Source organism: Variovorax soli (assembly GCF_031454625.1).
GTDB lineage: Bacteria > Pseudomonadota > Gammaproteobacteria > Burkholderiales > Burkholderiaceae_C > Variovorax > Variovorax soli_A.
In genome coordinates, this window is record NZ_JAVDRF010000011.1 from 1 (window position 1) to 111,712 (window position 111,712).

Genomic DNA, 111,712 nt, shown 5'->3' on the forward strand with positions numbered 1-111,712 from the left:
CGGCACGCCGGTATCGAGAACGGTGACCTTGCGGCGGGCACGGCCGAGCTGCAGGGCGGCGGCGAGGCCGGCAAAGCTGCCGCCGATGATGATGACGTCATTCATGGTGATGGGCTCCGTGTTGTGGATGGAGGGGGGTGGGCTAGGCCGGGCGCGCAATATCGTCCAGCGTTACGCGCTCGAGACGGGCAGCGAGCAGGGCTTCGGCATCGGCGAGACAGTCGCCCATGACTTTATTGACCGATCGGACGATGCCGCATTCATCGAATGCATCAAGGCCTTCGGGCCAGTATGGCGACGCTTGTGTCCGATGCTCATGCTAAATCCTCCTTTTGCGGGGAAGCGGCTTGCCGACGGTCGGTTTGATGTGGTTGTAATGTGGGATCACTCTCAGCGCCCGGTGATGCTTGAGCCGGCTTTCGAGCGAGAACTTCGATCGGGATGATTCGCGCCTCGGAAAGGCCGCGTGACACGTTCGCCGTTGCCTGGCTCGCGATCTCCCGATCCATTAGCATCGCCGCGCGGCTCGGCGGCTTCTCCCCGCGCTCGACAATCGCGCGAGCGCGCGCGCCAAACGCGAGCGCTTCCTCGCGAGTGCTGTGCAATCGAATGACGTCGAAACCCGCCTCCAGTAGGTTGCGCCGCGTCTCCTCCGGTGTCGACAGGAAGCTGGTGCTCGCGCTCCTCGCCCAAGGCGCTGGATAGTCGAGTTCCCCGCCTTCGCCCTTGGCAATCTCCGAGAGCGCCAGCCAGCCGCCCGGCTTGAGCACCCGGTGAATCTCGCGATAGAACGCGCTCTTGTCAGCGATGTTCATCGAAACATTCATCGAGTAAGCGCCGTCGAAGCTGCCGTCGGCGAACGGCATCGCGAGGGCATCGCCGATCTCGAACGTGATCCTGTCCTCGAAATCGAGCAACTGCGTGAGGTGGCGGGCAACGGCACAGAATTCCGGCGTCAGATCGATCCCGGTGACCAGGCGACCGAAGCGGTTTGCGAAGTAGCGCGCGGGCCCGCCGATTCCGCTGCCTATGTCCAGAATGTGGTCAGAAGCGGTGGCACGGACCAGGTTGGCAACTTCCGTTGTCGCCTCCAGTCCGCGACCATGAAATTGGTCGTATGGCGCAAGCGCCTCCATGCTTGGGTGATCGGGGTCGATCCCGTCCTCCGCCAACGCCGCATTGAGACGCGAGAGAAGATTGCCTCCGCCGTAGTGCCTGGAAACTTCGCGATCAGTGTTCATCGAAATCGTCCTTTAGCAGGTGCCGTGGGTGGATGTCGGTGCAGCGGCCAGCCGCCTTGGGTCGGCCCTGTCGTTGACTGCCATCAAGCGCTTGAAAAATGCTGTCATCGTTGCCAGCAATGAGCGCGTAGCCTCCATCCTTGCAGAGATAGGCATCGCTCGCAGCGATCCCAGGCAGGGCGCTAGCGGCCGCGGCGCGGCGAACCCCTTCAATGAACATGACAAGCCCGGCCTCGATGCGCTCAAGCATGGGAACCTTCGTCCGCAAGTCGTGCGCCGAGCGCTGGCGTTGCTTCTGCAGGCGGCTGTGCGGGGCTGTCGCGCCGGATGCGGAACCAGGCGGCGTACAGCGCCGGCACGAAGACGAGCGTCAGCGCCGTGGCCACCACCAGGCCGCCCATGATCGCGATGGCCATCGGTCCCCAGAACACGCTGTGCGTGAGCGGGATCATCGCCAGCACCGCCGCTGCGGCCGTCAGGACCACCGGACGCGAGCGCCGCACCGTGGCGTCGACGATGGCGGCCCAGGGCGCGATGCCGCGCGCGATGTCCTGGTCGATCTGGTCGACCAGGATGATCGAGTTGCGCATGATCATGCCGCTGAGCGCGATCACTCCGAGCAGCGCGACGAAGCCGAACGGGGCGTTGAACAGCAGGAGCGCCGGCACCACGCCCACCAGCGCCAGTGGTGCCGTCATGAACACCATGAACAGGCGCGAGAAGCTCTGCAGCTGGATCATCAGCAGGGTCAGCATCACCGCGAACATCGCCGGGAACACCGCGAACAACGCCACGTTGGCCTTGTCGCTCTCCTCGATCGCGCCGCCTTCCTCGATGCGGTAGCCCGCCGGCAGGCTGTCGATGATCGGCTTGAGCGACGGCCGGATCTTCGCCGTGGCGTCCGGACCCTGGACGCCATCGACCACGTCGCTGCGCACGGTGAGTGCCATGTCGCGGTTGCGCCGCCACAGCACCGGCTCTTCGAAGCTCGGCTCGACGCGGGCCACCTGCGACAGCGGCACGGCAACGCCGTTGCGGGAGAACACCTGCAGGTCGCCGAGCTGGCCGATGCTCCTGCGCTCCTCGGGCGAGGCCCGCACGACCACGTCGATCAGTTCCTCGCCGCGACGGATCTGCGTCACCGGCGCACCGTCCAGCGCGGTCTGCACCAGGCCCTGGATGTCGGCGCTCGACAGGCCGAGCAGGCGGGCCTTGTCCTGGTCGACGTGGACCTGCACCGAACGCACCTGCTCGTTCCAGTCCAGCTGCGTGTCTCGCACCAGTGGGCTCTTGCGCACCGTGTCGCGCACGCGGTAGGCGATCTCGCGCACCTGCGCCTTGTCCGGCCCAATGATGCGGAACTGGACCGGGAAACCTACCGGCGGGCCGAACTCCAGACGTGTGACGCGCGCATTGACGTCCGGGAAAGCCTCGTCCTTGGCGAACAGCTCCATCAGTCGATCGCGCACGCGTTCGCGCTCTTCGATGCTGGCTGTCTTGACGACGAACTGGGCGAAACCCGGATTCGGCAGTTCCGGTTCGATCGACAGGTAGAAGCGCGGCGTGCCGCCACCGGTGTAGGCGGTGAAGAACTCGATGTCCGGGTCCTTCGCGAGCCGGGCCTCGAGCAGCTTCACCTGGGCCGACGTGGCGGCGAACGACGCCCCTTCGCGCAAGCGCAGGTCCACCAACAGTTCGGGCCGCGAGGCGGTGGGGAAGAACTGCTGCTGCACCGCCAGCATGCCGGCACCGGACATGGCGAAGACCAGCACCGTGATGGCGAGCACCCAGGCCCGGCGATGCACCGCCCAGTCGACGATGCCGCGCAGCCGGCGGTAGACGGGCCGGTCGTAGGGGTCGTGGTGTTTGCCGTGTTCGTGCTGGCTCGCCAGGTTCTTCGGCAACAGAAGCACACCCAGGTACGGCGTGAAGATGACGGCCACCAGCCACGACAGGATCAAAGCCGTTCCGACGACCCAGAAGATGCCCCCCGCGTACTGGCCCGCGATCGACTTCGCGAAGCCCACCGGCATGAATCCGGCGGCCGTGACCAGCGTGCCGGTCAGCATCGGAAACGCCGTGGACGTGTAGGCGAAGGTGGCCGCGCGCAGCCGGTCCCAGCCTTCCTCCAGCTTCACCACCATCATCTCGACGGCGATGATGGCGTCGTCGACCAGCAGGCCCAGCGCGATGATCAGGGCTCCGAGCGAAATGCGGTCGAGGTTCCAGCCGGCGGCATACATCACGCCTGCCACCAGCGCGAGCACCAGCGGCACCGACGCGGCGACCACGATGCCGGTGCGCCAGCCGAGGAAGACGAAGGACACCGCCAGCACGATCGCGAGCGCCTCCAGGAACGAGCGCTCGAACTCCCAGACCGACTCGGCCACCACGCGCGGCTGGTCGGCGTATTGCTGGATCTCGACCCCGGCCGGGATCTCCTGCCGGATCTGGGCCAGCCGCTGCTCCAGCGCCTTGCCGAAATCCAGCACATTGCCGTTTCGCTGCATGGTCACGCCGATGGCCAGGACCGGCACGCCGTTGTGACGGATGCTGAAGCTGGGCGGGTCCTCATAGCCGGTGCGCACGGTGGCGATGTCGGCCAGTCGCAGCAACTGACCCCCGACTTCCAGCGTCACGTTGGCGACGTCCGCGGCGCTCTTGAGCCCGCCGTCCACGCGCACCTGCACACGGTCGTGCGTGGCGTCGGCCGAACCGGCGGGCGTCACCAGGTTCTGGCGCGCCAGCGCGTCGAACACCGTGGTCGGCGGGATGCCGAGCGACGCCAGGCGCCGGGTCGACAACTCCACATACATCCGCTCGGCCTGCTTGCCCAGCACGTCCACCTTGGCGGCACCGGGCACGCTCTGGAGGCGGCGCTTCACGTCCTCGGTGAGCGTCAGCAGTTCGGCCATCGACAGATCAGGTGCGCTCAAGGCATACAGCACGCTGTAGCGGTCGTTGTACTCGTCGTTGAAGAACGGCCCGCGCACGCCCTCGGGAAACTCCTGGCGCACGTCGCCGATCTTCTTGCGCGCCTGGTACCAGGCGTTCTCCAGCTCCTGCTTGCTGCTGCCGCCCTTCATCCACAACGTGATGCCGCCGTAGCCCTGGCGCGAGAAGCTGCGCACGTACTCGAATTGATCGAGCTCCTGCAGGCGGCGCTCGATGCGGTTGAGCACTTGGTCCTGCACGTCCTGCGCGGTGGCGCCGGGCCACACGACGATGGCCGTCATCTGCGGCACGTCGAAGTTGGGGTCCTCGAGGCGCCCGAGGCGACTGAAGGATAGGACGCCGACGATGAGCGTCGCAATGATCAGGAACAGCACCATCGGCCGATGCGTGACAGCCCATTCCGAAAGATTGAAGCGCTTCATGAACTGCTCTTGGCAACAGCGGCCGTGGCGGAGACGGGGGTGCGCTCGATGGGACGCACGGCAGTGCCCGCATCGAGCTTCTGAGCGCCCACGCTGACGACCTTGCTGCCCGCGGTCAGTCCCGTGACCTGAACCGTGGCGTCGTCGATGGCCAGTACCTGGACCGGTGTGAACACCAGGCCCGAACCCTTGGCGTTCACAGTCCACACGCCGGCGGGGCCGCTGCCCTTGACCAAGGCACTCACGGGCAGCACCGCGGTCGCGGGGCCCGCCTGCGGTGCCGACAGCATCAACTGCATCGTGCTGCCCAGCGGCAGCGCAGCCACGGTTTCGCGCGCTTCGGGCGCGGCCGAATAGCGCGCGCGGTAGGTCCGGCCTTGCACGCTGGCCTGCGGCGAGAGCTCACGCAGCACGAGACGGACCTGCGATTTCGGATCGTTCCATGAGGCCGCCGTGGCGACCAGGCTTCGCGCCCGGCCGACCCAATCCTCGGGCAGCTCGGCGACGATTTCGCGTTCGCCGTCACGGGCCAGCGACAGCACGGGCTGGCCTTCCGCGACCACCTGGCCGCTCTCGAAGCGCAGCGTCGTGACGACGCCTGCGTAGGGAGCCACCAGCGTGGCGTAGGCCTCGCGATTGCGCGCGAGCTCGAGCTGGCGATTCGCTTGGTCCAGGCGCGCTGCAGCGGCGTCGGCACGCGCCTTCTGCCGCTCGTGGTCGGCGGCGCCGACCGATCCGTCTGCGAGCAGCCGGCGGAAGCGCGCCTCGTCGGAAGCGGCCTGCTGCGCATCCACGGACGCGGCCCTCACCTGGTCCGCTGCCGCCTTCACGGCCAGCTGGTAATCGGCCGGATCCAGACGGGCCAGGACCTGGCCTGCCTTGACGCTGCCACCGACTTCCACGAGCCGCTCGACCACCTTGCCTGCGGTCCGAAAGCCGAGCTCCGTCTCCACGCGCGCACGGACCACCGACGTGAAGCTGCGGGTCTGCGCGGAGTTGGCCGGTGTCACGGTCGTCACGAAGACGGGCTTCACGGCGGCGGCCGGTGCGGGCGGTTCGCTGCAGGCCGTCAGCAGCAGGCTGGCGACCGCGATGCTCGAGAGCGAGAGGGCTGGGAAGATGCTGTTCAAAGGGTCGTTCATCGCGGCGTCCTTGCGGCAAGTGAAGTCATGTCGGTGCTGGGCTGCGTCATGGGAAACCCACCGCCCAGGGCTTTGTAGAGCTGCACGTCGGCCAGCGCCTGCTGCAGGCGGCTCTCCGACAAGGCCAGTTCGCTGGCCAGCACCGAGCGCTGCACGTCCAGCAGAACCAGCAGGTCGATCTGGCCTTCGCGCTGCAGCGACTCGGCGCGCTGCAGCGAACGGCGGCGGTGCTCGACGGTGAGGGCGAGGGCCGCGTTTCGCTCGGCTTCCTGCGAGCGCACGAGCAGGCTGTCCTCGACTTCCTGGACCGCCACCAGCACCGCCTTCTGCCAGGCGAGCAGCGCCTCGTCAGCGCGCGCGGACTGCACGCGAACGCCGGCGTCGATGCGGCCGGCGTTGAAGATCGGCATCGCAAAGGCCAGGGCGACGTTGGAGAAGTGAACCGGCGCGAGATCGAGCGCGTTCAGCCGCAAGTCTTCCCGACCCACCAATGCGTTCAGGAACAGTTTGGGCCACCACTGGGCCCGGGCTTCGGCAGTGCGCAGCGCCTCGGCACCGACGCTCGCCTCGGCGGCGACCAAGTCGGGGCGACGCCTCAGCAGCTCGCTGGGCTGGCCCGCCGCGATGGCGCGCTCCGCCGGCCACGCGAAACCGTTGTCGGCGTCGACAACGCGCGCCGACGGGTTGCGGCCGAGCAGCACGGCCAGCTTCGTCTGCGTGGTGCCGAGCAGCATCCGCAGCGCCGGCACCTGGGCATCCAGCGCGTCGGCTTCGGCGCGCGCGCGGTCGTGGTCGAACGCACTGGCCTGGCCTTCGCGCAGCCGGCTTTCCACGCGGCTGGCGGTGTCACGTTGCGCCTTCGCCAGAGCCTGCACGATGCGCAGCCTCTCATGGGCGCTGCGCAGCACGAAGTACTGGCGCGCTACCTCGCTGGCGACCAGCAGGCGGGCGCCTTGCACTCCTGCCGCCGCTGCCGTGGTGTCGGCCTGCGCCGCGTCGCGCGCAGCCCGCACGCCCCCCGCCAGGTCGATCTCCCAGGCTACGTCGATTCCGGCACGCAGCGCGCGCGTGTCGGGCATCCCTTGCTTCACGGACGCAGGCAAACCGCTGCTGCTGCGCGATGCGGAAGCCTGCACGCCCACCGCCGGCCACAGCCGGGAGGCCTGGGCATCAGCGCCCGCGCGGGCCTGGGCGACGCGCTGGAGCGCGATGGCGATGTCCTGGTTGGCGCCAAGCGCCTCCTCAACCAGCGCGGTGAGAGTGGAATCTCCCCAGGCGGCCCACCACGCATCGCCCGTGGCTTCCCCTTCCGCCTGTGCCGCATGGCTGTGGGCAAAGGCGGCCGCGAGGGGCACCGAGGGCGCGGGAGCCTGCACGGGGGGTGTCGAGCACGCCGACAGCACGACCCATGCCGCGAGCGACAGGAGGCGGGTTGCCCGGGGGGCCGGCCCGCGGCTGCGCCAGGAGAAGGAAGTCATGGGTCGATTGATTATTGGACTACAAGTCCAGTAATGTGCAGATAATATAGTGAACTGTCAAGGTCACTTAATATCCACGACGTCCGCCATGATTGATGGCCCGCTGCTTCCGCTCGCGCCGCTCGCCTTGCGTATCGGCGGTCCAGTCGTTCGTCTGTTGTGTCGTGGGGGCTCCTCGGGTCGCCGTCAGTTACTGGACTACAAGTCCAATAAGGCGCTTGAGCTATAGTGAACTGTCTAATCCACTAAATCTGCCCATGGCCCGCCCCCCAGCTCCAGCTCCCAAGCCCCAACGAGGGCGGCCACGCGATCCCGAGCGCGGCAGGCGCATCCTGGAAGCGGCGCAAAGGCACTTCGACGAGCATGGCCTGGAGCGTGCCAGCGTGGATGCCATCGCAGCGGACGCCGGTGTGTCCAAGACGACCGTGTACAACAACTTCGGCTCCAAGGAGAGGCTGTTCCAGGCGGTCGTGCGCGACAGGACGGCGACGGTGGTGGCTGGCGTCGCGGGCGCCGGGGCGCTGGATCCGGACCAGCCGGAGAAGGCGCTGCTGGCGATCGGCGCCCGGTTTCTCGCACTGGCGCGCGGCGACGCCCTGGGCGCGTTGCGCGCTGTCTACGGCGTCGCGGGGGCGCAGCCGGAAGTCTGCCGTGCGTTATACAAGGAAGGCCCGGAGCATGTGAACGGAGAGCTGGCTGAATACCTGCGCCGTGCCGACGCGGCGGGCACGCTGAAGGTGCGGAACCCGCTTCAGGCGGCGGACCTGTTCCTGTCGATGTTCCTGGGCTCCGGGCACATCCGCGGACTGCTCAAGCTCGAGATGCCGGATTCCCGGGAAAACAGGGCTCTTCTGCGCGAGGCCGTACGGGTCTTCATGGCGGCCTACGGCGCGTAGGCTCCACGAGCGGCCCGAGCTCGCGCTGGCGCTGAGCGCGGCAGTCCCCGTGCTCGGGCGGAAGCGACGGGTGGCCGCATCGGCCGCAAGCACATCCGCGCCATCCAGCCGTTCAGCGAAGAGACGGGTTGGCACTGGCACGACATGAACACGCACTTCGTTTACGCCTTGAGGGGTTTGATCAGGTTCCGGCTCGACGGCGCAGACGAAGCGGTCACCGTCGTCGCCGGCTCCTGTCTCAGCCACCCCGGCGGCGTGGCGCACAACGTGATCGGGCAATCCCACGATCTCGAGATCATCGAGCGCTAGGGTCGTGGCCGCGTTCGGGACACGAAACCACCGAAACCCTGATTCGCAGCGCGCTGCCTTCGTTCGTGCTCCCGGCAAAATCCCGCGGAGCTCACCCAAGCCAGCGTCGTCCACGTTGACGAAGAGCGCTTGCGCAATGACTTCTCACTGGCGCAGCTCGGGCGCATCGCGGGCACGCTCGGCCTCTCCCCTGGGGGCCTTAAGCGCCTAAACCAAAGTCGTAGAGCGCGTGACGCACGTCCAATGGTCTTGGACGTGCAATCGGCCTAGTCTTGCGTCAACGCTCAAGACCCGCAAGGAAATCCAAGTGCGCAACAACCCGACCGTGGCGATCGTGGACGACGATGAATCGGTTCGAGACACCACGAAGGACCTGCTCGAATCCGCCGGCTTGTCCTGCGCCACTTTCGACTCCGCCGAGAGCTTCCTCCATTCGAAGGACACCTGCGCCATCCGATGCCTCGTGGCCGACATGCGCATGCCGGGGATGACCGGTCTCGAGCTGTACGGCCACCTGGCCGCCGCCGGCACCCCGATTCCCACGGTCCTGATCACCGCCTACCCCGACGAACGGACGAGCGCGCGCGCCTTGAAGGCGGGCGTGACCTGCTTTCTCGCAAAGCCCTTCAGTCCGGAAGACCTCCTTGCCTGCATCGAGGCCGCCGTGCGCGAACGCCATCCTGCATGAGGCGCACGACCACGCTTCCCGGAACTGCTTCATCCAAATGAACCACGAGGACACCGCCATGCATGCCGCCCACCACTCATCTGCCGCACCGTCCGCCTTCGAGCTGCGCTTTCCCTCGCTCAGCGGCACGGGCTGCGCCCTGTCATTTCCCTGTGATGCCAATGGGTCGGTGCACATGGACAGCCTAAGCGAGCGCGCCCGAAACAACTACCTTCTTGCGCGCGCACTGATGGGCCGCGACTACGGGTGGCCCAGCGTGCTGGCCTCGCAGACCTGAAGCGAGGAGAAAAGCCATGTGCGATGGATCGGCCGAAATCCCGGAAGGTGGGGTGCCACTTGCATTCGCTGCAGAACCTCCTCTATAAAAAAAGGGCGGGGATCGCCTACGTCACGATCAACCGCCCGCAGGCGATGAACGCGCTGAGCCACACGGCGCTCGAGGAGCTGAGATCGGTGATGGAGGACGCGCGCGCGGACCCTGTCGTCCAAGGCGTGATCGTGACCGGCGCGGGCGACAAGGCCTTCGGCACCGGGTCCGATCTCAGCGAGAGCACGTCGATCTCCGCCGTCGATGCGCAAGCGTTCACGCGCAGCGGCCGGCGTGCGTTCGATCTGATCGAGCACCTCGGCAAGCCGGTGATCGCCGCCATGAATGGCTTCGCATCGGGCGAAGGGTGCGAACTGGCGATGGCGTGTACCTTGCGTCTTGCAACGGCGCATGTGAGATTCGGCGGGCCGGAAGCGAAGGCCTTCGTTCGCGGCTTCGGCGGAACGCAGCGCCTGCTGCGTCTTGTCGGCAAGGGCCGTGCGCTGCAGCTCATACTCACGGCGGACACGATCGACGCGACGGAAGCACACCGGAACGGACTGGTCAACGAGATCGTCGACGCAGACCAGCTCATCCCCCGTGCGGAAACGATCCTCGGCCGAATGGCCCTGGACACGCCAAGCTCCGAGTCGAAGCGCGCCATCACATGAAGGCCCCGGTTGCTCACGGCATCGAATGTCCCCTTTGCAGGGACAGACAGCCTGCGTCTTTGAAGTGACCATTCCGGGCTTAGGAGGTACGTTGATGGAATGGCTGCTCCCGTGCAAGCTGGAATGTGACGAAGCCCAGATGGGTGGACATCAGAAGGCGTGTCCCCAGACCAGTGAATCTGAGCCTCAAGGGTATGCGCTGCATTCGACAGAACAAGGCGGCGCCCCATGGGCGCGCGTTGACGCAGCAACGGCCCGCTTCTGGAGGAGCTCGCAATGCAGCGGGTGGTGATCATCGGCGCCGGTCACGCTGGCTTCCAATGCGCCGCGTCCCTGCGGCAGGAAGGCTTCGGCGGCAGCATCGTGCTGCTCGGCGACGAGGCTTGCCTGCCCTACCAGCGCCCTCCGCTCTCCAAGGCCTACCTGCTTGCGAAGGCGAAGGCCTCGGACCTGCTTTTTCGCCCTGGGCGTTTCTTTGACGAGCATCGGGTTCAGCTGGTGCAGGGGCGGGCGGAGTACATCGACCGCCGGGCGCAGCGCGTCGCGCTGCAATCCGGCGATAGCATCTCCTACGACCACCTGGTGATCGCCACCGGCTCCAGCCCGCGCAAGATCGCGCTCGAGGGCGCGGCCCTTGACGGAGTAGTGAGCCTGCAGACATTGAGCGATGCTGACGGACTGCGGGAGCGCCTGGCGGCCAGCCGTCGTGCGGTGGTGGTGGGTGCGGGCTTCATCGGCCTCGAGTTCGCTGCCGTGGCACGCACGCTCGGACTGGACGTCACAGTGGTTGATGTCGCCGACCGAGCACTGGCCCGCGCAGCGTCGGCCGAATGCGCCCAGATCGTTGTTGAATCGCATGTGCGGAGCGGAAGCCGCCTGCTGTTTCGATGCGGCATCTCGGCTCTCGAAGGAAGGAACGGGAAGATCGCCGCTGTGCGCACCGCGGACGGCCAGGAACTGCCCGCCGACATCGTGGTGGTCGGCATCGGCGCGGAGCCGCGGACGCAGCTCGCGGTGCGAGCCGGGCTGGCCGTCGAGAACGGCATCAGCGTGGACGAGCAATTGGTCACCTCCGATCCGGCGATCTCCGCCATTGGCGACGTAGCCGGCTTCCCCGATCAGGTGTCGGGCCGGCGGATCCGACTCGAGTCGGTGCAGAACGCGTCCGACCAAGCACGCAGCGTGGCCACGCGGCTGACGGGCAAGGCGGTGTCGCACAACCCGGTCCCCTGGTTCTGGAGCGACCAGGGCGAGCTGAAACTGCAGATCGCGGGACTGCGCGCCGCGGACGACGAACACGTGGTCTTGGCGGAGCCGCAATCCCGCGCATGCACGGTGCTCTGCATCCGTAACGGGCGACTGGCCGCGGTGGAGACCATCAACCGCGCCGGCGACCACATGCTGGCGCGGCGTCTTCTGGCCAAGGGGGTCCACATGACCGGCGCGCAGGCGCGAACGCCCGGCTTCCAACTCAAGGATCTCAACTGATCCCCCCTTTTTGGCGGCCTCCGGCCCCGAAGCGAGAGCAGATTGCGCGCCACCTCCAGGCCCATGGCGCCCAGGCCGATGAGCCCGACGCGGGGCGCTCGGGTCACGCCCCGATCTCGCCGCGCTCGAACAGCTGCTGCCGGATGTCCTTCTTCGCGATCTTCCCGTAGCCGGACTTCGGCAGCACGTCCCAGAAGAACAAGTGATGCGGCCAGCGGTAGCGCGCGCAGCGGCCCTCCAGGTGCGCCATCAACGCGTCGCGATCCACCTGCGCACCTTCGCGCTTGACCACCACGGCCACACCGACCTCGCCCCACTTGCGGTCCGGCACTCCCAGCACCGCCACCTCGGCGACGCCGGGATGCGTCAGCAGCACCTCTTCCACTTCGCGCGGGTAGACGTTGGAGCCGCCCGAGATGTACATGTCCGATTCGCGGCCCGTGATGAAGAGCAGGCCGCGCTCGTCCATCCTGCCGAGGTCGCCCGTGTGGAACCAGCCGCCGCGCAACGCCTTTTCGGTCGCTTCCGCATTGCCGTGATAGCCGGCGAACACCGCCGGGCCGCGACAGCAGATCTCGCCGACTTCGCCCGCGGGCAACGGCCTCAGTTCGGCGTCGAGGATTGCCACCTCCATGCCGGTGCGCGGGCGGCCGCAGCAGCCGATGTTGGCATTCGGGTCTGCGTCGTCAGCCGAGTGCATATCCGGCGGCAGCACGGTGATGTTGCCGGTCACCTCGCCAAGGCCGAAGTACTGCACCAGCACCTTGCCCAGCTTCTGCAGCGCCAGCTTCTGGTCAGCGCGGTACATGGGCGCGCCGGCGTAGATCATGTAGCGCAGCGAGCTGTGGTCGTAGCGGTCCACCGCGGGGTCCTCTACCAGGATCTTGACGATAGTGGGAACGGTGAAGAGATTGGTAACGCGGTACTTTTCCACCGCTTGCCAGAAAGCCTCGCCCTCCAGCTTCTCGCTGGCCAGCAACACCGTGGGCGCTCCGCGCGCGACGTTCAGCAGCGCATGGATGCCCGCGCCATGCGACAGCGGTGCGACCGCGATCGAGCAGTCGCGCTCGGTCGTGCCGGGGATCAGATCGGCCAGGTGGTTGGTGACCACAAAGGACATCTGCCCGTGCGTCAGCACGCCGGCCTTCGGGCGCCCCGTGGTGCCGGAGGTGTAGAAGAACCAGAGCGGGTCGTCGCACCCTACCGTCTCGTGCTCCCCGGGCAGGTCGAGGTGATCACGCACCAGGTCTTCATAGGAATGCTCGCCGGCGCGTGGCGTGCCAATGGCGATCACGTGCTTCAGCGCCGACGAAGCTTCGCGAACCGCATCGGCATGGCCCGCGAAAACGTCCTCCACGATCATGGTGCTGGCGCCGCTGGAGGTGCCCAGGTACGCCACCTCCGACGGCGTCAACCGGAAGTTGGTCGGCACCCAGACGCAGCCCAGTCGAAACGCGATCCAGCAGCTTTCGAACATCTGCACGTTGTTGCGCGACTGCACGAGGATGCGGTCGCCCTTGCGCAGGCCCAGCTTGCGCAGCGCCGCGGTCATCGCTGCGACGCGCCGTTCCATCTCGCGCCAGGTCCAGGTCCGACCGCCGTCCTGGATCAGCGCCGGCCGGTCCGGAAAGAGGCGTGCCGTGTGCGTCAGCAGCCGCCCGAGATTCATCACCTGCGCTGCGTTCATCACGCGCTCTCCAGGATGCTCAGGTAGCTGGCGACCGCGGAGCCGCCCATGTTGAACACGGCGCCGACGCGGGCGTCGCCCACCTGCATGCCGCCGGCGGTGCCCGACAGCTGCATCGCCGCCATCACGTGCTGCGACACGCCGGTGGCGCCGATGGGATGCCCCTTGGACTTCAGTCCGCCGGACGGATTGACGGGCAGCTTGCCGTCCTTGCGCGTCACTCCGTCGAGGATCACGCGCGCGCCCTGTCCGTGCGGCGCCAGCCCCATCGCTTCGTACTCCAGCAGCTCGGCGATGGTGAAGCAGTCGTGGGTCTCGACGAACGACAGGTCGCCCAGCTTCGCTCCGGCCGCCTCCAATCCCTGCTGCCAGGCCATCGCCGCACCCAGGAACTGCGTCGGATCACGGCGGGACATCGGCAGGAAGTCGTTGACGTGCGTGCGGGAGCGCCAGCGCACCGGCGACACCTTCGCACCGGCCAGCGGCTCGGTCGACAGCACCAGCGCGGCAGCGCCATCGGACACCAGCGAACAGTCGGAGCGCTTGAGCGGCCCTGAGACAAAGGGGTTCTTCTCCGAAGGCGTGCGGCAGAACTCGAAGCCGAAGTCACGCCGCATGTGAGCGTAGGGGTTGTGCATGCCGTTGGCGTGGTTCTTGGCCGCGATCGCCGCGAGCGCATCGGACTGGTCGCCGAAGCGCTCGAAGTACTTGGTCGCGATGCCGCCGAAGATGCCGGCGAAGCCGGCGGGGTCGCTGCCTTCTTCCTTGACGTAGGAGCACTTGATCAGCGTGGCCGCTACCTCCGGCGTGCGCAAGCCGTTCATGCGCTCCATGCCGATCACCAGCGTGCGCTTCATGCGGCCGGCCGCCATCGCATCCAGCGCGGCCCAGATCGCCGCCGAGCCGGTCGCGCAGGCGTTCTCGGTGCGCACCGCCGGCGTGTGGCGGAACTCGGGCATCGCCACCGCCGGCAGCGAGGCGGTGAAGTCCTGGCCGACGAAGCCGGCGTTGAAGTGGCCGACGAAGATGCCGTCGATGTCCTTGGGCCCCAGGCCTGCGCTGTCCAACGCCGGTTGCACGGCGTCGCGGATGAGTTGCTCCAGTTCGACGTTGTCCAGCTTGCCGAAGGGCGTGTGGCCCCAGCCGGCGATGTATGCGTGGGTCATGATGATTCCTCGTGGATGAAGGGGTGGACGATTCAGGGGGTGACGGGTTGAATGACCTCGGGGCGGCCATGGCGCTGCACCAGCGTCAGGGCAATCAGGCCGGTGGCTGCGACCAGCAGGCCTGTGGTGAACGACAGCACGGCGGCACTGCCGCTGCGGTACATCACCCCCATCCAGGTGCCGCACAGGAACGCGGCGGCGGCGAAGATGAAGCCGCCGAGGGCCGAGGCGGCACCGGCCTCCAACGGGAACGGCGTGGCCATGCCGACATGGCCGCAGGGTTGATGGATGCCGTAGGCGAGCAGCATCAGCCACAGGCCGGCGGCCAGCGTGACAGGTGTGTGCGCATTCGTGAGTTGCGGCGCGATCAGGAGGACGGCGGCTGCCAATGACAAGAAGCCCGCGCGGCGCACGGAGACCACGATGCCATGCGCCGCGATCCAGCGCCGGCAGAGGAAGGTGCCGATCAGGTAGGCGACGGATGCCCCGCCTATCACCAACCCGAAGGCCACGCGCGAGACATCGAAAGTCTCGATGAAGAGGTAAGCGGAACTGGAGAAGAAGCCGAAGTTGGCCGCGAAACCGCACGAGTTGAGGAGGGTCCAGGACCGGAAGGCCGGGTTGCGGGCGATGCGTGCATAGCCGGCGAACAGCGGCCCCCACTGCAAGGCGCCGGGATTGAGCGCACGCGCCGTCTCCGGCACCCGCAGCAGCACCAGCGCGACGCCGGCCAAGCCGCACAAGGCCATGGACCACAACGTGGAGCGCCAACCCAGCGCCTGCGTCAGCAGCGCACCCGTCACCGGGATCAGCATGGTCATGCAGGCCAGCACGGACATCGCGACGGTCATGACATGGGTGCCGTGCTGTTGCTCGAACAGGTCGCGAACCATGGCGCGGCCGCACACCATGGTGGCGGCGATGCCGACGCCTTGCATCGCGCGGGCGGCGATGAGCACTTGGACGCTCGGCGCCAGCGCGCCCAGGCCCGCACCAGCGGCGTACAGCAGGAAGCCGGCCACCAGCACCGGCCTGCGGCCGAAGCGGTCCGCGGCGGGACCCCACACCAGCTGGCTGAGACCGAAGCTGAACACCAGTATGGCCAGTGTCAGTTGCACCACGCCCACGGACGCGGCGTACTCGTGACGGATCGCGGGCAACGCTGCCAGGTAAAGGTCAGTGCCGAGCGGCTGCACCGCCGTGGCCAGGGTCACGACGAGGACGACCAGCGCCGGCCCCATGGCCGCCTTGGCGTTCAAGGGGTCAGGGCTCCAACAGGCCGCGCTGCTGCAGCCAGCCGCGGATCAGCGCCGTGGCTTCCTTCAGCAGCTCGGGCTGGCCCGCGTAATAGTGGGTGGCGCCCTTGATGATGCGGAAGGTCTTGTCGGGCGACGCGGCCGCCTCGTACAGCATCCTGGGGTGCGTCTGCGGCGCAGCGTCGTCTGCGCTGTTCTCGATCACCAGCAGCGGGGCCTTGATCCGCTTGGCGCCCTCCAGGCCGTTGCCGCAAGAGTCGTCCAGCGACCATTGCGACAGCCAGGAGCGCAATGTGGTGAAGCGGGCCAGCCCCACGGGGCCGGTATTCACCGTCTCCGGGTTGCCCATGTAGCACCAGCGCGGCTTGCGGTCGTTCGGGTCCAGCGTCGGATCCAGGAAGCGCGGATCAGCCAGTGTGCGGTGGACGATGAAGGGGCGTTCCATCTCGCCGGTGTCGCGCGTCTTCAGCTTTGTCAGCGTCTGCTTCACCCACGCCGTGATGCGCCGCATGCGGGCCAGCTGGGCGGCGCGGTAGCGCTGGATGTACTCGGGCGAGTACGGTGGCTGGTTGGGGTTGCGCGGATCGTAGATGTCGAGTTCGACATCGCGCTTGTCCGGATCGAGTTCATCGTTCACGGAAGGATCGATGGCCTCCGCCAGCAGATGGGCTCGCGACAGGTGTGCCGCCTGGAAGATCACCGCATCCGCCGGGATCAAGCCCGCGCCCTTGAGGTCGACGGGGTCGCCGGCCGGCGTGTGCGTGATGCTGGGGTTTTCGGCCTCGGCCTGGTAGCTCACCGCCAGCGCGCCGCCGCCGGACCAGCCGACCAGCACCACATGCTTGTAGCCCCAGACCTCCTTGGCGTGGCGAATGTACGCGCCCAGGTCGAGCAATACCTTCTCCATGATCAGCGCGGTGTCGTTGCGCTGGTAGCGGCTGCCCGCGCAGAGCACGTGCGCGCCGGTCTCGGCCATCGCACGCGGGACCGGCAACAGCTGCAGGGTGGAGGCCGGGTGCATGAAGACCATCAGCGTGTCCGACGCCTTGTCCGCGGGCCGGAAGCGGATGCCTTCGAGGTTCACCGCGCCCTGGTTGCCGGCGAAGCCGTAGGTTTCGGTGAAGGCGGCACGCTCCTCGTACTGGAGGTGCACCCATTCGGTCTGGACGGCGAGGGCTTGGGTCATGGGACGACTGTAGGTGGGTGCCGCCGCCACCACAGTCCCCCGGCGGCGGTACAGCCTGCGGGATCGGGAGGACCGAGCCCACCCTGCGCGACCGTCCCCTCCGAGGGGACTGACAGTCAGGCCCAGGCGGCTGACAGTGACGCCATGACCAAGGCCACCTTCATCTGCGCCGACGGCGCACGCCGCGACGTCGACGTCGCCATCGGCACCAACCTCATGCGCGCTGCTTGCGACCACGGCATCGACGAAATCATCGGAGACTGCGGCGGCGCGCTCAGCTGCGCCACCTGTCACGTGTTCGTCGAGGACGGCTATGCCGATCACCTGTCCTCCATGGCGCCCAGCGAGGACCAGATGCTGGACTACACCGCCGCCGCTCGCCAGGCCAACAGCCGCCTGGCCTGCCAGATCGTCATGAGCGCCGCCACCGAAGGCATCGTGGTGCGCATCGCCAATCCGCAGGTCTGACGGCATGGCTGAATCCTGGCTTCAGCTCGAGGGCAAGGTTTGCGTCGTCACGGGCGCGGCCGGTGGCATCGGCATCGGGATCGCGCGTGAACTCGCGCAGGTCGGCGCCAGGGTGGCCCTGCTGGATCGCGACGAGCCAGGCGCGGCGAAGGCCGCGGCTGACATCGCAAGGACGGGCGCGCGCGCCATCGCGGTCGCCTGCGACATCACCGACAAGGCCGACGTGGAACGCGCCGCCGCGACCGTGGAACGCGAGCTGGGCCGCTGCGACGTGCTGGTGAACAACGCCGCCACCATTTACGCGGCGGCGCTGATGGACATCGAGCTGGAGCGCTGGAACCAGCTGATGGCCGTCAACCTCAACGGCTTCCTGCTCTGCGCGCAGGCCTTCGGCCGCCAGATGATCGCCGCGGGCGGCGGCAGCATGGTGCATGTCGCCTCGATTTCGGGCCGCGTGCCGCAGCCGTACAGCGGCCCCTACAGCGTCAGCAAGGCGGGGGTGAAGATGCTGTCGCAGTTGCTGGCCGTGGAACTGGGCGAACACCGGATCCGCAGCAACGTCGTGAGCCCGGCGATGGTGCGCACGCCGTTGACCGAAGGCATCTACCAGGATCCCTCCGTGCTGAAGAAGCGCGAGTCCATCGTGCCGGCGGGGCGCATCAGCGGCCCGAAGGATATCGCCGAAGTGGTGGCCTTCCTCGCGAGCCCGCGGTCCGGCTACGTGAACGGCCAGGACGTGCTGGTCGATGGCGGCCTCAGCACCACCTGGCTGTCGCTGATCCCGCGCCCCGGCTTCGAGAAGCAGGACGCGGGAAAGGCATGACCGGCCTGCGGCGAAGCGGCCTGGCCGCGCTCGCCACGGTGCACTTCTGCAGCAGCGCGATGATGCGCGTCTGCGATCCGATGTTGCCCGCACTGGCGCAAGCCTTCGGCGTCACCACCGGCCGCGCCGCGCTGACCGTTTCGGTGTATGCGGTGGCCTACGGCCTGCTGCAATTGCTGTTCGGCCCGCTTGGCGACCGCTACGGCAAGCGGCGCGTGATCGGCTGCGCCGCGCTGGGCTGCGTGGTGGGCAACGTGCTCGCTCTGTTTGCGATGAGCCTGGAAATGCTGGTGGTGGCGCGCTTCCTTGCCGGCGCCACCGCCGCCGGCATCATCGCGCTGGTTCTGGCCTGGGTCGGCGACACCGTGCCGTATGCCGACCGGCAGCCGGTGCTTGCACGCTTCCTCATGCTGTCACTGGGCGGGATGATCGCCGGCCAGTGGGTGTCGGGCGTGCTCACCGAATGGCTGGGCTGGCGCGCAGTGTTCGCGCTGCTGGCCGTGGTGTTCTGCTCAGGCGGGCTGGCGATCCGCTTGAATCGCGACGTCCGTGCGGAACCCGTGCAACCACCCTCACCCAACGGCCACTTGCGCGACATCCTCAACGTGCTCTCGGTGCCGTGGGCGCGCTGGATGTTGCTGATCGTGATGGTCGAAGGCGCCTTCGCTTTCTGTGGCCTGGCATTCCTGCCGGCCTTCCTGGTGCGCGAGTTCGGGCTCGGCCTGTCGGCGGCGGCCGCCGTGGTGGCGCTGTACGGCGTCGGCGGCTTCTTCTATGCCTTCACGGCCCGGCGACTGCTGGCGGTGCTGGGCGAAAGCGGCATGGTGCTCGTCGGTGGGCTCGCGCTGGGCATCGGCTGGCTTGCACTGGCCGCCGGCCATCACTGGGCGTTGTCGCTGCCGGCCTGCCTCCTGGCCGGGGTCGGCTTCTACATGCTGCACGGCACGCTGCAGACACACGCCACCCAGATGGTGCCCGCGCTGCGCGGCACTGCCGTCAGCCTGTTCGCCTCCACCATGTTCCTTGGCATCGCCGCCGGTGTGGCCGCGGCCTCGGCGGTGGTGGATCGCGCCGGGACGCGCCCTGTGTTCATGGCCTGCGCAGTCGCGCTGGCGGCGCTTGGTGCCGTGTTCGCCTTCAGTCTCCGGCAACGCACGGCGGCAAGTCCGCACCCGGCTTCCTAGCATCAATCCGCGCTGCGCCCCAGCCCCGCGCGGATCGTCATGCCCGGCGCCGGGTCGAGCAGGTTCACTTCGGCGCGCTGGAAGAATGTCGTCCCGTGCTGCTTGCGCTGCTCGGCGAAAGCCGCGCGAAGCGTCTCGTTGCAGTCCAGCGCCTGGCGGCCCGCGTGCCACTTCGCAGCATCCTGCCAGGCGTACAACAGCACGATCTTCTGCATGCCGGCGCCGGAGGCCATGTCCCATACGGCCAGCACGCGAGCGCCGGCCTCGCGCACCAGCGGCAGCCAGGTTTGCTGCAGGAACACGCTGGCATTGGCGTTCTGCCCCGGCGCGATCTGCTGCTGCACCAGCTCGTGCAGGCCGCGCACCGCCGTCGCCCGATCGTCTTCGATGCTCCACGCCACGTTGGGCTTCATGAAGAACAGGTCGTGCCGCTCCACCATCTCGTGTCCGGCATTGGTCTCGGCGCGGATGCGCCACCACTCGGCGTCCGCGTAGAAGCTGGCCCACACCGCCTCCCGGTGCGCGTAGTCGCGGTACGCCATCAGGTAGACGAAGCGCGGCGCGTCCGGGCCGGCCACCGCATTCCAGCGCGCGACGCAATCGACGCCATGCCTGGCGAACAGCGCCGGGAAGTGCTCGTTGAAGCGGGTGTGCACGTCGGCCATGCGGCCGGGGGCGACGGAATAGAGGCGCAGCTCGTAGATCATGAAGTCCAGCTTAGCTGCGCGGCCACTGCTGTCTGTCCCGTCGAAGGGGGGCATACCGCACCGCGGGCGCTGCCTATGCTGGCTGGATGAAAGCCATTGTCTCCACGGCCGAAGGCGCGCGGCTTGCCGACGTGCCGGCGCCGCAGCCCCAGCCCAATGAAATCCTCGTGCGCGTGAAGGCGGCCAGCCTGAACCGTGCCGACCTCGCCGGACTCGCGGCCAGGGACGGCAAGGTGATCGGCATGGAGTGGGCGGGCGAGGTGGTGGAGGCGGGGCCTCAGTCCGGCGGCTGGAAGCCGGGCGACCGCGTCATGTGCACCGGCGCCGGCGCCTATGCCGAATACGCCGTCACCGACGGCGGCCGCGCCTGCAGGATCCCGGACAGCACCCTGCCCTACGAGGAAGCCAGCATCCTCGTGCTGGCGCTGCAGGCCATGCACGATGCCCTCGTCACCCACGGGGAACTGAAGCGCGGCCAGGACGTCCTGATCCACGGCGCCGCCTCCGGCGTCGGCCTGATGGGGCTGCAGATCGCGCGACTGCTCGGCGCCCGCAAGGTGATCGGCACCTCCACCAACGCCGCGCGCCGCGCGCGGCTGGCCGAGTTCGGCGCCGACCTGGCGCTCGACCCCGGCCAGCCCGACTGGCACCAGCGTGTTCTCGAGGCCACGGGCGACAAAGGGGTGGAAGTCGTCGTCGACCAGGTCACCGGCAAGCAGTTCGCGCAGACCATGCAGACGGCCGCGGTCGGCGGGCACATCGTCAACCTCGGGCGCCTCGGTGGCGCCGGCGGCGAGTTCGACTTCCAGTTGCACGCACTGCGCCGCATCAGCTACATCGGCGTCACCTTCCGTACCCGGTCGGTCGACGAGATCCGGACGCTCAACGCGAAGATGCTGGCCGACCTCGGCAGCGCCATCGGCGAGCGCCGGCTCAGGCTGCCGATCGACAGCCGCTATCCCTTGGCCGAAGCCGCCGCCGCGCTGGAGCGCATGAGCGCCAACCTGCACTTCGGGAAGATCGTCCTCACCCTCTAGACAAGAAGAAGCCATGGCCAATGTCACCATCGTCTACTACAGCAGCACCGGCCATACCTGGCAGATCGCCCGCGCCGTCGAGGAAGGGGCGCGCGCCGCAGGTGCGAAGACGCGCCTACGCAAGGTGCGCGAACTGGCCGGCGTCGAAGCCATCGCCGCCAAGCCCGCATGGAAGGAACACCTGGAGGCCACGCGCGACGTGCCGGAAGCCACGCTGGACGACCTGGACTGGGCCGATGGCTTCGTCTTCGGGACGCCCACCCGCTTCGGCCTGCCGACGGCGCAGTTGAAGCAGTTCATCGACACCCTGGGCCCGCTGTGGTCGCAGGGCAAGCTGCAGGACAAGGCGGCCGCCGCCTTCACCGGCGCCGGCAACGTGCATGGCGGCCAGGAGGCCACGCTGCTGGCGCTGCACAACGTCTTCTACCACTGGGGTTCGATCATCGTGCCCGTGGGCTACACCGACAAGCTGCTGTACGCAGCGGGCGGCAACCCGTACGGCGTGAGCTTCACCGACGGCCGCGGCAAAGGGTTGCCGGAGGAAAAGTTGGCGGCCGCGCGATTCCAGGGCCAGCGCATTTCGCGTTTTGCTTCCATCCTGGCCGCGGCCCGCACCTGAGTCAGGTCGGCATGGAAGCCCATGCTAGGCTGATGCGGATGAACCCGTCCACGCCCACGACCGACGAAGACCTGCCTGGCAACGGCGCTGCCGTGAGCGACGAGGATGCTGGCGGCGTGCAGGCGGTCGACACCGCAGTGCGCGTGCTGTCGGCGCTGATCGACACCGGCGCGCCGCTGATGCTGAAGACGGTGGCGGAGCGCGCCGAGATGCAGCCACCCAAGGCCCATCGCTACCTGGTGAGCTTCTGCCGCAGCGGCCTGGCCGAGCGCGACGCCGCGAGCGGTGGCTACCGGCTGGGTCCGCTGGCTGTGCGCATCGGGCTGACGGCATTGCGACGATTGAGTGTCGTGCAGGTGGCATCGCCCACGCTGGGCGACCTGCGCGACGAGCTCGGCTTCACCGTCGGCCTGGCGGTCTGGGGCGCGGCCGGGCCGACCTTCGTGCGCTTCGAGGAAACGAACGATGCGCTGATCATCAGCGGCCGGCCTGGCTCCGTCATGCCGATCCTCACTTCGTCCACCGGGCGGGTGTTCGGCGCCTACCTTCCCCCGTCGGTGACCGCGCCGCTGATCGAACGGGAAATGGCTGGCTCGCAGCATCCGGGCGCCACCCCGACCCGGATTGCAAGCAGGATGAGCAAGCCCGACGTGGAGGCACTGTTCGAGGAGGTGCGCCGCCACAAGCTCGCGCGCGTTCAGGGCGACGTCAACCCGGGGCTGCATGGCATCTCGGCACCGATCTTCGATCACGCCGGCGCGGTGGTCGGCGTGATCACCGTGATGGGGTCGGCGGGCCTGATCGACACGCGGCTGGACGGCCCCGTCGCATCGACCCTGGCCGCGCGCGCGGAAGAGGTTTCGCGCCGGATGGGGTGGGCCTGAATGGTTGATTCATCACGACAGCGAGGGTATCCACTGACACGATTGGATTTCGATTAGCGTAATCTGATTACGGAATCTGAAACCCGCCACGGATCGCAGAAATCCGGGCAGCGCTCGCCTCGGAGCGTGCCAGCCATACAAGGAGACAACCATGATGACAGTGATGGTTCAGGATCGGCCTGCTGCCGGCCACAGCGCGGAGAGCGCCCTGGCCCGCCTGATCGACGGCATGGGCAACGACCGCTTCGGCCCGGCGCTGGCGAGCTACCTGCATTCACTGTGCGGCGCCGACCACTTCGCGGCCTTCCGCCTCGGGCGGGACGAGCTGCGCGAAGTGGCAGCCTGCTGCGTGCAACCGGAGCGCACGGCGCGCGACCGCGTCGAGAGCTACGTGAAGCAGGGCCTGTGGAAGCACGACCCGGCGATGACCGAGGCGCAACGCTGCGTCGAGGGCGGCGCGGCCACGATCATCCACGTCGACTTCAGCGACCACGGCTACGACGACCTGCGTCCACGGGTGTACCCGCACGTGCGCGACCGCATCCTGCTGTGCGGCCACAGCGTCAATGGCACCTTCGGCCTGAGCGTGCTGCGCGCCGACTCGCATGCGCCCTTTGCCCACGAGGCCATCGAAAAGCTGGGCCAGGCGGCCGAGTTGCTGGTGGCCATGCTGGCCAAGCACGCCGACGTCTGCCAGAGCCGTCCGAACGTGGCACAGGCCCTGACCTCGCTGCCCGAGATCGAGAACTGCATCGTCGCGACCAGCCCTCTGCCGCGGCGCGAAGCCGAGGTGTGCGCCCGTATCCTTTACGGCCTGTCCTCGGTCGGCATCGCGCTGGACCTGACGGTGAGCGAGGAAACCGTCAAGACCTACCGCAAGCGTGCCTACCAGCGCCTGGCCATCGGCAGCGAGCGCGAGCTGCTGACGTGGTACCTGGCCCGTTGGAGCCGCTGGAGCGCCGAGCGATTCGAGGCCGCGGCCTCCACCGCGCTGCACTGAGCGCGTCTCGGCGTCCCCCGTCGCGGGGACTGACCCCGACGCGCGGCCGTGCGTCAATGCGAGCATGCCGACGCACCGCAGATGAACCTCATGCAGCCGCCTGCCATCCAGTTGATCGTCGAGGACCACGAGGCCCTCGCAGCGGTGCTGCGGGCGCTGCGCGACGCGGTGGAGCGCGCCGGCAGGCCGGGCAGCGCGCCGGACTTCGACGCGCTGCGCGCCATGCTGTTCTACCTGGACGAGATGCCCGCGCGCGTGCACCACGCCAGCGAGAGCGAGCTGCTGTTCCCGCGCATCCGCGAGCGCTGCCCGGCGCTGCGCCCGGTGCTGGACCGGCTGGAGGCCGAACACGAGCGCGGTGAATCCGCCGTGCGAGAGCTGGAGCACGCCCTGACCGCCTGGCAGGTGATGGGCGATGTCCATCATGAGTCGTTCGAGCTGCTGGTGCGAACGCATGTCAACGGATACCTCGGCCACATGGAGGTGGAAGAGAGCTATGTGCTGCCGGTAGCGTTGGACTTCCTGTCGCCAGCCGACTGGCGCGAGCTCGCCGAGGCGCTCACCCGTCAGCGCAGCGAACTCGGCGCATCGATGGCGCAAAGCCACCGCTCACTGTTCGCGCGCATCACGCTCACCCATCCCCTTCAGAAATGCCCATGCAAGACATCGAAGTTCCCGTCCTGATCGTCGGCGGCGGCGGCTGCGGCCTCGCCTCCTCGCTGTTCCTGTCGCGGCAGGGCATCCGCAGCTTGCTGATCGAGCGCCATCCTGCGCCCGGCCGCTTGCCCAAGGCGCGCTACGTCAGCCAGCGCACGATGGAGCTGCTGCGCCAGTTCGACGTGGCCGACCGCGTCTACGAGCGCTCGATGCCGCTCAAGCACATCTCGCACATCCGCTGGTGCACCACGCTCGCCGGCGACGGCGAGCTCGACCGACGCACCTTCTACCGCATCGAATCCTTCGGTGGTGGTTCGCTGGCGCAGCACTACGCCAAGGACAGCCCCTGCGAGTCGACGCTGTTCCCGCAGGTGCGCATGGAGCCGCTGCTGCGCGAGATCGCCTCGGCGGAGGACAACGCGCAAGTGCTCTACAACCACCAGCTGCAGTCCTTCGAGCAGGACGAAGGCGGCGTGACCGCGATCGTGCGTGATCGCGCCACCGAGAAGGACACCCGCGTGCGCGCCAAGTACCTGATCGGCGCCGACGGCGGCAAGACCGTCGGGCCGGCGGTGGGTGCCGCCATGACCGGCGCCACCGACCTGGCGCACATGGTCACGGTGTACTTCCGCGCCGACCTGTCGCAGTACTGGGACGACGACTACGCGATGACGACCTGGTTCGTGAACCCCGAAGGCGGGTCGTGGGCCAGCGGCGTGCTGGGGCAACTGGGCCCGACCCGGTTCGGCCGGCACTCGGAGGAGTGGATGTTCCATTTCAGCTTCCGCCCCGACGATCCATCGCGCTTCGAGGAGGCGTCGCTCCTGCCGCGGATGCGCGAACTGCTGAAGATCCCGGACCTGAACCCGGACATCATCGGGATCGGCCACTGGACGGTCGAAGGCGTGCTGGTCGATCGCTACCGCTGGGGCCGCGTGCTGCTGGCCGGCGATGCCGCGCACCGCCATCCGCCCACCACCGGCCTGGGCCTGAACTCCGCGATCCAGGATGCGCACAACCTGGCATGGAAGATCGCCGCGGTACTGAAGGGCCAGGCCCATGACAGCCTGCTCGACAGCTACGAGGCCGAACGCCGACCGGTGGCGGCGGCCAACATCCAGTGGGCGCTCATGACTTTCCAGAACCACCAGCTGACCGATGCCGGCATCGGGCTGGTGCGCGGAAACGCCGAGCTGAGCCAGGCCAACTTCCGCCGCTACTTCGCCGACGACCAGGAAGGACGTACGCGGCGCGCGCGTCTGGCACAGATCATGGATGTGCAACGCATGGAATGGCAGGCGCACGACATCGAGCTCGGCTACCACTACGACATCGGCGCGGTGATGCCGGATGGCACGCCGACGCCGGAGCGCGATCCGCTGGGACAAGTCTATGTGCCGACCACGCGGCCGGGGCATCGCCTGCCGCATGCATGGCTCGAGCGCGATGGCCAGAAGCTTTCCACGCTCGACCTGGTCCAGCCGGGCCGCTTCGTGCTGCTCACCGGACGCGAGGATTCAGGCTGGGCCGAGGCCGCGGCGGCCGTGGCGCGCATCAGCGGCGTCCCCATCGAGGTGGTCGAGATCTCGGACGCGTCCGCGGTGCGCGATGCAGACCGCCGCTGGCGCCACCTGCGCGGCGTATCCGCCGATGGCGCGGTCCTGGTGCGGCCGGACCAGCACGTGGGCTGGCGCTCGATCGGGCGCAGCAAGGAGGCGCAGGCTACGCTGGCGGCAGCGCTGGCCCGAATTCTTCAACGCGACATCAAGGCCTGACCTGCACGCCCGCGGCGAAGCGGGCCGGCAGAAAACAAGGAGACATTCACCATGCATCGACGCACCCTCCTCTCCCTGGTCGCCGCCGCCGCCCTGGCGCCCGCGGCCTTCGCCCAGTCGACCTGGCCCAGCCAGCCGATCCGGCTGATCGTCCCCTACCCGGCCGGCGGCGGCACCGACTTCTTCGCGCGCCTGGTCGCGCCCGGCATGGGTGAGGCGCTGGGACAGCCGGTCATCGTCGAGAACCGTCCCGGCGCCTCCGGCATCATCGGCGCCACCGCGGTGGCCAAGCAGCTGCCGGCCGACGGCCACACCTTCCTGCTGGGCGACATGACGACCTACGCCGTCAATCCCAGCATGTTCGAGAAGCTCTCCTACGACCCGCTGAAGGACCTGGTGCCCGTGACCATGACCGCCAAGTTCGACTTCGTGCTGGTGGTCAACCCCACCGTGCTGCCGGTCGGCAACGTGCAGGAGCTGATAGCGCTGGCGGCGCGCACGCCGGCGGGACTGAGCTATGCCTCGCCCAGCGTGGGCACCACCCATCACCTCGCGACCGAATTGCTCGCCCGCGAGACCGGCATGAAGCTGGTGGCCATCACGTACAAGGGCGGCGGACCGGCCGTGCAGGACCTGCTGGGCGGCCAGGTGGGCATGATGTTCCTGGACCGCGCCTCGGCGCGGCCGCACATCGAGTCCGGCAAGCTGCGCCCGATCGCCGCCGCAGGCTCGAAGCGCATCGCGGCCTACCCCGAGGTGCCGACGCTGGCCGAGCAGGGCGTCAAAGGTTTCGAGGTGGAAGGCTGGCAGGGCTTCAGCGTTCGCGCAGGCACCCCCGAGCCGGTGATCCGCGCGCTCAACGCCGCCTACCTGAAGGCGATCGCGCCGGCCGAAGTGAAGCGCAAGCTCAACGAGGCCGGGATCGATCCGGTCGGTGGCACGCCCGAGCAGTTCACCGCCTACATCCAGGCCGAGACGGTGAAGTGGCGCAGCGTGGTGCGAGAGCGAAACATCAAGGCCGAGTAAGCGCCGTCCGGCCTGGATGCCGAGTCAGTAAAAAAGCGGCCGATGGCCGCTTTGCCTCTGGAGCCCCGGCTCCCGCCTGTGACGGCCGACGCCTACGGTGCCGACACGAAAGCGCCGTTCTTCACCTGCAGGATCGCGGCGCCATAGCTCGGCTGACGTCCTGCGTCCAGCGTCCACAGGCCGTCACCGATCACGACCGGCACCTTGTTCGACTTGGCCAGCTCGGCGCGGACCTTCGCACGGTCAGGGTTCGGGCCGGCGTTGCGGATCGCCTGGATGCCGATCAGCGCGGTGCTGTAGCCCATGGCCGCCCAGTTGTCCGGCGCCGTGCCGTAGCGCGCCTTGTAGGCTTCGGTGAAAGCGGCATTCACCGGGTTGGCGCTGGTGGCGGCGTAGTCGGCGACCACGTAGGCGTTCTCGACGGCCTTGCCACCGGACTTGATGAAGCCTTGCGAGGCCAAGGAGGCCGGTCCCATGAAGCGTGTCTTCGGGCTCACGCCCGCCTGCAGCAACTGGATGAAGAAGTTGGCCGACAGTTCCGCCGGTGCGGCGATGAAGACGGCATCGACGTCCTGCGCCGCAATCTTCGTGGCCAACGGCAGGAAGTTCGAGTCGGAGGCCTGGATGCCCTCGTCGGCCAGGATCTGCGCGCCGCTGGATTTGAGCGCATCGCGCATGGCGTTCTTCTGCGCGATGTAGCCCTCGTTGCCTTGGTCGAAAACCATCAGTGCCCGCTTCACGCCGAGCTTCTCGACCGCATAGCGGCCCAGGCGCCCGGTGGTCTGCGTGGCCTGCGCGCCAACCTTGAACGACCAGGGGCCCGCATCGAGGATCTCGGCCGACGAGGAGGTGCTGATCATCGGGATCTGCAAGGCGTTCGAGACCGGCGCGCCGGACACCGCTTCGACGCTCGTGGTCGGCCCAAGCAGCAGGATCGCGTTGTCACGGCGCGCGAACTGGTTGATCAGGGTGATCGTTTGCGCCTTGTCGCCGGCGGTGTCGCCCTCGACGATCTTGATCCTGGCGCCGCCGGGCAGGCCTTGCTTGTTGGCCTGCTCGATCGCCAGGCGCATGGCGTTTTGGATCGGCACGCCGCCAAAGGCGTAGACGCCGGTGGTGGCGTTGAACACGCCCACGGTCAGCTCCGCGCCCTGCGCGCCGGCGGTGCCGGCCGTCGCGGCGGCGGCCGCGGCCATGGTGGCCAGCAGCCAGTGCCTGCGTGTCTCATTCATGCCGTTTGTCTCCTGATTGAAGAATTCATTACGCAACCATGCCCGCACGGCCGAAATAGTGATCGGCGATCACCGGGTCGTTCGCCAGGTCCGAGGCCAACCCCTGGTGCACGATGCGGCCCTGCTCCAGCACCGCGGCGCGATGGGCCGTCTGCAGCGCGAGGCGAGCGTTCTGCTCCACCAGCAGGATGGTCATGCCCTCGCGATTGAGTTGCACCAGTGCGCGGAACACGTCCTTGATGATCACGGGCGCGAGACCGAGGCTGGGCTCGTCCAGCATCAGCACCTTGGGACGACCCATCAGCGCGCGGCCGATCGCCAGCATCTGCTGCTGGCCACCGGACAGCGACCCCGACAACTGTTCGCGCCGGTCCTTCAGCACCGGGAACAGCGCGTGCACGCGATCGAGGTCGGCCGCATCGCTGCCGCGCACGCCCGCCGCCTGCCGGCCCAGCTCGAGGTTCTCCGCCACCGAAAGCGGTGCGATCACGCGCCGCCCCTCGGGCACCTGGATGATCCCGGCGCGCGAGCGCAGATGGGCAGGGCGGCGGCCGAGCGGCTCGCCCTCGAACAGGATCTCGCCGCCGGAGGGCACGATGCCCGACAGCGCGTTGACCAGGCTCGACTTGCCCGCGCCGTTGGGCCCGATCAGGGCGAAGATCTCGCCCTTCTTCACCGTCAGGTCCACGCCACGCAGCGCCTGGATGCCGCGGTAGTGCACGTCGAGATTGCGGATGTCCAGCATGCCTCAGGCTCCCAGGTAGGCTTCGACGACCTTGGGATCGCGGCCCACCGCCTCCGGCAGGCCCTCGGCGATGAGCCGGCCCGAGGCCAGCACGTAGAGGTGCGCGCACAAGGACATGACGAAACGCATGTTGTGCTCGATCAGCAGCACGGCGACGCCGCTCGCGGCCACACTGCGGAAGATGCCGGCCAGGCTTTCGGCCTCGGCGTCGTTCATGCCGGCCACCGGCTCGTCGAGCAGCAGCAATCTCGGTTCGGTTGCCAGCGCCCGCATCATTTCGATGCGGCGCTGATGGCCGTAGGACAGGCCGCCGGCGCGGTGCTCGGCCAGCGCTGTCATGCCGAAGCGCTCCAGCAGCGCCATCGCCCGCTCGTTCAGCCGCTTCGCCTCGGCGCGCGCGGATGGCAGGCCCAGCAGGTTGGCCCAGAGGCCGGCCTTCTCGTGCCGGTGGAAGCCGGCCACCACGTTCTCGAGCACGCTGGCGTCGGGCACCAGTCGGATGTTCTGGAAGGTGCGGGCCACGCCGGCGCGCGCCAGCTCGGGCGCCTCATCGCGCGAGACGTCCCTGCCGTCCAGCAGCACCTTGCCCGAGCTGAGGTGCAGCAGTCCGGTGATGAGGTTGACCACCGTCGTCTTGCCGGCGCCATTGGGCCCGATCAGGCCGGTGATCTGCCCGGCGGGAACCTGCAGGCTCAACTTGTCGACGGCCGGCACGCCGCCGAAATGGCGGGCCACATCCTGGAGGACCAGCGTAGCGGTCATGCGTGCACTCCTGCGTCGATCGACGCGTTGACGGGCGGCGCGCCCGTGCTGGCGGGGCCGCCGACCACGGGAGCGGCCGACAGGGGGGCAGCCCTGCGTCGCAGCCGGCGGTCGCGCAGCATCGCGATCACGGTGTCGGCCACGCCGCGCGGCAGGTACACGATGACCAGCATCAGCAGGATGCCCTGCACCACGTTGCGGTAGTCGGCGAACACGCGGAACAGTTCGGGCAGCGTGGTCAGGATGGCGGCACCGACCAGCGCGCCCCACACCGAGGTGCGGCCACCGAGCACGACCATCGCCAGCGTCGCCACCAGCATGCCGAAGCCGAACTCGCCGGGCGTGATGGCGTAGCTGCTGGTGGCCTGCAGCGCGCCGCCCAGGCCGGCCAGCAGCCCGGACAGGATGAACGCGATGCGGTGGTAGTAAGGCACCGAGATGCCCAGCGAGACCGCCACGGTCTCGTCCTCGCGGATCACGTCCATGGCACGTCCCACGCTGTAGCGGCCCATGGCCACCAGCAGCAGCACCACGATCACGACCACCGACAGCAGCACGCCGGTGCCGGCCACCTTGGGGATGCCGTTGACGCCCAATGCACCATTGGTGACGCTGACCCAGTTCTGCGTGGCCGACAGCACGATCTGCACCAGCGCCAACGTAGCGACCGCCTGGAACACACCGCGAAGCCGCGACAACGGGAACGCCAGCAAGGCACTGGCCAGGGCGCCAAGCATGGTGCCGGCAACGATGGCTGCGAACGGCGGCCAGCCGGCCTTGGTGATCAGCAGCGCGCAGCCGTAGGCACCCAGCGCGGCGAAGCCCGCGGTGCCTAGCGAGAACACGCCGGCGCGCAGCACCACGTACTGGCTCATCGCCAGCAGGGCGTAGACCAGGATGTGGTCGAACAGCGACTGGTAGGTGTAGAAGAAATTCATCATGCGCGTTGGATCCGCATTGCGGCGGTCGACTGACCGAACAAGCCGGTGGGCCTGACCAGGATGACGACGAACAGGGCGACGAAGACGACGGCCTCGGCGACGCCGGAGGAGACGTAAGCCACCGCCAGGGTCTGCACGATGCCGATGGCTAGCCCCGCGATCAGCGCGCCTGGGATGCTGCCGAGTCCGCCCAGGATGATGATCACGAAGGCGCGCAACAGCAGCGGCTCGCCCATCGCGAAGTGCACCGAGTTGAAGACCAGGCCGATCAGCACGCCCGCCATGCCGGCCAACGCACCCGAGATCATGAACACCTGCATGTTCACCGGCCCCGGATTGATGCCCAGCAGGCGCGAGGTCTGCTCCGAGTACGCCACGCAGCGGATGCGCTGGCCGAAGGTGGTGCGGTACAGGTACCAGACCAGGCCGAACACCATGACCACCACGAGACCGATGATCACCAGTTGCAGCAGTTGGAAGCGCAGCCCGAACACGGTGTAGACCACCACCGGAAAGGCATCGAACGGGAAGCGCATGACCGCGGTGTTGGAAACCTTCTGCGCGATGGCCAGCAGCACCAGGTCGGCCCCTATCGAGGCAACGATGGCGGAGAACTCCGGCGCGTTGCGGCGGCGCAGCGGCCGAAAGGCGAATATGTCCAGCGCCGCCGACACCAGCCCGCCCGCCAGCATGCCAATCAGCAGTGCCACATAGATCGGCGCATCCAGCATGGTGACGGCGTACAACCCGGCGAAGGCGCCCCACATGAACACCGAGCCGTGGGCCATGTTCATGATGTGGTTCACCCCGAAGAGCAGCGTGAACCCGAGCGCGAACAGGGCGTAGACACTGCCGACGACCACGCCGTTGAGAAGTTGTTGCATCAGCATGCCGGAAGAATAGGAATGCAGGCGCTGGATGTATGTCCCCTTGCGGTGGTACGGACTTGCATGAGGTCCCGCGCGCCGGGATGGCCGGTCCCCTGCGACGGGGACAGACGGCCCCGCGGCTCGTCATGACACTGCCGGGCATAGCAGGAGTGGTAACCCGCCACTCCCTGGAGAACCCAAGATGCGCTTCCCCCACCTGCCCGTCGAAGACGAGCTCGAGATCCGTTCGGTCTTCGCCCGCTACGGTCACCTGGCCGACGCCGGCGACCCCAACTTCGTCCAGCTGTTCACCGAGGACGCGAGCTGGACGCGCGCCAATTCGCCGCCGGCCGCACAGGGCGGCAGCGGACTGCCCCCTGAAACCATCCGCGGCCGCGACAAGCTGCAGGTGCTGATGGAAGAAGTGATGAAGAAGAAGTTCAAGCAGCGCATGCACCACCAGATGACCGACTTCTACGTGGTACCGGGCGCCAACGCCGACGACGCCATGGGTCACGCCCGAGCGCTGATCACCGACTGGCGCGAGGGCCCCGGCAAGATCGCCATGTTCGGCAAGTACGACGTGCGCTTCCGCCGCACCGATGTGGGCTGGCGCATCAGCGACATGACGGTTCGCGTGCTGCCGAGCGGGGATTGAAGCCATGAGCGCCATCCTTGCACCCGACGCGCCGGTCCTCGACGAGGACCCGTTCTCCGACGAAAACATCGCGAACCCCTACCCCTTCTTCGAGCGCATGCGCGAGCTCGCGCCCGCGGTCTTCATCGCGCCGCATGGCTACTACGCCGTGGGCAGGCACCAGGAGGCCGGGATCGTCGCCAGCGACTACGCCCGCTTCACCACCGAGGGTGGCGTGGGCATGAGCGACATCCGCAAGCCGGGCGCCTGGCGCACGCGCAGTCCGATCGCCGAGCTCGACCCCCCGGAGCACACGCGGGTGCGAGCCGCGTTGCAGAAGATCCTGTCTCCGCTGGTCATCAAGACCTGGAAGGAGAAGTTCGCCCATCGTGCCGAGGATGTAGCCGAACGGGTGGTGGCCAAGGGAAACATCGACGGGGTGGCCGACATCGCCGAAGCCTTCGTGCTCGATGTCTTTCCCTCGGTGCTGGGCATCAACGTGCCGCCTGAACGCATCAAGCTGACGGGAGAGCTCAATTTCAACCAGATCGGGCCGAACAACGAGCGCGTGGCGCGCACGCTGGAACGCGCCGGGCCGATCATGGACTGGTACCAGCAGGTGCTGCAGCGCGAGTACATGCTGCCGGGCGGCTTCGGCGAGAAGATCTATCTGGCCGAAGACGCCGGCGACTTCGACAAGGGCACCGCACCCCTCCATGTCCGGACCTTCTTCCGTGCCGGTGTGGACACGACGATTGCCGGCATCGGCTCGACGCTGAAGCTGCTGTCGGAGCACCCGGACCAGTTGGCCAAGGTGCAGGCGAACCCGGCGCTCATCAAAGGCGCGTTCGAAGAGGCGCTGCGGATGGAATCGCCGGCGCAGGTGATGTTCCGCACCACCACCGGCGAGGTGGAGCTGGGCGGGGTGCGGCTGCGCGCCGATACCAAGGTCGGCTACCACATGGGTGCCGCCAACCGCGATCCGCGCCAATGGAAAGACCCGGACCGCTTCGACGTGACGCGCCAGACCACCGGCGTGCACCGCGCCTTCGGCGTGGGTGCGCACGTCTGCATCGGGCAGATGATCGCCCGGCTTGAGGCCGAATGCATCCTCGGCGCAGTGCTGCGTCGCGTCCGGCGCATCGAGCCCGCAGGCCCGGCGCAATGGCGGCCTGTGAACACGCTGCGCACGCTGGACGTGCTTCCCCTGACGCTGGTCGGCGCGTAGGGACGAGCCGTCCCCTGACACGGGGACAGACGCACCCGGTGCGGCCATCCACACTGCCGATGAGTTCTCGAGTACCAATGGAGACAACCATGCACATGCAACGCAGAGCGGCCGTGACCGGCGCGCTTCTTCTCGCCACCGGCGGCCTGGCCTTCGGGCAGGGCAAGGACATCCCCGTCGGCGTGTTCAACGCCATGACCGGCACCTACGCCTTCGGCGGCGTGCCGATCCAGAACGGAATGAAGCAGGCGCTGGAAGAAGCCAATGCACAGGGCCTGCCCGGCGGCAACAAGTTCAAGGTGTTCGAAGGCGACACGGCCGGCGACAAGGGCCAGACCATCAACCTGGTCAACCAGTTCGTCAAGCGCGACAACGTGATGCTGATCCTGGGCCCCACCATCAGCGGTGAAGCGCTGGCCGGCGCGCCCGTCGCCAACGATCTGAAGGTTCCCATCCTGGCCATCGGCAGTTCGCCCGGAATCCTCGCCACCGGGCCGTGGGCCTTCAAGATCCAGGCCACGCCGGTGGACATCATGGGTTTCCTGGGCAAGCTGGCCGTGGAGAAGCTGGGTGTCAGTCGCATCATCCTGCTGCACGATCAGAGCAACGATGGCTACGTCGGTCAGAAGACCGCCCTGGCCGACTACCTGACCAAGGCGGGTGTGAAGATCGTTGCCGACGAGAAGTTCGTTTCTTCCGAATCCAACTTCCTGGCGCTGGCCACCAAGATGGCCACCACGCCGGCCGACGCCATCTTCATCGCCGCACCGGCCGAGGTGACGGCGAACCTGATCTTGCAGATCCGCCAGGCCGGCCTGGACTCCAAGGTCAAGTTCATCGGTCCCTCCACGCTGGGCTCCCTCGGCTTCATCAAGGCCGGCGGCAAGGCGGTGGAAGGGACCTACGTCGTCTCCGACTACTCGCCCAACAGTCCGGCGCCGATGAACCAGGCTTTCGTCAAGGCTTACCAGGCCAAGTACAAGGCCGTGCCCGACAACTGGGCGGGCATGGGCTATGCACTCGGCCAAGTGGCGGTGCAAGCGGTGAAGAACGCGGGCCCCGCGCCGGACCGGACGAAGATCCGTGACGAGTTGGCGAAGCTGAACCAGGTGCCGATGGTGCTGGGCAATGGCATGTGGAGCGTGGATGCCGGGCGCAACCCGAGCTATGGTGGCGTCCTGCTGCAGGTGAAGGACGGCAATTTCATCGCCGTCCAATGAGGCCTTCGAGCGTCAGGCGGTCAGGCCGCCATCGACGTTGTAGACCCCACCCGTGATGAAACTCGCCTGCGGCCCCAACAACCAGAACACCAGGTTCGCCACCTCCTGCGCCGTTGCGGCCCGTCGCAGCGGCTGGTTCAGGAAGTGCTGTTTCAGCGCCACTTCCACCTGCTCTTCGGTTCGCCCATCCACGCGAAAGGTGCTGCGCAGCAGAGGCGTGTCGATCGGCCCCGGGGCAGATCACGTTGATGCGGATATCGTGCGGCGCGAATTCGAGTGCCGCCTGCTGCGTCATGCGGATCACGGCCGCCTTCGACGCGCCGTAGACCCCCAGCCCGGCCTCGGCCCGGCTGCTGCGCTGGCCCGACACCGATGAGGTGTTGACGATCGAGCCGCCGCCCTGCGCCCGCATCACCTTGCCCACCGCTTGCATCCCCAGCAGCATGCCGCGCACGTTGACCGCAAAGATCCGATCGAAGTCGGCCATGCGGAAGTCCAGCAGCGAGGACTGCGGGCCGACGATGGCGGCGTTGTTGTGGAAGAGGTCGATGCGGCCCCACTTCTCCACTGTGGCATCGGCACAGCGCTGCACGTCAGCCTCCAGCGCCACGTCGGCCTGCAGCGCCAGCACGCGACTGCGGTCCAGCCCGTCCAGCGCCCGGTCCAGCGACGGGGCATCGCGGTCCACAACCGCCACCTTGGCACCTGCATCCAGCAGTTGTCGCGTCAAGGCCAGGCCGACGCCGCTGGCACCTCCGGTAACCACTGCCACCTTGCTGTCGAACACGCCCGCGCTCATTGCAGCGTCACCCGCAGCGCATCCGGCGCGCGGAACACGAAGGTGTGCAGGTGTTGCGCCGTGTCCGGCTGCACCAGCCGCATCTTCGGGAAGCGCTTGGCGAACTCCTCGAAGACGATCTTCATCTCCAGCCGCGCCAACGGTGCGCCCAGGCAAAAGTGCACGCCGTTGCCGAAGGTCAGCTGCTTGCGCGCATTGGCACGCCGGATGTCGAAGCTGTGCGGTTCCGGGAACACTTCCTCGTCGCGATTGGCCGAAGCGAAGGACAGCATGATCGGCGCGCCCTTCGGAATCTTGACGCCGCGGAACTCCACCTCTTCCAGCGCAACGCGGCGCCAGCCGATCACCGCCCCGGCATAGCGCATGCCTTCCTCGACCGTGTTGGCTGCCAATGTCGGATCGGCGCACAGCGCCTCCCACTGGCTGCGGTTCTCCAGCAAGGAGCGGAAGGTGTTGGTCAGCTGGTTGGTCGTGGTCTCGTGGCCGGCGAAGGCAACGCCGAAGGTGTGGGTGATGATCTCGGGAATGCTGATGACGCTGTCGTCACCATTGCGGATGGCCAGCATTTGGCTCGTGAAGTCATCGCCGGGGTTCTTCTGCCGGTCCGCCACCAGCGCGGCGCAGTACTGCCAGAACGCCGCCATGTTGCGCGCGCCCTCCAACTGCTGCTCGTGGGTCGCGGGGCTGAAGTCGATCACGCTGCGCGCGCCGGCCCACTTCTTGACGTTGGGGACGTCCGCGTCCGGGATGCCCATGAGCTTGAACACCACATGGGCCGGCAGCTCGTAGTTGACCTCGGCCAGCAGGTCGACCTCGTCCTTGCCTTCGATGCGCTCGATCGCTTCGGCCACCAGGCGGCGAATGTGCGACTCCAGCTTGACGAATTCGCGCAGGTTCAGCTTCTGGCTGGTGACGGCACGGGTGCGCTTGTGCACGTCGCCGTACAGGGTCGAGTGGCTGGCGGTCGAGGCATAGCCCTCTTCCTTCAGGATCGCCATCGCCTCCGGACACATGGGCGTGACCGGCCGCGTGGTGTTCTCCGACGAGAAGCGCACGCCGTCGTGCAGCACCGTGTAGACGTCGCTGTGCTTGGTCAGCACCCAGTAGCCGATCTCCTCGCACCAGAACACCGGCTCCGTGCGCCGCTGCACTTCGAAGGCAGCGTGCAGCTCCGGGCTGTAGTACGGCTTGAAATCCTTGGTGGCGGACTGGAAGGGACAGACTGCAGTCGTATTCATTTGTGGTGCTCCTGTCAGCGCATCAGCATGCCGCCGTTGACATCGAGGGTGGCGCCGGTCACGAAGGCGGCGCCGGGCGACACCAGGTAGGACACCGCGGCAGCGATCTCCTCCGGCAGCCCGATGCGCCCGAGCGGCACCGCGGCCGTACCCAGGTATTTCCCGTCGCCGCTGCCGGGGGGCACCGTCTGGTGCAGCATCGGCGTGTCGATCGGTCCGGGCGCGACCGTGTTGACCGTGATGCCCATGGCCGCGGCTTCGCGCGCCGCGACCTTCGACAAGGCCAGTACCGCGCCCTTGGATGCGCTGTACGCCGAGCCGCTCTGCATGCCGCCCATCTGCCCGGCCAGCGAGGCGACGGTGACGATGCGGCCGTGTTCGATGGTTCTCCCGGCCGAGCGGCGCAGCATCTCGCGCACGCACAGGAAGGTGCCGCCGGCGTTGACGCGCATCACCGCGTTCCACTCCTCCAGCGTGATGTCCACGGTGGGCAAGCGGCCTGGCACCGGATGGGCGCTGAGGATGCCGGCAAAGCACGCCAGCACACCGATGCGGCCCAGCTTCTGTTCCACCGCATCGAAGGCTGCGCGAACGCTCCCTTCGTCGGCCACGTTGCAGGCCACGCCGATGTGGCCCTTGCCAGGCAGCGTCGCGGCGGCCCGTTCGGCGGCTTCCGCGTGCAGATCTGCCACGGCAAGGGTCAGGCCGTCTTCGGCGAGCCTGCGGGCGCTGGACAGCCCCAGCCCGCCCGCGGCGCCGGTGACGAGTGCGATGCGCATGAAAGTCTCCTGGAGTTCAGTGGTCAGGATGCGCGTCCACCCAGCACTGCACCAGCGCGTCGCTGATGTAGGCGCTGGAGGTCTGGCCGCCATCCACGGCCAGCACCTGGCCGGTGACGAAGCCGGCGTCGTCGCTGCACAGGAACGCGGCAGCGCCGGCGATCTCTTCGGGCCTGCCGGGCCGGCCCATCGGCGTGGTGCCGACGATCGTGGCGTGGAAGCGCGCCGTGTTCAGTCGGCCCGCGGTCTGCGGCGTCGCGATGATGCCGGGCGCGATGGCATTGACGCGGATGCCCTGGTCGGCGTAGTCGGCGGCCAGGTTGCGGGTCAGGCCGATCACGCCGGCCTTGGCCATCGAATACACGGCCTGCCGTCGGTACCCGACCAGCCCAAGCGTGGAGGCGATGTTCAACACCACCCCTCTGGATTCGATCAGCGCCTGCAGGGCGGCGCGGGTGATCAGGAAGGTCGCCTTCTGGTTGATGTCGGCGAACTTCTGGTAGTCGGCGTCGGTGGTCTCGTGGAAGGGCGGGCAGTTGCCCAGCCCGGCGTTGTTGACCAGCACGCGGATGGCGCCGAAGTGGCGCAGGCACTCGTCGACGATCGCTTGCGGCGCCCCCTCGGCGGTCACGTCGGCGACGAAGGTGCGCAGCGTTTCCGAACGCGGCAGCGCGGCCAGGCCCTCGTCGTTGATGTCGACCGCCAGCACCTGCGCGCCCTCCTCGTGCAGCCGCAGCGCGATGGCGCGGCCGATGCCCGAGGCCGCGGCGGTGACGATGGCCGGACGGCCGGCAAAGCGCTTCATGCCACTTCCCAGATGTCGTACACGGGCCCGTTGGGCTCGCGCGTGCCGGTGCCGATGGCGATCTTGTCGTTCAGCCACCGCAGCCCTGGCGCGGCCGCTTCGAACTGCACCGCGACGCGGAAGTAATCGGCGCCGCGCGCAATGGGCTCGCGGTTGACGATCTTCTTCATGATCTCCGGCGTCGGCCCATTGCGGCGGCCGCTGTAGGTCATGTAGATCAATTCGCCGGCACTGGTTTCGAGCACCAGGCGCACGTCCAGATGCAGGCCGCCATCGGGCCGCTCCAGCACCACATCGGCCCCGCCCGGCAGCACCCGGCCGCGCAGGCGATCGCCCTCGAAGTGGCCGCCGCTGACGCACATCACGCGGCGCGTGTAGCCGTGCGGCACGGCACCCACCAGCTGAGCGGGCGCGTCGACCTCGGCCTTGATCGTGAACAGCGGGCGCAGTTCGATCGGGGTCACTGGATCGCCTCCGTGCTACGCACTGCGGTATTCGCCTTGGGAGCGGCCCGGTGTCTCATGCCGGCTCTTTTTTCGCGTAGCGCTTGCGCACGTCCTTGATGAGCTCGAGCAGCGCCTGCGGCACGTCGCGCCCTTCGGCCTTGGCCTTCTCCTTGCAGTCTTCCCACAGTTTCAGATCGGCGTAGCCTTTCTCGGTGTGGCGGTTCCACTGCTTGTCCAGCGGGGTGGTGATCTCCAGCCGGATGCCGGCAGGGTCGTGGAAGTAGATCGACAGGATCAGCCCCTTGTGGTCGGTTGGCCCGATCACGTCGATGCCTTGCGACTTGAGCCACTCGTGCCACTTCAGCACCTCGGCGCGGTCCTTCGCCTCCAGCGCGATGTGGTTGAAGATGTCGTAGGCAGGATGGCTCGCCTTGGAGGGCGGCGGCACGCCGGGGGCCTCGAAGAAGGCCAGCGTGGAGCCGTCGCCCATGCGGAAGAAGATGTGAAAGTAGGGAATCGCGTCGCCAGTGGAGGGCACGCTGTCGTCCAGCACCGTGCTGGCCAGCTCCATCCCCATGATGCGTGTATAGAAATCCGTGGTGGCTGCGGCGTCCGGCGTCACCCAGGCCGCGTGGTTCAGCATCATCGGCGTGAGGCCGGGGTTGGGGGTCAGTGCAACCTTGGGCTTGGCGCCGGGATGGGGGGCAGTGGTTTGCATGAGAGCAATCTCCGGTTAGGTTCGGTTCTTACAGTTGTGGATCGGCGATGCGCACGGCGATGCCGTCGAGCGCGTCGGTCATGACGATCTGGCAGGACAGCCGGCTGCCCGCTTCGCGCGGTGCGGCGGTGTAGTCCAGCATCTGGTGCTCGGTATCGACCGGCGGCGGCAACAGCGCGGCGAATGCGTCGTCCACGATCACGTGGCAGGTGGCGCAGCTCATCACGCCGCCGCAATCGCCGACGATGCCGTTCAAGTCATTGGCCGTGGCGGCCAGCATCAGGCTCTGGCCGTTGGCGACCTCGACTTCGTCGCGCTCGCCGTTGGGATGGATGTAGATGACGCGGGGCATGGTGGTGACTTTCGTTGAGGCGGGGGCCGCCGTCAGTCCCCTCGCCGGGGACGTTGGCCACGTTGGCCACGGGTGCGCAGGCGGCGCAGGCCGGCGCGCAACAGGCCGACGAAGCCCTGCGGCATCAGGAACATGCAAAGGATCAGGAAGGCGGCAAAGATGGCCGAGGGCGCAGACTTGGAGATCTGGTCGGCGACGTTGGGAATGAACTGGATGAAGGCGGCTCCCACCAGCGCGCCCGAGATCGTGCCGAGACCGCCGACCACGGCACCGACCAGGAAGAAGATCGAGACGAACATGCCGAAGCTGTCCGGCGCGACGAAGGCGGTCGCGATCGCGCCCAGCGAGCCGGCCACGCCGGTGTAGAGCGCACTGATGCCGAAGGTCATGGCCTTGATGTAGGGCACGTTGATGCCCATCGCGGAGGCGGCGATCGGCTGCTCGCGGATGGCGATGGTGGCCCGGCCCAGCCGGCCGCGCAGCATGTTCCGGGCGCACAGGAACAGCAAGGCCGCCATCGTCAGTACCACCAGGTAGAGCCACTGGTCGGCCGACAGCCCGAGCCCGAAGGGTGCCTCCGGCTTCAGCAGGGTGATGCCCTGCACGCCGCCGGTCCATGGCTCCAGCGCCTTGTGCTTGAGCAACTGCGGCGTGGCCAGCGCGAGCGCGAAGGTGGCAAGCGCCAGGTAGTGGCCCTTGAGCCGCAGCGCCGGCCAGCCGAACAGGAAGCCGAAGGCGAAGCAGACGACGGCCGACACCGGCAGCGTCGCCCACCAGGCGAAGCCGCCGTGCTCCATCAGCACTGCCGTCACATAGGCGCCCAGCGCGTAGAGCGCGCCGTGGCCCAGCGACAGCTGTCCGTTGTAGCCCACCAGCATGTTCAGCCCCAGCACCGCGATCGCCGAGATCAGCGTCATGGTCGCGAGGAAGATTCGGTAGTCGGACAGCACGAACGGCACGGCCAGCGCGGCAAGCACCAGGGCGCCGACGGCGACCGGACGCCACGACCATCCCTCGGCAACGGCGGGCGGCGCGGCCGAGCGGGAGGGCTGGCTGGAGGAAACGGGCAGTGTCGACATGCTCAGACCCTCGCCACCAGCTTGCGGCCGAAGATGCCGGAGGGCCGGATCAGCAGCACGCCGACGATCAATACCAAGGCCAGCGAGAGCTTGAGCTCGGTGCCGACCACGTAGGTGCCCGCGAGGTTCTCGATCACGCCGACGATCAGGCCGCCCGCCACGGCGCCCCAGGGGTTGTCGATGCCGCCCAGCAGGGCCGCCGCGAAGGCGTAGATCAGCACGCCCCCCATCATGTTGGGCTCGAGGAAGACCACCGGCGCCACCATCAGCCCCGCGACTGCGCCGATGAGGGCCGACAGCCCCCAGCCGAGCGAGAGCATCAGCGACACCGGGATGCCTGCCAGGCGCGAGGACACCGGGTTCTCGGCCGAGGCGCGCATCGCAAGGCCCACCTTGGTGAAGCGAAGGAAGGCGTAGAGGATTCCCATGACCAGGAGGACCACGACGACGGTCCCCAGCTCGTGGCCGGAGATCAGCGTCGTGCCGCCCGGCACCTTGTCCGGGAACGGACTGGGGAAGGGTTCCAGCTGGTGACCGAAGATCCAGCCGGCCAGCGAATTGATGCCGACGAACAGGCCGATGAAGACCACGATCACCGACAGCTCCGGCACGTCGCCCAGCGGCCGCAGCACCAGGCGTTCGATGGCGAAGCCGGCCACGAAGCCGAAGGCCATCGTAGCGAGCGCGGCAGCCCAGTAAGGCAGGCCCCACTTGAGCAGCAGGAAGGCGATGAAGGTGGAGAACATCGCCATTTCGCCCTGCGCGAAATTGATGTGGTGGGTGGACTGGTAGATCATCACCAGCGCCAGCCCCAGGCAGGCATAGATGCCGCCCATGGCGATGCCCGAGGCGAGCTGTTGCAGCAGGCTGTACATGCGTGCGTCCTTGCGAGTCAGAAACCGAGGTAGGAGCGGCGGATCTGCTGGTTGTCGCGCAGCTCCCCGGCTGTGCCGGAGATCACGGTGCTCCCGGTCTCCAGCAGCCACGCGTGGTCGGCCAGATCGAGCGCGCGGGCGACGTTCTGCTCCACCAGCAGGATGCTCACGCCCTCCTGCTTGTTGATGACGCGCATGATGTCGAAGATCTCGCGGATGACCAGCGGCGCCAGGCCGAACGAGGGCTCGTCCATCAGCAACAGTCTGGGGCGCTGCATCAGGGCCCGGCTGATCGCCAGCATCTGCTGCTCGCCGCCGGAGAGCGTGCCGGCTTGCTGCTGGCGGCGCTCGCGCAGGCGCGGGAAGTAGCTGAACATATGTTCCATGCCCTCTTCGACCTCCCGCTTGCTGCGACGCAGGTACGCGCCGACGCGCAGGTTCTCCTCCACCGTCATGTTGACCAGCGTGCCGCGGCCGTCGGGCACATGGGCGATGCCGAGCGCGGCGGTCTTCTCAGTGGTGTAGCCATCGATGCGCTGGCCCGCGAAGCGGATCTCGCCGGTGCGCCGCACCAGGCCGCTGAGTGCGCGCAGCGTGCTGGTCTTGCCCGCGCCGTTCGCGCCGAGGATGGTGGTGACGCCGCCTTCGGCCACCTCGAAGCTGATGCCCTTGAGCACGCGGGTGGGGCCGTAGAAGGCCTCGACGTTCTTCGCTTCCAGCAGGGCGGCCATCAGGCGGTCTCCGTTCCGAGATAGGCACGCACCACCTCCGGGTCCGCCTGCACTTGCGCGGGCGGGCCGTCGGCGATCTTGCGGCCGAAGTTCATCGCCACCACCTGGTCGGACACGCGCATCACCAGATTGAGGTGATGCTCCACGAGCAGCACCGTGACCTGGAAAAGATCGCGCACGTCCACGATCAGTTGGCGCAAGGCATCCACCTCTTCATGGTTCAGGCCCGCGGCCGGCTCGTCCAGCAGCAGCAGCTTCGGTTCGGCCACCAGCGCCCGCGCCATCTCGACACGCTTGCGGGTACCGAAGGACAGGTACTTGACCGGCGTCTCGGCCATGTCGTCGAGGTTCAGCAGGGTCAGCAGGCGGTCGGTGCACTGGCGCACCTCGGCCTCCTCGCGCCGCACCGCAGACAGGCGGAACGCGTTGGCCAGGTAGCCGGTGCCGGTGCGGCAATGGCGACCGACCATCACGTTCTCGCGCACCGTCATGGCCGGGAACAGCGCCACGTTCTGGAAGGTCCGGCCGATGCCGGCGGCGGCGATCGCATGCTGCGGTTTCGCCAACAGGTCGGCGCCGTCGAAGGTGATGGTGCCGGCCGCGGGCGTGTACAGACGGCTCAGGCAGTTGAAGAGGGTCGTCTTGCCGGCGCCGTTGGGTCCGATCACGCCGCAGATCTCGCCGCGGCGCACGTCGAACGAAATGCCGTCGAGCGCGACGATGCCGCCGAAGCGCACTGAAAGGTCGCTCACGCGCAGCAGGGCATGGGAGGTGGAAGACATGGGAGGAGTATTCGTGCCGGGAAGGAAGGCGTCTGTCCCCTGCCGGTGGTACTGCGCTGCGTTGTCCCTTGCCATGGGGACAGACGCCCCGGGAAGCCGCTGTCACATTCGGCGCAGCACTCACCCGAAAAGGCATTCCCATGATCGAAACCGACGTCGTGGTCATCGGCAGCGGCGCCGCCGGCCTCACGGCCGCCATCACCGCACGCCAGCTTGGACTCGAAGTGCTGGTGGTGGAAAAGACCGGGCTGTTCGGCGGCACCACGGCCTATTCCGGCGGTGCCCCCTGGATCCCCTGCAATCACGTGATGAAGCAGATCGGCCTGGACGACAGCCGCGCCGCGGCCGAAACCTACCTGCGCGCCGTGCTGGGGGAGGCCTTCGACGAAGACCTGGTCAGCAGCTATCTGGACAACGCCGCTGCCATGCTCGCGTTCATGGAGCGCCATTCGGATGTGCGCTTCAAGCCCTTCCCCCTGCCCGATTACGAAAGCGATCTGCCCGGCGCCGCGCGCTGCCGCTCCCTGCTGACGCCGGAGTTCGACGGCCGCCTGCTCGGGGAACGCCTGGCCGACCTGCGCATGCCGCTGCCGCAGCTGATGCTGTTCGGCAGCATGCAGGTCGAAGGCGCCGACATCCACCCGATGCGCCATGCGCTGAAGAGCTGGGCCGGCTTCAGGCACACCGCCAAGGTGATGCGCCGCTTCGTTGTCGACAAGGTGCGGCACGGCCGCGGGACCCGGCTGGTGAACGGCAATGCGCTGGCGGCGCGCTTGTTCTACTCGGCGATCCGCGCCGGCGTCACACTGTGGAAGAACACGCCCGCACTGGAGTTGATCGTCGAGGAAGGCGCCGTGCGCGGCGTGCTGGTGCAGCGCGATTTCCACCGCATCGCCATCCAGGCGCGCCGCGGCGTCCTGCTGGCAACCGGCGGCTATGGCGCCAACGACAAGATGCGCGCCAGGTACATCCCTTTCGCCGAGCACCATCACTCGCTGCAGCCGGAAGGCAACGTCGGCGACGGCATCCACCTGGGCCTTACAGCCGGTGCGGTGCACGACCTCGCGCACGCGGGCGACTGCATCTGGACGCCGGTGTCGCTGCTGCGCAAACCGGACGGCAGCGTCGTCAAGTACCCGCACATCTTCATCGACCGCGCGATGCCGGGCTGTATCGCGGTGGACCCGCAAGGCCGTCGCTTCGTCAACGAGGGCACGTCCTACCAGACCTTCGTGCGCACCATGCACGAGCGCGGCTTCACCAAGGTGCATCTGATCGCCAACCGCGATTTCGTCCGCCGCTACGGCCTGGGCCTGGCGCGGCCGCACCCCTTCAACCCGCAGCCCTTCGTCGATGCCGGCTACCTGGTGGAGGCGGCGACGCTGGCGGAGCTGGCGCAGAAAATCGCCGTCGACGCGCTCCAGCTGGAAACGACGGTGCAGCGCTTCAACGAAGCGGCACGACGCGGCGAAGACCCGGAATTCGGCAAGGGCGTGGACGCGCACTCGAAATTCCGTGGCGACCAGACGCATCAGCCGAATCCCGGCGTCGCCCCGGTGGGCGTCGGTCCCTACTACGCCGTCGCGCTCTATCCGGGCGACCTGAGCACGGTGGGCGGGCTTGATACCAACGGACGCGCCCAGGTGCTGAACGCGCAGAGGCAGCCGATCCCCGGTCTTTACGCCGCCGGACTGGACATGAACTCGATGATGCGCGGCCGCTACCCCGGCGGCGGCAGCAGCATCGGACCCGCCATGACCTTCGGCTACATCGCGGCGCGCCACATCGCCCAGGGCCGCGCCCGGGTCGAACAGAAGCGACTGGCAGAGGTGGCGTGATGGATTACGAATTGCAGGGCCGCGTGATCTTCATCACGGGGGGCGGCAGCGGCATCGGCCGCGCGATCGGTCTCGAAGCTGCGCGCGGCGGCGCGAAGGTGGCAGTCGTCGACGCAGTCGCGGAACGGGCCGAACAGGTTGCCATCGAGCTGCGTGACCTCGGAGCCAAGGCGGTGGCCGAGACGCTGGACGTGCGCGATCCCGCCGCGTGCGAGGCGAGCGTCGCCCGTGTCGAACAGGCGCTCGGCGCCATCGACGGCATGGTGGCCTGCGCCGGCATCTCGCCGCCCTCGGCCGCCCACGTGATGCCCGACGAGATCTGGACCCGCTGCCTGGACGTCAACCTCACCGGCATGTTCCGCTCGGTGCAGGCGGTGGGCAAGCGCATGGTGGAACGCAAGCGCGGCGCGATCGTGACCATCACCTCGATCGACGGCCTGGGCGGCCATGCGGGACGCGCGCACTACAGCGCGTCCAAGCACGGCGTGATCGGCCTGACCCGCGCACTGGCCATCGAATGGGGCCGCTTCGGCGTGCGCGTGAACGCGGTGGCGCCCGGCGTGGTCGACACGCCGCTGTTGAAGGCCAACATCCCGCCGGACCATCTGCAGTACGCGATGGTGGACCGCAACCCGCTCGGCCGACTCTGCCGGCCGCAGGAGCAGGCGGGCCCCGCCCTCTTCCTGCTGTCGGACGCTGCCAGCTACGTCACCGGCTCGGTCATGACCGTGGACGGCGGCAGCTCTGCCGGCTTCTTCACGCGCTGGAATGGCGCCGACCTGGGATCGCGCGCGCTGATGGAAGCCGGCGCCTACAGCCAACCCGAATAACTCTCTCGAAGGAATCACCATGAAAAACCTGTTCGACCTGCGCGGCGAGCGCATCCTGATCACCGGTGCCGGCGGCGCCATCGGTGGCGCCACGGCGCGCGTCTGCGCCGCCCTGGGCGCCGAGCTGTTCATCGCCGACCTGAAGGCGCCGACCGAATTGGCCGGCGAGCTGAAAGCCCGCGCCGCCGCACTGGACAACACGAAGCGCAAGGACGTCAACGCGCTGGTCGAGGATATCGGCCCGATCGATGCGCTGATCGACACCAGCGGCTATTACGTCAAGGGCGACTGGCTGGACGGCGGCGACGAGTGGGAACAGCTTTTCGAGCGCACGATGGCCATCAACGTCAAGGGCCCGATCAACCTGGTGCGCGCTGTGCTGCCCGCGATGATGAAGCGCGGCAGCGGCCGCATCGTGCTTACCAGCTCGATGGCCGCGCGCAATGCCGGCTCGACCCTCGCGGTGGAGCCCGCCTACGCGGCATCGAAGGGCGGCCTGTCGGCCCTGGTGCGCTACTTCGCGCGCCAGGCCGCGGCCTCCGGCGTGGTCGTCAACGGCGTCGCCCCGGGACCGATCCTCACGCCGCTGCTGGTCTCCGCCAACCAGCCCTTCACCGTGGACCAGTACCCGATGAAACGCCTGGGCCAGCCGGACGAGATCGGCTGGCCGGCCGCCTTCCTCGCTTCGCGCGGCGCCAGCTTCACCACGGGCGCCGTCCTGGACGTCAACGGCGGCATGTGCTTCTCGTGACGCGGGCGTGAAGATGCAGCAGCTCGACGTTCTCTGGAACGCGATCGACATTGGCCACCTGCAGGCGCGCAACCGGATCTACCTGCCCGCGCACCAGGTGAGCCTGCCGCCGGCAGAGTACGGCGCCTACCTGGCCGAGCGCGCACGCGGCGGCGTGGGCTTGATCGTCACGCACGGCTTTCACGTGCACCCGGCCAGCGCCCGCGCCGGCGTCTCGCCGTGGGAGCCGGCCTGGACCGATGCGGTCCACAAGTTCGTGACGCCGAGCAGGCAGCTGGGCGTGCCGGTGTTCGTGCAGGTCACGCACATGGGCGCAAGCGGCACGCGGCGCACCGACGACATCGGCTTGTGGGGCGCGGTCATGGCGCCTTCGCAAATTCCTTCGCCGGTGCATCGGGCCAGCCCCAAGCCGATGGAGGAAGATGACATCCGCGAGGTGATCGAAGGCTTCGCGGCCACCTGCGCCAACGTGAAGGCGGGTGGCGGCGATGGCGTGGAGATCCACGGCTCGCACGGCTACCTGCTGAGCAACTTCCTGTCGCCCTACTGGAATCGGCGCAACGACGCCTGGGGCGGCGACACCGAGCGGCGCACGCGGCTTGCGCTGGAGATCGGAAAGGCGGTGCGAAAGCGCTGCGGCAGCGACTTCGTCATCGGCATCAAGCTCAGCCTGGACGAGTACCTGGGCGAAGCCGGCACCACACCTCATGAAACTATTCGCGTGCTCCAGTTGCTGGAGCAGGCGCGGCTGTTCGACTACGTGTGCCTGTCGCACACCGACTACCACCACAACCACAAGCTGGTGCCGCCGCAGTCCAGCGGCGAGACGGCGCCGCTCGCGGCCCATGCGGCGCGCGTGCGCGAAGCGCTCGGCGGCCGCATCCCGCTGTTGATCCAGGGTTCGGTGCGCGATCTCGAGAAGGCGGCCGAGATCGTGCAATGCGGACAGTCGGACTTGGTCGGCCTCGTGCGTGCGCACATCGCCGATCCCGAGATGGTGAAGAAGGCACGGGAAGGCCGCCTCGATGAAACGCGCCGCTGCGTCGGTGCCAACCAGGGCTGCTGGCGCAGGCTCGGGCAGAACGTGAGCTGCACGGTGAATCCGGCGGCCGGGCGGGAGCTGCGGTTCGGCGTGGCGATGGCCAGCCCCGCCGCCTCGGCGAAGAAGGTGCTGGTGATCGGCGGCGGTCCCGGCGGGCTCAAGTTCGCCGACACCGCGGCCGAGCGCGGACACAAGGTCACGCTGTGGGAACGCAGCGGCCAGCTCGGCGGCCAGATCCGCAAGGCCGGCCTGCTTCCGGACTATGCCTCGTGGAACTTCCTGGTCGACGACCTGGAGGCCTCGGTGCGCCGGCGCGGCGTCGACGTCGTCCTGAACAAGGAAGCCACGGCTGACGCGGTGGCAGCGTTGGCGGCCGACGAAGTGATCGTGGCGACGGGAGCGCGCTGGCAGACCAGCGGCTTCTCCATGTTCCGCACCGACCGCGATGCCATCCCGGGGGCGGAGCTGCCGCACGTGGTCGACGCGCTTCGCGCACTCGACAACCCGTCGGGCTGCGGCCAACGCGTCCTGATCGTCGACGACAACGGCGACTACCTGCCGCTGGGACTGGCACGGCTCCTGGCAGCCGCGGGCCGCGAGGTGACCGTCGTCACTGCCGATGGCCTGCTCGGCCGCAAGCTCGAAGCCACGCTGGACTGGCCATGGCTCATGCCGCGGGTGGTGCAAGCGGGCGTCGTGCTGCGCGCCTCCACATCGGTCGAGCGCATCGAGGCGGGCAACGCGATCCTGCGCAGCACGCTGGGTGGGCCCGCAGAGACGCTGGCTGCCGACACCGTCGTGCTGTCCATGCTGCGCACCAGCGATGACTCGCTCTATCACCAGCTGAAGGCGCGCGGCCTGCCGGTGCGCCGCATCGGCGACTGCGTGGCGCCGCGCGAAGTCGACGACGCGGTGCTGGAGGGCTTTCGCGAAGCGCAGGCTATTGCTTGAACTTCGAGGCCCGCCCGTTGTGAACGACAAAGAGGCCGCTGACGCGGCCTCTTCACTGGGGCATCGATCAGCGATCGATCGTGATCAGTTCCGTCATCGGCTTCCAAGACTTGCCGTCGAACTTGGCGAGGCGCGCCTGGCGGATCGGGTAATAGTCGTCCTGGCGGAAGTTGATCTTCATGCCGGGCAGCAGCATCCCCAGCTCGACGTCCTTCAGGCCCTGGATCTGCTTCAGCAGGTTCTCGCGCGTCAGGTTGTCTCCGCAGCGCTCCAGCGCCAGCGCCGTCAATTGCGCCCCCATGTAGGTGTAGACCGAAGTGGTGTCACCCGGATCGTCGTTGGGCAGGTACTTCTTGAAGAAGGCCAGGTAGTCCTGCATGGCCTTGTCATCGGACCAGGTCGGATCCGACGGCGTCTTGAACCAATAGCTGGAGACCAGGCCCACCGAGTTGTCCAGACCGGCCGGCGTCAGCACGCCAGTGATCGAGCTGGACACGTAGGGCACGATATAGAAAGGCTTCCAGCCGATGGCTGCCACCTTCTTGATTGCCTGCGCCTGTGCCTTGTTGGAGGTGAACACCACCAGCGTGTCCGCGCCCGAGGCCTGCAGCTGCAGGATCTGCGAGTCGACGGTCGGGTCGCTCATCTCCTGGCTGACCTCCTTCACGATGTTGCTTTGCTTGGCGCCCAGCGCCTTGCGGAAGCCGCGGATGTAGGACTTGCCCACGTCGTCGTTCTGGTACAGCACGCCGATCTTCGCGTCGGGCCTGGCCTCGACCATGTACTTGCCGTAGATGGATCCCTCGATGTCGTAGGCAAAGGAGAACGGCACCGTCCACGGCGTGGCCTTGGAATCATGAAGGCCGGGACTGGACGCGTAGAAGAGCAGCTGCGGCACCTTCTTGGCGTTCAGGTACTTCTGCACGGAGGTCTGTGCCGCGGTGCCCATGGAGTTCACCATGGCCAGCACCTGGTCGGACTCGACCAGCTTGCGCGTCACTTCCACCGTCTTCGGCGGGCTGTAGGCGTCGTCCACCGACAGCAGGTTGATCTTGCGCCCGTTGATGCCGCCCTTCGTCTCGTTCAGCATCTTGAAGTAGGCCACCGACATGCGGCCCACCATCGAATAGGCGGAGCCGGGGCCGCTGTAGGCGACCGTCTGGCCCAGCTTGATCTCGGTGTCGCTGGCGCCGGGACCGTAGTTCTTCTGGGCCTGCGCCGGCACGGCGGCCGCGAGGGCGGTGCCGGCCAGCAGGGCAAGGAGGGAAGCGCGCATGTTGTCTCCTGGAGTCGTGGGTTGGATTCGGTGGCACAAGTAAATCAAGGGGCAGGGAAGACGTCTGTCCCCGTGCCGAGTGACAGGCTGGCCGCATTCGCTGGGATATCGACAAGGTCGTCCCCGGGAAAGGGGACAGACGCTCGCACGGCCAAACCCTAAATTCCTCGCATCCCCAAGCAAGGAGCCTGTGCATGACTACCGCCGCCGAAGCCAACGCACTTCGTGATGCGCCCGTGCTGGACATCGATCCTTATTCGATCGAGGTGCTGCGCGATCCCTATCCGTTCCATGAGGCGCTGCGCGAGGCCGGGCCAGTTGCATTCATCAAGGCACACGGCGTCTATGCCGTGGGCCGCCATGCCGAAGCCAAGACGGTGCTGTCCGACCACGCGCGCTTCACCAATGCCGGGGGCATTGGCATTCAGGACATCCGCAAACCGGGTGACTTCCGCATTCCCAGCCGGCTGCTGGAGGCCGACCCGCCGGACCACACCAAGATCCGCACAGTCGTGACGCGGCTGCTCTCGCCACTGGTGATCCGCAAATGGAAGGAAGGCTTCGATCGCAAGGCCGAGGCACTCGTGGACCATCTGCTGGAGCAGCGCGAGTTCGACGGGGTGCAAGATTGCGCCGAGCGCTTCATCCTCGAGGCCTTCCCTGCGGCCGTCGGCGTGCGCCTGCCACGCACCGAAACGCTGGCCATCGGCGAGATGCGCTTCAACCAGAGCGGCCCCCGAAACGCGCTGTATGAGCGCGCGATCGAGGCCGCCCAACCCTACCTGGCCTGGTTCGAGGAAAGCGTGTCGCGCCAAGGCGTGATGCCCGACTCGATCGCCGAACTGCTGTTCCGCGCCGAGGATGCCGGCGAACTCGACGAGGGCATCGCCTCGAACGTGGTGCGCAGCTTCGTGGGCGGCGGCACCGATTCGACCATCGCCGGCATCGGCTTCACGCTGCACCAGCTGGCGAAAAACCCGGCGCAGTGGCAGCGCGTGCGCAGCGAGCCGGCCAAGGTGAAGGCCGCCTTCGAGGAAGGCATCCGCCACGAGACCCCGTTCCAGGTGACCTACCGCACCACGCGCGGCGCAACCGAGTTGTCGGGCGTGCGGCTGGATGCAGACACCAAGATCGGCGTCTTCATGGGCGCCGCCAACCGCGACCCGCGCCACTTCGCCGATGCAGACCGCTTCGACGTGGACCGCCCTGCCCTCGCCGGCAATCACCTGGCACTTGGCAGCGGCATCCACGCCTGCATCGGCCAGATGCTGGCTCGGCAGGAGTCGGAGGCGCTGATCGGCGCCCTCGCCCGCCGCGTCGTCGGCATGGAGCTGACGGCGCCCGCGACCTACCGCCCGATCAACCAGATGCGCACCCTCGACAAGCTGCCGATGCGCATCGTTCCGGCATGAGTCTCACGCAGCCGCAGCAGACGATTGCCCAAGGCAACCATCTGCCATTCGAGAAAACCGACGGACAGGCAGGCTCACCAGCCTCTCAGGATGCCGTGCATGTATAGCTCGAGGCGTTGCTCTCCGTCCCCGCCGCGCCCGTGAAGCGGGGCCACAGGGGCCAGCGGCACATGGGACGCGAGCGCGCGGCAGCAGGGTCTGCCGCGTTGTTGTCGACCGAGGCAATCGTGTCGGGCGCTTGCCCGTTCTCGACCCAATTGCTCAGAACGGCGAGCCCGTCATAGCCCAGGTTGTAGCGGCCCGAGCCATGATCGAACCCGGGAATCATGAAGAAGCGGATGAAACTGTCGACCGCCGGCTGACCGAACTGCGTGACCTGCAGGTTGTAGTAGTCCTCCGTGTTGTGCGGGCTGATCAGGCCATCGGTCGTGCCGTGCGTGAGGATCAGCTTGCCACCCTTGGCGCGAAACGCTTCGAGGCTCTGCTGCGTCACTTCCGTGATGCCACCCAGTTCCTGCAGCCGCGCCTTGTAGTTCGCCGGATCGTAGGTCAGCGGGTTCAGCAATGGGTCCTTTGCCACGAAATACCTCGCATGCGCAGCGCCGATCGTGTAGAGCAGCGCGTCCGCCGGCGGGGTCGCGGCGCTGGTTGGTACGGGTGCGAATCCCAGTGCGCTGCCTGCGCCGAAGAACGAGAAGTCTCCGCCCTCGAGCAGCGGCCAGCGCGCAAACACCTGCTGGCCCGCAATTGGGAAGCCTAGGTCATACGGCGAGCTGATCTTGTCGATGGCGTTGATCTGCGCATCGGAGAGACAGCTGTCACCGGCGTCTGCCCCGCCGGGGCACCGCAGGGTTGCTTTGACGGTGTTGATATTGAAGGCTGCGTTGCAGGCCTGAATGTTGCCAATGATTCCATCGCTGAGGCCGTCCAGCGAATCGCAGGCGGCATACACGGCGTTCACCAGCAGCTTGCGCTTGTTGTCATTGATCCAGCCTGCCCCGCCGTTGTCGTACAGCGCCCTGCCTACGTAAAGCGATGCCTGCTGAAGCAAAGAAAGGTTGTAGGCGGGGTAGTTCGCAATGACGCCGTCGTAGTCGGCTGCGTAACGTGCTGCCGCGTCGAGCCCTTCATGACCGCCTTGCGACCCGCCGATGAAATAGAAGCGGCGAGGCTTGGCACCATACCGCTTCTGGATGATCGCCATGGCGACATCGTGCACCTTCTTGACGGACAGTTGCCCGTAGTTGAGGAGCGCCTCGTCATTGAGCGCGAACGTGCCGTCGAACACGGCGCCCTTGTGTCCGCCATCGCCGCCCAAGGTCACGTAGCCCTGCTTCAGCGCGTTGGGAGTGCCATTCGGCTGGGAAACGTAGGGGCCGAGGCCGGTGACGAGCGTCCCGTCGTAGCCCCCGCCTCCCATATGCAGCGCACGCTCATTCCATTGAGTCGGCAAGTTGACCTGGAACTCCATGGTGGGTGCGCCTGCCGTGGCAGGCACGATGATGCCGGTCACCGCGCAGTACTCGCCATTGGTATTGTCTTTCGCATCCGCGGCGACGAAGGTGGCGGACTGAACGATAGCGCCGGAGGTCGGCTTGCCGATCATCGAAGCCGGGATGCTCATGCCCGAGATGCCAGCACAAGCGTCCTGGGCAGTGGGTGCTGCTGGCGTCGTGCCGGCCGTCGTCGCCGTCGTGACCGGGCCGATGAAGCCCGTACCGCCGCCTCCGCCGCCGCAAGAGGCCAATCCTTGCATGGCAAGAAGAAGCGCGACACATCCTGCTGTGCGCCGAGCCTTAAGGGAAATCCGTCTCATCAGTCTCCTCCGGTGTATACGTGTCATTGGATTGCCGCTGAAGGCAACGTATGGGACGGTATGCGAAAGGATGCCGGTTCGTATTTCAAACCCTTGCTCGGATTTCATATCCTTGCGCAGGGAATCCCCTTAGACTTCGGACCCACTGTCGCAGCCACCAGGACGAGAAGATGAGCGGCCAGGATCTATCGCAGCCAATCTTGCCCACCTCCTTGAGGGCGATGTCATTCACCACAGATCCGGCGGTGCCTCGAGAGCCGTCGTTGTTGCGCGAGCCGCAGTTGGCAGCCTGGGCCGGATTCCGGGTTGGCATGTCCCAAGCGATTTCCGTAGAGATGGGGAAGCACCACGGAGAACATGCGGCCTTGGCCATGATCCTGAAGGGGCGCACGCGCGGCCAAATCAGGAGTCGTGGCGAAGAGTGCGACTTCAGTCCAGGGCCGAACTCCGTTGGATTGTTTGCCCCCAAGTTTGATGTCAGCTGGACGCGCTGGCAGTGCGAGCCCGGGGCCGAACGCTTCGTCGTCGAACTCGACTTTGCAGATCTCCATCAAGCGGGCGATCTGGAGCAGATGCTGACATCCCGTCGCACGCTGCGACAGAACCTGACACTGAGCGACCATCAACTCGCATCGCTGATGCGGCTGATCGCCAACGAGGTCCGCGAGGGTAGCCCGCACGGCGCTCTCTATGCGACGTCGCTCAGCATCAGCTTGGCCGCCTACCTATGTGCCCAGCATGCTTCGGGAGGGCGTACACCGACACGTGAGCGTGGCGTCCTTACAGCGATACAAAAGCGGCAGGTGCTCGAGTTGGTGCAGCGGCGACTCCACGAGAACTTGAGCCTCGACGAACTCGCGGCAGCGGCCGGTGCCAGCCGATTCCACTTTCTTCGACTGTTCAAGAACAGCCTCGGCATGACGCCTTACCAGTTCGTGATGGATCAACGGATCGCCGCGGCCCGGCAACTGCTTGAAAAGACAAGTCGGCCACTGGTCGATATTGCGGCCGCCACCGGTTTTTCGAGTCAAAGCCACATGTCCACGGCGATGAAGCGCCACACTGGCCTGTCACCTGGACATTGGCGGCGCTCGAGGCCCAAGTGACCTTTTGCCTCATTCGGTGGATCTTCATGGCGGGGTGCGCCGCGTCGTGACTTCCAGAGTTCTTCACAGAATCGGCCAGGCGCAGTCGCCGATGCATCTTCAGCAGCAGTCCACGGACTTGACGTCATCAGGTGCGATGTAGGACAACCCTTCAGGACTGACGCTCACGGGCGCGGCAAGGCGGTGTTCGTTGTGCTCCGTCGCTCCCAGGATGTGGATCACCTGCCAGCCGCAGAACACCATCACATCGGCAATCAGCCTGCGGTGGCAGCGCCACCAGAGAAGCTCCGAGCACATGATGGCGGTGCGCGATGCTTTGGCCACGTGTAGCAACGAAGCCAGTCCTTGGGCGAACTCCTCCGACTTCAGATGCTGGGCGTAGGCCCGGAACGAGGGATGCCGCCATGCGGAGCCTTCGACCTCCAGAAGATCCGGGCGCCTTCGGCCACCCAGCTCGGAGAACCAGTGGTAGTCGATGCGGTGGGCGGCCAGGGATGTGCCGAGGGGTTCAGCCCCGAACTGTGGGTTGCGCCGGGAACCCGGGAAACGCCTGACGTCGGCCACGGTCTCGATCGCGTGCGCCTGCAGGATGTCGAGGAACTCGGCAAAGGAGTGCGTCGAATGGCCCACCGTCCAAACCGTACCTTCGGCCCCGAGCTTGTTCAGCACGACTGGATGGGCCAATTGCACTGGTGGGATCGAGTCCGGCATGTGGCCATGGTACGTGCGACGGGATTCAGCAGTCGAATCGATTCGCGCGAGGCTCGTTAGCGCGGCCGCCGCAACCCGGCGGCTGCCGCCGCGCCGGCGCCACCGTTTTCGCTGACGCGCAGTTCCTCCGCCAGCCAGTCCACCAGCCGCGTCGCGTCCGGGCGCCGGGCGAGGTGGGGGGCGAGCCACACGGAGAGCTTGTTGGGCCCGGGCACGAAGCCCAGGGGCGCGACGAGAGTGCCGTTGTTGAGGTCATCCAGCACCAGCATGCGCGGCACGTTGGCCAACCCGAGACCGCATTTCGCAGCCTGGATCAGCAGGTAGAAGTGCGCAAACGATTCGTCGATGCGCAGCTCGCCGAGCGGCGCGCCGCAGTGGTGGCGCCAGTCGTCCCAGGCGTGCAGGCGCGTGCGCGTGGTCATCAGGCGCGCGCGCGGCAGGTCATCGACCGAGGCGACGCGCACACTGCGCTGGTACTGCGGCGCGCACACCGGACCGATCCACTCCGTGACGATGTCAGCGCGAATGGCGTCCTTCGGCGGCTCGATCGTGGAGAGGCGGATCGCCACGCCGACGTTGTCGCGCACGAAGTCCACCGCGCCAGCGCCCGTGTTGAAGCGAAGTTCCACGTCGGGGTTGTCGTCCTGGAAGCGCGCGAGTCGCGGCAGCAGCCAGTACATCATGATCGACTCGGAGCACGAGAGGGTCAGCGGGCCTGGACGCAACTCCTCGATGCTGACCTGGATCACTGCAAACGCGCGCGACAGCGCGTCGGCGAGGCGCTGTCCCTCTGGCGTGGGCACGGCGCCGTTGGCGCCACGGCGCAGCAGCGGCAGGCCGATCCCGTCCTCGAGTGCCTTGATGTGCCGGCTGACCGCGCCGTGCGTGACGGAGAGCTCGTCCGCCGCCGCGCTGAAGCTGCGCAAGCGCGCGGTCGCTTCGAACGCGCGCAGCGCATTCAGCGACAGGCGCGGCGCAGGCATGGCAGCCCTCCGGGGTGGGTGCCGCAGTCCGGGTTAACCCGCATGCGATGTGAGCTTTCCTGACATGGAGCCGAAATCATATCGATTGCCCGAACGTGCCGTGGCTCCTTAGTATCCGACCCGTTGAAAGCATCCTGCAGGCCCCATCGGCCGCGGGCCCTGCGCAAGAAAGCTCACACGCCATGCCCCGATCCGCACCTCGTCCCGAGTTCCGCGCCCGCTATCTGGTCGAGAGCTCCGTCCCCGCCGACAAGGTGGCGCAAGTCATCGCGGGCGAGCAGTCCAGTGGCACCTTCCTCGCGCTGCCCGGCGAGACCGAGCAGCTCAAGGAGCGTTCGCGCGCCCGGGTGACCCGCATCGACGTGCTGCCTCCCGCGCTGGAGCCGACGCTGGCCAGTGCGTTCGTCGAGCGCCACGGCCACAACGGCGTGTTCCACCGGGCGGAGATCGAGATCGCCTTCCCGATCGAGAACGTGGGCGCGAACCTGCCGACGCTGCTCGCCACGATCGCCGGCAACCTGTTCGAGCTCGGTGAAGTCACGGCCCTGCGGCTGCTGGACCTCGAATTGCCCGAGGACTATGCCGCGGTCTTTCCGGGCCCGGCTTTCGGCATCGAGGGTACGCGGCGCCTGGCCGGTGTCCACGACAGGCCGTTGATCGGCACCATCATCAAGCCCAGCATTGGCCTCACGCCGGGCCAGACCGCGGAACTGGTCGACAGCCTCTGCGCGGCCGGCATCGACTTCATCAAGGACGACGAGCTGATCGCCGATCCGCCTTACGCCCCCTTCGACGAGCGCCTGCGCGCAGTCATGCCGGTGCTGCAGCGCCATGCCGACCGCCTGGGCCGCATGCCGATGTACGCGATCAACATCTCTGGTTCCGTCGACGAGATGCTGCGCCGCCACGACGCGGTGCTGGCCGCGGGCGGCACCTGCGTGATGGTGAGCGTCAACTGGGTCGGATTCGCGGGCGTCGAGCACCTGCGGCGCCACGCGCAGCTGCCGATCCACGGGCACCGCAACGGCTGGGGTGCATTCACGCGCCATGCCGGGCTCGGCTTCTCGTTCCAGGCCTACCAGAAGCTGTGGCGTCTGGCCGGCGTGGATCACCTCCACGTCAACGGCATCCGCAGCAAGTTCTGGGAGTCTGACGAGTCGGTCGTCGCCTCGGCGCGCGCCTGCCTGTCGCCCTGGGCCGGGCTGCGGCCGCTGATGCCGGTGTTCTCGTCGGGTCAATGGGCGGGCCTGGCGCCCGACCTGTATGCCGCGCTCGGTGCGGTCGACCTGATGCACCTGGCCGGCGGGGGAATCATCGGCCACCCCGATGGCATCGCCGCGGGCATGGCCAGCATGCGCGAAGGCTGGGAGGCGGCCGTGGCCGGCATCGGCCTGGGCACCTACGCCGAATCGCACCCCGCGCTGCGGCGTGCGCTGGTCCATTTCGGCAACCTGTAGAGGCAGGCATGAAGTTCGCCTTCTACGGTGACGATTTCACCGGCTCCACCGATGCGCTCGAGGTGCTGGCCTTCGCCGGCCTCGACTGCGCGCTGTTCCTCGACGTGCCCGACGAGCAGGCGCTGCGCGAACTGGGGCCTTTCGACGCGATCGGCGTCGCGGGCGCGAGCCGCGCGATGTCGCCGGCCGAGATGAGCGCGCAGCTCGCACCCGTGCTGGCCGCGATGTCCCGGCTGCCCGTGGAGCTGGTGCACTACAAGGTCTGCTCCACCTTCGACAGCTCGCCGGCCATCGGCAGCATCGGTCGCGTCATGGACCTGTCGCGCGCGGCCTTTGGCGACACCGCGATCCCGATCGTGGCAGCCACACCCGCACTGGGCCGCTACTGCGCCTTCGGCAACCTGTTCGCCCGCTCGGGCACCGATGGGCGCGTGCATCGCATCGATCGCCACCCGATCATGAGCGTGCACCCGGTGACGCCGATGCACGAGGCCGACCTGGCGCGGCACCTCGGCGCGCAGACCGCGATGCCAATCACCGGATTCACGCTGCCGCAGTTCGCGCTTGAACGCGAGGCGATGGCGGCGGAGTTTGTTGGCCTGGTCGATTCCACGAGCGGCGGCGCGGTGCTGCTCGACGGCACGACCACCAGCCAGCTCAGCGACACCGGCCGGTTGCTCGACGGCCTGGCGCGCGGCCGCGAGACGCCGCTTTTCTGCATTGGTGGGTCGGGACTCGAGTACGCGCTGACGCAGTGGTGGCGCGAGGCGGGCGTGCTGCCGGCCGCCCCGACCACGCACGACCGCTTCGACGGCGTGCCCCAGGTGCTTGCGGTCTCGGGTAGCGCTTCGCCGCTCAGCGCGCTGCAGATCGATGCGGCGCTGGCTGCCGGCTTCTCCGACCTGGCCATCGACGCCGCCGCGCTGGTCGCCGGGAGCGACCCGGATGCGGAACTCGCCAGCCTCGCCGAACGGGCCCTGCTCGCGTTGCGCGCCGGAAGCAGCGTGATGCTGCACAGCGCACGCGGGCCGCAGGATTCGCGCGTCGAGGCGATGCTCGGGGCGTTGGCCAAGCAGGGCATGAGCCGCGAGCAGGCCCGCCACGAAGGGGGGCGCCTGCTGGGGCAGCGCTTGGGCCAGCTGGTGGACGGGCTGCTGCGCGCCCATCCGCTGCAGCGCCTGCTGCTGTCGGGCGGCGACACCTCCAGCCATGTCACGCAGCGGCTCGCGCCGCAGGCGCTGCGCGTGCTCGCACGCCTTGCGCCGGGCGCACCGCTTTGCCGTGCCATCTCGCGCGAGCCGCACCTGGCACAGCTCGAAATTGCGCTCAAGGGCGGCCAGATGGGCCAGCCCGACTACTTCGTCAAGGCGCTGCGCGGCACCGCCGATGCTCGCCCATCTCTTCCATAGACAACAGGAGACTCAACCATGACATCGATCGACCGCCGCCGCGCCCTCGTGACCAGCGCCGCACTGATCAGCGCACCGGCGCTGGTGCTGCCGCGCTTCGCGCGCGCCGCCGAATTCACCTACAAGTTCGGCACCAACCTGCCGGCCACGCATCCGCTCAACGTGCGCGCGATGGAGGCCGCCGAGCGCATCCTGAAGGACACGGGCGGCCAGGTCCAGATCAACGTCTTCCCCAACAACCAGCTGGGCAACGACGCCGACATGCTGTCGCAGCTGCGCGCTGGCGGACTGGAGTTCTTCACCGTGTCAGGCGTCAACGTCTTGTCGCAGCTGGTGCCGATCTCGTCGATGTGGGGTCTTGGCTTTGCCTGGGCGGATGACGACGCGGTCCACAAGGCCTTGGACGGCGAGCTGGGCAAGTACCTGCGCGCGCAGTTCCCGAAGGTGGGCCTGATGGCGATGGACACCGTGTGGAGCTCGGGCTTCCGGCAGACCACGAACAGTGTGCGGCCGATCAACACGCCCGACGACCTCAAAGGCCTGAAGATGCGCGTGCCGGTGAGCCCGCTTTGGACCTCGCTGTTCAAGCACCTCGGCGCGGCGCCCGCCTCGATCAACTTCGCGGAGACCTACTCGTCGCTGCAGACCAAGGTCGTCGATGGCCAGGAGAACCCTTTGGCGATCATCTCGATCGCGAAGCTCTACGAGGTGCAGAAGTATTGCTCCATGACCAACCACATGTGGGATGGCTATTGGTGCATGACGAACCGGAAGGTCTGGGACCGCATGCCCGAGAAGGCGCGGCCCATCATTGCCAAGCACCTGAACCAGGCAGCGCTCGACATGCGCGCCGATGGCGTGAAGCTCAACGCCTCGCTGCGGCCCGAGCTGACCGCCAAGGGGCTGACCTTCAACGATCCGAAGCTCGGGCCGTTCCGGGAGCGGCTGATCGCGTCGGGCTTCTACGCCGAGTGGAAGCAGAAGTATGGCGACGAGGCCTGGGCCCTGCTCGAGAAGCACACCGGCAAGCTGGGCTGACCGACATGCACGCCGCCTCGATTCCTCACGGCGACGACTCGCAGCGCGGCGTCGTCGCAACCTGGGCGAGTCGCGCCCAGCATGTGTTTGGTCGCCTGCTCGGCGTCCCGGTTGCGCTGCTGGTGGCGGCCGAGATCGCCGTTCTATTGGCCGGCGTGGTGGCGCGCTACGTGTTCCACCACCCGTTGATCTGGTCGGACGAGATCGCATCGATCCTGTTCCTGTGGCTGGCGATGCTGGGCTCGGCAATCGCCTTCCAGCGCGGCGAGCACATGCGCATGACGGCCGTCGTGGGCAAGCTCTCTCCTTCCACGCGGGCCTTTCTCGACGTCATTGCGACCGCGGCCGCGCTGGCCTTCCTGCTGCTCATCCTGCCGCATGCCTGGGAGTACGCGATCGAAGAGGCAATGATGCGCACGCCGGCGCTGGACCTGCAGAACTCCTGGCGCGTGGCCGCGATGGCCGCCGGCTTTGGCGCGATGGCCCTGCTGGCGGTGCTGCGGCTGGCCGCGGTGGGCCGGCCGCGGCAGGTGGCGGCAGCCGTCGGGGTGGTCCTCGCGATCATCGTCGTGATGACGCTGCTGCAGCCCGTGTGGCGACAACTCGGCAACGCCAACCTGGTGGTCTTCTTCGTGGTCGTCGTCGCCGGGGCAGTGTTCGCCGGCGTGCCGATTGCATTCGCCTTCGGCCTGGCCACGCTCGGCTACGTGATGCTGACAACACGCACGCCAGTGCTGATCGTCGTCGGGCGCATGGACGAAGGCGTCAGCCACCTGATCTTGCTGTCGGTGCCGCTGTTCGTCTTCCTCGGCCAACTGATCGAGATGACGGGCATGGCGCGTGCGATGGTGGCGTTCCTCGCCAGCCTGCTGGGACACGTACGCGGCGGACTCCACTACGTGCTGGTTGGCGCGATGTACCTCGTCTCCGGCATTTCCGGCTCGAAGGCGGCCGACATGGCGGCCGTCGCGCCCGTCCTGTTCCCGGAGATGAAGAAGCGCGGCGCCACGGAAGGCGACCTCGTCGCGCTCTTGTCGGCGACCGGGGCGCAGACCGAAACCATCCCACCGTCCATCGTGCTGATCACGATCGGCTCGGTCACCGGCGTTTCGATCGCCGCGTTGTTCACCGGAGGCCTGCTGCCCGGTCTCGTGCTGGCCGCGACGCTGGTGGCGGTGGTGTGGTCGCGTTATCGGCGTGAAGACCTGAGCGGCGTGCGGCGCGCCAGCCGTGCGGAAATCGGCCGGGCATTCGTGATCGCGCTGCCAGCCATTGCACTGCCGTTCATCATCCGTGCCGCGGTGGTGGAAGGCATCGCGACGGCCACCGAGGTCTCGACCATCGGCATCGCGTACGGTGTAATCGCCGGCCTGCTGATCTACCGGCAGTTCGACTGGAAGCGGATCTATCCGATGCTCGTCGACACCGCCAGCCTGTCAGGCTCGATCCTGCTGATCATCGGCGCGGCCACCGCGATGGCCTGGGGGCTGACGCAATCGGGCTTCTCGCACACGCTCAGCGAAGCGATGCGCGCGCTGCCCGGCGGGGCCGCGGGCTTCATGGCGGTCTCGGTCATTGCCTTCATCGTGCTCGGCAGCGTGCTCGAGGGCATCCCGGCAATCGTGCTGTTCGGCCCGCTGCTGTTTCCGATCGCCAGGGCCGTCGGCATCCACGAGGTGCACTACTCGATGGTGGTCATCCTCGCGATGGGGCTCGGCCTGTTCGCACCGCCCTTCGGCGTGGGCTACTACGCAGCTTGCGCGATCGGCCGCGTCAGCCCCGACAAAGGGATCCGGCCGATTGGCGCCTACATGCTGGCCTTGTTCGTCGGCCTCGTGATCGTCACGGTGGTGCCGTGGATCTCGATCGGCTTCCTCTGAATCCTTCTTCCATCCTCGTCATGAACCATACCTCCGAAACACGCGTCGCCCTGGTCACCGGCGGCGCCAAGGGCATCGGCGCCGAGGTCTGCGCCCGCCTGGCGGCCCTCGGCCACCAGGTGCTCGTGGCCGACCTCGATTTCGAGGCTGCGGCCGCCATGGCGCGCGAGCTGAGCGCTGCCGGGGGCCGGGCGAGCGCGGTCCGGCTCGACGTCGGCAAGCCCGAGGCCATCACCGCCGCATTCGAGCAGGTCGAGCGCGAGCACGGGCGCTGCGACATCCTCGTCAACTCCGCCGGCATCGCCAAGGTGTTCCCCTTCCTCGAGTTCCCGCTGGAAAACTTCCTCGCGACCATGAACGTCAACGTCACCGGCACGCTGCTGTGCTCGCAGGCGGCGGCGCGTCTGATGGTGAAGAAGGGCTGGGGCCGCATCGTCAACATCGCTTCCGTCGCCGGCATGCGTGCGGTAGGCAGCGGCCGCACCGCCTACGGCACGTCCAAGGGCGCCGTGATCGCACTGACGCGGCAGATGGCGGTGGAACTGGCGGAGCACGGCATCACGGCAAATGCGGTGGCGCCAGGCCCCGTCGACACCCCGATGACGCAGGTGCTGCACACCGCACAGTTCCGCGCCGAATATTCGAAGGCGATTCCGATGAACCGCTATGGCACCTGCGGCGAAATCGCCTCGGCTGTGCTTTACCTGGTGTCGGAGGACGCGCGCTATGTGACGGGCATCGCGATGCCGGTCGATGGCGGCTTCCTCGCGTCGGGTGCACGCGGGTTGTGATTCCCATGGCAGACCTGTACATCTTCCGCTGACCGAGCCCGGCACGAAGTAGGACCGCCATCAGGGCATTCGACAATAGGGATGAAGCGCGCAAGCTCGGTAAAGCGATCCAACTTCCGAAAATTGAAAATCTAATTTCCTGCCGCTGCAGTTTGTGTCCGCAATCCTAAAAGCTAAAGTGCAGGAGTGGCACGGACTGCAGAGCTGCCATGGGCTTTCAACCGAATCACTCGAGGAGAACGACGTGCACGACGAGCTTGAGATCCGCCGGATGATCGAGCGCTGGGCCGTCTGGCGGGACGCCGGCGAACTGGGACCGCTTCGCGTCGGTCTGGCATCCCGAGGGCGTGATGATGGCGACCTGGTTCCAGGGGTCCTTTGCGGATTTCATCCGCGTCACCAAGGAAGGCTGGGCCAAGGGGGTGAGCATTCTTCACTTCCTCGGCGGCTCGGCCATCGATGTCCGGGGTGATCGCGCCATCGCCCAGACCAAGATGACGATCTCGCAGCGCGGGGAGGTCGAGGGGGTGCTGTGCGATGTCGTGTGTACCGGGCGCTTCTACGATTTCGTCGTGCGCCACGAAGGCGAATGGAAGCTGCTGCACCGCCAGCCCATCTACGAGAAGGACCGCATCGACCCCGTCGATCCCTCAGCGACCGTGAAGCTGGACCCAGCCACGTTGGCCACGATGCCCGAGGGCTATCGCCACCTGGCATTGATCCAGACCCGCATCGGCTACACCGTCAAGATGGACATGCCCATGCTGAAGGGCGACGCCGTGCAGGACCTGTACCGCCGCGGCGCCGCATGGCTCGCCGGTGGCGCGCTGGAGCGCTGAGCGCAGGACCACCCTGAGAATTGGGGAGAGTTCCCGCCATCGTCCGCTCGTGAGCCGTCGCAGCGTGCTTGCCTTTGGTCCGCCGCCTGGAAACACGGCGACATCTCCAGGCCCTTCGGTAGCGGCACCGGGTCACAACATCGGCGGCGGCGACATGCGCGTGCTGCTCGCGCTGCGGCGCAGCGGCCCGCCTTACGTGAAGCGGCCCACCGACCTGTTCCGCGCGCTGCTCGTGACCTCGGGCGCGATCACCAAGAAGGTGGACCGCCTCGCCACGGCCGGCTATGCCGAGCGCCTGCCCGACCCCACGCATGGCGGCGGCTTCCTCGTGCATCTGACGAAGAAGGGCTTGCAGGTGGTCGAAAACGCGATCGACCACCTGGCCGATCATTCGGTGCTCGCACCTGCGATGGAGCAGTTCAGCCCCGACGAAAGAAAGCGCGGCATCGACTTCGTACTGCGCGTGCTCTCGCAGCTCGAGAGCACCGTCGGGAAACTCGACGACGCCGAGGAGCCGGCGCCGACCCGGCTGAACGGGATGAAACGGCGCAGCGCCTGAATCCCTCCTACTCGATCGGCACGCTCGCCTCCTTCAGCACGCGCAGCACGAAGTGCGACTTGCTGTGCCGGATGCCCGGGATCTTGTAGAGCCTCTCGCGCAGCAGGCGCTCGTAGTCGCGCGTGTCGCGCACCGCGATGCGGATGTAGTAGTCGTAGTCGCCCGAGACCAGGTACGCCTCCAGGATCTCGGGAATGGTCGCGAGCACGCGACCGAACTCGTAGAGTGTTTCGTCGGTGTGGCTCTCGAGCGTGAGCTGCACGATCACCGAGTCGCGGTAGCCCAGGCTCGCGGGGTCGACGTCGATGGTGTAGCGCCGGATCACGCCCTCGGCCTCCAGCCGCTTGATGCGGCTCCAGCAACTGGTCGCCGAAAGTCCGACCTCGGTGCCGATGTCCTGCAGCGAACGGCGCGAGTCGTGCAGCAGCGCACGCAGGATCGCCATATCGATCTTGTCGAAAAATTCTTCGTCCGTTTTTGAGTTCTTCCTTTTAATCTTCAAGTAATTCTCCTTTTCGATCGAATTTCAGAAGCACATTCTGCGACAAACCCGAAAGAATCCTTGCATGGAAATCGCCATGCAATCTCTTCTTTCGCCCACGCTGGAGAACCGCGGCGGCGCGCTGCGCAACGGTGCCGAGCGGCTGCTCGACACGCTGATCGAATGCGGCGTCGACACCCTCTTCGGCTACCCCGGCGGCGCGGCCCTGCCGCTGTATGACGCGCTGCACGGCGAGCCCCGGCTGCGCCACATCCTGGTTCGCCACGAGCAGGCGGCCGTGCATGCAGCCGAGGGGTATGCGCGCACCACCGGCAAGGTCGGCGTGGTGCTCGTCACCTCGGGGCCCGGCGTGAGCAACACCATCACCGGCCTGCTCGATGCGATGAGCGATTCGGTGCCGGTGCTGTGCATCAGCGGGCAGGTGGCGACCGCCGTCATCGGAACCAATGCCTTCCAGGAAAGCGATGCGCTGGGCATGTCGCGCCCCGTCACCAAGTGGAACTGCCAGGTGCGCTCCGCCGCGCAGATCCCGGACGCGGTGCGCCGCGCGCTCGCGATCGCGGCCGGCGGCCGGCCGGGGCCGGTGCTGCTCGACGTGCCCAAGGACGTGCAGGTGGCGCGCTGCGCGGAAGACGGAGCCCCGGCTCCCTCGACGCGTGCGCGCGCGGCGCAGGCCGAGGTCGCCGTGCCGCGCGGCAGCCTGCAGCGCGCGGCGGACCTGATCTCCACTGCGCGCCGGCCGGTGTTCTACGGCGGCGGTGGACTGGTCAATGCCGGCCCCGAGGCCTGCGCGGCCTTCGCGCGGCTGGTGCGCGCGACCGGTGCGCCGTGCACGCTCACGTTGATGGGGCTGGGCGCGTTCCCGGCTTCCGACCCGCTCTTCGTCGGCATGCTGGGCATGCACGGCACGCTCGAGGCCAACCTCGCGATGCACGAGGCCGACCTGATCATCAATGTCGGCGCGCGCTTCGACGATCGCGTCACCGGACGGCTGGATGCGTTCTGCCCGCACGCTCGGAAGATCCACATCGACATCGACCCGAGCAGCATCCACAAGACGGTGCGCGTGGACGTGCCGATCGTCGGCGACTGCGGCCGCGTGCTGAACGCCCTGCTGGCGCTGCCCGAACTGCCAGGGTTCGCCGCCGGTCGGCTCGCACCGTGGTGGCAGCGCATCGGCCGCTGGCGCGAGGCGCGCTGCCTCGACTTCGCGACGCGCGAGGACCAGATCATGCCGCAGCAGCTCATGACCGCGCTGCAATCACGGCTCGACGGGCGCGACGCCATCGTCTCCACGGACGTGGGCCAGCACCAGATGTGGGCCGCCCAGCACCTTCGCTTCGAGCGGCCGCGGCGCTGGCTGACCTCCGGCGGCGCGGGCACCATGGGCTACGGGCTGCCCGCCGCGATCGGCGCGCAGGTCGCGCATCCCGACGCGCTGGTGGTGTGCGTGAGCGGCGACGCCTCGGTGCTGATGAACATCCAGGAGCTCTCGACCGCCGTGCAGCACGCCACACCGATCAAGCTGGTGCTGAGCAACAACGGCTACATGGGCATGGTGCGCCAGTGGCAGGAGCTGAACCACGGCAACCGGCTCTCCCACAGCTGGAACGCCGCGCTGCCGGATTTCGTGGCGCTCGCAAAGGCCTTCGGCTGGCGCGCGCGCCGGGTTGCGGACCCGCGCGAACTGGACGATGCGCTCGCCGAATGCCTGGCCTCCGAGGGCCCCTTCTTCCTCGACGTTCAGGTCGCGCCGCAGGAGAACTGCTTTCCCATGATCCCGGCGGGCGGTGGCCACCACGAGGTGATGCTGGCCAAGGACTGCTGGCATGAAGACAAGGAGTCATGACCGACGGCAAGCACTTTTCATTGACCCGCCCCTCTCCGACGCCTGGGGTGCCGCGCGCTCACCCGTGCGCAGTGCCCTGACTCCCGCCACGCCGCCTCCCGGTCGCCGCGGACCCCAAGGTATCGAAGCGTGGCGCCTCAGTTGGCGGCTTGCTGCTTGAGCCAGTCATCGATGCGCGGCAGGCCGCGCGGCGAATTGCGATGCAACTCGTAGTACGGGATGCGAGGGGCAAAGATCTCGTAGAGTCGCAGCAGTTCGGCCACCGGTTCCTCGTTGAGGTCGATGCGCAAGTCCAGCAGCGGTGTTTCGCGATCGCCGAAGATTGCGATGTCGGACGATTGCTGGCCGCCCTGCTGGCCGCCCGCATCCCGACCGCCCTCGAGGCTCGCGATCAAGCGGCGCGCGAAAGGCTGCCCCTCGCTGTCGTGGTAACCCTTCTTCATGCCCTCGATGGTTGCGGGGCTGCTGAGCACGTTTCCGAGAACAACGAAGTTGTCGCCGACGTAGTGGCCCGCGTAGGCCAGGCAGTCGTCGCCGGTGAACGCGGCAATGCGCCCTTCGCTGTCGATCGCCGCGAGCTGCCGGTTCGACGCGAACTCGTCAGAGCCGATCATTGCCTTCATGGCCCCTTCGGCACTCATGGCATTGGCGATCATCACGGCGCCGACTTTGTGGCAGCGCCCAACCGTGCTGATCCCAAGGCACAGGCCTAGCTTCGGTACATGCCGGTACAGGTCCAGTCCGCCGGCGGCGACGGTGCGCGTCGTCTTGGCGACGCCGAACTGGCCGGTCTGGGGATCACGCGCAACAATTGCGAACGTCATGGAGCTACTTCCTTCCTGTTATGCCGGCCATCGCAGCGCTGGCTCAGAGAAGTTGAAACGTCACGTGAGAAAACTCCCCCACCAACGCGCTGTCTTCAATGGTGTAGTCCGGAGAAATCGGAGAGACCGTGTCCTGCCCGACATTGAAGCCGTTCTGATTGAGAAGGGTCCGCAGGGTACGTTCAATGCGCCCCCGTGCGACGCAATGTCCGTCCACATCCAGCAGCATCGAGGCGCCGGATCCCGGCGCACGGACGTCGAGCCGCACCTCCACCGAGATCGAGTGTCGCCCTGGACTCAGCCGATCGAGCCCTTCTATTCTTGCCACGTGTGGTCGAATCGCGTTGTAGTAGAAAACCGGTCGTCGATCATGGATGTAGAACGAGTAGCCGCAGATGGAGCTTCCCTGGCAGGCGATGACACCTCGACCCTCGGAATTCACCACAAGCTCGCACGTGATGCGAAACGATCGCCCGGTGGTGTGCGGTGCCGCATCCGCATGGATGTTGCCGACTCTGCGTCGAAAGACGAATTCAGTTCTTCCGGCGCCCAGACTCGGGCGTCCTTCGGCACCCGCAGAGGGAGGGTGAATCGGAAGAATCTTGTTCCATTCAGCCTGCTTCCAGAACTCATCTCGCAGGCTCCGAAGTCGTTGCGGTTCTGCCTGAGCAAGGTCGACGGCCTGACTGTAGTCTCGATCCACGTGATACAGCTCCCAGTTTCGCTCGTGGGCATCCGTCGTCGAGCGCGATGCGAAGTGCTCCCACGGATCGTTGACTGGCGTGGAGCAGGCCAACCAACCGTCTTTGTAGATCGAGAAGTTCTGCATCGACTCAAACACCTGCGAACGGCGCCTTGGTGCAGCCGATTCGTCGTGGAAGGCATAGAGCATGCTGACCCCGTCGATCGAGTCCTGCCTGACGCCATCGATCTGCCCGGGCGCCTCGACGCCGGCGGCCTCGAGCACGGTTGGCATGATGTCCGCAACGTGGTGGAACTGGCTGCGCATCCCGTCGCGCGCCTTGAAACCGTCAGGCCATGAGACGACCAGTCCGTTGCGAGTGCCGCCGAAATGGGATGCGACCTGCTTGTAGTACTTGAACGGGGTGTTGATTGCCCACCCCCATGCCGCCGGGAAATGGTTGTAGGCCTCCGGACCGCCAATCTGATCGAGCAGGCAAAGCTGGTCTTCCAGTTTCTCATCGAAGCCATTGGCCCACGACTGCTCGAAGAGCAGGCCATTGAAGCCACCCTCCGCGCTCCCCCCGTTGTCGCCTTGAATGAACAGGATGAGCGTGTTGTCGAACTGTCCGGACAGCTTGAGGAAGTCGACGATTCGTCCGACGTGATGATCGAAGTGATCAAGTGCCGCCGCGTAGGCCTCCATCAGTCGGCTCGCCAACATGCGCTGGTCCTTGTCCAAGGAGTCCCAGGACGGAAGGTTCTCGGGGCGCTCGGTCAGCAGGGCATCGGCCGGAATCACGCCGAGCTGCTTCTGCGTCCGGAACGTCTGGCTTCGCACTTCGTCCCATCCCTCGTCGAAGGTGCCGCGGTACTTTTCCAGCCAGGGCCTTGGGGCGTGATGAGGAGAGTGCGCCGTGCCACTGGCGATATAGGCAAAGAAAGGCTTCTCGGGCGTCAGCGCCTGCTGCTGGGCAAACCAATCGATGGCGCGATCCGCCATGCGCTCGTCAAAGTGCTTGAGCGGGGTGTCCTGGCCGCCTGGCACGAAGGTGGTGTTCTCTACCAGGTCCGGCGACCACATGTTCGTGTCGAAACCAAGAAAGCCGTAGAAGTACTCGAAGCCCATTCCCGTGGGCCAGCGATCGAAGGGCCCCTGCGGCGTAATCTCCCATTCCGGGGTGATGTGCCACTTTCCGAACATCGCGGTGTTGTAGCCGGCGCGGCGAAGAATGTCCGGCATCGTGCCTGCTGATTTCGGAATCACGCTGGTGTAGCCGTCATAAGAGGAAGGGCGAGCGGTCACCCGGCCCATGCTCACGCGATGCGGATTCCTTCCGGTCAGGAGGGCAGCGCGTGTCGGAGAACACATCGCCGTGGTGTGGAACTGTGTGAAGCGCAGACCATGGGCGGCGAGCGCGTCGAGTGCAGGTGTATGGATCGGCCCTCCGAAGGTGCTGCAGGCCCCATAACCGACATCGTCAGTCAGAAAGACCAGGATGTTGGGCGCCCCGTCCTTTGGGCGTGGCCGTCTTGGCCACGCGCTCGAGGGGTTCGTCGAACTGCTCATGACGGACGATCCTCCTGTTGGTTCAGCCGGCAATCCGCGTGAGTTGGCAGGTCCGCAGGCCGACGCCGCGCAAATAGCGCGCGGGCGCTTTTCTCAAAGGCGGCCATCGCGCCGACAGTGCACATCGCTCGAGCGACCTCGGGTTCGCCCGTCCCTGGATGGCTTGCAACGATTGCTGGTTTCATGGAAGTCGGGATGAAGCTCGAGATCTTGATCACTCGCCGAACTTGACGGGTGTGGTCTCGAGCGTTTTTCGAATCGTCTCTGCATCACGCGCAGCGATGCGGCTGACTTCTGCGGCGGGCAGCGGGTTGAGACTCAGCCCGAACTCCAGGAACCGCTCGCTCTCTCCCGGTCCACTCAATACCTGCAAGACTGCCGCGGCAACCCTCTCTGCAACGGAGGGCGGGATGCCTGTGGGAGCGAAGAGGGCATAGGTCAGATCCTGCTCATATCCTGGAACGTGCCGTGCGATCGGCTCGGCACCCGGGACGAGCCGGCTGGGCTGTGCAGACGTGACGCCAAGGGCCTTGAGCCTCCCGGTCTTCATGAGCTCTGTGATCATCGGCGAGGGCGTGCTGAAGAATGCCTTGATCTCTCCGCCAAGCGCTGCCTGCACGACCGGTGCGGTACCCCGATACGCAACATAGATCAGCTTGAGACCGGTCTCGCGTGAAAGCACGGCTGTCGCGATCTGGATGATCGGACCTCCGCCGCCGATGTCCACGCCGCCCTTTTGCTTACGCGCCCATTCGACGAAGCCGGGAAAGTCCGACGCAGGAAGCGATTCGTGCGCCAGCAGAGCGATGGGTGTCGTTCCGATGCCGACGACCGGGACGATGCTGCGCAGCGGGTCGAAGGAGGCATCCTTGGTGATGAGCGGGACCTGCACCAGGCCAGTGGTCGCCGTGTAGAGAAACGTATAGCCGTCGGGCGCGGAGTTGGCCGCGGCAAGTATTCCGACAGCGCCGGCACCGCCGCTGCGGTTGTCGACCACCACCGGTTGGCCGAGCAAGGGGGAGAGCTTCTGCGCGAGATAGCGGCTCACGACATCGGTGGGACCGCCCGGCGGGAAGTTCAGAATCAGCCGGATGGGTTTGGCAGGCCAGGGCTGGGCCCACGAACGACCGGCCACTGCCAAGGCGGCCAGACCCGCAAGAACTTCACGACGCTCGAGCATGCGCAACCTCCGATCGAAATCGCACGACTGACTCAATCCAGCGCGTGCCATCGCCAGATGCAGGCCGCAAAGCACGCTAAAGTAGAATGATTATTCTCATTCTATTTATCTGTTGTCAAGTAGCATCGACCGATCATGAGTGCACCGACCCAGGCGTTTGCCGACCGCCTCTCCTCTTGGTCTGCCGAGGGGCGGCTGCCCGAGATGCGTCCGGCGCAACAAAGTCGCAGCGCGAGGACGGCAGCGGCCCTGATCGAAGCCGGCCGGCACCTGCTCAGGGAAAAATCGTTGGAGGATCTTTCGATCGAGCTCGTGTGCGACTCTGCACGGACCACTGTCGGCGCGTTCTACGGGCGTTTCGAGAGCAAGCAGGATTTCTTCGTCACCATGCAGCGCGTGCAGACCATGCAGACGGAGCAATCCATCCAGGCATTCGTCGAACGTCATCCCGCGGGCGCGTCATCGATCGATGCGCTGTGCGCTGACATCGTTCACGAAACAATCAACAACTTTCGCACCAACTTCGGTGTGATGCGGGCCTCGCTCCAGCACAGCCGCGAGGGCATGTGGCAGGTCATCAAGGAGTCCGGGGACAGATACCGCGCCATGCTGGTCCAGTTGCTGGCGCCCTACCTGAAGCACTTGAAACCACGGGAGCGAGAGCGCCGCATTCTTTTCGCGTACCAAGCCCTGGCAGGCGTGCTGGTGCATATTGTTCTGAACAATCCCGGCCCGCTGCGGCTGGACGACGCGGCTATCGAAGATGAGCTGCTACGGCTCGTGCGGTCTTACTTGAGCGCTGCCGAGTGAAGAAACCTGCGCCACGGGAAGAACGCGCGAATTGATTCAGTAAGCGACATGGAGCGTTGCTTCGAAATCGACTTCGCACAGAGGTTCGGTGCCCTCATGAGCATCAAGGCTTTTGCCAAGATCGGGAAACATCCGATGCCGATGCATCCATCCTTGGAGACCATGCCATGGGCCGTCTAGAAAGCGCCGCAGCGGCCAGGCCCCAGTTCTGAGAGCGGCCGATCATCGCTTTGGTTTGGAGAATGGATGAGCTGGTTGAATCGTCAAGCACCACCTCCACCCGCTGCGGCGCCGGGCGCTTCGCCCGAGTCGAAGGAACCGCCGGCGAATCCACCGCGCAAGGCGTGGGTGGTTTTCCTGCTGGTCCTGGCAGCCAACTATGTGGTGATGCGCCTGGTGCTTCCCGGCGCCGATGCGCCGGCGACCGTGCCCTACACGGAGTTCCGGGAGCAAGTCGCGAAAGGCAACGTCCATTCGATCTACAGCCGCGGCGTCGACATCGAGGGCCGATTCGCCGCGCCTGTCACCTGGCCGCCCCCGCAGCAGGACAGCGGGGCACCGCGCCGAGCCGATCTTCCCCAGGTGGCACCCAGGCCGGTCAGCACATTCAAGACAACGCTTCCTGCATTCGTCGACTCCGGGCTGGAGTCCTTCCTGATCGAGCACAAGGTGGAGATCAGCGCAGTGCCGATCCAGGCAGGGACGGGGTGGGCAAGCCTGCTGTATGGCTTCGGGCCTGCTCTGCTGATCATCTTGTTCTATGTCTGGATGTATCGGCGCGCAGTCAAGAGCGGCGGAATGGGCATTGGCGGAATGATGGGCCTTGGCAGCAGCAAGGCACGCCGCTACGACCTCGAGTCCCGCACCAGGGTCACGTTCGCTGATGTGGCGGGCATCGACGACGCCGAGAACGAATTGGTCGAGATCGTCGACTTCCTGCGGTCGCCAGAGAAGTACACGCGTTTGGGCGGCTCGGCACCCAAAGGCGTGCTGCTCATCGGGGCGCCGGGTACCGGCAAGACGCTGCTTGCAAAGGCTGTAGCAGGCGAGGCCGGCGTGCCGTTCTTCTCGATGAGCGCGTCCGAGTTCGTGGAGATGATCGTCGGAGTCGGCGCAGCGCGCGTGCGCGACCTCTTCAAGGAGGCCCGAGCGCATGCGCCTGCCATCATCTTCATCGACGAAATCGATTCGATCGGCCGCGCGCGCGGGCAGATCGCGATCGGCGGTGCGAGCGAGCAGGAGCAAACCCTGAACCAGATCCTGACCGAGATGGACGGCTTCTCAGGCCGCGAAGGCGTGATCGTGCTGGCCGCGACCAACCAGCCCGACGTGCTCGACAAGGCGCTGCTTCGCCCCGGCCGCTTCGACCGCCGCGTGGTCGTGAACCTGCCGGACAAGAACGGCCGCGAAGCCATCCTGAAGGTGCACACACGCCAGGTGCCGCTCGCGGCCGACGTCGACTTGGCAGAGGTGGCCTCGACGACGCCAGGCTTGACCGGGGCGGACCTGAAGAATCTGGTCAATGAGGCCGCGCTGCTGGCGGCCCGACGCGAGCAGAGCCAAGTCACGCTGAAGGATTTTCACGACGCACTCGAAAAGATCGTGCTGGGACCCGAGCGGCCGCTCCTGCTGAGTCCGGAAGACCGCGAGCGCATTGCCTACCACGAGAGCGGTCACGCGATCCTCGGCTTGGTAGTGCGGGGCGCGGACCCGGTGCACCGGGTCACCATCGTGCCGCGAGGCCAGGCCTTGGGCGTGACCTACCAGCGGCCCCAGACCGACCGCTACAACTATCCGGAAGGCTATTTGCGGGCACGCATCATCGGCATGCTGGGCGGACGTGCCGCCGAAGAGCTCGTCTATGGCTCGCGCACCACCGGCGCGGAGAACGACATCGAGCAGGCGACCGAGTTGGCGCGGGGCATGGTCACGCGCTGGGGCATGAGCGACAAGCTCGGCATGGTTCAGCTCGCTCCGCGCAAGAACCGGTATCTGGGTGGCCGGGGTCTTGCCGCCGCGAAGCCCTTCAGCGAGGCAACCGGGCACCTGATCGACACCGAGGTGCAGCGCATCATCGACGAATGCCACGAGGAAGCGAAGCGCTTGCTGGGCGAGCACCGCGCGCAACTCGATGCGCTTGTCACTGCGCTGCTGAAGCGGGAGACGCTGGGCGAAAAGGAGATCCTCGAGGTCACCGGCCTCTCGAGGGCGCCTGAGCTGGAAAGCCGCAGGCTCGATGCGGCCGTGACGGCGACCGGAGCCATTTCGCCGCCGCCTGGTCGCGGGTTCTAGGATTTGCGAGGGTCAAGCGCCTCGCGTACGCGAGCCGCCTTTTCGTTCGCTGCCGATCAGCTCGTCACACCGAGACACGCCCGCGGCCAAGGCCACGGCAGGCAAAAGTCGGCCGCCGCTCTCACAATGCTTTGGATGGCTTTGCGGAGGGCTGGTCCAACGCGTGCGTCTGGTCGATGAAGCGCCGGCTGGAGCCCAGGATTTCCTTGCGGGTGCGCTCGGATTCGACGATGCGAGACAGGACCAGTGCGCCCACGCATTGGGCAATCAGCGCCCATGCCGCATCCGGATCGCCGATGCGCGAGCTCCAGCTCTTCTGCAGGTGTTTCAAGCCCTCCTCGACCGCCGCACGAACCTCTGGCCCCGCCCTCGCGATCTCGGGACCCAAGGTCGGCAAGACGCATCCGCTTTCCGGGTGCAGCGCATGGTAGGAACTCAGATAGCTGCGCAACCGCTTCGCGACGTGGTCGGGCGGTGATTCCCGGTCTCCGGCCAGCATCTCGGTGCTGTTCGAGATCTCGTGTTCGACGAGCTCGGCGAACAGCGCTTCCTTGGACGGGAAATGGCCATAGAACGCGCCCCCGGTCAGGCCGATGCTCGCCATCAGTTCATCGACGCCGGTGGTTCCAAAGCCGCGTTCTTTAGCGATGGCACGGGCATTCTCGAGCAGCTTCTTGCGGGTTTCCTCTTTGTGGGTTTTCGGATAGCGCATGCGTGGGTCTCGGCAGATCGTGGAGCACTCATCATAGCATGCCGTCCGTTTGGTAAACGCTCGAACTCCATTAAGCACCGGCGGCGTGACCCAAGGGTTTCTCCCTGCGGCAAAGCCGCCTCGCCATGTTGACGCTGCCCCACCGCCAACCTATATTTCACCGTCGTTTAGCAAACGATCGTTATTTAACTCGAACGGATGATGCGATGACGCAACTGACCCAGCTGATCGTGCAAGGCATCTCCAGCGGTGCCATCTACGGGCTCGTCGCGCTCGGCCTCGTTCTCGGCTACAAGGCGACCGAGGTCCTCAACTTCGCACAAGGCGACGTGGTGATGCTGTCTGCGTTTCTCGGCTGGGGTCTCGTCGTCGCCGTCGGCCTTCCCTTCTGGCTCAGCTTCGTCCTCGTGTTGTGCATTTCCGCCGCTCTTTGCTTTCTCCTGGAGGCGAAGATCATGCGCAGGATCGCCGGGCGCCCCCAGTTCTCGGGCGTCATGCTCACCATCGGGATCGGCTTCATGATCCGCGGCGGCGTGAGCATGTTGTTCGGGCCGCAGTCGCGCAGCTATCCCACGCCCTGGACAGGGCAATCCATGCAGATCGGCGGCAGCGTGGTGGCCGAACTCAATCTGGTGATCGTCGGCGCCGCCATGGGCGTCACCGCCCTGCTCTACTACTTCCTGCGCCGGACCACGCTCGGCGTCGCGATCCACGCGACGTCGCAAAACCAGCTGGCGGCCTACCTCTGCGGGGTGCGTGTCAAGCGGCTGAATTCGATGGTGTGGGCGATCTCCGGTGCGATCGCCGCGCTGTGCGGACTGCTGCTCGCACCCATCACGCTGGTCGACCTGGGGCTGTGGTTCGTCATGCTCAAGGCTTTGGCCGCCCTGGTTCTCGGCGGCTTCGGCAGCGCGCCGGGTGCCGTCATCGGCGGACTCCTCATCGGCCTCATCGAACAGTTCGCCGGCGTCTACCTGCCCGATGGCGTCAAGGACGTGGCGCCTTACCTGGTGCTCATCGGGGTTCTGGTTCTGTATCCGCGCGGGATCCTGGGCGAAAGCCACGGCCGGAGGGTCTGACGCCATGGCACGCTACGAAACGGGATTCGAGGATGGCCGGCGGCTGCTGCGCCGCAGGCCCGAGCGGCTTGCGTACGGCCTGCTCGCGCTGACGCTGGTGGCCGCACCATGGCTGCTGCCGGCCTATCACGTCGGCGAGGCGACATTCATCCTCATCATGTGCGTCGCGAGCCTCGGGCTCATGACGCTCACGGGCTTCACCGGCCAGGTGTCGCTCGGCCAGTCCGCGTTCGTCGGCATCGGCGCGTACATCCACACCATCCTCCTGACCCAGGGCGTGCCGCTGCCCCTGTCGCTGCTCCTGACCACCGGCGGCGCGGCGCTCGGGGGCCTGCTCGTCGGCATGCCCGCCATTCGCGTGTCGGGGCTGCACCTGGCGATGGTGACCATGGCTTTTGCCATCGTGTGCGAGCATGTGCTCGGCCGCTGGAAGAGCGTCACCGGCGGCCACAGCGGCATGGCCGTCCCCGATCCGACCCTCTTCGGGCTCAGCCTCGGCGGTCCGCGCGCCTTCTACTTCCTCTGCCTGATGGTGCTGGCGGTGGTCTTGCTCCTGCTGGTCAACCTGATGCGGTCCGCCACCGGGCGCGCCTTCATCGGCATTCGCGATTCCGAGGCGGCGGCGCAGGGACTGGGGATCGACGTCGCCAGGACCAAGGTGCTCGCCTTCAGCCTTTCGGCGGCCTGCTCGGGACTCGCCGGCGCATTGCTCGCCCACCAGATGCAGCACATCACGCCGGAAGCGTTCGGCCTGGCGCTGTCGCTGCAGCTCGTCTTGATGGTGTTCATCGGCGGACTGGGAAGCCTGCGCGGAGCCATTCTCGGTGCGATCCTGATCGGCCTCCTGCCGTCGTTCATCTCCTCGCTGAAGGAGATGCTGCCCGCGCGGCTCGGCGCGCAGTTCGGCCTGGAGCTTTTCGTCTACGGGGCGGTGCTGACCTTCTTTGTGCTGCTCGAGCCGGGCGGCCTCAATTCACGCTGGGTTCGCATTCGCAAGGTTCTCGCCGAGTTCCCGTGGGTGCGCAAGAGCAGCACTCATCAGACCAAGGTCTACATGAAATCGGAGCGCTATCGATGAGCGCCGAATTCTTCGAGGTCGAGCGATTGAGTCTGTCCTTCGGCGGCGTCAAGGCCGTTCGCGACGTGAGCTTCTCGATTCGCGCGGGAGAGATCCTCGCTGTGATCGGTCCGAACGGCGCGGGCAAGACATCGCTGCTGAACCTCATCACGCGCGTGTTCGACGCCAGCAGCGGCAGCATCCGCTTCAACGGCCAGGACATCCTGCGCCTGGCTCGGCACGACGTGGTCCGCCAGGGCATCGCGCGCACGTTCCAGAACATCGAGCTGTTCGAGGGCGCGACGGTGCTGGAGAACCTGCTGCTCGGCCGTCATCGCGCGGACCACGGCAACTTCTTCTCGCAGATGTTCAACCTGCCATCGGTGCGGCGCGCAGAAGCCCGCACGCGTGAACGCGTCGAGGATGTGGTCCGCCTGCTGGAACTCGCGCCATTCCGGCATCGCCCGGTGGCGGAACTGCCGTACGGCGTGCGCAAGGTCGTCGAACTCGGTCGCGCCCTTGCCGCGGAACCCCGACTGCTGCTGCTCGACGAGCCGGCATCGGGACTGAACCCCGAGGAGACGCGCAGGCTCGCGTACTGGCTGGAAGACATCCAGGCCGAGCTGGGCGTCACCGTGGTCATGGTGGAACACGACATGTCGCTGGTCGCCGCGGTGGCCAACCGCGTGGTGGTGATGGACCAGGGCCAAGTCCTGACCGATGGCACGCCGGCGCAGGTGCAGGCCGACCCGCGCGTGATCGCGGCTTACCTGGGGACCTGATTTTCATGACGCCGTTGCTGTCCGTCCGCAATCTGGAGACATGGTATGGCCCCGTGCGCGCGCTGCACGGCGTGAGCCTCGAAGTGCATGCCGCGCAGATCGTCACCGTACTGGGCGCCAATGGCGCCGGCAAGACGACCCTGCTCAACACCATTGCCGGCGTGCTCGCGCCCTCCAACGGAACGGTCGAGTTCGAGGGCCGGCCCATCGGCGGCAAGGACGCCGACGAAGTCGCTCGCGGCGGCGTCGTGCTGGTGCCCGAGGGCCGCCAGATATTTCCGTTCCTCACCATCGCGGAGAACCTGCGCATGGGTGCATTCGCACGCCGGGACGCGGAGATCGCGCGCGACATGGCGCAGATGTACGACTGGTTTCCCCGCTTGTTCGAACGCCAGCGCCAGCAGGCGGGCCTGCTTTCGGGCGGCGAGCAGCAGATGCTTGCGATCAGCCGCGCGCTGATGGGACGGCCGCGGCTGCTTCTGCTCGACGAGCCTTCGCTGGGCCTCTCGCCGCTGTTCACCAAGGACATCTTCGCCATCATCAAGCGCATTCGCGAGCAGACCAAAACCGCCGTACTCGTGGTGGAGCAGAACGCGGCCATCGCGCTGGCCACCGCCGACCACGGCTATGTCATCGAACTGGGCCGCGTGGCGGCGGCCGGCCCCTGCGAGGCCCTCGCCCAGCGTGAAGACATCAAGGAGTTTTACCTGGGTGGTGCTTCGCACCCTCCGCCGCAAGGTGTCGCTGACGGGATCCGCCCGGCACGCCGACGCCCTTCCTGGAACTGAGAAAAGGACTGCCATGACACTCGATCGCCGAACCCTTCTGAAGACAAGCCTTGCCGCCGTGGCGCCAGGTGCCCTGTGGCCCTCCGCACACGCCGGTGCGGCGGGTGTGGGCGACAAGGAACTCGTCCTGGGCACGCACCTGGATCTTTCCGGACCGGTGGCCATCGCGATGCCCGTGATCCGCAACGGCATCCAGATGCGCATCGACGAGGCCAACGAGGCCGGCGGCATCAACGGCCGCAAGCTCCGGCTGGTCGTCGAGGACAACGCGAGCCAGCCGTCGCAAGCGGTACGCGCCGTGGACAAGCTGATCCGCAAGGACGAGGTCTTCGCCCTGCTCTGCCCCTTCGGCTCCGGACCGAACGTCGCCACGGTCAAGAAGGCGGTGGATGCCGGCGTGATCTGTTTCGCGCCGTATGCAGCCTCGGGGCTCGTGCGCCAGGCGGCCGGCCAAACGCCGCTGCTCTTCACGACCAACCTGAACTACGACAGCACGACGTCGGCCGCCGTGAAGTGGGCCACCGGCAACCTCGGCAGCAAGAAGGTCGGCTTCATCTACCAGGAGGGCCCCTTCGGCGACCTGGTCGGCAAGGGCGTGAAGGCGGCGCTCGCAGCCAAGGGCACGCCGCTCGCGGCCGAAGCCAGCTACAAGGTCGGCGATCTCGACTTCTCCTCGCACGTCGCACGCATGCAGGCCGCGGGCGTGGACCTGATCGTCTGCGCAACCACCACGCGCGAGACCATCGCGGTGGCGGCGGAAGTGAAAAAGCTCGGCCTGAGCGGCGTCAACGTGCTGACCGCCAGTCCCGGCCGTGCCGGCCTCACCATCGCCCTCGGCAAGGACGCGATGGAGGGCGTGTACGGCGTCGGCACCTGGCGCATCGCGGCGCCCGACCAGGCCACCGCCGCCGAGAAGTCATGGGCCGAGGGCTACCGCAAGCGTTTCAAGGCGGAGCCTGACGACGTGGCCGCTGCCTTCTACGACTACACCAGCTGGTTCCTGCAGGAGGTGCGCAATGCGGGGCGCGACCTGACGGCGGACAAGCTGGTCAAGGCGCTTCAGGCATCCACCTTCAAAGGCGTGTCTTCGTACGACACGCAGCGCTTTGCCAACAACCACATCGACCCGGAATGGACGCGGGTCGAACAGGTCGTGCAGGGCCGCTGGACCGCGCGGTCGAGCGTGGTCGACCCGGCCAAGAGCTCCCTGTGATCCACGTGTCGGCATCCCTGGCCGCGGACGAGGCGCGCCTCGCGACCCTGCCCCAGCTGTGGCGGCGCCGGTGCGCGGACGGAGGTGACAAGCCCGCGCTCCGACACAAAGACCGCGGCATCTGGCAGGGCCTGTCCTGGCGCAGCTATTTCAGCGAGGCGCGGGCGATCGGATTGGCGATGGCCGAGGCCGGCCTGCAAGCCGGCGAGGTGGTCTCGGTGCTCTCGGACAATCGACCCCGATGGCTGATCGTCGACATGGCGGCGCAAGCCATGGGCTACGTATCCCACGGCATCTATCCTTGCAGCTCGAGCGCGCAGGTCGGGCATGCGCTCGTCGAAGCCGGGACGCGGGTGCTCTTCGTCGAGAACGCCGACCAGCTGGTGAAAGTGCTCGCAGTACGCGACACCTGTCCCGATCTGCGCCATATCGTGGTCCTCGAAACACGCGGGCTGCTACGTTTCGAGGACCCGCAGGTCGGCACCTTCGACGACTGGCATGCACGCGGTGTGCACGCCGCAGCCAGGGAGCCCGCTCTGTTCGATGCCCGCATCGATGCGGGCACAGGAGAACAGATCGCATTCCTGGCGAGCACGGCCGGCAGCACCGGCCCGGCGCGGCTGGCGGCCCGGCGCCAGCACGACCTCTTGCGCGAAGTGCGCGCCATGAGCCCATGGCTCCAGCTGCGTCCCGGTGATCGGACGCTGTCGATCATGTCGCTGGCGCACTACGGCGAACGCATGCTGGCTCAGAAGGCCATGCTCATGCACGAGACCTTGCTGCACTTGCCGGAAAACGGAGCCACGATGTTCAACGACCTGCTGGAGGTCGAGCCCCACATCCTGTTCGCGGCTCCGCGCTTTTTCGAGAAGCTGCAGGGAACGACCGAGCTGTTCATGCAGGAAGCCGTGCTCCTCGCACGCACCGCGTATACCGCATGCCTCACGCCGCGCCGGGCAGGCTGGCTGCAACGCAAGATGCGCTGGCGCATACGTTCTGCCCTGGGATTGCGGAACGTGCGGGTCGCCGTTGTGAGCGGAGCAGCCAGTCCCCCACACGTCGCCGACTGGTTCGATGCCATCGGCGTTCCGATGCTCGACTGCTACGGCATGGCCGAGGCGGGCTTCTGCAGGATCGTTCCCGCCGGCCGTTCGGTGGAGACTGCCTCCGCGCCCATCGAAACAGGCACCCAGCTGAAGCTGGCGCCCGATGACGAAGTGCTGGTGCGCGGCCCGGTCCTGCGCCCGGGCTATTGGACGCGCGGAAAGCCGTGCGTCGCCGCGACCGTTGCCGGCGGCTGGCTGCGCACCGGCGACCTGGGGCGTGTCGACGAACACGGCCGTGTGCATCTGCTCGGCCGCGTGCGCGCGCGGGCCGTCGCAGCAGGAGGCGGGCACATCAGTCCGGAGACAGCGGAAGACGCGCTCAGGCTCAGTGCCTACATTGCCGACGCGATCGTCGTGCCTGCAGAAGGCGGACTTTCTGCAGCGCTGCTTTCGCTCGAAGAAGAGAGGGTCAGGAAGTATGCGCAGCAGCATCGCCTGCCCTTCACCGATTACGCCAGCCTGCTCGGCCTGCCCGAGATCGCGGCGCTCATCGCGGCCCAGGTGGAGATCGCGAACGGGCGCCTGCCCGAGCCCCATCGCGTGCGCACCGTTCGCGTCATCCCGCGTTCGCTGCATCCAGGCGACGAAGAACTCACGCCCGCGCTGCGCCTGAACCGTGGCGTCGTGGCGAGCCGATACGCCAACTTGTTTACTGAACCCCTTGGAGTCTGATCATGAGAGAAGCCGTCATCGTTTCCACCGCACGCACGGGCATCGGCCGTGCATTTCGCGGCGCATTGAACAACATCAAGTCGCCCACCCTGATGGGCCACGCGATCCATCATGCCGTGCAGCGGGCGGGCATCGATCCCGCAGAAGTGGAGGATGTGGTGATCGGCAGCGCGATGGCCGCCGGCACGGCGGGCATGAACATCGGGCGTCTCGCGGCGCTCGCGGCGGGCCTGCCGCAGTCGGTTCCGGGACAGACCATGGACCGGCAATGCGCCTCCGGCCTGATGGCCATTGCGACGGCTGCCAAGCAGATCATCGTCGACGGCATGGATGTGACTGTGGGCGGGGGGCAGGAGAACATCTCCGCCGTGCAGAACCCGTTCGTCAAGTGGGTCGGTGAAGAGGCGGACCCGCTGCTCATCGCGCGTGTGCAGAACGCCTACATCCCGATGCTGAACACGGCCGAGATCGTGGCGAAGAAGTACGGCATCTCACGCGAGTCGCAGGACGAATATTCTGCCGAAGCCCAGCGCCGCACCGCCGTGGCCCAGGAACGCCGTCTGTTCGACGACGAGATCGTGCCGATCACGGCGAGCATGGCCGTGGCCGACAAGGAGACAGGTGCGATCAGCTATCGCGATGTCACCCTGGAGCGTGACGAAGGCAACCGCCCCGACACGACGTTCGAAGGCCTTTCGAAGCTCAAGCCGGTCATCGAAGGCGGCGTCATCACCGCCGGCAATTCGAGCCAGCTGTCGGACGGTGCTTCGGCCTGCGTGCTCATGGAGCGAGCAGTGGCCGAGCGGCGCGGGCTCAAGGCCCTGGGCACGTACCGGGGCATCGCGGTCGCCGGCCTCGCGCCTGAAGAAATGGGCATTGGCCCGGTCCTGGCCGTGCCCAAGCTGCTGAAGACCCACGGGCTCAAGGTGAGTGACATCGGCCTGTGGGAGTTGAACGAAGCCTTCGCTTGCCAGGTGCTGTACTCGCGCGACCGCCTGGGCATCGATCCGGAAAAGCTCAACGTCAACGGCGGTGGCATCACCATCGGACATCCCTATGGCATGACCGGCTCGCGGCTGGTGGGGCATGCACTCATCGAGGGCAAGCGGCGCGGCGCGCGCTTCGTCGTCGTGACGATGTGCATCGGCGGCGGCATGGGCGCCGCCGGCCTGTTCGAAGTGGCTTGAGGCAAGGATCATCCCCATGACCTACCAGAGCCCATTTCGAGACATCCAGTTCGTATTGCACGAACTGCTCCAGGTGCCGGCCATGCTGGAGGCCTGCGGCCAGCCGGAACTCGACGCCGAAACCATCGACCAGGTGCTCACCGCGGCCGGCCAGTTTGCCTCCGAGGTGATTGCGCCGCTCAACGCGCCGGGCGACGAGCACGGTTGCAGCATGCCTTCGGCCGGCGTGGTGCAGACGCCGCCGGGCTTCAAGAAAGCCTACGACGAGTTCACGAAGAACGGCTGGGCCGGACTGGCGTGCAGCCCCGAGTACGGGGGCCAGGGCTTTCCCTCGGTGGTGGCCAATGCGGTCTATGAAGTCTTCGGCGGCGCCAACATGGCGTGGGCGTCGTATCCCGGCATGTCGCATGCCACCTACGTGAACGTGGCCGCCAACGGATCGGAGGAACAGAAGGCACTCTACCTGCCGAAGATCGCCTCGGGCGAGTGGGCCGGCACCATGTGCCTGACCGAGCCGAACGCGGGCACCGATCTGGGCCTGATGCGAACCCGCGCCGTGGCCCGGCCCGATGGCAGCTACAGCATCACCGGCAGCAAGATCTTCATCTCGGGCGGCGAGCAAGACCTGACCGGGAACATCATGCACCTGGTGCTCGCGCGCATGTCGGACTCGCCGCCCGGCGTGAAGGGCATTTCGCTTTTCATCGTCCCTAAATTCTTGCCCGACGCAAGCGGTGCTGCCGGCGTACGCAATGCGGTGGTCTGCGGCTCGATCGAGCACAAGCTGGGCATCCACGGCAACTCGACCTGCACCATCAATTTCGACGGCGCAACCGGCTGGTTGCTGGGCACGCCCAACAAGGGTTTGGCCGGCATGTTCGTGCAGATGAACCACATGCGCGTGCTCGTCGGCATGATTGCCATCGGCCTGATGGAAGCGGCCTACCAGAAGGCCCTGGCGTACGCGAAAGAGCGCCTGCAGGGTCGCGCCAGCGGGGCGAGATCGTCCGGCGAAGTCGCCGACCCGATCATCGGACATGCCGACGTGCGCCGCATGCTGCTCACCCAGAAAGCGAACATCGAAGGCGCGCGGGCACTGGCGCTATGGACGGCGCAGCTGAGCGATCTTCAGCGGCTTCACCCCGACCCCGTCCAACGCAATGAGACGGCCGAACTGCTCGGACTGCTGACACCGCTCGTGAAAGCGCTGTCCAGCGACCTTGCGGTGGAATCCACGCTGCTCGCCATGCAAGTGTTCGGCGGGCATGGCTACATCCGCGAGAACGGCGTCGAGCAGCACCTGCGGGACGTAAGGATCGTCGGGCTCTACGAGGGCACGAACGGCGTGCAGGCGATGGACCTGCTCGGGCGCAAGGTGCTGCCCGACCAGGGCCGCCAGATGGGTGCCTTCCTCGACATGGCCGGCGCATTCGCCGAAATCTGCAGCCCGCGCGAGGCAATGCGCGAATTCACGGAGCCGCTCACCCAGTTGGTCGCCGAAGTCAGGCAACTCACGAGCGAGCTCGTCGACGCGTCTGCGAATGACCCGCATGCGGCTGGCGCCGCCGCAGCGCCTTACCTGCGCCTGGTCGGGCACCTGGCCCTCGCTTGGATATGGGCCCGAATGGCCGAGGTCGCGTTCAGGCACGCCGAGTCCACCGACCCGATCTATGCGTCGAAGATTGCAACCGCGCGCTTCTACTACCAGCGGTTGCTGCCCCAGACGGCGGCGCTTTGCCGCGAGATCCGGGCCGGGTCGTCCACGTTGATGGAACCGGTCGTCGAACTCTTTTGATGGCGGCGCCACAGCGTCGCTGCCATTGCCGCCGAACACTACCAGAACCCTGCGAAAGGAAGTGCGCGCGCAGGCGATGAGAGCCCGACCCGTGCGATGGCGCTTCAGCCCGCTGCGGCGCGCAGGCGCTCCATCCCGGCGTCGCGGATGCCCAGCGCCGCGAGTTGTTCGACCGTGGCGTCGAAGTACTCGCGGCAAGTCCCCAGGCTGCCCGCTCCCGTGTTGATCATCTGCGCCATTTCCTGGACCGGCAGTCCCTTGATGTAACGAGGATGCGAGCGGTTGACCGTGAAGGTGATCGCGCGCACCGGCGTGCGGCCCAAGCGCGCCACCACCCATCGCGGTTCGTAGACGTCGGTGAGCATCTCTCTTCGCCAGAGCACCCGCAATTCGTCACGCACCTTGCCTGCGTCGATCTGCAGCAGCATGCCATGGCAGGCGCCGCCCCGGTCGAGCCCGAGCATCAGTCCGGGCCGCTCCGGCGAGCCGCGCCCGATGATCGAACGCAGGCAGAAGCTACGGTGCCAACCTTGGACTTTCGCCGGCCGCACGTCCACATGATCCATCGCAGGGTTCCACATCAGCGAGCCGTAGCCGAAGACGAGAACGGGTGCATCGCGCTCGTGCTGCGACAGAATGGCGTCGATCGAAACTTCCAGCTCCTCGACGGAGCGCAGGCGGGCGCCGGCGGGGAGCTGCGCATAGACCTTCGCCACGAACGCGTCGTCGAGGAGCCCCTCGCGCGTGACTTGCACGCGCTGCGTCGCGGGTTTCATTGCGGGATGGCCAGGATGTCGAGGGACTCGTCCATCAGCGCCTTGAAGTTCGGAGATGAGGCTGTGGCCGAGCTTCTCGGATCTCCTTTCGGGAGCGTTCCGATTCGAAGCAGCGCGCGAGCACCAATGCCGATCTTCAGCTCGCCGCGCAAGGCGATCGCGATCGCCGCAAAGGCTCCGTTGACCTCGACCGGCTCATTGTCCGGAGTGAACCGGCCGTGCCCCATAGCCTAAGCCGCGACGGCTTCGACCAGCCCGCCGAGCCGACGCGTGATCAGCTGGTCGGCCTCCTCCATGATGCGATCGATCAGCGCTTGCACGGTCGGAATGTCGTTGATCAGGCCGACCACCATGCCGCAACTCCAGGCGCCGGCATCCATCTCGCCTTGCAGCATCACGCGCGGGTAGATGCCCGCAACCTGGTCGATGATGTCCTCGAACTTGAGATCGGCGCCTTTTTCCTTCTCGATCCGGATCAATTGCTCGACGGCCGAGTTGGTCAGGACGCGCTCCGTGTTGCGCAGGCCGCGCATCACGAGCCGCGTGTCGAGCTCGGTGGCCGCCACGATCGCTTCCTTCACGTTCTGGTGAACCGGTGCTTCCTGCGTGGCCACGAAGCGCGTGCCCATGTTCATGCCCTCCGCGCCCAGTGCCAGCGCCGCCACCAGGCTGCGCGCGTCGGCCATGCCGCCGGAGGCGACGAACGGGATCTTCAGCTCCTCGGCCGCGCGCGGCAGCAGGATCATGTTCGGCAGATCGTCCTCGCCCGGATGGCCGCCGCACTCGAAACCATCCACGCTCACGGCGTCGCAGCCGATCGCTTCGGCCTTGAGCGCGTGGCGCACGGAGGTGCACTTGTGGATGACCTTGATGCCTGCCTTCTTGAGCGCGGGCATGTAGGCCTCGGGACTGCGCCCCGCTGTCTCGACGATGCGAACGCCGCCCTCGGCGATCGCAGCGATGTACTCGGGATAAGGCGGCGAAGAAAGGGTCGGCAAAAAGGTGAGGTTGACGCCGAAAGGCTGGTCCGTCATCTCGCGGCAGCGGGCGATTTCCTTGGCCAGCAGTTCGGGCGTCCTCTGCGTCAGCCCGGTGATGAGCCCGAGCCCGCCGGCGTTCGAGACGGCCGCGGCGAGCTCGGCGAAGCCGACGTAGTGCATGCCGCCCTGGATGATCGGGTGGCGGATGCCGAAGAGTTCAGTGATGCGTGTTTTCATGTGTCTCTCACCAGGTTTCCATGTAGGGGCGCAGGTCCATCTCGAACGTCCAGGCGTCTCGAGGCTGGGTATGCAGGTACCAGTAGTTTTCTGCGATGTGCTCGGGATTCAGGATGCCGTCCTGCGCCTTGAGCGCATAGCGTTCGGGGAAGTTGCTGCGGATGAACTCCGTGTCGATCGCGCCATCGACCACGATGTGGGCCACGTGAATACCCCGCGGACCGAGCTCGCGCGCCATGCTCTGGGCCAGTGCGCGCAAGGAATGCTTGGCACCGGCGAAGGCGGCGAAGTTCGCCGAGCCGCGGATGCCTGCCGTCGCGCCGGTGAAGAGAATCGTGCCACGCCCCCGCGCGACCATCCTGCGCGCGACCTCGCGCGCATTCAGGAATGCGCTGAAGGCGGCCATCTCCCAGATCTTCATGTACTTGCGCCCCGTCTCCTCCAGGATGCTGCTGGGCACGTTGGCGCCGATGTTGAACACCATCACCTCGATCGCGCCGCGCTCCTTCTCGATCTGGTCGATGAGGGCGACAACGTCCTCCTCCTTGCGCGCATCGCTGCCGTAGCCGAACGCCTGGCCGCCGGCCTTGCGGATGCGCTCGACGGCAGGCTCCAGCTTGTCGGCCGATCGCCGTGTCAGGCATGCGACGTAGCCCTCGCGGGCGAAGCGCGCGCCGATGGCGCTGCCGGTTGCGTCACCGGCGCCGACGACGAGAGCCACACCGCGGGGGCTGGTTGATGGGTCCATGTGTTCTCCTTTTAACAGACGTCCGTTCAGTCATCGCACGTTAAATGTTGAACGTTCGTTTGTCAATCACAGAAAAACCCAGTGAAACCCCGTTGACGGAACTTCGTTAATCACATAGCTTACGTTTATCAAACGCACGTTAGCTTAAAGGAGTCATGAATGCGCAAGTCGGTTGAATTTTTCTTCGATGTCGGCAGCCCCGCGTCTTACCTCGCGTGGACGCAGTTGCCTGGCCTGTGCGCCAGCCATGACGCCGACCTCGTCTACCGGCCGATGCTGCTCGGCGGCGTCTACCAGGCCACGGGCAACGCCTCGCCGGCCACCATTCCCGCCAAGGGACGTTACACGCAGATCGACTACGAGCGCCATGCGCGCCGATATGGCGTTCCATTCCAGGGCAATCCGCACTTTCCGATCATCACGCTGTTCCTCATGCGGGCGGTGGCCGGCATTCAGCTGCGCAGCCCCGAGCGGCTGCAGCAGCTGCTGGGCTGCGTGTTCAAGGCGCTCTGGATCGACGCGCTCAACCTGAACGATGCGCAACTCACGGCCCGCATCCTGATCGAGGGCGGCTTCGATCCCGCGGAGATCGATCGGCTGACGCAGGACCCCGAGGTCAAGGCCGCCCTGAAGGCCACGACGCAAGAAGCCGTCGAGCGCGGCGCGTTCGGCGCGCCCACGCTCTTCGTCGGCGACCAGATGTTTTTCGGCCAGGACCGGATGGACTTCGTTCGCGAAGCGCTGTCGTGAGCCCCCGGATCGCACGAAGGAAATCACACATGGAACACCGACTCTGGCATGCCTCCTACCCCGCAGGGCTTCCCCACGACCTCTTCCTCGATGAAAGCGAAACCCTCGTCACCTCGCTCGAGCGGGCCTTCACAAGGCACGCCGCCAGAACGGCAGTGACCTGCGCCGGCGAATCGCTGACTTTCGCCCAGGTCGAGCATGCCTCGGCACTGCTCGCGCGGTCTCTGCAGGCGGCCGGTCTCCAGCGGGGAGACAGGGTGGCCCTCCTGCTGCACAACAACCTCGTTTACCCCGTGGCCTTGGCCGCCATCCTGCGCGCGGGCCTGGTCGGCGTGACCATGAATCCGCTCTACACGGCGCGCGAACTTCAGTACCAGCTGGCCGATTCGGGGGCTTCCGCGATGGTCACTGCCGAGCCGTTCATGGGCCTCGTGGCCGAGATTCTGGAGCAGACACAGCTTCGGTATATCGTGAGCGTGCCGATGCAAGGGGTGAAGGAAGCACTGTTCGCAACGGCCTGCGAGCCGGGCTCAGCAGCGAACCAGGACCCTCGGATCGTCACCTTGGGCGCTGCCACGTCTGCGTTGGCAGACGCCGAGTTCGCCCGCGAGCAAGTCCGTTCCACCGACCTTGCTTTCCTGCAATACACCGGCGGCACGACGGGCGTTTCCAAGGGCGCGTGCCTGACGCACCGCAGTGTCCTCGCCAGCTCGCTGCAGATGCAGTCATGGCTGCGACTGAATCTCGACCTCGACAATTTCGAGTTGGTGACGCCCCTGCCGCTGTACCACATCTATCCGCTCGGGATGGCATTGACGGCTCTTGCCAGCGGAGCCCACAACCGCCTGGTCGTCAATCCGCGCGACACCCGATCGCTCTGCGCCGAACTCGAGAGGGCGCCTTTCGACATGCTGATCGGCGTTAACACCATGTTCAATGCCTTGGTGACATTGCCCGAGCTGTCGAGCATCGATTTTTCCCGCTGCAAGGTGGTGGTCGGCGCCGGCGCCTCGATCCAGGCGGCGGTCGCCGCCAAGTGGGCCGAAGCCGGCGGCCCGCCCATCACCGAAGCCTATGGGCTCACCGAGACATCGCCCAGCGTCACCTTCAATGCGCTCGGCCGCAGCGGCACGATCGGTGCACCGGTGCCCTCCACCGACGTTCAGATCGTCGACGATGCGGGGGAACCGGTTGCACTCGGCACGCCCGGCGAGTTGCTGATCAAGGGTCCGCAGCTTTTCGCCGGTTACTGGAACCGCGAGGACGAGACGCGCAAGTCATTCACGCAGGACGGCTGGTTTCGCACCGGCGATGTGGTCACCATGGATGCGCAAGGCTTGATGTACATCGTCGACCGCAAGAAGGACATGATCCTGGTCTCCGGCTTCAACGTGTATCCCAACGAGATCGAAGGTGTGGTCGCCCTGCATCCTGACGTGCTCGAATGCGCGTGCGTGGGGGTGCCGGACGAGCGTTCGGCAGAGGCGCCCCACCTGTTCGTCGTCGGCCGCACGCCAGGTTTGAAGGCCGAGGAATTGCAGGCGCACTGCCGCAGGCTCCTTGCCGCCTACAAGGTGCCCCGCCACATCACCTTCCTGGAAGCTTTGCCCAAATCCGCAGTAGGAAAAATTCTGCGCAAAGAACTGAGGCCAGGTAGCGGCGGCGTCCCCGGTGCTGCGCACAAGGAAGTCGGTGCTGGATGAACAGCTACACCGGCTTCCGGTGAAATGCGACTGCTGCCTGGCTTGAGCTCATCTCACGAAAGAAGATCGTGAACGCTCGGCACCCTGGTGCCGCAAGGGAAATTCCTCATGAAGTACTACCTGTGCAAGTTCCTGCCCCCCCGCGCGGACTTTCTTGCGTCGATGACGCCGACCGAAGGCGACCTGATGAAGCGGCATGGCGCGTTCCTCAATGATCTTCTGGACCAAGGCCTCGTCGTCGCGCACGGGCCGGTAGACGATCCGGCCGGCGGATGGGGCATGTCGCTCTATCGGATCGGCGACGATCAGGAAATCGAGACCTTGACCTCCCAGGACCCGATGGTGGTAGCGGGCGGTGCACGCTACGAAATTCTTCCGATGCGCCATTTGCGGGCGCGCGGCTGAGGGCTTTATCACGCTTCTTGCCAACTCGCCGTTGCGGACCTTTGCTTCGCAAGCTTCGCGGGCGCTCAGCCGGGTCGCCGCCACGGCGTCGCGCGCCGCTCCGCCCACGCGAGGATGCCGTAGAGCCAGCGATCTTCGGTTCGGAGCCAGTGCCGAGCCAGATCACGAACAGCGGCGCCACGGCGACCTTGGGCACGCTGTTCAAGGCCACGATCAGCGGATAGATCGGCGGCTTCGTCCTGACCTTCCCCGACGAAGGCGGCGCCAGCGGACGCATCGTGATCGACCGCGGCGACATCCTGCTGCCGCAGAAAGCCTACGCCGCGGACCGCATCGTGCTCACGGTCGAGAAGGGCTATGCGACGAAGATCGAGGGCGGCCTCGACGCCGAGCTCCTGACCGACTACATGGCCTCCTTCTGCGACCCCGAGGCCTATGCGATCTCGCACATCGGCTGGGGTTCGCAGCCACGCGCGCGCTGGTCGAGGCTGGGGCTCGTGCAGCAGCTCGCACCGCACGCGGGCGAACTGGTCGTTCGCAAGACAGTGCCCTCAGCCCTCTTCGGCACCTCGCTGGCCGCCTGGCTCGCCGACATTCAGGAGCACGTATAGCTCGTCGCCGAATCGACGTTGCCGCTGGTGTAGGCAATCTTCTTCGGATACACGCAGATGGGACGAGTCTTTGTCGCCGTGCTGCTCAGGGCTTGGAGCGTCAACGCATCCGGCGGCGTGCCTTTTTCCACCCAGGCCGTCAGTGCGTCGTAGAACTGGGTCGGTGTGAAAAAGGGAATCTCTGCGCCCGGATTCGACGTTCCATTCGGGTCACCGTGGCCAGCGCCTGGCACCAGATAGAGCCGGTAAAAGCTTTGCACATTGCTCAAGCCCCCCATCTTCCCAACGACGCTGTGGTAGTAGTTGACCGAGCCCTGCGGCATGATGAGTTCATCGGCCAAGCCATGCCAGGTCATCATCTTGCCGCCCCGATTCTTGAATGCAGAGAGATCAGGGTTGTCCGTGTTGATGTTCCCGAACTGCGGTTGCAGCGCCACGCCGCGGTCGTAGGCATTGCTCAGCTGTGCGTAGCTCAGCTGCTTCCAAAGCGATTGACCGTTGCCGGTCGCATTCACGAAAGTGGGGTCGGCAATCGTGGGATTCTGCAGTTCAAGCGCCACCTGGTCCGACGCGATCGGAAACGCGCCGTTCGGACTGGTGAGACCGTTCAGACCGAAGACAGAGAAGAATGCACCGTACAGCGAGGTACCCCGCGCCTGCCCGTACCAGCGATGGATGCCTGAGCCAAGCAACACGGCGGACGAAGCTTCGGACCACCCGTTGTCGGTTGCGGGCGCCGGAACCGAGCCATCGCCGGTCATGCCATACCAGACCTTGTTGATGGCCGTGGCCTGCGCGTTCGTGACGCACGCGCTCGTCCCGTTCGTTCCCCCATCCGACGGACAGAGAACCGTCGGATCCGTCGTCGGGTCATACGCACAGGACGCGGGGTCGAGAACGTAGCCGAGGTGCTGGCCGCCCACCACGTCGCATGCGGCGATGGCCGCGTTGGAAACCAGGTCCTGCTGGGCCTTCGTCGGCGCAACGCCACCAAGGTCACGCTGGAAAACGATCTGAGGGTACAACTCGCCCGTGATGAACCTGCTCCAGTTGATCGCAGGATAGTTGGCGATGATGCCGTCGAAGTCGGTCGGGTTGTTCTGTGCCAGGTTCAAGCCCTGGCGTCCACCCGTCGAGCCGCCGTCCCAGTACGAATACTTGGGCGCCGTCCCGTAGTAGGCGGTGGCCAGGGCCTTCGTCTTGACCGCCTGCTCATGGATGCCTCGGCTGGCGAAGTCGGTCCACAGCGTCTGGTTGATCGTGCCGTCCGGATTCATCGCGAACGAGCCGCCCGCCAGTGACGCATGACCGGTGTCCGTGGTGGACGAGACGGCGCCTTCCTTTCCGGCAACGTCGGCAGCGGCCGTGCTCGCAATCGCCGTCGCACTGCCGGCCGGACCTCCTTGCCATCCACCGCCTCCCAGCGCATGAACGCGCGAATTCCAGGCCGTCTTCGAAGGAAGCCAGATCTCGATCCCGATGCCAGGCGACGTGGAAGGCGCCCCATCAGGCCCGGCGTTCCCCGGTCCGACGTTGAGCTTGACCATGCACACATCATTCGCCGCCATCGCAGTCGTCGAAGTCGCCGAGCCGCTCAAGAGGAGCGGGTCTCCCTTCTTGAACGACCTGACCGCAACCACGCTCGTATTGGCGTCAGGCTTGAAGTTCGCCTTGAGCGTGTCGTCGCATGCCAGTGGTGCGGCGGTGGCTGGCGGGGGCGTGCCGACCGGCGGCGGCGCCGTGCCTCCGATGATGAACGGAGGTGCGTTGTGGCCTCCGCCGCCACAGCCGCTTGCAAGCAAGCCCGCGAGGACTGCTACCGGCAGCCAATGCTGATGAGTTTTCATGGGTCTCCTTCCGCACAAGGGAACATGCACCAAAATGCATTTTTTGGAACGCATCCTGATGCGCACATGAAGTATTAAGCGCACATGAAAATGCCTCGATTTCGCTGGTAAACCCTTGTGTAGGGAATACACCGTGCACTGGGTCGGAGAGAGATGCGCTTGAATCGGCGCGGAAAAGCGCCTGTTCGTGAATGCCTCTTCAGAAATATATTGCATGGGCATTCGAGGCGTGAGCCTCCAGCGTCGCTCCAAACGTGGAGAGTGCGATGCCTGCTGAGAAGATTCCCGGGGCGCGCTCAAGCCATCGACACATGGCTTTCAGCGCATGGGCCACGACGGATCGCCGCATTCGCGGCAGCCGCCAGCGAGCAGGTCGGCCTCAGCGGCTCAACGCAAGCCGGATTGCCGATCGGCCGCGCCAACCAGTTGCACCAGCCCCGGGCCGATGGTGTCCAGCAGTCGCGACTTCTTCCAGTGCAGGCCCGGCACGGCACAGTTGAAGAGCAGCCGACGGGGCCCGTAGCGGATGCGCGCGGCCACGCCCGCGGCGAGCACCCCGAAACCCGTGTCGCCCAGGTTGATCGAGAAGCCGCGCCTGGTGTATTGCGCCAGGCTTTCGCGAACGCCTTCGCTGCAGCGCGCGTACTCGTCGGGCCGCTCGCGCTTCACGCGGCCGAGGAATGCCTGGCACTCGGCCGGCGGCAGTTGCGCGAGCCAGGCCCGGCCCATCGCCGTTTCGACGATGCCTCGGACCGCGCCGACACCGGGCCGCTTGAGTGTGCCGCCCTCGTGGGCGCAGGTTTCGAGATAGACCACGTCGAGATCGGTGGCCACGCCGACCGATACCGCACCTTCGATGCGGTCGGCCAGCTGCTGCATGGCCGGCCGCAACATGCCCAGCATCGGTGTGTTGATGATGTACGGATAGCACAGCGCCACGGCTGCCGGGCCGATGAAGTAGCGGTCCAGCCGGTCATCGTGATCCAGGAAGCCCATGGTGAGCAGGCTGCGGCATAGGCGTGAGACGGTCGGCCGCGACAGGCCCAGCTTGGCCGCGAGCTCGCTGTTGGCATGTGCGCGCGGATCGCTCACGAAGGTCTGCAGGATGAGCAGGCCCTTGGCGAGCGTCCCCGAGAAATAGGGGTCTTCGGCCCGTAGCCGGCGAAGGTCGTCGGAGTCCTTCATGTTCTGGCGGCGATTGTGGGCGGCGCGAGGCATCGAGCGAATCGTGGTTTCAATAATTGAAATCGAGTGCTGCGAATTGTGGACCTGCTTCATAAAGTCGCGGGCATCATGATCCGGAACACCGCACACCTCGAGGCCCTGCTGGGCGACATCCGCACCTTCGTCCGTGAACGCTGGCATCCCTTGGAGGATCAGGTCAGCCGCGACAACGACATCCCGCCCGAGCTGGTGGACGAACTGCGCCGCAAAGGTTATTTCGGCTGGAGCATTCCCGAGGCCTACGGTGGCCTGGGCCTCACCACCGAGGAACTGGTGTTGTGCGCAATGGAGCTGTCGCAGTCGTCGGTCGCACTGCGCGCCCGCGTCGGCACCAACACCGGCATCGGCTCCGAAGCGCTGGTGGCGGACGGCACCGAGGAGCAGAAGCAGCGCTGGCTGCCGCGCATGGCCACCGGCGAGCTCACCGGCTGCCTTGCGCTCACCGAACCCGAGGCCGGCTCGGAGGCGAGCAACGTGCAGACGACCGCGCGACGCGACGGCGAGCACTACGTGCTCAATGGCGGCAAGCGTTTCATCACCAATGCGCCGGTCGCGGATGTCTTCACCGTCATCGCCCGCACCGAGCTGGGGTCGAAAGGCAGCAAAGGCGTCTCCGCTTTCCTGGTCGAACGCGGTCCGGGCCTCACGACGGGCGAGCCGTACCGCATGATGGGCCAGGCCGGTTCCTTCGTGTCGGATGTGCATTTCGACGACTGCCGCGTGCCTGCGAGCCAGCTCATCGGCGGGCGAGAAGGCACGGGCTTCCAGACGGTGATGAAGGTGCTCAACAAGCAGCGGCTTCATCTGGCGGCGCTCTGCACGGGCCCGGCGATCCGCATGCTGGACTTGGCGATGATGCATACCAGCCGGCGCAGCCAGTTCGGCCAGGCAGTGGCGGACTTCCAGCTGGTGCAGGCCATGATCGCCGACAGCCGCACCGAGATCTACGCGGCGCGCTCGATGATCCTCGAGGCGGCCCGTGCGCGCGACCTCGGCGAGGACGTGGCCCTCTCGGCCTCGATGTGCAAGTACTTCGCTTCCGAGATGTGCGGCCGCGTGGCCGATCGTGCGGTGCAGATGTTCGGCGGCTCCGGCTACGTGGCCGACTTCAGCCCGATCGAGCGCTACTACCGCGACGTGCGCCTGTTCCGCCTCTACGAAGGCACCAGCCAGATCCACCAGCTCAATATCGCGAAACTGGCGCTGCGCGAAGCGGGGATGCGATGAGCGGCCGGGTGGACATCGCGCAGGTGCGCGACTTCGTCGAGCGGCACTGCATTCCGCTCGAATCGCATGCGCACGTGCACGATCCCGCTGCGCTGGACCACGCACTGTCGCAGCTGCGCCCCATCGCGCGCGAGTGGGGCCTGTACCTGCCGCAGATGCCGGCGGCGCAAGGCGGACTGGGACTGTCGTGGACCGAGCGCGCCGCGGTGTTCGAGGAGGCCGGCCGCAGCTACCTCGGGCCGGCCGCGCTCAACTGCGCCGCGCCGGACCAGCCCAACATGATCAGCCTGCTGCAACAGGGCACTCCAGCGCAGCAACTGCGCTACCTGCGTCCGCTGGCCGAAGGCCGCGTCCGTTCGTGCTTTGCCATGACCGAGCCGGCGCCCGGCGCCGGTTCCGACCCTTCGATGCTCCGCACCACCGCGCGGCGCGAGGGCGGCGGATGGGTGATCGACGGCCACAAGTGGTTCATCACCGGTGCCGTGGGCGCGGCCTTCTGCATCGTGCTGGCACAGACCGAGGAGGGGCCGACGCAGTTCATCGTGGACATGGGCAATCCCGGGCTGGCGCTGGTGCGCGCCATTCGGGCCATCGATCCGTACGCCGTCGGCGGCCACGGCGAGCTTCGCTTCACGGCGTGCCGCGTCGACGGGGACGCCGTGCTGGGCGAGGCGGGCCAGGGCTTCGCGTATGCGCAGGCGCGCTTGGAGCCGGCGCGCGTGTCGCATTGCCTGCGCCTCCTGGGCCGCGCGCGCCGCGCACTGGAGATCGCACAGGCCTATGTCTGCGAGCGCACGTCCTTCGGCGAGCGCCTGGCCGATCTCCAGCAGATCCAGGCGATGGTGGCCGACTGCCACATCGACCTGCACGCCAGCCGGCTGATGAGCCTGGATTGCGCGCGCCGCATGGACGAAGGCCTGCCGGTGAAGACCGAGTCGGCCATGACCAAGGTCTTCGTCTCCGAAGCCCTGCACCGCATCGCCGACCGCGCGGCGCAGATGTGCGGTGCACTGGGCATGTCGGAGGACGCGCCCGTCGCGCTGATCCTGCGCGAACTGCGTCCGTTCCGCGTCTACGACGGCGCTTCCGAACTGCACCGTGCCACGCTCGGGCGCCGCTTTCTGAAAACCTGAAACCGACCCTCCTGGAGACTGATGATGAAGAACTTGCCGACGACGCTCTCGCACATGGCCAGGCGGCTGGGACTGGGCCTCGCGCTCGGCCTGGCCGCCGCATCGGCGCTGGCCGCCTTTCCCGATCGGCCGGTGAAGCTGGTGGTGCCCTTTCCTGCCGGCGGCAGCACCGACCTGGTGGCGCGCGAAGTGGCGCTGGAAATGGGCAATGCCCTGGGCCAGCCGATCGTGGTGGAGAACAAGGCCGGCGCCGGCAGCCTGATCGGCTCCGAGTTCGTGGCCAAGTCCGTGCCCGACGGCTACACGCTGCTGATGGCGGGCCTGACCAACATCTTCCTTCCCTACGTGCACAAGGGCCTGAACTGGAACCCGGTGGATGACTTCGTGCCCGTCGGGCTCGTGGCCGACCTGCCCAACGTCATCGCAGTCAACGCCAAGACGCCGTACCGGAAGCTGCCCGACCTCATCGCGGCCGACAAGGCCCAGCCGGGGCAACTCGCCTTCGGCTCCGCGGGCGTGGGCACGCCCTCGCACCTGGTGTGCGAGATGATCAACCACCAAGCCGGCACGAAGTTGCAGCACGTGCCCTACAAGGGCAACGCGCCGGCGGTGAACGACGTGATCGCGGGGCACATCCCGGTGATGTGCAACAACCTCGGCGGCACCCTGCCCTACATGAGCGGTGGGCAGATCCGGATCCTCGCGCAGACCGGCCGCGCCCGATCGCCCTCGGTGCCCGACGTGCCCACCTTCGCCGAGCTGGGCCTGCAGGGCCTGGACAGCGGCCTGTGGATGGGCATCGTCGCGCCGAAGGGCACGCCCGATGCCGCGCTGGGCCCGCTGCGCAAGGCGCTGGCCAAGGTCATGGCGTCGCCCTCGGTGAAGGACAAGCTGGGCAAGCTGGGCGCGACGCCGCTCGACCCCTCGCTCGCGGCTTTCGACAAGCGCATCGGCACGGACCGCAAGGCCTGGGACCCGGTGCTCAAGCGCGTGGACCTGAAGGCCAATTGATGAATCCGAATCCTCACCAGGCGCCCCTGAGCGGGGTGCGCATCCTGGACATGGCGACGGTCCTGGCAGCGCCTTTCTCGGCGACCCTGTGCGGCGACATGGGTGCGGAAGTCGTCAAGCTGGAGCTGCCGACCGGGGGCGACCCCCTGCGCGGGCTGACGCCGGTGCACGAGGGCCATCCGCTGTTCTGGAAGACCGCCAATCGCGGGAAGAAAGGCATCTCCCTGGACGTCCGCAAGCCCGGCGGCCGCGCGCTGTTCCTGAAGCTCATCGCCGGCTTCGACGTGCTGGTGGAGAACTTCCGCACCGGCACGCTGGACGCATGGGGCCTGGACATCGGGACGCTGCACGAGGCCAATCCGCGGCTGATCGTGCTGCGCCTCACCGGCTTCGGCCAGACCGGCCCCTATGCGCGCAGGCCGGGCTTCGCGCGCATCTTCGAGGCGATGAGCGGCTTCACACATCTCACCGGCGAGCCCGGCGGGCCGCCGCAACACATGAACTATCCGCTGGGCGATGTGGTGGCGGGCCTGTTCGGCGCCTTCGCCATCAGCACCGCGCTGGCCGAACGCAACGCGCTACCGCCCAGGCAGCAGCGAGGCGCCGAGATCGACCTGTCGGCCACCGAGGCGATGTCGCGCCTGCTGGACCCGCTGGCGGCCGAGTACCGTATCGGCGGCGTGGTGCGAGAGCGCACCGGCTCGCGCGCCACCTACACCGCGCCTTCGAACGTGTTCCGCGCAGCCGATGGCGTGTGGCTCACGCTGGTGGGCACCGGCGGACTGATCTTCGCGCGCATCTGCCGGGCGATGGGCCGCGACGACCTGCTCGCGGACGCCCGCTTCGCCGACAACGCCGCGCGCATCCGGCACCTCGAGGCGCTGGACCGCAGCATCGCCGACTGGTGCGCCAGCCTTCCGTTCGATGACTTGAGCATCCGGCTCGATCGCGAAGAGGTGCCCTACAGCAAGGTGTATTCGATCGCCGACCTGCAGGCCGACCCGCACATGCAGGCGCGCGGCGCCTTCATCGATCTGCCCGACGAGCAGTTCGGCAGTGTGCCGGGCCCGGCGCCCGTGCCGCGCTTCGTGGGCCGGCAAGGCGTCCGGCCGTCCGCCACCGGCCCGCGCAACGGGCAGCACAACGGTGAGGTGTATGGCGCCTTGGGAGTGGGCGAAACGGAGCTCGCGGCGCTGCGTGAAGGCGGCGTGATCTGAGAAGCACCGAGGCCTTCGTCGGCAATGTCGTTCGTTCACGAACTGCATGGCGCGCAGCGGCGGTCATCCCTGCTGGACGACACCCGAGGCCATCAGCGCCGCGATTTCCTCCTGCTCGAACCCGAAGTCGCGCAGCACCGAGCTGCTGTGCTCCGCCAACCGGGGGGCCGGCATCGTTGCTGCTTCGGCCTTGCCATCCAATGTCAGCGGCGTGCCGATGCCGCGCATCATGCCGCCCTCGCCGTCCGGCACCTCGATCACCATCCCCACCGCGCGCGTTTGCGGATGCTCCAGCGCCTGGCCGGCACTGTTGACCGGACCAGCAGGCACGCCGGCCCCATCGAAGCGCTCGCACCATTCAGCGACCGTGCCTGCGGCCAACACCGCCTCGATCAGCATCTCCAGTTCGGCCCGATGCTTGACCCGCTGCTGCGGCTGGTCGAAACGCGTATCGGTGATCCATTCCGGATGTCCGAGCACTTCGCACATGCCCTGCCAAGCCTTCGTGTTGCCGGCGCCGATGACCATGCGGCCGTCGCTCGCCTTGAACACCTGGTACGGTGCGATCAAGGAGTGCGCAGTGCCCAGACGCTGCGTCTCGCGTCCACTGGAGAAGTAATTGGCGGCCAGCCAGTAGGTTTGCTGCATCGCCGCTTGCAGCAGCGACGTGCTGACATGCTGGCCCTCGCCGGTCTTGAGCCGGTGTACATAGGCGGACACGATCGCCAGTGCGGCCAGGATGCCGGCATTGGTGTCGGCGATCGATACGCCCGGCTTGACCGGGTCGCGGTCCGCCTCACCCGTGGCGGCGATGATCCCGCTGAAGGCCTGCAGGATCAGGTCGAAGCCGCCGGTCTTCGCCATCGGCCCCGTGCGGCCATAGCCCGTTATCGAACAGTAGATCAACGCCGGGTTCACCGGCTTGAGGTCGGCATACGCCAAGCCCAGGCGCTCCATCACACCGACGCGGAAGTTTTCGGTCAGCACGTCGGCTTGGCGCACCAGGCGCAGCAGCACCTCCTTGCCCTGGGGCGTGCGCACATCGAGCGCAAGCGAGCGCTTGCCGCGATTGATCATCCGGAACGACGGCGGCATCGCCGAGTCGCCTGGCTTCTGGTACTGCCGCGCATCGTCGCCCGAAGGCCACTTCTCGATCTTGATGACCTCTGCGCCCAGATCGGCCAGCATCATTCCGCAGGTGGGGCCGGCCATGATCTGCGCCATCTCGATGACGCGCACACCGGCTAGTGGCTTGTGAGGAGCAGTCGACATGTTTTTCAGTGCCCGGTGAAGCGCGGGGCGCGCTTCGCGGCGAATGCCGCCCGGCCCTCCACAAAATCGGCGCTACGCAGCGTGAGAGTTTCGCGCTCACGCAAGCGGTCTTCGTTGAACTCGCCGCGTCCGATCTCGTCGATCGACCGCTTGGTGGCCTGGACAGCAAGCGGCGCGAGCGAAGCGACTTGCCGCGCGAGCGACTGCAACACGGCCTCGAAACGGTCTGCTGCCACCACCTGTTCGAACAGTCCACAGGTCTGTAGCTGATCGACGGGCAAGGCCTGCGCCGTGAGGAAAGCGCGCTTGGCGCCCGTGATGCCGAGCCGCGAGACATAGCGCCGCAAGCCGCTCGGGTAGTAGTGCAAGCCGAGCGCGTTGGCCGGCATACGGAACTCGGAACCGGCCAATGCGACGCGCAGGTCGCAAGCCAGGACGATATCCGTCGCGCCGCCGTAGACGCTGCCGTTGACTGCGCACAGGGTGATCGGCCGCATCGCCTCCAGCGCATTCGGCACCTTCTCGAACAGCCGGGGGTCGTGACGGCCGCTGTCGAAACCACCAACGTCGTAGCCGGCGCAGAAGACAGGCCTCTCTTGACCTTGCGTGTCGGCGTTCAACACCACCACGCGGATCGACGGATCGGCGTCGAGCGTGGCAAGAGTGTGGAGCAACCAGTGCAAGTCGGCGTCGCGCAGGCTGTTGCGCTGTGCGGGACGATTCAGGCGGATCGTCGCGATCCCGGCGTCGACCCTCAGCGAGGGCAGGTCTTCGGTGGCCATTGCCTTCATTCCGGCTCGATGCCGGCGCCTTTGACGAGCTTCTCACGCTCCGCGAGCTCGCTCTTGACCAGTGTGGTGAGATCCGAAGGCTTGCCCCCCATTGCCGACATGCCGGACCTTTCGAGAATCTCACGCAATGCGGGCTGCGCAAGCGCCTTGTTGATTTCGGCATTCAGCTTGGCAACGACCGCTTGTGGCAAGCCGGCCGGACCGAAAATGGCGAACCACGACGAGATCGCGTATCCCGGCACCGTCTCGCCGATGGTTGAGACGTTGGGCAGCCCTGGGAACCTCTTGTCTTCCACGACCGCGAGGGCGCGCACCTTGCCGCTGTCGATGTACGGCTTTGCCGTCGCCAAGCTGGCGAACAGGAGCGGGATCGAATTCCCCAGCAGGTCAGTCATCGCAGGCCCGCCGCCCTTGTAGGGCACATGAACCATGCGGATGCCGGTCTTTTCGATGAGCAATTCGCCAGCGAGATGGTGAGCCGAGCCATTGCCCGAACTGCCGAAGCTCAGCGCTTGAGGGTGTGCCTTTGCATAGGCGATCAGCTCGGAGACGGTCTTTATCGGAAGGGATGGATGAACCACCAGGACGATGTGATTGACGGCAACCGGCGCGACAGGTGTGAAGTTCTTTACCGGATCGTACGGAAAGCGCTTGGTCAAATAGAGGTTCGTGGCGTGGCTGGCATCGGTCCCCAGCACCAGCGAATAGCCGTCCGCGGGCGACTTCGCAACGTTGTCGGCGCCGAGGGTGCCACCGGCGCCGGCCCGGTTGTCGACGATCACGGCCTGGCCGAAGGCTTGACCGATGCGGTCGCCAAGTGCGCGAGCCAGTTGATCGGCCGCCGCACCGGGCGCATAGGGCACGACCAGTCGAATCGGCTTCTCGGGATAGGCGGCCTGAGCCGTCGAAATCGCCGGGTTCAATGCGGCAATGATGGCAGTGGCCATCAGCGCACGGCGGGTGGAAGATGGGAAGCCTGGGGTCATTGCGTCTCCTTGTTTTCCGCGCTCGCCGGTGCTCTTCAGTTCTGCAGAGATGCGTCGAGCCATCGGCGTTTGGCGAAGCATGCGCGAAGAGAGTGCCTCCCAGGCCTAAAATCACATATGTGATGACAAAATCCATTCATGAATCGTGACAAGTCCGGTCAAGTCAGCACAGCGGGTCCTGGAGCTCCTGGAGTTCTTCGCTGAAGAGCGCAGGCCGACGGCGGTCGGCGTGATTGCTCGGGCGCTCGGTTGGCCCCAGTCGAGTACCTCCGTGCTCCTGAGGGGACTCGCCGAGACCGGGTACTTCGACCACGACGCCCGCACCGGCATGTACGTGCCGAACGTGCGCATCTCGCTCGCGACGGCGTGGATCCAGGAACACCTGTATAGCGAGCACAACCTGCTGCGACTCATGGAGGATGTGCTCGAGAAGACTGGCCACACCGTGATGATCGGGTCGCGGCGCGGCGTGCACGTGCGCTATCTGCATGTTCTGCAGGCCACGCGCGAGGGGCGCTTCCTGGCCAAGACCGGGTCGCTGCGGCCGCTGTTCCGCAGCGCGGCTGGCAAGATGCTTCTGACGACTCTGCCCGAGCGCGAAATTGCGATGCTGCTGCGCAAGGCCAACGCGCTTGAGACCGATTCGACCACTCGGCTGGAGTTCGCCACCGTCGTGCGCGAGTTGGAGACGGCGCGGCGTCAAGGCTATGCGGTTTCGATGGGGACCTCGATGCCAGGGGCCGCGGCTCTGGCCATGCTCATACCAGCGATCCGGGATCGGGAGCCGATGACGCTCAGCCTGGGCGGTCCCTTGAAGGAAGTGCGCCGAGACCGCGAACGACTCGTCGCGACGCTGCGCGAAGTCCTCGAGCCCCTCCGCAAGGTCGCAGCGGGTTGAGCCGCGAACCACGCGCCCGGCATCTCGCAAGCAATCCTCCTTTCGAGGGCATCGATTGCCAATGATCTGCCGCCGCAGCCGCCCACAACAGCACCACCCGTGGAGAAAACCACACGGAGAGACGTCATGACAACCCAGCATCACACCGTGAACGCATCGCCTCGCATGAGCTTCAGCCGCGAGTTGCGCTTCCTCTCACTCGACGAAAGCGTGCAGTCGCTGGCCTTTCCCTGCGATGACGCAGGTCGCGTGGATCTCGACACACTCAATGAGCGCGAGCGCAACGCTCATCTGTTTGCCCGGGCTCTCATGGGCCACCACTACGCATTCCCGGTCACCGGTCCGCGAGGCGCGCGACCATGACTGTGGCCCTGCTGCTGCACCGCGCCGACAGCGTGGTTGGGAAGTAGTTGACGAGGCTCTTGGTATCCAAACAGCACCACTCAAAATGCCAGGCCGCCTCCGGATTGACAAAGAAACTGCTTGGGTTGCGTTGCGATATGGCATCTCCTGTAGAGGGGGTAACCCTAGACTTGTTTCATATCAACGCAGCGGGTGAACCCATGATCTTCAGACCCAAATTTGTCAGCTTCGATTGCTATGGCACGCTCATCAACTTCGAGATGGGCCCGACGGCCAAAGTCCTGTTCAAGGACCGCGTGTCGGCCGACCGGATGCCGGTGTTCCTGGACAGTTTCCGCGCCTATCGACTTGACGAGGTATTGGGCGACTGGAAGCCTTTCTACGACGTGGTAGCGAACGCCATCCAGCGCGCCTGCAAGGCGCATGGCATCGAATACCTGGCATCGGACGCGGTCTCTCTGTACGAAGCGGTGCCGACTTGGCAGCCGCACCCGAACGTGGTCGAGGTGCTGGAGGCGATCGCGCCGCACGTGCCGCTGGTGATCCTGTCGAACTCGATGGTCGACCTCATCCCTCACAGCGTCGCTCACCTCAAGGCGCCTTTCCACGCGGTCTACACCGCCGAGGAAGCGCGCGCGTACAAGCCGCGCATGCAAGCCTTCGAATACATGTTCGACCAGCTCGGCTGCGGGCCCGATCAGATGATGCATGTCTCGTCGAGCTTCCGGTATGACCAGATGACGGCGTCAGACCTGGGCTTCATGGCCAAGGCCTTCATCGACCGTGGTCACGAGCCCACGTCAAGCGAGTACGGCGTGAGCCGCTTGACCGACGTTCGTCAGCTTCCTGCACTGCTCGGACTCTGATGGCCGGCCAGGACCTCCCCTCGGGAACCCGGTGGGTCTCCGACGGGCGCCCGACCGAGGCCGCTGCGCTGAGCACCCCGGCGCCCGAGCTGCCGCCAGCCGAGGTGCGGGCGCTGGTCGGACGCCTCTATGGCATCGACGGCAGTGTGAAATCGCTGGCGGGCGAGCGCGACCAGAATTGCGCCGTCGAATGCGCCGATGGCACGCGCTACGTCTTCAAGATCAGCAACCCCTCCGAGTCCGTGTCGCTGGTCGATTTCCAGATCGCCGCCCTCGAGCACATCGCCCGCACATCGCCCAGCCAGCCCGTCCCCCGCGTCGTGCGGACGCTGGACGGCCGCGCGCATGACACCACGACGCTCGCCGATGGCACCCGAAGCACCGTGCGCCTGCTCACCTATCTGGAAGGCATCCAGATCCGGGAGACACCCCGCACCGCCGCTCAGCGCGTGGCGATGGGCAAAGGTCTGGCCGAACTCGACCTTGCCCTGCGGGGCTTCACGCACCCTGCGGCCACGCACGACCTGCTGTGGAACGTGTCGGCCGCGCACCGGCTGACCGCCCAGCTCGACAGCTTGGTCGAAAAACCACGCCGAGCGCTGGCCCAGTCATTCATGACGCGCTTCACCGACCATGTGCTGCCACGCCTCGCGTCGTTGAGGGCGCAGGTGATCCACAACGACTACCACCTCTACAACGTGCTGGTCGCGCCGGACGACCAGGCGCGCATCATCGGCATCATCGACTTCGGCGACATGCTCCATGCGCCACTGGTCGGCGAGGTGGCGACGGCTGCCGCATTCCACATGACCGGCAACGCCGACCCGTTCGAGGGACCGGCGCAGTTCGTCCGCGCCTACCAGGCCGTCCTGCCACTGACCGAGCTGGAGCAGGACATCGTCGCCGACCTCATGGCGACGCGCCACCTCATCACGGCGTTGATCTCGGAGTGGCGCGCCCTGCGCTATCCCGAAAACCGCGCTTACATCCTGCGCCACAACCCCGCGGCCTGGGAGGCACTGTCGCAGATGGCAGACCTCTCCCGCCACGACGCGCGCGACCGCCTTTTGACTCCCACACGAAACGGAACCTCCTCATGAAAGCCACCGCTGACTTCAACATGGTCAACGCCTACATCCCCGGCCGTGCCGACGTCGGGCCCGCCACCGAGGCCATGATCGAGCGGCGCAATGCGCTGCTCGGCCCGGCCTACCGGCTGATGTACGAACACCCGCTGCACATCGTGCGCGGTGACGGCGTGTGGCTGATCGACCCGGAAGGCCGCCGCTACCTCGACGTCTACAACAACGTCACCTCGCTCGGTCACTGCCACCCCGCGGTGACCGAGGCCATCTGCCGCCAGGTGAACACGCTTGCGACCAACACGCGATACCTCCACGACACCATCCTCGAGCTGGCCGAGCGCCTCCTCGCCAGCGTGCCCGGCACGGACCTGGCCCACCTGATGCTGACCTGCACCGGCAGCGAGGCCAACGACCTGGCATATCGCATCGCCAAGGTGCGCACCGGCGGCACGGGTGTGATCGTCACCGACACGGCCTACCACGGCATCACCGACGCCGTATCGCAGTTCTCGCCATCACTGGGCGCGGCCGTCGACCTCGGTCCACACGTTCGCCTGGTGTCGGCGCCGCGCCAGTACCACGCCGAAGGCGCCGACCTCGCCGAGCGCTTCACGCGCGATGTCGAAGCGGCCATCGCCGACCTGCAGCGCCACGGCATCAAGCCGGCAGCCTTGATCGTCGATTCGCTTTTCACCAGCGACGGCATCCTGCCCGAGCCTGCGGGCTTCCTGAAGGGCGCCGTGGAGGCGATCAAGCGCGCTAGCGGCCTGTTCATCGCCGACGAGGTGCAGCCCGGCTTCGGCCGCACCGGCGAGCACATGTGGGGCTTCCAGCGCCACGGCCTCGTTCCCGACATCGTCACTCTGGGCAAGCCGATGGGTAACGGCCAGCCGATCGCGGGCCTTCTCGCGACAGCGGACGCCCTGGCGGAATTCGGCAAGAACTCCCGCTACTTCAACACCTTCGCCGGCAACACGGTCTCATGCGCGGCGGCCCTGGCCGTGCTGGAGACCATTGAACGCAGCCGGCTGATGCCGCACGCAGCCAATATCGGGAAGGTGCTGCTCGACGGCATCACCGGACTCGCCGCGAAGCACGAGGCCATCGGCGACGTTCGGGGGTCAGGGCTCTTCGTCGGTGTCGAGCTCGTGTCCGATCGGACGACGCGGGCGCCGCACCGCGTCCTGACCAGCCGCGTGGTCAACCTGATGCGCGACAAAGGCGTGCTGCTCAGCGCATGCGCCCAGGGGCACAACGTGCTCAAGATCCGCCCGCCGCTGGTGCTGTCGGCGGAGCAGGCCGGCATGGTCATCGAGGCGCTCGACGAATCGCTCACCCAGGCGCAGCGCTAGTCGGCGGGATTGGCTTGACAGTACGATCGCACCATGAGATCAGCAGTACCGTTCGACCGGTTCGACCTCAAGATCCTGGTGCATCTCCAGCGCGAAGGGCGCTGCTCCAACGTCGACCTCGCCGAGTCGATAGGCCTCAGCCCCAGCCCATGTCTCCTGCGCACCAAGCGGCTGGAGGAGACCGGGCTGATCCGCGGCTATGGCGCCGAGATTGCGCTGGAAAAGCTGGGGGACCACGTCATCGTGTTCTCGGAGGTCACCATCAGCAGCCACCGACCGCATGATTTCCGCAAGTTCGAGGAAGCCGCCGGGAAGTACGAGGAGATCGTCGAGTGCTACAACGTCAGCGGCGGCTATGACTACCTGCTGAAAATCGTGGCGCCCGGCGTCGGCCATTTCCAGGCCCTGATGGAAAGGATGCTGGAAGACGACATCGGCATCGAACGCTTCGCCAGCCGGATCGTTCTGCGCCAGTCGCTGGCCCGGCGCGGATATCCGCTGCGCATCATCGCGACCTAGAAGCGGCAGATCGGCTTGAGCAGGAAGCCCTGGTTGGCACCGTGACGATTCGGCGCGAAGCCATTGGCTTGCAGCGTCTCTTCCGCCGTGCTGTAGAAGACCTCTCGTTCGACCAGTTTCTCATCACGCAGCTGAACGCCCGCCTAAGTCAGTTCATCTCGGTCGTGGAGCGGATTCGCGTGATCGACATTCCGGGACTGAACAAGGTTGCCGGCATTGCGAATTGAGGTCCTCGCGTGTGCGCCAAAGAGACGGCTGCCGGCCCAACGCGAAGCCGCAATCCCGGCGCGACTTCACGTGCGGTGCGATGATCGTCACAGCTTCGTCAGTCTGTGGGCGTGACGCACGCGAAGTTCGCACCATCCTCCTGGTTGCCGGTGCCCTTGTAACGTGCCACCTGCGGGTACGGGCAAAGGGGGCGTGTTCGACCGCTGGACCAGCCCGCCGGCAGATCGACGTTCACGCCGCCCGCATTGCCGGCGCCGCGTGCGGTCGCGATGACACTTTGCGGCGCCTGTCCTTTCTCCACCCATTCCACCAGCGGCATGAGCATGTTGAACTGGTCGGTCGCCGGCCCGCCCGCGCAGTGGTTCATCCCCGGCACGCGGTAGAAGCGCGCGAAGTTGGCCGCGCTCCCCCCGTTCGCTGCCGCGAGCCCGTCGTACCAGTTCTGCGTGTCGTCGCTCGAGAAGATCGGATCGCTGGTGCCGTGATAGACGACCATCTTGGCCCCGCGCATCTTGAGGGTCGACAGGTCGGTGGGATGCGGCGGAATCATGAATGAGAGCGCACTCTCGGTGTAGGTGGCGTTGGTGGCCGCAACCTTGGCCAGCATGGTGTCGATGCTGCCGGTCAGCGTGAAGTTCGGCCCGTTGAAAGTCGCCGGATCTTCGGGCGGCACCTGCCAGATCAGGCCCACTGCGCCAGAATCGAGCTGCAAGGAATTCGTGAACTTCCAGCTCGACCAGCCGTTCGTGGCGAGGCCGGCGTCATAAGGGAAGCTCGAGTAGAAGCGCGTTCCGGTACTGTTTGTCGCGCCGCTGAAGAGCTTCGCAATGGACGTCTTCTGCGCCGTGCTGAGGCAGCTACCATCCCGCGCGCCGCTACAGGTCGGAACGTCGCGACCCAAGTCGAACACCGCCTGGCACGCCTTGGTGTCCTGGACCAGTCCGTCGGCGGCGCCATCGAGCGCGTCGCACTTCGAAAGGACCGCATCGGACACGAGTCGCCTCTCGGCTTGAGTGAAGCCAGTGGAGATGTCCGTCGGGTTGGTGGCAAGAGCCGCGTAAGCCTGCGCGCCGGCAATGTTGGCGATCGCGGCCAACGGCAATCGGAAACCGGGGTCGCCGACCAGGAAGCCGTCGTATTGATCTGCGTACCGGGCGGCAGCCACCATGGTGTGCCGTCCGCCATTGGAGCAGCCTCCTATGTACGAGCGGTCAGGACCCTTGCCGTACGCGATCTCAATGATCTTCTTCGCCATTGGCGTGAGCTTGCCGACGGCCTGGTAGCCGTAGTCCAGCCGCGCCTGCGGGTCGATGCCGAAAGTCGGACCCAGCGACGCCGCGTGACCCGCGTCCGAGCTGATGACTGCGAAGCCCTGCTGGAGTGCATTCGTGAGGGGCCCCCCGCCGCCGATGCCACCGGCAGCCGTGACGACGCTGCCGTCGATGCCGCCGTTGGCCTGGTAGAAGAAGCGGCCGTTCCAGTTCAGCGGCAGACGCATTTCGAACTTGATCGCGTAGGACTTGCCGTCCACGGCACTCGTTCGTTGAAACATGCTGCCTGTCACTTGGCAGTGCGCCGGCACGGAAGTGCCGGCAACGGTGAGCGCGCCGGCGTCGATGGCCTTGGCATCCGTGATCGTCGTCTTCTCGAAGGAAATCTTTGCCGCCAACTCCGTGCAGGTGCCGCTCAGAACCGCAGGCGCAGCCCCTGACAACTGGGGCAATGGCGCGTTGCCTCCGGCGAAGCCGGAGACAGCACCGCCCCCGTCCCCTCCGCCACCGCAGGCCGTCACAAGCGTTGCGAGCGCCGCGGAAAGACCGATGGTCTTGCGCCGGTGTGAGAATTCTTGCATCGCTGGGTCTCCTCGTAGACAGTCGAACATTGCCCTTTTTTAGTTAATTTACTGAAGTAGTTATGGCACCCGTATAGGGATTTACCCATCCATATGCCCAATGATTAGCCCGACCGTATACTTCATCGCCTAAAGCACATGAGCGCAACTGCCGGGGCGCGGCCGGCGCTTGGCACAATCGCCGGATGAGTTCCAAGTCTGTCAATCCGCTCGAGTTGACGCCTGCCGGAAGGCTCGGCGAGGCCAGCCTTCGCCGTGTTCTCGGCTACCAGCTTGCGCAGGCAAGAATCGTCACGGACGCGATCTTCGATGCCGAGGTCGCAAGCCCCCTTCAGCTGCGCCCGGTCGAGTACACGGTCCTCACACTGATCGCGGAGAACCCCGGCGGCTCGCCCGCTCGGCTGGCTCGCGCTTTGGCGGTGACCGCGCCCAACATCACGGCGCTGCTGGACCGGTTGGAAGCACGCGAGCTGATCGAGCGCAAGGCAAGTGACAATGACCGCCGCTCTCAGGTGCTGGCCGTGACACGCAAGGGGGCGGAGTTGGCCCGCAAGGCGACCCACCGTATCGTGGCCGCGGAGCACTCGGCGCTATCGCTCACACCCGGAGAGCAGGCCATCCTCACAGAGCTGCTCCACAAGGTGGCCTGTGCGCGCGATTCGAGCCGGTAAGGCTTGTCGATGACGTGCGCGGCCGTCCCAAACTTCCGGCAGCCTCGAGCGCGGGCTTCACGCTCTCCAACGGGCCACGACCGTCGCATGGAACGACCGCGCCCGAAATGTACGATGCGTAGGACGAGGAAAGGAAGAGCGCCAGATTTGCAATATCGTCCAGGGAGCCGAAGCGCCGAAGCGGCACTTGCAAGCGGGCGAATTCCCGATTCTGCGGCGTGGGAGACATCAGTTTGTGGAGCCCTTCGGTTCCATCGACAGGTCCTGGTGAGATCGCGTTCAGACGAACGCCATCGGTGCCCCATTCGAGTGCCAGCGCACGCGTGAGTTGGTCGACGCCTGCCTTGGCAGCGCTCGCGTGCGCCTGAAAGCGCATCGGCACGTGTATGCCGGCGATCACGTCCTTGTTGATCGCATTGCGCTTCCGCTGCGCCGGCAGCATGGTCATCATGCGCAGCGGCGACAAGGGGAACATCTCGAACATCGGCGTCATCGCGCGTCGCCCCGAGTGGCTGCCGTTGCTAGGGGACCGACTGACTCCTGAGGTCGTCGAGGCGTATTTCAAGCACCTTCCCGCAGGGAGGGTGACGCGCTTCTACCTTCGCGGGACATCGTCGATGAACCTTCTGATTCACGACGCACTGGATGGCGGCGGTGCGTCCTCCATGCGAATGGATCCGCTTGGCAAGGGAACGGCGCAGATCCTGCTGGACATGAAGGTCGAGGTTCCGCGCAGTGTGGCCGCGCTGGTGCAAGGCGTTTCGCGTCAAGGGACCGCGTCCGGCTTCTGTTCGGCGACGGCGGCTCCCACCGAATCACCGTCGACAAGGTCTGCGACGGCCTGGACCGCCACCGTATAGCCTTTCGCTCCGAGCCCGGCGATCACGGCCGTCGCGGCCCGCGACACCAGCGATCTCTGGTAGATCTCCTCGCGGCGATGGATGTTCGAAATGTGCAACTCGATGATCGGACCCGGGAACATCTTCAGGGCGTCGAGGATCGCGATCGAGGTGAACGAATAGGCGGCCGGGTTGATGACGATGCCGCTGCCCTGATCGATGGCTTCGTGGATCCAGTCGATCATCTGGGTTTCGCTGTTGGTCTGGCGGAATTCGATCGCGTGCGTGCCGGCGGCCTGCCTGCACAGTGCCTCGATCTGGCCCAGCGTGGTTCGGCCATAGATCTCCGGCTCGCGCTTGCCCAAGCGATTGAGATTCGGTCCGTTCAGCACGTAGATCGGCTTGTTCATTGCGTGTCCTCTCGACTCAGGCTCATCCCTTGTAGCCCATGACACGCGGCAGCCAAAGCACGGTCTCCGGGACGAAGGTGATCAGTGCAAGCACCGCGATGGCAGCGGCAATGAACGGCACGCATTCGCGCACGATGGCCAACAGCGGCTGCTTGGTCATGTTGGCGACGACGAAGAGCAGCAGCCCGAATGGCGGTGTCAGCAGGCCGATCATGATGTTGACAACCACGACGACACCAAAGTGCACGGTGTCGATACCCAGCGCCTTCACCGCCGGGATGAAGATCGGGACGATGATGAGCAGGATCGTCGTTCCCTCCAGCAGGCAGCCCAGCACGAGGAGGATGAGGTTGACCAGCAGCAGGAAGCCGACCTTCGAAAGGTGGAAACCGCCCACGAAATGCTGCACCGACACAGGAATGTTCTCTACCGTCACGACGTAGTTGAAAGCCAGTGCACCGGCGATCAGCATGCCCACCGACGTGGTGGCCTTGGCGCTCGACAGCAGAACGCCGTACACCTGGCGGCCTGACAGCGCGCGATAGATCAGCGCCGCGGCAAGCAGTGCGTAGGCCGCCGCCGCTGCAGCTCCCTCGGTGGGGGTCATCACCCCGCCGTAGATACCCACCAGCAGGATGATGGGCAACAGCAAGGCCGGAAAAGCCTCGACCGTGACTCGCGGTACCTCGCGCAAGCGCACCGGCGGCTCGACCGGATAATTGCGTCGCCTGGAGATCACCGCATTCATCACCATGAACGCCACGCCCAGAATGAGTCCCGGGACCACGCCGCCGAGAAAGAGATAGCCGATCGACGCGTCCGAGACCAGCGCGTAGATGACCATCGGGATCGACGGCGGAATGATCGGCCCGATGATGGCGGCCGAGGCGGTGATCGCCGCCGCATAGGCGACTGGATACTTGCCGCCGCGCGTCATCATCCCGATGATGATGCGGCCGATGCCCACGGCATCAGCGATCGCCGACCCCGACATGCCCGCGAAGATGACGTTGGACACGACATTGACATGTCCCAGGCCGCCGCGGAATCGGCCCACGAGCACAAGACAGAACTTCAGCAGCCGGTCGGTCAGGCTCCCGGTGTTCATCAGGTCGGCGGCGAGGATGAACAGGGGCACGGCCAGCAGCACATAGCTGTTGTACAGGCCGTTCAGGATCTGTTCGGCCGCGGTGCCGGGGTCCAGGCCTGCTGCGAGCAGGTAGAAGATCGATGCGCCCACCATCGAGAGACCGATCGGCAAGCCCATGGCCGCAAGCGCGACCAGGACGATCACGCACCATCCGAACGGCGACAGGCCCATCATTCGGCCACGTCTCCAGGCAGCTCGGAAGCGACCGCCGGCGCCGTGCCGCGCCAGGCCCGCCATGCCACGCGCACCTGCCGCACGATGCACACGAGCGCAAAGAGCACGTAGATCGAATAGAGGTAGTCGAAGCGCATGCCGAGGTAGGCGGAATGCTCACGCCGCATGAAAAGGACATAGCGCCATGTCGCGGGCAGCGACAGCGCCATCAGCACGATCAGGCCGACGCTTGCAACGATCGTGAACGCGCGCCGCGCGCCCGGAGGCACGGCGTTGTAGAGGATGTCGA

General features: G+C 66.7%; 109 protein-coding genes and 2 pseudogenes (1 of these 111 cut by a window edge). 60 read left to right on the top strand and 51 right to left on the bottom strand.

Going from position 1 to position 111,712, the window contains the following annotated elements; genetic code table 11:
* From J2739_RS21270 to J2739_RS21295, 6 genes are all read right to left on the bottom strand, one after another.
* A partial coding sequence (locus J2739_RS21270; RefSeq protein ID WP_309905711.1) for an FAD-dependent oxidoreductase occupies window positions 1-105 on the bottom strand: 105 nt, incomplete at its 3' end.
* A 209-nt stretch (window positions 106-314) separates the two neighbouring features.
* Window positions 315-1,241 carry a class I SAM-dependent methyltransferase gene (locus tag J2739_RS21275; protein ID WP_309905316.1) on the bottom strand — a complete coding sequence of 309 codons (927 nt, stop codon included), beginning with the start codon at window positions 1,239-1,241 and terminating at the stop codon, window positions 315-317.
* Entirely contained in the window at window positions 1,231-1,491 is a 261-nt protein-coding gene (locus tag J2739_RS21280) for a hypothetical protein (RefSeq protein ID WP_309905318.1), read from the bottom strand. The genes J2739_RS21275 and J2739_RS21280 overlap by 11 nt, the downstream gene beginning before the upstream one ends.
* Window positions 1,484-4,618 carry an efflux RND transporter permease subunit gene (locus J2739_RS21285; RefSeq protein WP_309905320.1) on the bottom strand — a complete coding sequence of 1,045 codons (3,135 nt, stop codon included), beginning with the start codon at window positions 4,616-4,618 and terminating at the stop codon, window positions 1,484-1,486. Before J2739_RS21285 ends, J2739_RS21280 begins: the two co-directional genes overlap by 8 nt.
* The gene (locus J2739_RS21290) at window positions 4,615-5,760 is read right to left on the bottom strand and encodes an efflux RND transporter periplasmic adaptor subunit (RefSeq protein ID WP_309905321.1); all 1,146 of its coding nucleotides are present in this window, start codon (window positions 5,758-5,760) and stop codon (window positions 4,615-4,617) included. The genes J2739_RS21285 and J2739_RS21290 overlap by 4 nt, the downstream gene beginning before the upstream one ends.
* On the bottom strand, window positions 5,757-7,238 hold the full coding sequence (locus tag J2739_RS21295; protein WP_309905323.1) for an efflux transporter outer membrane subunit: 1,482 nt from the start codon (window positions 7,236-7,238) through the stop codon (window positions 5,757-5,759). Before J2739_RS21295 ends, J2739_RS21290 begins: the two co-directional genes overlap by 4 nt.
* A gap of 257 nt (window positions 7,239-7,495) precedes the next feature.
* On the opposite strand from J2739_RS21295, the gene J2739_RS21300 reads away from it, so the two are divergent.
* From J2739_RS21300 to J2739_RS21325, 6 genes are all read left to right on the top strand, one after another.
* Window positions 7,496-8,134, top strand: coding sequence for a TetR/AcrR family transcriptional regulator (locus J2739_RS21300; RefSeq protein ID WP_309905325.1), 639 nt, complete (start codon window positions 7,496-7,498; stop codon window positions 8,132-8,134).
* A gap of 102 nt (window positions 8,135-8,236) precedes the next feature.
* On the top strand, window positions 8,237-8,443 hold the full coding sequence (locus J2739_RS21305) for a cupin domain-containing protein (protein WP_309905713.1): 207 nt from the start codon (window positions 8,237-8,239) through the stop codon (window positions 8,441-8,443).
* Between the two features lie 307 nt (window positions 8,444-8,750).
* Window positions 8,751-9,131, top strand: a complete 381-nt coding sequence (locus J2739_RS21310; RefSeq protein ID WP_309905327.1) for a response regulator transcription factor — start codon at window positions 8,751-8,753, stop codon at window positions 9,129-9,131.
* A gap of 58 nt (window positions 9,132-9,189) precedes the next feature.
* Entirely contained in the window at window positions 9,190-9,408 is a 219-nt protein-coding gene (locus J2739_RS21315) for a hypothetical protein (RefSeq protein WP_309905329.1), read from the top strand.
* A gap of 59 nt (window positions 9,409-9,467) precedes the next feature.
* Complete coding sequence (locus J2739_RS21320; protein ID WP_309905331.1) at window positions 9,468-10,109, top strand: enoyl-CoA hydratase-related protein; 642 nt, start codon at window positions 9,468-9,470, stop codon at window positions 10,107-10,109.
* Between the two features lie 276 nt (window positions 10,110-10,385).
* The gene (locus J2739_RS21325; RefSeq protein ID WP_309905333.1) at window positions 10,386-11,597 is read left to right on the top strand and encodes an NAD(P)/FAD-dependent oxidoreductase; all 1,212 of its coding nucleotides are present in this window, start codon (window positions 10,386-10,388) and stop codon (window positions 11,595-11,597) included.
* Window positions 11,598-11,700: 103 nt separating this feature from the next.
* Here J2739_RS21325 and J2739_RS21330 read toward each other — a convergent pair whose 3' ends face one another.
* From J2739_RS21330 to J2739_RS21345, 4 genes are read right to left on the bottom strand one after another with little or no spacing between them, the layout of a single operon-like run.
* The gene (locus tag J2739_RS21330) at window positions 11,701-13,284 is read right to left on the bottom strand and encodes an acyl-CoA synthetase (protein WP_309905335.1); all 1,584 of its coding nucleotides are present in this window, start codon (window positions 13,282-13,284) and stop codon (window positions 11,701-11,703) included.
* A complete protein-coding gene (locus J2739_RS21335; RefSeq protein ID WP_309905337.1) occupies window positions 13,284-14,450 on the bottom strand; it encodes an acetyl-CoA acetyltransferase in 1,167 nt (388 codons plus the stop codon). Before J2739_RS21335 ends, J2739_RS21330 begins: the two co-directional genes overlap by 1 nt.
* 32 nt (window positions 14,451-14,482) lie before the next feature.
* A complete protein-coding gene (locus J2739_RS21340) occupies window positions 14,483-15,709 on the bottom strand; it encodes an MFS transporter (RefSeq protein WP_309905338.1) in 1,227 nt (408 codons plus the stop codon).
* Window positions 15,710-15,713: 4 nt separating this feature from the next.
* On the bottom strand, window positions 15,714-16,892 hold the full coding sequence (locus J2739_RS21345) for an alpha/beta hydrolase family protein (RefSeq protein ID WP_309905340.1): 1,179 nt from the start codon (window positions 16,890-16,892) through the stop codon (window positions 15,714-15,716).
* 144 nt (window positions 16,893-17,036) lie between these two features.
* On the opposite strand from J2739_RS21345, the gene J2739_RS21350 reads away from it, so the two are divergent.
* From J2739_RS21350 to J2739_RS21360, 3 genes are read left to right on the top strand one after another with little or no spacing between them, the layout of a single operon-like run.
* Complete coding sequence (locus J2739_RS21350; protein ID WP_309905343.1) at window positions 17,037-17,360, top strand: 2Fe-2S iron-sulfur cluster-binding protein; 324 nt, start codon at window positions 17,037-17,039, stop codon at window positions 17,358-17,360.
* A gap of 4 nt (window positions 17,361-17,364) precedes the next feature.
* Window positions 17,365-18,183, top strand: coding sequence for an SDR family NAD(P)-dependent oxidoreductase (locus tag J2739_RS21355; RefSeq protein ID WP_309905345.1), 819 nt, complete (start codon window positions 17,365-17,367; stop codon window positions 18,181-18,183).
* Window positions 18,180-19,367, top strand: a complete 1,188-nt coding sequence (locus J2739_RS21360) for an MFS transporter (RefSeq protein ID WP_309905347.1) — start codon at window positions 18,180-18,182, stop codon at window positions 19,365-19,367. Before J2739_RS21355 ends, J2739_RS21360 begins: the two co-directional genes overlap by 4 nt.
* A 2-nt stretch (window positions 19,368-19,369) precedes the next feature.
* Here J2739_RS21360 and J2739_RS21365 read toward each other — a convergent pair whose 3' ends face one another.
* Window positions 19,370-20,074, bottom strand: coding sequence for an NIPSNAP family protein (locus tag J2739_RS21365; protein ID WP_309905349.1), 705 nt, complete (start codon window positions 20,072-20,074; stop codon window positions 19,370-19,372).
* Between the two features lie 86 nt (window positions 20,075-20,160).
* Between J2739_RS21365 and J2739_RS21370 the strand changes: the two genes are divergently transcribed.
* The 7 genes from J2739_RS21370 to J2739_RS21400 all read left to right on the top strand — a co-directional run bounded on the left by J2739_RS21370 (window position 20,161) and on the right by J2739_RS21400 (window position 27,072).
* Entirely contained in the window at window positions 20,161-21,111 is a 951-nt protein-coding gene (locus tag J2739_RS21370) for a quinone oxidoreductase family protein (protein ID WP_309905351.1), read from the top strand.
* Between the two features lie 13 nt (window positions 21,112-21,124).
* Entirely contained in the window at window positions 21,125-21,730 is a 606-nt protein-coding gene (gene wrbA, locus J2739_RS21375; RefSeq protein WP_309905352.1) for an NAD(P)H:quinone oxidoreductase, read from the top strand.
* 38 nt (window positions 21,731-21,768) lie between these two features.
* Window positions 21,769-22,614 (top strand): IclR family transcriptional regulator, encoded by an 846-nt coding sequence (locus tag J2739_RS21380; protein ID WP_309905354.1) that lies wholly within the window; start codon window positions 21,769-21,771, stop codon window positions 22,612-22,614.
* Window positions 22,615-22,765: 151 nt separating this feature from the next.
* On the top strand, window positions 22,766-23,614 hold the full coding sequence (locus J2739_RS21385) for a response regulator transcription factor (protein ID WP_309905356.1): 849 nt from the start codon (window positions 22,766-22,768) through the stop codon (window positions 23,612-23,614).
* An 81-nt stretch (window positions 23,615-23,695) separates the two neighbouring features.
* Window positions 23,696-24,298: a hemerythrin domain-containing protein gene (locus J2739_RS21390; RefSeq protein WP_309905358.1), complete on the top strand. Its 603-nt coding sequence runs from the start codon at window positions 23,696-23,698 to the stop codon at window positions 24,296-24,298.
* Window positions 24,271-26,046 (top strand): FAD-dependent monooxygenase, encoded by a 1,776-nt coding sequence (locus tag J2739_RS21395; RefSeq protein ID WP_309905360.1) that lies wholly within the window; start codon window positions 24,271-24,273, stop codon window positions 26,044-26,046. Before J2739_RS21390 ends, J2739_RS21395 begins: the two co-directional genes overlap by 28 nt.
* 51 nt (window positions 26,047-26,097) lie before the next feature.
* On the top strand, window positions 26,098-27,072 hold the full coding sequence (locus tag J2739_RS21400) for a Bug family tripartite tricarboxylate transporter substrate binding protein (RefSeq protein ID WP_309905362.1): 975 nt from the start codon (window positions 26,098-26,100) through the stop codon (window positions 27,070-27,072).
* Window positions 27,073-27,164: 92 nt separating this feature from the next.
* Here J2739_RS21400 and J2739_RS21405 read toward each other — a convergent pair whose 3' ends face one another.
* From J2739_RS21405 to J2739_RS21425, 5 genes are read right to left on the bottom strand one after another with little or no spacing between them, the layout of a single operon-like run.
* On the bottom strand, window positions 27,165-28,304 hold the full coding sequence (locus J2739_RS21405) for an ABC transporter substrate-binding protein (protein ID WP_309905364.1): 1,140 nt from the start codon (window positions 28,302-28,304) through the stop codon (window positions 27,165-27,167).
* 28 nt (window positions 28,305-28,332) lie between these two features.
* Window positions 28,333-29,049: an ABC transporter ATP-binding protein gene (locus tag J2739_RS21410; RefSeq protein ID WP_309905365.1), complete on the bottom strand. Its 717-nt coding sequence runs from the start codon at window positions 29,047-29,049 to the stop codon at window positions 28,333-28,335.
* Between the two features lie 3 nt (window positions 29,050-29,052).
* Complete coding sequence (locus J2739_RS21415) at window positions 29,053-29,811, bottom strand: ABC transporter ATP-binding protein (RefSeq protein WP_309905367.1); 759 nt, start codon at window positions 29,809-29,811, stop codon at window positions 29,053-29,055.
* The gene (locus tag J2739_RS21420) at window positions 29,808-30,752 is read right to left on the bottom strand and encodes a branched-chain amino acid ABC transporter permease (RefSeq protein WP_309905369.1); all 945 of its coding nucleotides are present in this window, start codon (window positions 30,750-30,752) and stop codon (window positions 29,808-29,810) included. The genes J2739_RS21415 and J2739_RS21420 overlap by 4 nt, the downstream gene beginning before the upstream one ends.
* Window positions 30,749-31,636, bottom strand: a complete 888-nt coding sequence (locus J2739_RS21425; protein ID WP_309905370.1) for a branched-chain amino acid ABC transporter permease — start codon at window positions 31,634-31,636, stop codon at window positions 30,749-30,751. Before J2739_RS21425 ends, J2739_RS21420 begins: the two co-directional genes overlap by 4 nt.
* A 187-nt stretch (window positions 31,637-31,823) precedes the next feature.
* Here J2739_RS21425 and J2739_RS21430 point away from each other — a divergent pair, with 187 nt between their 5' ends.
* The 3 genes from J2739_RS21430 (at window position 31,824) to J2739_RS21440 (ending at window position 34,706) form a co-directional block, all read left to right on the top strand.
* Window positions 31,824-32,279: a nuclear transport factor 2 family protein gene (locus tag J2739_RS21430; protein ID WP_309905372.1), complete on the top strand. Its 456-nt coding sequence runs from the start codon at window positions 31,824-31,826 to the stop codon at window positions 32,277-32,279.
* 4 nt (window positions 32,280-32,283) lie between these two features.
* Window positions 32,284-33,486, top strand: a complete 1,203-nt coding sequence (locus tag J2739_RS21435) for a cytochrome P450 (RefSeq protein WP_309905374.1) — start codon at window positions 32,284-32,286, stop codon at window positions 33,484-33,486.
* Between the two features lie 89 nt (window positions 33,487-33,575).
* The gene (locus tag J2739_RS21440) at window positions 33,576-34,706 is read left to right on the top strand and encodes an ABC transporter substrate-binding protein (protein WP_309905376.1); all 1,131 of its coding nucleotides are present in this window, start codon (window positions 33,576-33,578) and stop codon (window positions 34,704-34,706) included.
* Here J2739_RS21440 and J2739_RS21445 read toward each other — a convergent pair.
* Genes J2739_RS21445 through J2739_RS21495 form a run of 11 tightly spaced genes read right to left on the bottom strand, consistent with a single transcriptional unit; the run spans window position 34,690 to window position 43,310 of the window.
* On the bottom strand, window positions 34,690-35,493 hold the full coding sequence (locus tag J2739_RS21445; protein ID WP_309905377.1) for an SDR family NAD(P)-dependent oxidoreductase: 804 nt from the start codon (window positions 35,491-35,493) through the stop codon (window positions 34,690-34,692). The two genes, J2739_RS21440 and J2739_RS21445, sit on opposite strands and share 17 nt — an antisense overlap.
* Before the next feature lie 8 nt (window positions 35,494-35,501).
* Entirely contained in the window at window positions 35,502-36,743 is a 1,242-nt protein-coding gene (locus J2739_RS21450; protein ID WP_309905379.1) for a cytochrome P450, read from the bottom strand.
* Between the two features lie 14 nt (window positions 36,744-36,757).
* Window positions 36,758-37,522, bottom strand: a complete 765-nt coding sequence (locus J2739_RS21455; protein ID WP_309905381.1) for an SDR family NAD(P)-dependent oxidoreductase — start codon at window positions 37,520-37,522, stop codon at window positions 36,758-36,760.
* Between the two features lie 16 nt (window positions 37,523-37,538).
* The gene (locus tag J2739_RS21460) at window positions 37,539-38,327 is read right to left on the bottom strand and encodes an SDR family NAD(P)-dependent oxidoreductase (protein WP_309905383.1); all 789 of its coding nucleotides are present in this window, start codon (window positions 38,325-38,327) and stop codon (window positions 37,539-37,541) included.
* On the bottom strand, window positions 38,324-38,791 hold the full coding sequence (locus tag J2739_RS21465) for a DUF3237 domain-containing protein (RefSeq protein ID WP_309905384.1): 468 nt from the start codon (window positions 38,789-38,791) through the stop codon (window positions 38,324-38,326). Before J2739_RS21465 ends, J2739_RS21460 begins: the two co-directional genes overlap by 4 nt.
* Window positions 38,792-38,846: 55 nt before the next feature.
* Window positions 38,847-39,491, bottom strand: a complete 645-nt coding sequence (locus tag J2739_RS21470) for a VOC family protein (RefSeq protein ID WP_309905386.1) — start codon at window positions 39,489-39,491, stop codon at window positions 38,847-38,849.
* A 28-nt stretch (window positions 39,492-39,519) separates the two neighbouring features.
* Window positions 39,520-39,843 carry a 2Fe-2S iron-sulfur cluster-binding protein gene (locus J2739_RS21475; protein ID WP_309905388.1) on the bottom strand — a complete coding sequence of 108 codons (324 nt, stop codon included), beginning with the start codon at window positions 39,841-39,843 and terminating at the stop codon, window positions 39,520-39,522.
* Between the two features lie 32 nt (window positions 39,844-39,875).
* The gene (locus J2739_RS21480; RefSeq protein WP_309905390.1) at window positions 39,876-40,922 is read right to left on the bottom strand and encodes a branched-chain amino acid ABC transporter permease; all 1,047 of its coding nucleotides are present in this window, start codon (window positions 40,920-40,922) and stop codon (window positions 39,876-39,878) included.
* Window positions 40,923-40,924: 2 nt separating this feature from the next.
* Entirely contained in the window at window positions 40,925-41,797 is an 873-nt protein-coding gene (locus J2739_RS21485) for a branched-chain amino acid ABC transporter permease (RefSeq protein ID WP_309905392.1), read from the bottom strand.
* A gap of 17 nt (window positions 41,798-41,814) precedes the next feature.
* Complete coding sequence (locus tag J2739_RS21490; RefSeq protein WP_309905394.1) at window positions 41,815-42,528, bottom strand: ABC transporter ATP-binding protein; 714 nt, start codon at window positions 42,526-42,528, stop codon at window positions 41,815-41,817.
* On the bottom strand, window positions 42,528-43,310 hold the full coding sequence (locus J2739_RS21495; protein WP_309905396.1) for an ABC transporter ATP-binding protein: 783 nt from the start codon (window positions 43,308-43,310) through the stop codon (window positions 42,528-42,530). Before J2739_RS21495 ends, J2739_RS21490 begins: the two co-directional genes overlap by 1 nt.
* A 140-nt stretch (window positions 43,311-43,450) precedes the next feature.
* On the opposite strand from J2739_RS21495, the gene J2739_RS21500 reads away from it, so the two are divergent.
* From J2739_RS21500 to J2739_RS21515, 4 genes are read left to right on the top strand one after another with little or no spacing between them, the layout of a single operon-like run.
* Window positions 43,451-45,148 carry an FAD-dependent oxidoreductase gene (locus J2739_RS21500; protein WP_309905398.1) on the top strand — a complete coding sequence of 566 codons (1,698 nt, stop codon included), beginning with the start codon at window positions 43,451-43,453 and terminating at the stop codon, window positions 45,146-45,148.
* A complete protein-coding gene (locus J2739_RS21505; protein ID WP_309905400.1) occupies window positions 45,148-45,978 on the top strand; it encodes an SDR family NAD(P)-dependent oxidoreductase in 831 nt (276 codons plus the stop codon). The genes J2739_RS21500 and J2739_RS21505 overlap by 1 nt, the downstream gene beginning before the upstream one ends.
* Window positions 45,979-45,997: 19 nt before the next feature.
* Window positions 45,998-46,729, top strand: a complete 732-nt coding sequence (locus J2739_RS21510; RefSeq protein ID WP_309905402.1) for an SDR family NAD(P)-dependent oxidoreductase — start codon at window positions 45,998-46,000, stop codon at window positions 46,727-46,729.
* A 13-nt stretch (window positions 46,730-46,742) separates the two neighbouring features.
* Window positions 46,743-48,722: an oxidoreductase gene (locus tag J2739_RS21515; RefSeq protein WP_309905716.1), complete on the top strand. Its 1,980-nt coding sequence runs from the start codon at window positions 46,743-46,745 to the stop codon at window positions 48,720-48,722.
* A 67-nt stretch (window positions 48,723-48,789) separates the two neighbouring features.
* On the opposite strand, the gene J2739_RS21520 is transcribed toward J2739_RS21515, so the two are convergent.
* Complete coding sequence (locus J2739_RS21520) at window positions 48,790-49,998, bottom strand: ABC transporter substrate-binding protein (RefSeq protein WP_309905404.1); 1,209 nt, start codon at window positions 49,996-49,998, stop codon at window positions 48,790-48,792.
* A gap of 194 nt (window positions 49,999-50,192) precedes the next feature.
* Between J2739_RS21520 and J2739_RS21525 the strand changes: the two genes are divergently transcribed.
* A complete protein-coding gene (locus J2739_RS21525) occupies window positions 50,193-51,410 on the top strand; it encodes a cytochrome P450 (protein WP_309905405.1) in 1,218 nt (405 codons plus the stop codon).
* A gap of 85 nt (window positions 51,411-51,495) precedes the next feature.
* On the opposite strand, the gene J2739_RS21530 is transcribed toward J2739_RS21525, so the two are convergent.
* Complete coding sequence (locus tag J2739_RS21530; RefSeq protein ID WP_309905407.1) at window positions 51,496-53,226, bottom strand: tannase/feruloyl esterase family alpha/beta hydrolase; 1,731 nt, start codon at window positions 53,224-53,226, stop codon at window positions 51,496-51,498.
* A 221-nt stretch (window positions 53,227-53,447) separates the two neighbouring features.
* On the opposite strand from J2739_RS21530, the gene J2739_RS21535 reads away from it, so the two are divergent.
* Window positions 53,448-54,332, top strand: coding sequence for a helix-turn-helix domain-containing protein (locus tag J2739_RS21535; protein WP_309905410.1), 885 nt, complete (start codon window positions 53,448-53,450; stop codon window positions 54,330-54,332).
* Window positions 54,333-54,431: 99 nt separating this feature from the next.
* Here the strand turns inward: J2739_RS21535 and J2739_RS21540 are convergent, their stop codons facing one another.
* A complete protein-coding gene (locus tag J2739_RS21540; RefSeq protein WP_309905412.1) occupies window positions 54,432-55,001 on the bottom strand; it encodes a DUF488 domain-containing protein in 570 nt (189 codons plus the stop codon).
* A gap of 98 nt (window positions 55,002-55,099) precedes the next feature.
* Complete coding sequence (locus J2739_RS21545) at window positions 55,100-56,026, bottom strand: LysR substrate-binding domain-containing protein (RefSeq protein WP_309905414.1); 927 nt, start codon at window positions 56,024-56,026, stop codon at window positions 55,100-55,102.
* Between the two features lie 182 nt (window positions 56,027-56,208).
* Between J2739_RS21545 and J2739_RS21550 the strand changes: the two genes are divergently transcribed.
* From J2739_RS21550 to J2739_RS21580, 7 genes are all read left to right on the top strand, one after another.
* Window positions 56,209-57,483: a ribulose-bisphosphate carboxylase large subunit family protein gene (locus J2739_RS21550; RefSeq protein ID WP_309905417.1), complete on the top strand. Its 1,275-nt coding sequence runs from the start codon at window positions 56,209-56,211 to the stop codon at window positions 57,481-57,483.
* Window positions 57,484-57,491: 8 nt separating this feature from the next.
* Complete coding sequence (locus tag J2739_RS21555) at window positions 57,492-58,892, top strand: four-carbon acid sugar kinase family protein (protein ID WP_309905418.1); 1,401 nt, start codon at window positions 57,492-57,494, stop codon at window positions 58,890-58,892.
* Between the two features lie 18 nt (window positions 58,893-58,910).
* Window positions 58,911-59,930, top strand: coding sequence for a TRAP transporter substrate-binding protein (locus J2739_RS21560; protein WP_309905420.1), 1,020 nt, complete (start codon window positions 58,911-58,913; stop codon window positions 59,928-59,930).
* A gap of 5 nt (window positions 59,931-59,935) precedes the next feature.
* Entirely contained in the window at window positions 59,936-61,810 is a 1,875-nt protein-coding gene (locus tag J2739_RS21565; protein WP_309905422.1) for a TRAP transporter large permease, read from the top strand.
* Between the two features lie 20 nt (window positions 61,811-61,830).
* Entirely contained in the window at window positions 61,831-62,601 is a 771-nt protein-coding gene (locus tag J2739_RS21570; RefSeq protein ID WP_309905424.1) for an SDR family NAD(P)-dependent oxidoreductase, read from the top strand.
* 353 nt (window positions 62,602-62,954) lie between these two features.
* Window positions 62,955-63,440 carry a nuclear transport factor 2 family protein gene (locus J2739_RS21575; RefSeq protein ID WP_309905426.1) on the top strand — a complete coding sequence of 162 codons (486 nt, stop codon included), beginning with the start codon at window positions 62,955-62,957 and terminating at the stop codon, window positions 63,438-63,440.
* Between the two features lie 154 nt (window positions 63,441-63,594).
* On the top strand, window positions 63,595-63,999 hold the full coding sequence (locus tag J2739_RS21580; RefSeq protein WP_309905428.1) for a MarR family winged helix-turn-helix transcriptional regulator: 405 nt from the start codon (window positions 63,595-63,597) through the stop codon (window positions 63,997-63,999).
* 7 nt (window positions 64,000-64,006) lie between these two features.
* Here J2739_RS21580 and J2739_RS21585 read toward each other — a convergent pair whose 3' ends face one another.
* Window positions 64,007-64,444, bottom strand: a complete 438-nt coding sequence (locus J2739_RS21585; protein WP_309905430.1) for an Lrp/AsnC family transcriptional regulator — start codon at window positions 64,442-64,444, stop codon at window positions 64,007-64,009.
* A 133-nt stretch (window positions 64,445-64,577) separates the two neighbouring features.
* Between J2739_RS21585 and ilvB the strand changes: the two genes are divergently transcribed.
* Window positions 64,578-66,350 (top strand): biosynthetic-type acetolactate synthase large subunit, encoded by a 1,773-nt coding sequence (ilvB, locus tag J2739_RS21590; RefSeq protein WP_309905432.1) that lies wholly within the window; start codon window positions 64,578-64,580, stop codon window positions 66,348-66,350.
* A gap of 137 nt (window positions 66,351-66,487) precedes the next feature.
* Here the strand turns inward: ilvB and J2739_RS21595 are convergent, their stop codons facing one another.
* The 3 genes from J2739_RS21595 to J2739_RS21605 form a co-directional block, all read right to left on the bottom strand.
* A complete protein-coding gene (locus J2739_RS21595) occupies window positions 66,488-67,174 on the bottom strand; it encodes a DUF1028 domain-containing protein (protein WP_309905434.1) in 687 nt (228 codons plus the stop codon).
* 43 nt (window positions 67,175-67,217) lie between these two features.
* Window positions 67,218-69,425, bottom strand: a complete 2,208-nt coding sequence (locus J2739_RS21600) for an arylsulfatase (RefSeq protein ID WP_309905436.1) — start codon at window positions 69,423-69,425, stop codon at window positions 67,218-67,220.
* A 214-nt stretch (window positions 69,426-69,639) separates the two neighbouring features.
* Complete coding sequence (locus J2739_RS21605) at window positions 69,640-70,605, bottom strand: Bug family tripartite tricarboxylate transporter substrate binding protein (protein ID WP_309905438.1); 966 nt, start codon at window positions 70,603-70,605, stop codon at window positions 69,640-69,642.
* A gap of 135 nt (window positions 70,606-70,740) precedes the next feature.
* On the opposite strand from J2739_RS21605, the gene J2739_RS21610 reads away from it, so the two are divergent.
* Both J2739_RS21610 and ftsH read left to right on the top strand, forming a co-directional pair.
* The gene (locus J2739_RS21610) at window positions 70,741-71,415 is read left to right on the top strand and encodes a TetR/AcrR family transcriptional regulator (protein ID WP_309905440.1); all 675 of its coding nucleotides are present in this window, start codon (window positions 70,741-70,743) and stop codon (window positions 71,413-71,415) included.
* A gap of 387 nt (window positions 71,416-71,802) precedes the next feature.
* A complete protein-coding gene (gene ftsH / locus J2739_RS21615; protein ID WP_309905718.1) occupies window positions 71,803-73,707 on the top strand; it encodes an ATP-dependent zinc metalloprotease FtsH in 1,905 nt (634 codons plus the stop codon).
* Between the two features lie 121 nt (window positions 73,708-73,828).
* Here ftsH and J2739_RS21620 read toward each other — a convergent pair whose 3' ends face one another.
* Window positions 73,829-74,419, bottom strand: a complete 591-nt coding sequence (locus J2739_RS21620) for a TetR/AcrR family transcriptional regulator (RefSeq protein WP_309905442.1) — start codon at window positions 74,417-74,419, stop codon at window positions 73,829-73,831.
* A gap of 125 nt (window positions 74,420-74,544) precedes the next feature.
* Here J2739_RS21620 and J2739_RS21625 point away from each other — a divergent pair, with 125 nt between their 5' ends.
* From J2739_RS21625 to J2739_RS21660, 8 genes are read left to right on the top strand one after another with little or no spacing between them, the layout of a single operon-like run.
* A complete protein-coding gene (locus J2739_RS21625) occupies window positions 74,545-75,498 on the top strand; it encodes a branched-chain amino acid ABC transporter permease (protein ID WP_309905444.1) in 954 nt (317 codons plus the stop codon).
* Window positions 75,499-75,502: 4 nt separating this feature from the next.
* The gene (locus J2739_RS21630) at window positions 75,503-76,576 is read left to right on the top strand and encodes a branched-chain amino acid ABC transporter permease (protein WP_309905446.1); all 1,074 of its coding nucleotides are present in this window, start codon (window positions 75,503-75,505) and stop codon (window positions 76,574-76,576) included.
* Complete coding sequence (locus tag J2739_RS21635) at window positions 76,573-77,337, top strand: ABC transporter ATP-binding protein (RefSeq protein ID WP_309905448.1); 765 nt, start codon at window positions 76,573-76,575, stop codon at window positions 77,335-77,337. The genes J2739_RS21630 and J2739_RS21635 overlap by 4 nt, the downstream gene beginning before the upstream one ends.
* Window positions 77,338-77,342: 5 nt before the next feature.
* Entirely contained in the window at window positions 77,343-78,125 is a 783-nt protein-coding gene (locus J2739_RS21640; protein ID WP_309905450.1) for an ABC transporter ATP-binding protein, read from the top strand.
* 13 nt (window positions 78,126-78,138) lie between these two features.
* The gene (locus tag J2739_RS21645; RefSeq protein ID WP_309905452.1) at window positions 78,139-79,338 is read left to right on the top strand and encodes an ABC transporter substrate-binding protein; all 1,200 of its coding nucleotides are present in this window, start codon (window positions 78,139-78,141) and stop codon (window positions 79,336-79,338) included.
* Complete coding sequence (locus tag J2739_RS21650; protein ID WP_309905455.1) at window positions 79,335-81,116, top strand: AMP-dependent synthetase/ligase; 1,782 nt, start codon at window positions 79,335-79,337, stop codon at window positions 81,114-81,116. Before J2739_RS21645 ends, J2739_RS21650 begins: the two co-directional genes overlap by 4 nt.
* 2 nt (window positions 81,117-81,118) lie before the next feature.
* Window positions 81,119-82,303 (top strand): acetyl-CoA C-acyltransferase, encoded by a 1,185-nt coding sequence (locus J2739_RS21655; RefSeq protein WP_309905456.1) that lies wholly within the window; start codon window positions 81,119-81,121, stop codon window positions 82,301-82,303.
* Between the two features lie 16 nt (window positions 82,304-82,319).
* Window positions 82,320-84,098, top strand: a complete 1,779-nt coding sequence (locus tag J2739_RS21660) for an acyl-CoA dehydrogenase C-terminal domain-containing protein (RefSeq protein ID WP_309905458.1) — start codon at window positions 82,320-82,322, stop codon at window positions 84,096-84,098.
* Window positions 84,099-84,202: 104 nt separating this feature from the next.
* Here the strand turns inward: J2739_RS21660 and J2739_RS21665 are convergent, their stop codons facing one another.
* Genes J2739_RS21665 through J2739_RS21680 form a run of 4 tightly spaced genes read right to left on the bottom strand, consistent with a single transcriptional unit; the run spans window position 84,203 to window position 86,839 of the window.
* Entirely contained in the window at window positions 84,203-84,874 is a 672-nt protein-coding gene (locus J2739_RS21665; protein WP_309905460.1) for a gamma-glutamylcyclotransferase, read from the bottom strand.
* The gene (locus tag J2739_RS21670; protein ID WP_309905462.1) at window positions 84,871-85,101 is read right to left on the bottom strand and encodes a hypothetical protein; all 231 of its coding nucleotides are present in this window, start codon (window positions 85,099-85,101) and stop codon (window positions 84,871-84,873) included. Before J2739_RS21670 ends, J2739_RS21665 begins: the two co-directional genes overlap by 4 nt.
* A gap of 3 nt (window positions 85,102-85,104) precedes the next feature.
* Window positions 85,105-86,091, bottom strand: coding sequence for an NAD(P)H-dependent flavin oxidoreductase (locus J2739_RS21675; RefSeq protein WP_309905463.1), 987 nt, complete (start codon window positions 86,089-86,091; stop codon window positions 85,105-85,107).
* Between the two features lie 7 nt (window positions 86,092-86,098).
* Complete coding sequence (locus J2739_RS21680) at window positions 86,099-86,839, bottom strand: SDR family oxidoreductase (RefSeq protein WP_309905466.1); 741 nt, start codon at window positions 86,837-86,839, stop codon at window positions 86,099-86,101.
* Window positions 86,840-86,998: 159 nt separating this feature from the next.
* Between J2739_RS21680 and J2739_RS21685 the strand changes: the two genes are divergently transcribed.
* From J2739_RS21685 to J2739_RS21695, 3 genes are all read left to right on the top strand, one after another.
* Entirely contained in the window at window positions 86,999-87,589 is a 591-nt protein-coding gene (locus tag J2739_RS21685; RefSeq protein ID WP_309905467.1) for a 2-hydroxychromene-2-carboxylate isomerase, read from the top strand.
* Window positions 87,590-87,618: 29 nt separating this feature from the next.
* Entirely contained in the window at window positions 87,619-89,292 is a 1,674-nt protein-coding gene (locus J2739_RS21690) for an AMP-binding protein (protein WP_309905470.1), read from the top strand.
* Window positions 89,293-89,400: 108 nt separating this feature from the next.
* Window positions 89,401-89,697, top strand: a complete 297-nt coding sequence (locus J2739_RS21695; protein WP_309905472.1) for a YciI family protein — start codon at window positions 89,401-89,403, stop codon at window positions 89,695-89,697.
* A 127-nt stretch (window positions 89,698-89,824) separates the two neighbouring features.
* Here the strand turns inward: J2739_RS21695 and J2739_RS21700 are convergent.
* Window positions 89,825-89,923: pseudogene (locus J2739_RS21700) on the bottom strand (ABC transporter permease); the annotation flags it as partial.
* Window positions 89,924-89,927: 4 nt separating this feature from the next.
* On the opposite strand from J2739_RS21700, the pseudogene J2739_RS21705 reads away from it, so the two are divergent.
* Window positions 89,928-90,209: pseudogene (locus J2739_RS21705) on the top strand (2,5-dihydroxypyridine 5,6-dioxygenase NicX family protein); the annotation flags it as partial.
* 83 nt (window positions 90,210-90,292) lie between these two features.
* On the opposite strand, the gene J2739_RS21710 reads toward J2739_RS21705, so the two are convergent.
* Together J2739_RS21710 and J2739_RS21715 are read right to left on the bottom strand one after the other, a co-directional pair.
* Window positions 90,293-92,155 carry a tannase/feruloyl esterase family alpha/beta hydrolase gene (locus tag J2739_RS21710; protein WP_309905473.1) on the bottom strand — a complete coding sequence of 621 codons (1,863 nt, stop codon included), beginning with the start codon at window positions 92,153-92,155 and terminating at the stop codon, window positions 90,293-90,295.
* Between the two features lie 387 nt (window positions 92,156-92,542).
* The gene (locus J2739_RS21715) at window positions 92,543-93,340 is read right to left on the bottom strand and encodes an IclR family transcriptional regulator (protein WP_309905475.1); all 798 of its coding nucleotides are present in this window, start codon (window positions 93,338-93,340) and stop codon (window positions 92,543-92,545) included.
* Between the two features lie 108 nt (window positions 93,341-93,448).
* On the opposite strand from J2739_RS21715, the gene J2739_RS21720 reads away from it, so the two are divergent.
* The 4 genes from J2739_RS21720 to J2739_RS21735 are packed head-to-tail and all read left to right on the top strand — an operon-like array spanning window position 93,449 to window position 97,967.
* Window positions 93,449-94,606: an acyl-CoA dehydrogenase family protein gene (locus J2739_RS21720; RefSeq protein ID WP_309905477.1), complete on the top strand. Its 1,158-nt coding sequence runs from the start codon at window positions 93,449-93,451 to the stop codon at window positions 94,604-94,606.
* Window positions 94,603-95,739 (top strand): acyl-CoA dehydrogenase family protein, encoded by a 1,137-nt coding sequence (locus tag J2739_RS21725; protein ID WP_309905478.1) that lies wholly within the window; start codon window positions 94,603-94,605, stop codon window positions 95,737-95,739. Before J2739_RS21720 ends, J2739_RS21725 begins: the two co-directional genes overlap by 4 nt.
* Window positions 95,740-95,763: 24 nt before the next feature.
* Window positions 95,764-96,750: a Bug family tripartite tricarboxylate transporter substrate binding protein gene (locus tag J2739_RS21730; protein WP_309905481.1), complete on the top strand. Its 987-nt coding sequence runs from the start codon at window positions 95,764-95,766 to the stop codon at window positions 96,748-96,750.
* Window positions 96,750-97,967, top strand: a complete 1,218-nt coding sequence (locus J2739_RS21735; RefSeq protein WP_309905482.1) for a CaiB/BaiF CoA transferase family protein — start codon at window positions 96,750-96,752, stop codon at window positions 97,965-97,967. Before J2739_RS21730 ends, J2739_RS21735 begins: the two co-directional genes overlap by 1 nt.
* A gap of 63 nt (window positions 97,968-98,030) precedes the next feature.
* On the opposite strand, the gene J2739_RS21740 is transcribed toward J2739_RS21735, so the two are convergent.
* Genes J2739_RS21740 through J2739_RS21750 form a run of 3 tightly spaced genes read right to left on the bottom strand, consistent with a single transcriptional unit; the run spans window position 98,031 to window position 101,016 of the window.
* Window positions 98,031-99,239, bottom strand: coding sequence for a CaiB/BaiF CoA transferase family protein (locus J2739_RS21740; protein WP_309905484.1), 1,209 nt, complete (start codon window positions 99,237-99,239; stop codon window positions 98,031-98,033).
* A 5-nt stretch (window positions 99,240-99,244) separates the two neighbouring features.
* Window positions 99,245-100,021, bottom strand: a complete 777-nt coding sequence (locus tag J2739_RS21745) for an enoyl-CoA hydratase/isomerase family protein (protein WP_309905487.1) — start codon at window positions 100,019-100,021, stop codon at window positions 99,245-99,247.
* 5 nt (window positions 100,022-100,026) lie between these two features.
* On the bottom strand, window positions 100,027-101,016 hold the full coding sequence (locus tag J2739_RS21750) for a Bug family tripartite tricarboxylate transporter substrate binding protein (protein ID WP_309905489.1): 990 nt from the start codon (window positions 101,014-101,016) through the stop codon (window positions 100,027-100,029).
* Between the two features lie 145 nt (window positions 101,017-101,161).
* Here J2739_RS21750 and J2739_RS21755 point away from each other — a divergent pair, with 145 nt between their 5' ends.
* From J2739_RS21755 to J2739_RS21785, 7 genes are all read left to right on the top strand, one after another.
* Window positions 101,162-101,914: an IclR family transcriptional regulator gene (locus J2739_RS21755; RefSeq protein ID WP_309905491.1), complete on the top strand. Its 753-nt coding sequence runs from the start codon at window positions 101,162-101,164 to the stop codon at window positions 101,912-101,914.
* Window positions 101,915-102,040: 126 nt separating this feature from the next.
* The gene (locus tag J2739_RS21760; protein ID WP_309905493.1) at window positions 102,041-102,277 is read left to right on the top strand and encodes a hypothetical protein; all 237 of its coding nucleotides are present in this window, start codon (window positions 102,041-102,043) and stop codon (window positions 102,275-102,277) included.
* 200 nt (window positions 102,278-102,477) lie between these two features.
* The gene (locus J2739_RS21765; RefSeq protein ID WP_309905496.1) at window positions 102,478-103,143 is read left to right on the top strand and encodes a haloacid dehalogenase type II; all 666 of its coding nucleotides are present in this window, start codon (window positions 102,478-102,480) and stop codon (window positions 103,141-103,143) included.
* Window positions 103,143-104,243 (top strand): phosphotransferase, encoded by a 1,101-nt coding sequence (locus tag J2739_RS21770; RefSeq protein WP_309905498.1) that lies wholly within the window; start codon window positions 103,143-103,145, stop codon window positions 104,241-104,243. The genes J2739_RS21765 and J2739_RS21770 overlap by 1 nt, the downstream gene beginning before the upstream one ends.
* A complete protein-coding gene (locus J2739_RS21775; protein ID WP_309905499.1) occupies window positions 104,240-105,580 on the top strand; it encodes an aspartate aminotransferase family protein in 1,341 nt (446 codons plus the stop codon). Before J2739_RS21770 ends, J2739_RS21775 begins: the two co-directional genes overlap by 4 nt.
* Before the next feature lie 33 nt (window positions 105,581-105,613).
* Window positions 105,614-106,099, top strand: a complete 486-nt coding sequence (locus tag J2739_RS21780) for an Lrp/AsnC family transcriptional regulator (RefSeq protein WP_309905501.1) — start codon at window positions 105,614-105,616, stop codon at window positions 106,097-106,099.
* A gap of 41 nt (window positions 106,100-106,140) precedes the next feature.
* Window positions 106,141-106,326 (top strand): hypothetical protein, encoded by a 186-nt coding sequence (locus J2739_RS21785; protein WP_309905503.1) that lies wholly within the window; start codon window positions 106,141-106,143, stop codon window positions 106,324-106,326.
* Window positions 106,327-106,424: 98 nt separating this feature from the next.
* Here J2739_RS21785 and J2739_RS21790 read toward each other — a convergent pair whose 3' ends face one another.
* Window positions 106,425-108,179 carry a tannase/feruloyl esterase family alpha/beta hydrolase gene (locus tag J2739_RS21790; protein WP_309905506.1) on the bottom strand — a complete coding sequence of 585 codons (1,755 nt, stop codon included), beginning with the start codon at window positions 108,177-108,179 and terminating at the stop codon, window positions 106,425-106,427.
* Window positions 108,180-108,364: 185 nt separating this feature from the next.
* Between J2739_RS21790 and J2739_RS21795 the strand changes: the two genes are divergently transcribed.
* On the top strand, window positions 108,365-108,850 hold the full coding sequence (locus J2739_RS21795; protein WP_309905508.1) for a MarR family winged helix-turn-helix transcriptional regulator: 486 nt from the start codon (window positions 108,365-108,367) through the stop codon (window positions 108,848-108,850).
* Here the strand turns inward: J2739_RS21795 and J2739_RS21800 are convergent.
* Window positions 108,801-109,343, bottom strand: a complete 543-nt coding sequence (locus tag J2739_RS21800) for an SDR family oxidoreductase (protein ID WP_309905510.1) — start codon at window positions 109,341-109,343, stop codon at window positions 108,801-108,803. The genes J2739_RS21795 and J2739_RS21800 overlap by 50 nt on opposite strands.
* On the opposite strand from J2739_RS21800, the gene J2739_RS28035 reads away from it, so the two are divergent.
* Window positions 109,300-109,710: an AtuA-related protein gene (locus J2739_RS28035; protein ID WP_473774984.1), complete on the top strand. Its 411-nt coding sequence runs from the start codon at window positions 109,300-109,302 to the stop codon at window positions 109,708-109,710. The two genes, J2739_RS21800 and J2739_RS28035, sit on opposite strands and share 44 nt — an antisense overlap.
* On the opposite strand, the gene J2739_RS21805 is transcribed toward J2739_RS28035, so the two are convergent.
* The 3 genes in view from J2739_RS21805 to J2739_RS21815 are tightly spaced (at most 22 nt apart) and all read right to left on the bottom strand, a layout consistent with a single transcriptional unit that may run on beyond the window.
* Window positions 109,617-110,099 (bottom strand): type II 3-dehydroquinate dehydratase, encoded by a 483-nt coding sequence (locus J2739_RS21805; protein WP_309905512.1) that lies wholly within the window; start codon window positions 110,097-110,099, stop codon window positions 109,617-109,619. The two genes, J2739_RS28035 and J2739_RS21805, sit on opposite strands and share 94 nt — an antisense overlap.
* A 22-nt stretch (window positions 110,100-110,121) precedes the next feature.
* Window positions 110,122-111,423, bottom strand: a complete 1,302-nt coding sequence (locus tag J2739_RS21810; protein ID WP_309905514.1) for a TRAP transporter large permease — start codon at window positions 111,421-111,423, stop codon at window positions 110,122-110,124.
* Window positions 111,420-111,712 carry the 3' portion of a TRAP transporter small permease gene (locus J2739_RS21815; protein WP_309905517.1) on the bottom strand. The gene runs 244 nt beyond the window's last position, so 293 of the gene's 537 nt are visible here — the last part of the coding sequence; its start codon lies beyond the right edge, outside the window — the gene reads right to left on this strand; its stop codon occupies window positions 111,420-111,422. The genes J2739_RS21810 and J2739_RS21815 overlap by 4 nt, the downstream gene beginning before the upstream one ends.

Coding starts and splice junctions, on each gene's coding strand:
- J2739_RS21810 (WP_309905514.1), bottom strand. CDS start 111,423: ATGATGGGCCTGTCGCCGTTCGGATGGTGCGTGATCGTCCTGGTCGCG.
- J2739_RS21715 (WP_309905475.1), bottom strand. CDS start 93,340: ATGAAGGACTCCGACGACCTTCGCCGGCTACGGGCCGAAGACCCCTAT.
- J2739_RS21665 (WP_309905460.1), bottom strand. CDS start 84,874: ATGAAACCCGCGACGCAGCGCGTGCAAGTCACGCGCGAGGGGCTCCTC.
- J2739_RS21620 (WP_309905442.1), bottom strand. CDS start 74,419: ATGCGCTATCCGAAAACCCACAAAGAGGAAACCCGCAAGAAGCTGCTC.
- J2739_RS21295 (WP_309905323.1), bottom strand. CDS start 7,238: ATGACTTCCTTCTCCTGGCGCAGCCGCGGGCCGGCCCCCCGGGCAACC.
- J2739_RS21555 (WP_309905418.1), top strand. CDS start 57,492: ATGAAGTTCGCCTTCTACGGTGACGATTTCACCGGCTCCACCGATGCG.
- J2739_RS21315 (WP_309905329.1), top strand. CDS start 9,190: ATGCATGCCGCCCACCACTCATCTGCCGCACCGTCCGCCTTCGAGCTG.
- J2739_RS21545 (WP_309905414.1), bottom strand. CDS start 56,026: ATGCCTGCGCCGCGCCTGTCGCTGAATGCGCTGCGCGCGTTCGAAGCG.
- J2739_RS21425 (WP_309905370.1), bottom strand. CDS start 31,636: ATGCAACAACTTCTCAACGGCGTGGTCGTCGGCAGTGTCTACGCCCTG.
- J2739_RS21760 (WP_309905493.1), top strand. CDS start 102,041: ATGACAACCCAGCATCACACCGTGAACGCATCGCCTCGCATGAGCTTC.
- J2739_RS21325 (WP_309905333.1), top strand. CDS start 10,386: ATGCAGCGGGTGGTGATCATCGGCGCCGGTCACGCTGGCTTCCAATGC.
- J2739_RS21485 (WP_309905392.1), bottom strand. CDS start 41,797: ATGTACAGCCTGCTGCAACAGCTCGCCTCGGGCATCGCCATGGGCGGC.
- J2739_RS21450 (WP_309905379.1), bottom strand. CDS start 36,743: ATGAATACGACTGCAGTCTGTCCCTTCCAGTCCGCCACCAAGGATTTC.
- ilvB (WP_309905432.1), top strand. CDS start 64,578: ATGCAATCTCTTCTTTCGCCCACGCTGGAGAACCGCGGCGGCGCGCTG.
- J2739_RS21790 (WP_309905506.1), bottom strand. CDS start 108,179: ATGCAAGAATTCTCACACCGGCGCAAGACCATCGGTCTTTCCGCGGCG.
- J2739_RS21495 (WP_309905396.1), bottom strand. CDS start 43,310: ATGTCTTCCACCTCCCATGCCCTGCTGCGCGTGAGCGACCTTTCAGTG.
- J2739_RS21780 (WP_309905501.1), top strand. CDS start 105,614: ATGAGATCAGCAGTACCGTTCGACCGGTTCGACCTCAAGATCCTGGTG.
- J2739_RS21605 (WP_309905438.1), bottom strand. CDS start 70,605: ATGCTCGAGCGTCGTGAAGTTCTTGCGGGTCTGGCCGCCTTGGCAGTG.
- J2739_RS21515 (WP_309905716.1), top strand. CDS start 46,743: ATGCAGCAGCTCGACGTTCTCTGGAACGCGATCGACATTGGCCACCTG.
- J2739_RS21290 (WP_309905321.1), bottom strand. CDS start 5,760: ATGAACGACCCTTTGAACAGCATCTTCCCAGCCCTCTCGCTCTCGAGC.
- J2739_RS21750 (WP_309905489.1), bottom strand. CDS start 101,016: ATGACCCCAGGCTTCCCATCTTCCACCCGCCGTGCGCTGATGGCCACT.
- J2739_RS21655 (WP_309905456.1), top strand. CDS start 81,119: ATGAGAGAAGCCGTCATCGTTTCCACCGCACGCACGGGCATCGGCCGT.
- J2739_RS21770 (WP_309905498.1), top strand. CDS start 103,143: ATGGCCGGCCAGGACCTCCCCTCGGGAACCCGGTGGGTCTCCGACGGG.
- J2739_RS21440 (WP_309905376.1), top strand. CDS start 33,576: ATGCACATGCAACGCAGAGCGGCCGTGACCGGCGCGCTTCTTCTCGCC.
- J2739_RS28035 (WP_473774984.1), top strand. CDS start 109,300: ATGCGCAGCGGCGACAAGGGGAACATCTCGAACATCGGCGTCATCGCG.
- J2739_RS21480 (WP_309905390.1), bottom strand. CDS start 40,922: ATGTCGACACTGCCCGTTTCCTCCAGCCAGCCCTCCCGCTCGGCCGCG.
- J2739_RS21275 (WP_309905316.1), bottom strand. CDS start 1,241: ATGAACACTGATCGCGAAGTTTCCAGGCACTACGGCGGAGGCAATCTT.
- J2739_RS21430 (WP_309905372.1), top strand. CDS start 31,824: ATGCGCTTCCCCCACCTGCCCGTCGAAGACGAGCTCGAGATCCGTTCG.
- J2739_RS21355 (WP_309905345.1), top strand. CDS start 17,365: ATGGCTGAATCCTGGCTTCAGCTCGAGGGCAAGGTTTGCGTCGTCACG.
- J2739_RS21765 (WP_309905496.1), top strand. CDS start 102,478: ATGATCTTCAGACCCAAATTTGTCAGCTTCGATTGCTATGGCACGCTC.
- J2739_RS21725 (WP_309905478.1), top strand. CDS start 94,603: ATGAGCGGCCGGGTGGACATCGCGCAGGTGCGCGACTTCGTCGAGCGG.
- J2739_RS21420 (WP_309905369.1), bottom strand. CDS start 30,752: ATGATGAATTTCTTCTACACCTACCAGTCGCTGTTCGACCACATCCTG.
- J2739_RS21695 (WP_309905472.1), top strand. CDS start 89,401: ATGAAGTACTACCTGTGCAAGTTCCTGCCCCCCCGCGCGGACTTTCTT.
- J2739_RS21380 (WP_309905354.1), top strand. CDS start 21,769: ATGAACCCGTCCACGCCCACGACCGACGAAGACCTGCCTGGCAACGGC.
- J2739_RS21470 (WP_309905386.1), bottom strand. CDS start 39,491: ATGCAAACCACTGCCCCCCATCCCGGCGCCAAGCCCAAGGTTGCACTG.
- J2739_RS21350 (WP_309905343.1), top strand. CDS start 17,037: ATGACCAAGGCCACCTTCATCTGCGCCGACGGCGCACGCCGCGACGTC.
- J2739_RS21365 (WP_309905349.1), bottom strand. CDS start 20,074: ATGATCTACGAGCTGCGCCTCTATTCCGTCGCCCCCGGCCGCATGGCC.
- J2739_RS21625 (WP_309905444.1), top strand. CDS start 74,545: ATGTTGACGCTGCCCCACCGCCAACCTATATTTCACCGTCGTTTAGCA.
- J2739_RS21285 (WP_309905320.1), bottom strand. CDS start 4,618: ATGAAGCGCTTCAATCTTTCGGAATGGGCTGTCACGCATCGGCCGATG.
- J2739_RS21635 (WP_309905448.1), top strand. CDS start 76,573: ATGAGCGCCGAATTCTTCGAGGTCGAGCGATTGAGTCTGTCCTTCGGC.
- J2739_RS21530 (WP_309905407.1), bottom strand. CDS start 53,226: ATGAGACGGATTTCCCTTAAGGCTCGGCGCACAGCAGGATGTGTCGCG.
- J2739_RS21385 (WP_309905356.1), top strand. CDS start 22,766: ATGATGACAGTGATGGTTCAGGATCGGCCTGCTGCCGGCCACAGCGCG.
- J2739_RS21800 (WP_309905510.1), bottom strand. CDS start 109,343: ATGACGCCGATGTTCGAGATGTTCCCCTTGTCGCCGCTGCGCATGATG.
- J2739_RS21300 (WP_309905325.1), top strand. CDS start 7,496: ATGGCCCGCCCCCCAGCTCCAGCTCCCAAGCCCCAACGAGGGCGGCCA.
- J2739_RS21345 (WP_309905340.1), bottom strand. CDS start 16,892: ATGACCCAAGCCCTCGCCGTCCAGACCGAATGGGTGCACCTCCAGTAC.
- J2739_RS21660 (WP_309905458.1), top strand. CDS start 82,320: ATGACCTACCAGAGCCCATTTCGAGACATCCAGTTCGTATTGCACGAA.
- J2739_RS21685 (WP_309905467.1), top strand. CDS start 86,999: ATGCGCAAGTCGGTTGAATTTTTCTTCGATGTCGGCAGCCCCGCGTCT.
- J2739_RS21570 (WP_309905424.1), top strand. CDS start 61,831: ATGAACCATACCTCCGAAACACGCGTCGCCCTGGTCACCGGCGGCGCC.
- J2739_RS21795 (WP_309905508.1), top strand. CDS start 108,365: ATGAGTTCCAAGTCTGTCAATCCGCTCGAGTTGACGCCTGCCGGAAGG.
- wrbA (WP_309905352.1), top strand. CDS start 21,125: ATGGCCAATGTCACCATCGTCTACTACAGCAGCACCGGCCATACCTGG.
- J2739_RS21565 (WP_309905422.1), top strand. CDS start 59,936: ATGCACGCCGCCTCGATTCCTCACGGCGACGACTCGCAGCGCGGCGTC.
- J2739_RS21280 (WP_309905318.1), bottom strand. CDS start 1,491: ATGCTTGAGCGCATCGAGGCCGGGCTTGTCATGTTCATTGAAGGGGTT.
- J2739_RS21745 (WP_309905487.1), bottom strand. CDS start 100,021: ATGGCCACCGAAGACCTGCCCTCGCTGAGGGTCGACGCCGGGATCGCG.
- J2739_RS21395 (WP_309905360.1), top strand. CDS start 24,271: ATGCAAGACATCGAAGTTCCCGTCCTGATCGTCGGCGGCGGCGGCTGC.
- J2739_RS21710 (WP_309905473.1), bottom strand. CDS start 92,155: ATGAAAACTCATCAGCATTGGCTGCCGGTAGCAGTCCTCGCGGGCTTG.
- J2739_RS21585 (WP_309905430.1), bottom strand. CDS start 64,444: ATGGCGATCCTGCGTGCGCTGCTGCACGACTCGCGCCGTTCGCTGCAG.
- J2739_RS21805 (WP_309905512.1), bottom strand. CDS start 110,099: ATGAACAAGCCGATCTACGTGCTGAACGGACCGAATCTCAATCGCTTG.
- J2739_RS21740 (WP_309905484.1), bottom strand. CDS start 99,239: ATGTCGACTGCTCCTCACAAGCCACTAGCCGGTGTGCGCGTCATCGAG.
- J2739_RS21505 (WP_309905400.1), top strand. CDS start 45,148: ATGGATTACGAATTGCAGGGCCGCGTGATCTTCATCACGGGGGGCGGC.
- J2739_RS21405 (WP_309905364.1), bottom strand. CDS start 28,304: ATGAATGAGACACGCAGGCACTGGCTGCTGGCCACCATGGCCGCGGCC.
- J2739_RS21630 (WP_309905446.1), top strand. CDS start 75,503: ATGGCACGCTACGAAACGGGATTCGAGGATGGCCGGCGGCTGCTGCGC.
- J2739_RS21730 (WP_309905481.1), top strand. CDS start 95,764: ATGAAGAACTTGCCGACGACGCTCTCGCACATGGCCAGGCGGCTGGGA.
- J2739_RS21390 (WP_309905358.1), top strand. CDS start 23,696: ATGAACCTCATGCAGCCGCCTGCCATCCAGTTGATCGTCGAGGACCAC.
- J2739_RS21690 (WP_309905470.1), top strand. CDS start 87,619: ATGGAACACCGACTCTGGCATGCCTCCTACCCCGCAGGGCTTCCCCAC.
- J2739_RS21520 (WP_309905404.1), bottom strand. CDS start 49,998: ATGCGCGCTTCCCTCCTTGCCCTGCTGGCCGGCACCGCCCTCGCGGCC.
- J2739_RS21500 (WP_309905398.1), top strand. CDS start 43,451: ATGATCGAAACCGACGTCGTGGTCATCGGCAGCGGCGCCGCCGGCCTC.
- J2739_RS21610 (WP_309905440.1), top strand. CDS start 70,741: ATGAGTGCACCGACCCAGGCGTTTGCCGACCGCCTCTCCTCTTGGTCT.
- J2739_RS21675 (WP_309905463.1), bottom strand. CDS start 86,091: ATGAAAACACGCATCACTGAACTCTTCGGCATCCGCCACCCGATCATC.
- J2739_RS21510 (WP_309905402.1), top strand. CDS start 45,998: ATGAAAAACCTGTTCGACCTGCGCGGCGAGCGCATCCTGATCACCGGT.
- J2739_RS21560 (WP_309905420.1), top strand. CDS start 58,911: ATGACATCGATCGACCGCCGCCGCGCCCTCGTGACCAGCGCCGCACTG.
- J2739_RS21475 (WP_309905388.1), bottom strand. CDS start 39,843: ATGCCCCGCGTCATCTACATCCATCCCAACGGCGAGCGCGACGAAGTC.
- J2739_RS21535 (WP_309905410.1), top strand. CDS start 53,448: ATGTCATTCACCACAGATCCGGCGGTGCCTCGAGAGCCGTCGTTGTTG.
- J2739_RS21435 (WP_309905374.1), top strand. CDS start 32,284: ATGAGCGCCATCCTTGCACCCGACGCGCCGGTCCTCGACGAGGACCCG.
- J2739_RS21735 (WP_309905482.1), top strand. CDS start 96,750: ATGAATCCGAATCCTCACCAGGCGCCCCTGAGCGGGGTGCGCATCCTG.
- J2739_RS21360 (WP_309905347.1), top strand. CDS start 18,180: ATGACCGGCCTGCGGCGAAGCGGCCTGGCCGCGCTCGCCACGGTGCAC.
- J2739_RS21330 (WP_309905335.1), bottom strand. CDS start 13,284: ATGAACGCAGCGCAGGTGATGAATCTCGGGCGGCTGCTGACGCACACG.
- J2739_RS21575 (WP_309905426.1), top strand. CDS start 62,955: ATGGCGACCTGGTTCCAGGGGTCCTTTGCGGATTTCATCCGCGTCACC.
- J2739_RS21335 (WP_309905337.1), bottom strand. CDS start 14,450: ATGACCCACGCATACATCGCCGGCTGGGGCCACACGCCCTTCGGCAAG.
- J2739_RS21640 (WP_309905450.1), top strand. CDS start 77,343: ATGACGCCGTTGCTGTCCGTCCGCAATCTGGAGACATGGTATGGCCCC.
- J2739_RS21600 (WP_309905436.1), bottom strand. CDS start 69,425: ATGAGCAGTTCGACGAACCCCTCGAGCGCGTGGCCAAGACGGCCACGC.
- ftsH (WP_309905718.1), top strand. CDS start 71,803: ATGCGCCTGGTGCTTCCCGGCGCCGATGCGCCGGCGACCGTGCCCTAC.
- J2739_RS21680 (WP_309905466.1), bottom strand. CDS start 86,839: ATGGACCCATCAACCAGCCCCCGCGGTGTGGCTCTCGTCGTCGGCGCC.
- J2739_RS21670 (WP_309905462.1), bottom strand. CDS start 85,101: ATGGGGCACGGCCGGTTCACTCCGGACAATGAGCCGGTCGAGGTCAAC.
- J2739_RS21460 (WP_309905383.1), bottom strand. CDS start 38,327: ATGAAGCGCTTTGCCGGCCGTCCGGCCATCGTCACCGCCGCGGCCTCG.
- J2739_RS21550 (WP_309905417.1), top strand. CDS start 56,209: ATGCCCCGATCCGCACCTCGTCCCGAGTTCCGCGCCCGCTATCTGGTC.
- J2739_RS21580 (WP_309905428.1), top strand. CDS start 63,595: ATGCGCGTGCTGCTCGCGCTGCGGCGCAGCGGCCCGCCTTACGTGAAG.
- J2739_RS21415 (WP_309905367.1), bottom strand. CDS start 29,811: ATGACCGCTACGCTGGTCCTCCAGGATGTGGCCCGCCATTTCGGCGGC.
- J2739_RS21370 (WP_309905351.1), top strand. CDS start 20,161: ATGAAAGCCATTGTCTCCACGGCCGAAGGCGCGCGGCTTGCCGACGTG.
- J2739_RS21410 (WP_309905365.1), bottom strand. CDS start 29,049: ATGCTGGACATCCGCAATCTCGACGTGCACTACCGCGGCATCCAGGCG.
- J2739_RS21400 (WP_309905362.1), top strand. CDS start 26,098: ATGCATCGACGCACCCTCCTCTCCCTGGTCGCCGCCGCCGCCCTGGCG.
- J2739_RS21490 (WP_309905394.1), bottom strand. CDS start 42,528: ATGGCCGCCCTGCTGGAAGCGAAGAACGTCGAGGCCTTCTACGGCCCC.
- J2739_RS21775 (WP_309905499.1), top strand. CDS start 104,240: ATGAAAGCCACCGCTGACTTCAACATGGTCAACGCCTACATCCCCGGC.
- J2739_RS21525 (WP_309905405.1), top strand. CDS start 50,193: ATGACTACCGCCGCCGAAGCCAACGCACTTCGTGATGCGCCCGTGCTG.
- J2739_RS21720 (WP_309905477.1), top strand. CDS start 93,449: ATGATCCGGAACACCGCACACCTCGAGGCCCTGCTGGGCGACATCCGC.
- J2739_RS21455 (WP_309905381.1), bottom strand. CDS start 37,522: ATGCGCATCGCACTCGTCACCGGCGCCGCGGGCGGGCTGGGGCTGTCC.
- J2739_RS21645 (WP_309905452.1), top strand. CDS start 78,139: ATGACACTCGATCGCCGAACCCTTCTGAAGACAAGCCTTGCCGCCGTG.
- J2739_RS21595 (WP_309905434.1), bottom strand. CDS start 67,174: ATGACGTTCGCAATTGTTGCGCGTGATCCCCAGACCGGCCAGTTCGGC.